We start from the raw sequence: 115,343 nt of genomic DNA, 5'->3' as shown, positions 1-115,343 counted from the left end.
TCTCTAACATAGAAAACATATAAGCGCCTGCCATGGAGAACAGTCCCCCGATGAGAACCATCAGCCATCTTCTCCGTTCCATCGCGTTCATCCTGGGGTCGCTGCGGTTCGCGAATTTGGCATACAAGAGACAGACTCCGATCAGCCCGGCTACGTACAGCAACGTTTCCTTGCCGTATTGGGACGTAAGGATATGAATTTGTTCCCATTTCGTTCCGAGGAGCCGCCCGCCCACAAGAAACGTCACGACCCAGAATAAAGCTCCGGAGTACGTGTAGATGGCGAACTTGCGATAAGGAACGTTCAGCGCTCCCGCCAAGTAACCCGTAAAATGCCTGACACCGGGAATGAAGAAGGAAAAGAATAGCAGCTTGCTGCCATATCGTTCGAAGGCATCCGTCGTTTTGGACAGCTTCTTGGCGTCAAGAAAAAACTTCGGGCCGAATTTGCTCAGGAAAGGGTAACCCAGTTTGCGGCCGATCCCATAAGTGACGGTCATGCCGATCGACGTGCCTCCCCAGCTTAAGAGAAGGGCGGGCAGCAAGTGAAGCTTTCCTTGGAAAGCCATGTATCCCGAGTACCCCATCACCAGCTCTCCGGGAAACGGCAATGCGATATACTCCAGCAGGAGACCGATGAACAGCGTCAGATACCCATACTGTTCCAACCACCACTCAATAATGTGCATGGACTTTTTCCTGTTCCAGGGGAATCGCCTTGGCAACGGGAACGTTCTCGAAGGAATCGGTCATCCCGCTAACAACGGAATCGTTTCTCTCATGCGGCAGCAAAAAGCGTTTCCTTAACGAATCCCGGGTATGGACGAGCATGATCGGCACCAATTTCTCTTTGCGTCTGTTGATCCGTCTAGATCCTTCCGGATGCATGACGGACAACAGCAACCGCAGGTAGGACGTCGACAAACGCTCGAAAATACCCGATTTCACCTTGTGTTGTTCAAAGCCGAGTCCGTGCGTGATCCCGCGGTGCAGCAGCGTAATGCCGACCAAAGCTTTGATCTGCGACATTTCCGGACACTCTTCCGTGGAGCGTGCGATTTGCTTCATCGAATCGGATGCCATGCGGGCTACCCGGAGAGCCGCGCGGTCCGATCCCCGAGTCTGGAGCAAGTCCAGCACTTTCCCGTTGTCCAAGTGCAGCTCGCCGATCCAATCGCCGTCCTGAACGCGCGTGCCGTCCTGACACAAGATGCTTTCTCCCCGATGTTTTCTTACCATGACCTTGCAGATTCCGAAATCCGATGCATATACGCTGCGTAGACGCGACAGCAGTCCGAAGCCCCTTTCCCACATCATCCAGAGGGGCCGTATGATCGATTGGCGTATGAAATCATTCACTGTACGTCATCTCCTCGTCTACCCTATCCACTTCCTTCATTCTAACCGATCGAACCCTACGGACGCCCCAACCCGGGGATGAGGACGTTCGATGGCCTTAGGTCGAGGTTATCCGGCAAGCAAGTCTATTAGTAGAAGCTTCTTTTTCTCGTGAACAACCAACCGCCCGCCAGGAAAGCGAGGATTAAGACCAGTTCCAGCCCGAATCCCTTCCACAGCGAATCGTTGAACAGCAGCGTCTGAAAGAAGTCCGCCACTTTCGGCTGGAGCGTGGGCACCGACGTGCCGATCGGGATGGCCGCGATCAAGACGACCCAGAGGATCCAGCCGGCCACGTGCCGCAATCCCGAGAACAACAGCGACAATAGGGACATCAGCAGCATGTAGGTTCCAAACTGATAGACGAGCACGCCCAGCACTCCGAATTGGTCCCAATGGAAAATCTCGATGATGTTGAACGTGCCCGTGTAATCCCGAATGATTCCGACTTCCAGCTTCCACCACAGCAGATTCGCTATCGCCGCTGCGGCTGCCCATATCGCGTAAATGGTCAGCAACCCGACATAATATTCTTTGCGCGTGGCCCCGACATTGAGGATTCGTTTGAAGAAACCGGCGGGAAGTACGCTTCCCACGAAGATGAGGCAAATGACCAGTTGATTCATGGGTGACACTTGGGTGCTATCTTCGCTGCCGACCGATAAGAATACGATAAAGTTCGCGATAAAGCCCGCCCCTACAACAGCCAGCACGCAGAGCAGATAGATCCGAAGCTGCAAGAACGATGCCTTCCAAATGGCCAACGATTTATTCAACGTGCCCGCTCCCCTCGATGAAATAAGCAAAAAATTTCTGCAAGGGCAGCCCATCGACCGAAATGCCCATTTTGCTTGCCTGCAGCCGCTCGTCTTCTCCGATCCTGTCGTATACGGCCGCCAAGCTGCCTTTCCCGTAAGACTCCTTGTAGATCACGCGTTTGCCTCTCGTGAATTGGTCGAGCGCTTCATTGCTGCCTGTCAGCATGAAAGACTGGGTCCGGATGTTGTCCACGTCATCGTGCAGGAGGATGTTGCCGGCTTCCAGAATATAGACGCGTTCGACCACTTTGGAGATCTCGTCGATCAGATGCGTGGACAGCAGGATCGTCCGCGGATTCAACGCGTAATCTTCCATCAGGACGCTATAGAATTTCTCCCGCATCAGCACGTCAAGTCCAAGTACCGGTTCATCATAGATCGTAAGCGGCGCTCGGCTCGCCAGTCCGACGATATTGCCGACGAGCGACTCCATCCCCCTGGAGAGCTGCCGCATTTTTTTGTTCGGGTTCAGCTTGAACGTACGGACCAGTTCATTCGCGAAATCCCAATCCCAGTTCGGATGGAACGCGGAAGCGATCTGCAAGATCTCGATCACCTTGGCTCCGCCGAAATGAAAGTTCTTTTCCCGGATGTAACACGTGTCTTTCGGCGTTTCCCCCGGGCCCAGCGGCGCTCCGCCGACTTTGATCGTCCCGGAGTCGGGGAAGATGCCGCCGGTCATCATGTTGAGCAGCGTCGTTTTGCCGGCTCCGTTGCGTCCGAGCAGTCCATACACCGTGTTCTCTTCCAATCTCAAGTCCAGTTGGCGCACCGCATCGGTTCTACCATAGCTCTTGTTCAGGTTCGTGCATTCCATCATGACGTTCATCGGCCAGTCAGCTCCCCTTCTTCTGTTTGATCATGTCGATCACGTCTTCGTACGTCATGTCGAGTTTCTCCGCTTCGTCCAGCAGCTTCGAGACCAATTCGTTGTAGAACCGGTCCCTTCGTTTACTCAAAATGATTTTCCGCGCATCGGCCGCCACGTACATGCCCAGCCCTCGCTTTTTATATAGAATCCCTTCGTTCACGAGCAATGCGATGCCCTTCACCACGGTCGCCGGATTGATCTGGAACGTACTCGCGAATTGCGCCATCGAGATGATCTGATCGTCTTCGCGGTAAGTACCGTTCAAGATGTCATCCTCGATCATGTGGGCGATTTGCTGGAAAATCGGCTGCCCATCGTCGAAGATTGCCACCTCTTCACCACCATGCCAGTATGTTAGTCTTGTAACATACTATAATGCCACTTCCAGCAAGTGTCAACACCAAAGAAGAAAAACCGTCAGGGATACGTTCGTTCCCTGACGGTCCTTTGTTGTATTCCTATCCATGTACACCCTTGCAGTATTCGGGATCCATCGCCCCTCGACCTCGTCAGCCAACATGGTTTCAGCCGCCTGCTCCGACGTCCAAACTGACTCAGAATAGACAAGTTGAATTTCTACATCTATACTTTACCCAGTAACGATCATTGAATTACATGAACCATTTCCTTTAACGAGTAGAAAGTTCCGTATTTTCATGATGGAAAGGCGTGTTCAACATGGATAAGAAAGTGTACAAAGGCGAAGAAATCGAAATCTATTTTGATTCGAAGAAATGCATTCATTCCGGCGTTTGTGTAAAAGGGATGCCCGAGGTATTTGATCTGAGCAAGCGGCCATGGGTTAATGCTACGGAATCACCTGCGGACAAGATCGCTGCCCATATCGACACTTGTCCAAGCGGAGCACTGACCTATAAGCTGACAAACAAGACTGATAAGGAGTGAAAGATATGGATAAGGTTCAACATCATGCGGATGGACATCAATTTTATATTCAAAAAGACGGGAAGCTGGTGGCCGAAATGACATATAGTACTACCAGTGAAACGCTCTATATTATCGACCACACCTATGTGGATGAACATTATCGCGGACAAGGATTGGCTGAGGAGTTAATGTCTGAAGTTGTTAATTATGCGCGGCAGAATAAGATCAGGTTAATCGGGCTTTGTCCTTTTGCTAAGAGACAATTGGAGACAAGACCGGAATACGCGGATGTGAAATATTAATCCATATATGCAGAAGAAAAAAGGGCGGGTTCAGTTGCTTTTGGACTTGCCTTCCCACATTAACTTCTCATTCGTTAATTCCGTTCCGTACGTTTTATATATTTCTTTTTTTCGAGCTTACCTTAGACATAAAAATTCCTTTATCGGCCGCATAAGTGACAAGCTGAGTACGATTCGTTAATTTCAACTTAAAAAAAATATCATTCAGTATAAGTCTAACATTATTTTCCGGTAATACCAACCGGTCGGCGATTTCTTCGATCTTGAATCCTCTGCACAGATTTCTTAATACTGCCGTTTCCATTGCGCTAAGAATGGGTTGTTCTCCATGCGGGATATTCTCAGTAACAAACTGCTTTAAAATTTGATATCCAAGCTCTCTCGGCAGAGTCGCATCCTCGATCAAGAGCGATCTCAGATACTCGTGAAAGGAAGCAGGGTGCACCGACTTGAGCAAGTAACCTTGCGCCCCGCTTTTCAGAGCTTCAAAAAAATGCTCAACGTCAGCATTTTCTGCTATCAATACGATTAACATTTGGGGATTCATCTTTTTCATTTCTTGAATGGTTTGTGTACCCTTCATATCGCGCAACTCTATCGCAACAAGCGCAAGCTCCGGCTTTAATGAAGCGGCGAGTGATATCGCATCCCTTCCGCAGCCAGTTTCCGCTACGACCTCGAATAGCGGGTCCATCTCCAGCAGGTATTTGATCCGCTCTCTATGCTCTTGCAATGATTCTGCAAGCAAAACTCTGTTTATTTGGCTCACCGCTCCACAGCTCCTTTATGGAACTTCAACCCTATGCCTGTTGCTATTATCGCGTTTTATGGGTCTAGTCGAATGGCCCGAAGTGGTTATTTTCCTCGAAGATTATGACCATTCCGTGTCAATGGGCTTCGCCGATTAATTGTAGCTCCATTTGTTTCATTTTATAAAAATAGCCGTTTTGCTCCATTAACTCTGAATACGATCCCGTTTCGATGACCCTTCCTTGCTCCATGACGACGATTTTGTCCATTCCTTCCAAACCGTTAAGCCGGTGGCAGATCAGTAGAAGCGTATCTTCGGATGCTTGTTCGTATAGGTGTGTCAAAACACGTTGCTCTGTCACATAGTCCAGCGAAGACGTCGGCTCATCCAGCAGCCATAGCTTCCCATTGCGAAGCATGGCCCGCGCCAGGGCCAAGCGTTGTTTTTCGCCATCCGATAAATTTTCTCCCTTTTCGTACACGGGGTCCGTTAATGAAGTGGTCGGCAATTGCACTTTAGCGAGGATATCCAACAGGTCGCCGTCCGAATGGTCCTCACCATCTATGAGCAAGTTATCCCGGATCGTTCCCCGAAAAAAATGGCTTTGCTGCAGCACGACATTAGCCGTTTTCCAAATGCTCGACTCCTCCAGCTCTTGTACCGATATGCCGCTCAGTCGCAAATCCCCGGCCGTCGGCGTACGCAGCTTGAGCAACAACTCCATCAGCGTAGACTTTCCTGAACCGCTAGGTCCGACAATGGCCGTTTTGGATCCTGGTGGAATTTGCAACGATAAGCTCTTCAACGCTGGCCTCCACTCCCCTTCATATTGAAAGGAAACGCCGGATAACTCAATAGAAACGGCATGGTCGGCATTCAACGTGCGACTTGGCTGCAACGGCTGCAGGGTGGGAGTTAATACTTCTTCCGTCAGCCGCTTGGCTGCATGTTCGCTATCTTGCTTGTATGCAGGCAACGTGGCCATAGCCGCTGCTTCTTCAAATACGGTTAGTGAGGCCATGACAAGCATAGCCAGATATACGCCGGCTAGCGTTCCGTCCGATATCAGATAAGCACCCAGCGCCAACACCCCCCAGGAAATCAGATACGTGACAAAGGCATGCATCGATTGTCCGCGTAGCAGATGTCCGGCCTCTCGCTGCTGCTCGACTGCCAATGCAGCGGAAGCTTGGCGAAGTTGCTGTTCCCGCTGCGCAAGCTGCCCATAAACTTTAAGATCCCGGAAACCATACAACACCTCTGTTACTTCCGTAGACAACAGCGCCCGCTGCTTGCGAACATGCCCATTGATTTTCCGATATCCTAGCAGTACGATTCCCGGCACGACCAATACGGTTCCCAGCATACCGAGTAGCATCAAGCAAGCCATCCAGAAAGAAAAGGAGGCGGTAGCCAGCATTGTCGTCAAGAACACCATGACTACAATGATCGGCGGATACGCGACGCGTAAAAAATAGTGCTGCAAACTCTCTACATCCCCAACGATTCGCGCAAGCAGATCCCCGCTTCGGTTCTTATTTAAAATGCCTGGCGTTAAAGGAATGAGCTTGGCAAAGAAGGATGATCGCAAACGGCTAAGCATAGAGAATGTCGCTCGGTGGGAATATATGCGCTCGCCATACCGACTCACCGCTCGAAGTAAACCAAGCAGCTTGACCAACGAAGTAAGTACGATCAGCGTATAAAGCGGAGGTTCAAACACCGTTTGCGAAATCAGATATCCGCTCGTGGAAAAGAGGACCACACCAGCGATGCCGGCGACAAATCCGCCTAAAATGGAAAGAATAATATCTTTGCGCTCCCGAATCATAGCTTGAGACAAAATAGCCAACTCGTTCATCCCGGCACCCCTTTGCGTTGGACATCGACCATCTCTGCATACGCAGGCAGGCGTTTCATAAGCTCGTCGTGGTGTCCCGAGCCCGCTAGGACGCCATGGTCCATAATCAAAATGTTGTCCGCATGTCGAATGGTATACAATCGGTGAGCCGCCGTAATCATCGTCGCCGATTTTGCCAAGGTTGCAATCGAACGTTGCAGGATGCCCTCGGTATGAAGATCGAGTCCGACGGTCGGCTCATCGAACAAAATAAGGGAGGGTCGCTTCAAAAAAGCCCGCGCTAAGGCAAGTCGTTGCTTTTCCCCACCGGAAAGTCCTCTGCCGCCTTCGCCGACGGGGGTATCAAATCCCTGCTCCAGTTGGGATACAACCTTCGAAAGACCCGCGTCCGCAGCCGCCACCTCAATTTCAGCCCTGGTGACCTTCCGCCCGGCACCGATCGCGATATTATCGGCGAAGGTACCTGCAAAAATGTAAGGATGCTGCGTAATGTAGCTAATATGTTCGAACCATGTCGTCTCATTCTGTGGAGTAAGCGGGTTTCCATTCACTAAAATGGTCCCCGATGCCGGTTTTAGCAATCCAGCAATCAGATGGAGCAAGGTTGTTTTGCCGGATCCGCTATGACCGACGAGGGCAATATGATCTCCTGGTCCAATTGTGATCGAACCTGTATTCAGCTCAAATGAGTCAGGTGCATACTGAAACCGGACATTGTCCAGTTCAATGGAGGGCGGCATTGGAAACCACTTCTTCGGGAATGTCGGGAGCGCTACCGGCTGATCTTTCGGATCGTTTCTATCGTTCGTGTCCGCGAGCATGGTTTCAACCTTGCGAATCGCCCCCATACTGGTTCGCCCATTATGAAAAGCTGTGCCCGAACTCTTTAGTAAGCTGTAAAACTCGGGCACGAGCAACAAAACAAAAAAGGCCGTGTGAAACGACATCGATTGGAAGACAAGCAGCTGAATGGCCAGCTCGAGAGCAACAATTCCGATGCTCAGCATCACAATCGATTCCAGCATGAGGGTATTCGTAAACGCAATCTTCAAAATATCCATTGTGGCATCACGGTATCTTAAGCTACTGCGTTCGATTTCTTGCTGCTGACGGCGGGCCCGTCCGAATATTTTTAACGTAACGAGCCCTTGAAGGGAATCTAGAAATGTACCGGCAAACTCGGCCAACTGCGCATACTTTTCTTCTGATTTATTTTTCGTTTTCAGCCCCACCAAAATCATAAAAATCGGGATAAACGGAGCCGTAACCAGCATGATGATCCCTGAATGGGCATGTTGGGTAAACGTAACGACTAGAATCAAAATGGGGATCATGACCGTTTCCACCATACGCGGCATGTATTGACTGAAATAGCTATCCGCCTCATCCACAGCATCCAGCGCCATACTGACCTTTCCCCCCGTTTGCCCTCGAAGAGAGGAAGGCATGGAAGCAAACGTAAAATTCTGAAGCACGGCTGCTCGCATATTTTTTTTGGCGGTTGCTGCCATTTGCAAACCAACCGTCCCGTTCCCATATGACAACAGTGTACGTATCGCCATCACGACCAGTAGGATGCCGAGCAGTAGGGCAACCGATGAAAAAGATGCTCTCTCCACAAAGATCCGCTGGACGGCTTCAGCCAGCAATGCAGCCTGACTTACAATGGCGGCGCCTAGTGCGAGCGAGATGAATGCCAGGTAAATGAGACGTTTGCGTTGGGCGGTCATCTGAATAGCGATCAAGCTTCGTTTCCCCCTCACCCAACTCAACTCCTTTATGGTAATGGCCTGCGAGTAATCGGCCTATTTTTTCCCTTTCACGTAATCCGCATCGAACAGGAACAGCTTGAAAACCAAAATAAGGGAAGGAATCAATAGACACATGCCCCCGATAAATACGACAACCAGCGCGAAGCCCATTGAGGATGAGGTGACGCTGTTCTGAATCGTAATGTAGGGATCCAGAATATAGGGATACTGCCCAATCCCGTAAGCGAAAAAGGCGCAGAAAAATTGCAGCATGATGCAAACAAATGCTAGCCCATAGCGACGGCCGCGGTATAACAGCCACATCGCAATCATGAAAAAGGCAACAGAAAGCGCAAGCAGCCACCATAAATCCATCATATTTTGATAATGCCGCTCATTGTGTTGCCCCAAATAGATAAAGGCCGTCAGGGCGATAATAATCGCCGGTGTGCTCCAGAACAGCGCATAGGTCCGCATAAGCTTTAGCGCAGCGTGATCCTCTGCCCGTGAAGCGTAAAAAGCCAGAAAACAGGCGCTAATAAACAAGACAGACACAATCGCCAATCCAACGATGCTCCATGACAATGGATTGGTAAATAAAGCCCAGTAATCCAGAGAAACCGTCTGATCCTGCTTCAAGATAAAGCCGCCTTCAGACAGGGCCAGCGTCACGGACAACGAAGCCGGGATCAGCAAACCCGATGCGCCGTACAAAAACAGATAGACGATATTATTTTTGGAACCATAGTTTTCAAATGCATAAAACGAACCGCGAATAGCAAGCAGCACGATTGCAACACTCCCCGGAACAATCAGTGCCGAGCCGTAGTAATAGGCTGTATCCGGAAAAAAACCGATCATGCCGATGTAGAAAAAGACGAAAAATACATTTGTGATCTCCCATACGGGTGACAAATAACGAGAAATCAGACGATTGATGAGGGGGTCCTGCTTGGTCAAGCGGGCATAAAAGGCAAAGAAACCGGCTCCAAAGTCAATGGAGGCTATAATAAGATACCCGTACAAAAACAGCCAAAGTACCGAAATCCCAATCAAATCGTAACTCATCGGGCATGCGCTCCCTTCCCTGTCCTCTTGTCGCCCGCATGCTGCGCCCACTTCTCCATCTCGGTTTCTGCCGGATTATTGTTGAATAAGCGCCGAAGTACAAGAACGCTAACCATGCCTAAAACGATGTAGAGAAGAAGGAAGAGGAAAAAAAGAATTCTCACGCTTGGCGATGACGTCGCCGCTTCTTCTACACGCATATATCCTCGTAAAATCCACGGTTGCCGCCCCAACTCGGCGTAAAACCAGCCCAGCTCGACTCCCAGGAATGCGAGCGGCGCGCCTAAAGCCATAATGCGGAGTAGCCATTTGTTGTGCTCATTGCGTTTTTTCCATAATGCAAATAGGAAATACAGAACGGATATGCCCAATAACGCAAACCCGATGCCAGCCATCAAGTCAAAAAAATAATGCACAAGGAGCGGAGGTTGTTCATCCGAAGGAAATTCGTTCAGACCTGTTACTTTCGCGTTAAAATTTCCAAAAGCCAGGAAGCTGAGAATCTTGGGCAGGTGAAGTGCGCCTATAATTTGATGCTCGGCATTAAGCCATCCTAAAAGAATCAAATCCACGCCGCTCTCGGTCTCAAAATGCCATTCCGCAGCAGCCAGCTTCTCCGGTTGATGCTCGGCCAAGAACTTGGCGGATACATCTCCTGCTACCGTGTTTAGCAGTCCGAACAACATGACAACGGCCATCATAAGCTTTAGCGCCTTTTTGTGGTATCCAGTGACCCCTTTTCTAAGCATCGTAAAGGCCGCAATGCCTGCTAGCAAAGCCGCTCCTGTTAAGTAGGCCGAGCTTAATACATGGAACACTTTGGAGAACGTCGCCGTATTCAGCATCGCTTGCACCGGGTTAACGGCTGTAAATTGTCCGCCTTGCATCGTAAATCCCCCGGGTTGATTCATAAAACCATTCACAGTCGTGATAAAAACAGCGGACATGCCTGCCCCTGCGACAATAGGGATCGTGAGCAGCCAATGAATGTAGGGGTTCTTGAACCGATCCCACGTATACAGATAAATGCCTAGAAAGATAGCTTCAAAAAAGAATGCAAACACCTCCATGAATAACGGAAGCGCAATAACGTTCCCCGCCAACTTCATAAAATTCGGCCACACCAATGCCAATTGCAGCGAGATCGCCGTGCCCGTTACGACACCGACCGCGACGGATATAACAAACCCCCTTGCCCACCTCTTAGCCATCAGTGTGTAGTGAGCATCTTGCTTGCGGATGCCGATGAACTCGGCAATCGCGATCATGAGAGGGATACCGACACCCATCGTCGCGAATATCGCATGGAACCCTAGTGTCATTCCTGTCACCAGCTTGCTCCATAGTACCGTATCCATTCCCATTCCTTACTGCCCCCCTTCCAAAGCGATTTGTAATTTGAGTTGATTATATCTCTGTCCTTCAGCAGTTCAATCGCGGTCACATCTTCTCCCTTAATCGTTCAACAATGGAACAATTCTTTTTGACAACTCGATGAAACATGCAAAAAAAGCTCGATCGGGCTATTGATCGAGCCTGCTTATCATGATAACTTTATCCGTTTCGATGTACCCCTTCGCGATTACGTTTGAATTTCAAGTTTTCAAAAATGAATAGACGCCGATCATTTAGACCGACGCCGATTGGTTCTTCATAAAGGACGGCAACCCACCTTTATTTCGACACGATAAAGTTAGGGAGATTTTTTTCAAGATACTTCATTCTTTCCGAATAATCTTGTTTTGCATGAGTTTCCGAAAGTATATTGTTCGATACTAACAAGTCATAAAATGATTTCAGCATCTGGGCTGATATAGCGGAAGTAATCATCATTCTTTGACCGTCGATCAGAACAGAAGATATTTTTTTAGGCTGTACAAGTTCAATCTGTACGCCGTTCCTGTCGATTATGAAATACATCTCCTTTACATTTTCAAACACTAAATGTTTTACTTCTGCCCCGTTTGCCAAGCGACTCTGAACTTCTTTCATTGAATAGCCCGGAATCGGATCATTTATCAGCAGCCATTTTGCAAATTCTTTTGCATCGATTTCATCTGTATCATATTTTTTCCAAACCGCGCCATTATCTTTGCTTATCTGTATTGTGTTATCCATCATGACACGAAGATATATTTCGTTGTCCATATAAACTGCACGATACTTTGAATCCATAAGGCTGTCTATCAACTTCGGTACATCATATTTCTTGTTGAATGTTAAATCGTGCGGCATTAAATCTGTAATGGTGGCACCTTGAGATAATGCGGGCACAATTTCGGTAGTGATGGCACCTTGAAATAATGCGGGCACTGCTTCGGATGAAGGTTCGGCTGTAGGATTGTCGACACCCGTAGAAGCTTCCGTTTTGTCCAATGCAGAAGTCGCAAAGATGATAACAACACTGGCTACAAGCCCAATAGCGAGCAACGTCGTGGCGATCGTGATTTTCTTGGTTTTCATGATCGATATAATCCTTTCTTCGGTCGCGTTTTTGGAAAAGCTGCTAATCATCGGCGACAAACCGCTTTTCTTCTCTTCCAAACGTACAAGTGCCCTAGCATAAGCAGGTTTCGTGTTTTCCCCAAATTTTCGTATGACTGTTTCATCACAGAATAGCTCGATATCGCGGTTGGCAAGGATATACATGACCCATACAAAAGGATTGAACCAATGGACGCATACGCTAGCGGCAAGAATCCATTTTTTGAGTGTATCGAATCGCTTGATGTGCGTAAATTCGTGGGTCAGGATAAGCGCAAGTTGTTTCTCCTCGTCATAGTCTAAATTTTTCGGCAAGAGTACAACAGGCCGAAAAATACCGTATGTAAGCGGAGTTGAAATATGATCTAGTTGCCTGATTTGAACATCTCGCCATAACAAATTGGAATGCTGCCATTTTCTTATAAAATCGTTTCTAATAGGCACAGCCATTTTGTAGATTTTGCGATACCTTACATGCGGAATGATAAAAAATAAAGCACACAACGTGGAACCAACTAACCACACCCATACAATAGGCGATATTTGTGAAGCCGTCTTCAATGGTACAATCGGCGCGGTCACATGCTCTGTAATTGGTGGCATGATTACCGTAGTTCCATTAATTGATGTTGAACTTTCTGGCGTGGGAATCAATTTTGGCGCTGTAAACATTCTGCTTAAATGTTCCGCTGCCGTAAAAATGCTAAATGGCGATTGAACTGAAACAGGTACAAGCAATTGAATTAATGCAACACCCCAAAGAAACATAAAGGTCATTTTGGGCAGCTTGTGAATAAGCAAAGAACGTAAGAAAATAACGGCAAGAATAAAGACGGAAGCCGAGATACTTATTTGAAGTAACGGCATTCCCTCACCTCATTCCATGCTGTCGATAAGACGTTTCAAGCGGCTAATTTCTTCTGTCGACAGTCGTTTCTGTCCCAACAGTGAAGCAATCAGTCTGTCGGGGGCGCCATCATACATTTTATTAATCAACTCTGTTGTTTCGTGTTCTTGCGCTTGCTCTCGTGTAACAAGCGCATGGCAAACGAAATTAGGTTCCCGTCGCTCGATCGCCCCTTTATCAAGGCATCTTTTGATAATGGTATAAGTTGTAGTCTTACTCCAACCTACTTTTTCTTTTGTAATTTCTGCAATTCTCTTTGCGGGGGTATCGCCTTCTTTCCACAAGATTTCCATAATATGAAGCTCGCTATCGAAAAGCTTCATAACCAAATGAACCACCTCGTTCATATTTATTCTACTGCTGTAGAATCACATATTAACATTCTACTGGAGTAGAATAATTTTGTCGATAGAGTCCTGTAATTTTCTTGCACCAATTTTCCCATCCTCCATGCAGCCCTTCTTGATTGCCTTTGAATAAAACGAAAAAGACGCCGATTATTCGACGTCATTCCATCGTTTCATATCGTCCAAAAATTTCTAACTATCTAATCCCTTGTGCTTTCGATTCTTCTTAGGTTCTCAGTATCCCGAGCTGGAGATGAACCGAAGAATCGAGAGTACTCTCGATTAAATTGTGAGGGACTTTGATAGCCAACATGATATGCGGCACTTGCTACTGGATAGCCCTCAAATGCAATGAGGTTTCTAGCCTCCAAAAGCCTTAATTGCTTTTGAAATTGAATCGGACTTAAACCCGTTGCCCTTTTAAACTGACGGTGAAAGGTATTTATAGCCATACCGGATTTTGTTGCCATCTCGCCAATGTCTATTGGCCTCATAAAATTATCGCGAAACCATTTTACAACCTCGGAAATTTTGGATAAATTACTTTCCCGCAGACCGAATTGCCTCAGATACCATCCTTGTGGTCCCATCAGAACGCGATATAGGATTTCGCGCTCATAAGCTGGTGCAAGAGCTGGAATATCTCTTGATGATTTCGATAATCGCAATAAGCGCAGCCATGCCTCCATAAATTCATTGTCCATTTCACAAGCTGCGAAATGCTCGGAAGCAGTCGGTAACAGATTTTCAGGAAGATCTCTTAATAAACTCTGAAGAACATTCTGATTCAACTTGAGACCAAGGGACATGTAAGGACGGCCATCACGGTCTGGATGTACACTCGCCGTTGCAGGAACATGCACCGGTAACACGTAATATGATGGCCCTTCCAGGTCAGTGCTACGCTCCCCGATTGAAAGAATCTTTGTTCCTTGAACCGTAAGACCAATCATCGGCTCGTAGAGCGCTGCGAGTTGATGAGTGGGGATGTCTCCCTTAATCATACTTAGCCCCGGTACTCCGGTTTCAATCTGTCTAGTACCTGCGCCTTTCATTAGATCAATAATTTCATCAAGGACGTTATTCATGCGCTTATTTTATCACGCGACTTCTTATCCCTCAACACAACTCTGAATTACTTCGGCATTTTTAGGCTCTTTATAATGATAAATATAAAGAATAATCCGGGTTGATCGAAAGTAACGTGGTGTTTTTAGGCAATCAAAAGGCATTTTTAGATCTATATTATTTCCACAGATGCGACTAAAATTGAAGCCAGATCGAACACAAAATAAGGAGGATCTTATGAAAATTGCGATCGTAACAGGTGGCAGTAATGGCATTGGAAAAGCGACGGCGCTTGAGCTTGGCAAGCGCGGAATTAGCGTCATTCTCACATACAATTCCTATAAGGACCGGGCAGAAGCCGTCGTTAAGGAAATTGAGAAGAATAAAGGCGTTCGGGCAATTGCACTGAAGCTGGATCTGACTCGAATATCAACATTCGAAGGTTTTGTTCTAGAAGTGAAAAAGAGCCTCCAAGACATTTGGAACAGAACGACTTTCGATTACTTAGTTAATAATGGCGGTGTCGGTGGGCCAATGATGTTCACTGAGATGAGCGAAGAATACTTCGACATGATTCTTAATACGAACTTCAAAGGACCGATTTTTTTAACACAACAACTTGTCGGATTCATGAAGGATGCTGGAGCTATTGTAAATACCACGAGCTCATCCAAAAACCAATCATTTCCAGGCTACTCCGTTTACGGCTCGTTAAAAGCAGCATTCTCAACTTGGACTCGCTACATCGCCAAAGAACTTGCACCTCGCCAAATTCGGGTCAACGCAGTTTCGCCCGGTCCTACGCACAGCAATTTTGGCGACGGAGTATTCGATAAACATCCCGAATTCATTAAGCCGCTGGCTGAGCAATCTGTATTTGGCAGAATCGGCCAACCCGAAGATATGGCGAAGGTCATTGTGAACTTATTGTCCGATGATTTCGGCTGGGTTACAGCCCAGGACATTGAAGTGTCTGGCGGACATTTGCTTTAAGAAAGAACATTTAATGTGCAGACTGCTGTTTAGCCCGGATAAAAAGGGGTGTCCCATCGTCATTATCATGACTTATGGGACACCCCTTCATTTTGCGAAAATGTGCTTTAAGCAACATATTATACTATAACTTTTGGAGTATCCCGTTAACTGGTTTGTGTCTTCATCATAATCTGGTTTGTCTCGAAACAAACAACTTTGTTTATGATGCCGAATCAACGTACTCTGAAAACACATCCACCCCTGGATTAAAAACTTCATACGGGGCTTGCGGTTCATTCGTCTTCCTAACTATATACAATTCGCTACTTTCCGAAATTATATCTGATTTATAAAAAAAGCGGAGGCTAAAGTATCCACATGCATGCAGTACCTTGTTTTGGCACAGGAATACTTTTGTCGAGAATAATGTTTCCGAACTCATCTTCAAACTCAGGATGAATAGCAAATATTCCCGTCTTTTGAATGTCGTCTCCGTCATATGAAAAATCACAACGCAGGCCCTGAAACGTGGGATTTTTTCTCCCGCCCTCTTCTTCGGAATACAACCTATACCTTACTCTGAAATCAGGAGGGGATTTTCGAACTTTCTCATATGGAACCTAGGCTTCCATAAACAATTAACCTCCTCCTGAAAATTTATCTTAACGCTAGTAAATCCCTGTCTGTTTGTGCAGTGGTTTGCGATCACACATTCGTCTGTGGAGTTCATCTAACTTTTAATGTCTTTCTGAAGTCATTATCATCTGTAATATATGCTAATGAATCGACGTTAACCATCTTCGCATTAGTGTGTAATTGATTCAGGGTTTCGACATCTTTACAGTAAATTGATGTATAGCTAGAATCAACAATCAGCAGTATTAGTTCGCAGTCACTATTTATAATCTTCGTATTTATCAATGTTCAGTATATTCGTTCCTGTTGGAAAAGCCTTTAGGTCAGCAAAAATTATATATTGAGGACTATGCAGACCCTATTATTAACGACCTTGATCTGGGCGATGTATGCGTTAAAAGCAAGCATTGTATCCATGGTATAGGTGCCAAAAAATGAATATGACGAATACGTTTCCATAAACGAAGAAACCGATGAAATCTTACAAAAGAAGCATCTACTCGAAAAATCACTTCAAGAAGTGATAACACTTTAGCCTTCAAAGAACTAAAAAAGGACCTTGAAAACTTCATTTCATTCAAGGAACTTACTCCAGAATTGCTTCATAAAGTTATAGACCGTATTGAAATAAAAGCAGATGGGAGTCCGAGAATCTTTTACAGATTTTCGAACCCCTCTGCTTATTCTTTACTTCTAACTATCAACGCACAGCACTCCACATGTATTGTCTGGGACATGGAGACATGCCTCACTCCTTGTCAGTGGGGCTACGCTTGACTTTATTTAAACTAATACCTAGAAAAGGTAAACAGTGTGTACTTTTCAACGAATTTATATTAAATCTCTCTCTTACTTCGTGATGCCTTAGAAATGGTATAATATAGATAATTAATTAAAATTACTCGTTCGATTCTGTTCATCTATATTTGAACTATCATCATATTGGCTTTTAAGGGAGCTGATTATATGAATATTGTCAGCCATGTAGCTGGGAACAATCAAATTTTGCAAGTCCAATCGACACCAGAAGATGAACTTATAGACGTTAGTCGTGTTGCCTCCTCTTGGCGTGGTGTTTTATCGCTTGTAGCACCAGACGAAGGAACTACTGGACTTCGTCCTGCACAACTTGGTGCTTTATGTTCAATAAAAGCACACTGGACTGTATCGAGTGAGCATGCTACTGTCGTTATGCCAACAGGCACAGGCAAAACAGAGACAATGATTGCAACTGTTGTATCGGAAATGATAGATCGAACTTTGATTGTTGTGCCAAGTAACTTATTAAGAAAGCAAACTGCTGAAAAATTTATGACTTTTGGAATATTACAAGATATTGGTGTCATTAATGACATTGCATTGAAGCCTGCCGTGACAACACTACTTAGAACTCCAAAAGAGCTTTCTGATCTTCAGACAATTCTTAATAAATCAAATGTTGTAGTAACAACAATGGCACTATTGCAAAGATTTCCTGATAATTATTTGGAGGCAATACGGAATACTTGCGATACACTAATCGTTGATGAGGCGCATCATATCGCAGCCAATACGTGGGCATCTGTAAAATACAAATTGAGAAAAGTAAAATGCTTGCAGTTCACAGCAACGCCTTTTAGAAATGATGGGAAGAAGGTTGATGGAAGAATAATTTACAATTTCCCACTATCCATGGCTCAAGAACAGGGGTATTTTCAAGAGATCAATTTTCTTCCCATCCTTGAATTTGACGAAGAAAAAGGAGACTTGGCTATTGCTACGGCTGCAGTAAACCAACTTGAAAAAGATCTAGAAGCTGGATATAATCACGTCATTCTTGTCCGTGCAAAAGACAAGCGTTCAGCAGATCGTTTATATAAAAAGATATATCACCCTTACTTTTCACAGTACAATCCAGTGTTAGTACATAGCGATATTCCACCAACTGATAGAGCAGTTTCAATGACCGCACTTAAAAATGGAGACGCAAGAGTTGTTGTTTGTGTCGATATGTTTGGAGAAGGCATTGACATACCTAGCCTCAAAATAGCTGCCGTACATGATAAGTACAAATCATTGCCTATAACGCTGCAATTTATCGGACGATTTGCAAGGTCCAAAAAAGGGCTTGGTACGGCAACAGTCATTACAAATATAGCGAATGATGAACTCAATGAATCACTCCGAGAACTGTACTCCCAGGATTCCGACTGGAATGTATTACTTCATGTTTTGGCTAATCGAGAAATTAACAAAGAATTATCCCTTCAAGAACTTGCAGAAGGATTTAATGTTTCTTCACTACATGGCATGACTATACAACAATTACGACCTAAGATTAGTATGATAGCATACAATAACAAAGAGAAAAGTTGGAATCCAGATGGAATTTATAATGTGTTTGACCCTGATAATTGCTTCTTCACAATAAATAATGAAACTGGAATTATAGTCATTGTTGAAAAACAGGATTCAAATATTGACTGGACCTCTTTCAAAGGAATTAGTGATACTAACTGGCATTTGCATTTAGTCTATTGGAATCCCAAAATAAATATGTTCTTTATAAACAGTACGAATAAGAGCATTTCAGATACCCTAGCAGATGTGCTATTTTCCCAACACGATAAAATTCGCGGAGAAACAGTGTTTCGGTGTTTGCATGGGATCAAGCGTTTAATGTTGGGTACTGTCGGACTTAAGTCAGCAATCGACGGTCCCATTCGATACCGAATGTTTGCAGGGATTGATATAGGCATTGGTATTACTGAATCACAAAAAGAAACCTCGTACAAATCCAATTTATTTGGAGCTGGATATAGTGGAAACGGCAAGATAAGTATTGGTTGTTCTTACAAAGGTCGTATCTGGTCTAAGTGGGTTGAGAGCATGGATTATTGGTTGAACTGGTGTAATGAGATAGCTGCTCGTCTACAAAATGAAAAAATCAACACCTCTAAGATATTTGAAGGCGCATTAGTACCTGAGATCATCAATGACCGTCCAACATCTGTTCCTTACGGAATAGAATGGCCTATTGACATGGATTTGATTAATGACAGCAGTTTTCTTATCAAGCATGGTCCAAACACTTATTCAATTTATGATTTGGAGATCAGACTTTCAGATCATAGTGAGACCGATCCGATCCGATTCACTATCGGAAACGATTATGTTTGCGAGGAATACGAGCTTCAAATATCGAACAGAGAATTTGAATTTAAAGCTATAAAACCAACAGGATTGATACTCAAAAGGAGTAAACGCGAATACCGGATGACAGAATTTTTCAATGAATTCCCACCTCGCATAAAGTTTGTTGATCAATCAATGTTAGAAGGAAATCTCATTGTAAGAATGACCTCGGCGCCACCAGTATTCAATAAAGAACGAATAATATCATGGGATTGGAGCAATGTAGATCTCCAGAAAGAATCTCAAGGTATACAACGTGATATACAGAGCATTCAATATCACACTATTCAGAAATTGGTCTCCTCCAATAAATATTGTGTGATATTTGATGATGACGGTGCAGGTGAAGTTGCAGATATTGTAAGTATTATCGATGAGGCTGGAAAAATAACCATTCAATTTTACCACTGTAAATATGCACATGGTGAAAATCCTGGAGCGCGAGTTGCAGATTTGTATGAAGTCTGTGGACAAGCTGAAAAATCTGTTAAATGGTGCCAAGAACCCGCCTCAATTATTGATCGCCTTATGAAACGCGAATCTTCTCGTGCACGATCAGGTGGAACTAGGTTTGAAATTGGTAATTTGCAAAAACTTCGAGAGATTAAAAATAAGATGCGTGTTTTCCCAGTAAAAGTTGAAATAAAAATTGTACAGCCAGGTATCAATTCACAAGGTATTACGGACGATATGCTTCGTATTTTAAGCGGAACCGCATCGTATTTAATGGATACCTACAGTATTGACCTCAAAGTCATTTGCAGCTGATTCAAATGAAGCGCCTCGCAGCAAGCTGCGGGGAATTAGACTAGAAGCGGTTAAAAATGATATCGGAATGTATGAATAACCGAATTCTTCATATTAATCTCTGCGAACTAATATAATGTCCCTACAATAATAAGCTTTAGAACAAAAATGGTAGTGCTGCAACTCGATTTAGAGTGCGGCGCTACCGTTCAAAAGTTAGTTAAAGTTTTAACTTGCCACCTTTAATTATTTTAAGTAACCGTTAAAAACATATTCAATGGAATTAGGTTTATATATCCCACAAAGCTCTTGCGTTTTTTCAAATTCGTATTTTTCAATATGATACCCGAACATTTCAATTCGGTCTTCCGAAATAGATATTACTGGTTTTTTTGTGCCAAGATATTCAAAGCACCTTTCAAAAAGCTCTGTACCTATTCCTTTATTTCTAAAATCTTCATGTACACGAAAAGTGCAAATTTTCTTTTCAAACTTTGTTTTTTTTAGAATAGCAATTCCACTAAGAATTGCTTGGGGATTTCCTTCAATCTCGGAAAGAACAGCTATAATTTCCCTTTCTCCATTCTTGTTTTCAACTTCAGGGATCACAACTTTGTAAAACCACTCTTCAAATTGCGGATAGCTTTCTGACAAGTCCTTCAAATAATTATACAATTTATCTTTAGACTTCTCGCCTATTTCACTAATAATATACTTCCTTAATTCGCTCGGCTCTATTTCAGATATCCTAAGAAAAACATTCTTAACAACGTCCCCTTCCACCGAAGAACATCTCCTTTTACTTATTAAAAAAGAAACTGAGACACCCAATTGCCAAGCACTCCACCTATTGCCCCAAGAATAACAATTCCTGTTATGTAACAAAAAACAACAAATATCGTACCTTTTTTATATTGAAATCGTGATAAATCCGAAAAATCTTCAACGTATTTTTTTGAAGTCTCGCCTGTTTGAGGATCATTGACTTCTTTAGCCTTACTTTTCATATGATACGCAATAATATTATAATCGACACCTTCTATATAATCTTTCCACAGGTCATTTTCCAACATTCTACTATTAATTTCTTTACCATACTGTATAATTACATCATTAGCATTTCTCAGTATAAGATAGTGTACTGCTAAAAAATTGAATCTATATCCTTTTTGAAACTGTTCCCTTAACTCTTCGCTACAACTGCGAATATCATTTAATCTAAAATCGATAATTTCAGTGTTTGTAAAATGGTCATTAAAAAAGCTGACTCCTTGAATTTCATCGTTAATTAACTCGATATCATTTCTGTTCACTTTTAAACGGAAGCGAAAATAATATCTAGTTATCACATCTAGTTTAATTCCTTTAATGTCTAATTCAATTATCGTACCTGGAGTAACTGATCTGCTCTTACATTTTCTAAGTATAAGTTGGTCTTCTTTATCTAGGGAATAAATGATAAAATCCGGCTTATTTTTCACACCGTTTACAATCAACCGTTTGGGTTGACCTTCAGTAGTAGTAAAATCTTCATTAAAAATTGCACTGACCAATTGATTGTTCGAGATTACACTCCCCAGATCAGAGATTTGAGTCATGTCCATCTTAAATGGTGCATACAGAAAGACTTTATCGATTTTCGAAACATCCTCAATCAAAAGACCAAAGTCAAAACAATAAGTCTTATTCTTTTTGTTCTGGTCCCATAAATTAATATGTACAGTTGCCTCTTTGTTTTTTTCAAGATTGGAATCTTGTAATGAATACCATAAAGCAAAACTTCTCAAATTTAACACCTCATTATCTCAAACATCGATGCTACATTTCATTAAGTATAAACAAGATGCTAAACACCTATATTATACATACTATACTCCTATTTATACAGTCTCAATTTACACGCCCTCTCACTCAAGTAAAATAATTCCAGTAAATGAGTGTACATGCTATAATAAAAATTTAGAGTTACATTGCGAGGTGAATTAAATGAAAAACCTCATCTTTATGGGAGGAATACATGGAGTAGGAAAAACAACTATTTGCACTGAACTCTCTCAAAGGTACTCGTTATCTTCTTTTTCAGCTAGTAAAATCATTTCTGACGTGAAGAAACAAAGCTTCACTTCAAACAAGCAGATCGCAGATATAGATGAGAATCAAAATTTTCTTATCCAAGGAACTGAACAATTAGAAGTAACTTCTAAAATTAATATTATTGATGGCCATTTTTGCTTAATTGATAAGAAAAAAAACATATCAAGAATACCTAAAGAGGTATTTATTGGGCTTAATCCAATTTTACTGATTGTTGTAGTAGACACTGTAAGTAAAATTATAGATAGACTTCAAATGAGGGATAAGCTCGACTATTCTCCATTATTTGTCGAATCTTTTCAAAATGAAGAAATTAAGCATGCAAAGTTGATAGCTGAAATACTAGACAAGCAGCTCTTTATTTTCGATTTTTCACCTGAATCAAAACTCAAATTACATGATATTATCACCGAACTGGGAGTGATATAATGAGAGTTTTATTAGATACAAACATAATTATACATAGGGAAACAAGTTCAATTGTAAAAAATGAAATTGGAATCTTATTTAGATGGCTCGACAAATTAAAATACACTAAGTGTGTGCACCCGATTACAGCTAGCGAGCTGCAAAAACATAAAGATAAAAATACAGTCAATTCTATGTTGATCAAACTTAATAGCTATCATCTTTTAAAAACTGAAGCACCTTGGAATACTCAACTACAGGAATTGTCACGAAAATACGATAAGAATACGAATGATATCAACGATTCAAAAATTTTAAACGAGTTAATTGCAGGAAGAGTTGATATTCTTATCACGGAAGACCGAAAAATGCATTTTAAAGCCGCAAGGCTTAAATTTGCTGATAAAGTGTTTACAATTGATTCCTTCTTAGAGAAGGTTACCAGCGAACATCCTGAGTTAATTCAGTACAAAATCCTCTCTGTCACAAAAGAGTACTTTGGCAATATTGATATTAACGATGATTTTTTTTATAGTTTAAAAGAAGATTACTCTGGGTTTGAAAATTGGTTTAATAAAAAATCTGATGAAACGGCCTATATATGTAAAATTGACGATAATATCTCCGCCTTCCTATATTTAAAAATTGAAGGAACCAATGAAAACTACAGTAATATTACTCCCCCGTTTGCCAAAAAACGCAGGCTAAAAATAGGCACATTTAAAGTCACTCTAAATGGTTACAAACTCGGAGAACGATTTATTAAAATTATTATAGATAATGCACTAAAAGCACGGGTAGACGAAATTTATGTTACTATTTTTGATAGAACAATTGATCAAATTAGGTTAATCAACCTTCTTTCCGACTATGGCTTTACCAAACATGGATTAAAAGATGGCAGTGAACTTGTATATACACGCGATTTTTTGCCAGCGTTTGATGATAGCAATCCAAAGTTTACTTTCCCATATGTCAGCTCGAATAAAGAAATATTTCTAGCACCTATTTATCAAGAATATCATACAAATCTCTTTCCAGACTCTATCTTACGAACTGAATCACCTAAGGATTATGTTGAAAATGAACCATTTAGAAACGCAATTAGCAAAGTATTTATCTCCCGTTCAATGGAAAGAAATTTATGTCCAGGGGATATAATTATCTTCTATAGGACAGGAGGTTACTACACAAGTGTTGTCACGACTCTTGGCATTGTTGAAAGTGTGATTACTAATATAGCTGACCCGGAGCAATTCATCTCTCTCTGTAAAAAAAGAAGTGTTTTTAACGATAAGGAACTGCTAGAATTTTGGCATTTCAAAAGGAGCAACCCTTTCATTGTAAATTTCTTATATTCTTATTCTTTTCCAAAACGGATCAATATGAAAAGATTAATTGAGTTAGGAGTAATCCAAAATGTTCATTCCGCCCCGAGAGGATTTATGAGAATAACATACCAGAATTTCAAGGACATCATTCGGGAGGCGCAGGTCGATGAACGTATTATTATCAATTAAGCCTGAGTTTATTGATTTAATTGTCTCGGGTGAAAAGCAATATGAATTTAGAAGAACTATATTTAAGCGGAAAGATGTCTCTACAATAATCGTCTATGCCACTACGCCAGTCAGTAGAGTTGTCGGAGAGTTTGAAGTAGACTACATTCTTTGTAAAGACGTTAACTCATTGTGGGAAGAAACTAAATCTTTTGCAGGAGTAGATGAGGATTTTTTTTTCAATTATTTCAACAACAAAGAAATGGGGTATGCTATTAAGATTAAAAACTATAACCAATATCCTGAGCATAAAAAGTTAATTGATATATATCAATCCCCCCCTCCTCAATCATTTGCATATATTACGGTGTAATAGGAAAAGACCAGACCATCTCCATTTTGCTTTGAAGGTGGTCTTTCTTGTCGGTATTCTGCTGATTTAAGTCAGAATACCGGATTAGGGTCTGTGTACATAACTAAATAAAGAAGGCACCTATTGAGGCACCCTCCTTCACACTCGTTTCTATTCCCCTTAATAAACTAAAAATCGCTTGTCATATCTACCCATTTCAAATCCAAAACAACCGAAACCTTAATTGTATCGCGCAACACCTTATTTTTATAGTCACCGTCATCCTGTACAAAGGAGAAATACTTAGCCGAATGCTGAAAACTATAGACATCTAGGTATCGACTCGACATAGCCCCACCACGCACTCCACATGTGTTGTGCTGGGAATAGGAACATGGATCACTCCCCTCATTTATTGAAGGCTTTTTTTGATTCTGAACCTTCGTCTGAGCTTGGACGCTGCTCTTAAAGCCTGTTTTGTATATAAACGTTAGTTTGTACGGATTAGTGCTGCCATCATCACATTTTTCTCCAACCAGGATTTTATCGACAACACTTTCAAGTACGCTTCGATCAAACGTAGGCAGAACCGTATTCGACCGAAGCACTTGGCGAAAATGGGTTATCCTTTTCTCAACATCGACTTCATCTTGTGCAGCTTCCTCTAATTTCGCTCTTTCGTCAAGCAGTTCGTTCAAGAGCGATTCAAGTTCTGCATACTTATGCTCATATGTTGGACGATCTATCTTGTCATCCAGATGCAAGTCGATCAAATTGCAACGCTTATTCTCAAGAGCCTGAATTTCGTTGATAATTTTAGTCAACTGTTTTTGGCTGTTCTGCTCGATCAGGACAGATTCCGCTCTTACTAAAAGCTCGTCCAACACATCTTTATGGTTGTCGCAAACTAAATTGTACGTCTCAACAAAAGCACCTTCAACAATCTTTTCTTCAATCCCCTTGCTATGAGGACAATATTTCTTTCCCTTCTTCGTGTTGGTTGAACATTGCCATATCGTCTTTTCATGCGTTGTCCCGCTATTCCAGCTCCGCCGGGAAAAATGACCGCCGCAGAAAGCACATTCCAGCATGCTGCTGAAAGCAAACTTTCTGCTGTATTTTTCCCGTTTTCCGCCTGCATCCAACTTGCTGCGAATTTCCCCACGGCGGTGAAGTATGTCCTGAGCCTTTTCAAAAACTTCCTCGGTGACAATCGGCACGTGATGATTTTTTATATAATACTGATCTTCTTCTCCACGGTTATCAAGTCTTCGTTTAGAGATAGGGTCGAGCGTAAAGGTCTTTCCTTGAAGAACGTCGCCCTTATACTTCTCATTCTTAATGATACCTAAAACGCTTGTATCACACCATTCGATATTTCCACGCTTTGTTTTGCGTTCCAGTTCAGTCAATTCTTTCGCAATCATATACGCGCCAATGCCCGAAATATAACGATCAAAAATGTAACGTACAATTTCAGCCTCATCTTCGTTAATCGTTATCCGCTTCGTAACAGGGTCGTAGTCATATCCAAGACAGCTTTGAAAGCCTACCAGTTCGCCGCGGCTCATCTTCATCTTTAGTCCTCTTTTGACGTTCGATGAGATATTCTCAACTTCTTGCTGCGCGACAGAACTCAAAATGGTGAGTAACAATTCACCGTCCATTGTAAGGGTATTGATATTTTCTTTTTCAAAAAATACGGCAACATTTTTTTCTTTAAGCATCCGAACATACCTTAACGTATCTACTGTATTTCTTGCGAATCTCGATATGGATTTGGTTATAACCATATCAATCTTTCCATTCAAACAATCGGAAATTAACCGTTGAAAGTCATCGCGCTTCTTTACCTGTGTTCCCGTAATGGCTTCATCCGCATAGATGTCAACCAATATCCAATCACTGCGTTGATTAATCATTTCCGTATAGTAGGAGACCTGTGATTTATAGCTGCTTAACTGCTCTTCGGTGTCTGTACTCACTCTGGCATACGGAGCAACACGAAGAATTTCCGATTTTCCTCCAGTGCGATCTGACAGTTTTCGATTTGCCTTAATGACTTCAACTGCAATAGACATGATGAGTTCCTCCTTTGATTCGCATTTATGACGCTTACAGCGTAATAAATTTTCGTTTGATTAACAAAGGTGCGAATCAAGAGGTAAGGTCAGATTGGATACCATAGTCTCTCATGGTTTTGTTTTTTAATACATGAAACTCATGCTCGTTTATCAGCGACAAAGCTAACAATTGTCTCAGCATCGCGATTTGCATGCTATATCGAATTACCTTATGCTGCATAAACTAACCTCCCATACGGTTCACCTACGTTTCAAGAAACAGCGAAAAGCAGAGATGTGCTACAGCATCATGCACATCTCTGCACTCCGCCTCTGTTTTGGTTTCTCGATTTAAATATCCAATCCGATGAACGGTGGTGTCGCCGCTCCCATAGGATTCTCACCTCTCCCAGGATCTCTGGAAGCCGCCCCCATTGCGATGAGCTGTGGCTGGACGGAAGTATCATTATCCCTCCGCATGTGTCATCGCCATAAATGGAACCACCATTTATAATTGCATGGCAAAATCGCTCGCTCTCCGCCATTCATCTTTCCAGTGTTTTCTGAAAAAAGAACAGGCGAAGTGGTCATGGCGCACCTGCAAATTGGCTAACCTTGTACAGGTATGCGGGGAAAGTACCGGATCAGATGCTATAAAATTTTCAAGGGGCACGGAGGGCAACGAAACTTTCCCTCTACTATTCATTTCATTTTTCATGTAAAATCGGACTCTCTGACAATAAATTATTTGTTGGAACAAGGCAGTAGGGTTTGAAGTCGAGGGGCATCGTCAGTTTTACGAAGGATGGCTGTTGCTTTCTGCATTAAGGGGGAGGGGGGCAATATCGATGGAAAATGGATGGATTACGACGAAAGGTAAATTGCATGAATGAAATAGTCGTGTTATGATTAGGATAGAAAAAGGAGCCGGACGGCCTTCCGACTCCCTGCACAACATTTTGGGTGGGAAACCTCCAAAGAAGTTAGAGAAAATAACCCGTTCCCTTGGCGCTAACCTGGGCGGGTTATTTTCGTTTTTTCAGATATGTGAGCAGGGCCAGCAAAAACATGCCTAGCATGATCACTTCTGTCAACGAAAATTGCATGAGCATCACCTCCACTCTGGAGGCGATACTTCCCCACCCAAGTCTGTTGTACTCGAATATTATACCAAAAGTTTGCGAGAGATTACTAGGATCGAGCCGATTTCTTAGCTTACGGTACTGTATCGATGCTGGAAATCGAAGCTTTCGCGCTAAAGGGAAGCAGGCGGAAAGCATGTCCCTTTAGGAGAACCAAAAGACCGCGAAAAGCCTTATAAAATCAAGGGTTATGGCATTATCCATCACCTTTACCTAGTGCCACAAAGCGTCTCGAAAACGTGGACAAATCCCGCATAAAGTCATAACTCCAACATGGGTACTATTCATTAACTTACCATTTTGCTCGTAGCCCCAAAATAAGATCGCCAGAAACCACCTTTTATTAAAAGAAAAGAATGATATCCCTGATTACCAATCAAGGACATCATTCTGATAATACCCGTCGAGCACTAAATTTTTGAAGTTGAGACAACCTGGCTTACTATTTCATCAAGTTCTTCAATTGAAATATAATATCCTTGTGCACGTTCAATCTCTGAGCTATTTTTATAAATTAAATCACCGTGTTTTTGCAAATGCTGTGCACCTGCTTCTTCAAGTATCATACGTGATGAATTCGCATCATTCACTCTCAGTGCAAGTCTTCCATTCAACTGCGACTTAATATTGGTAGGTACCAGATTGGCTGCTGGGCGTTGTGTACACAGTACTAAATGGATGCCTCTTTTTCTTCCAATTTGTGCGATACGCTTTACTGGTGTGAAGAAGGCCTCCTTATCCTTTTTCTTTTCAAGTTGGTCAGATAAGTCAGCGAATTCATCAATAACAACAACCATTGGAGCCAGCTTTTCCTCAAATTTCTGATTGTATTGAATAATATTTGCCACTCTGGCATCAGAAAGAATCTTTTCTCTTCTTTCAAACTCCGTATATACTACATTTTTAATTACCTCGGTTGCCTCTTGGGCATCTGAAATGATTTTTCCTCCCACAAGGTGCGGTATCCCCTCAAAATGAACAAAATCCTCTAAGCCTGAGGAGGAAAGCACCAATTGCAGTTCTTTCTCAGTCGGATGAGTTTTTATAAGCGATGCAAGCATCGTGAATAAAAACACTGTTTTGCCAGATCCCGTGCTTCCGCCAATTAGAATATGAGGCATTTCCCCCAAATCCTTTATAATATCTCTTCCATCAGGAGTTCTTCCAATTGGAAAATACAGTTTCTCAGGTGATGTTGTCACAGGAAGCTTTTTTACAACCTCTGAATAAAGTACTTGCTCTCTTTGAAGGCGCGGAATATCCAATATAATCTCATCAGAATTATGGATTACTTGAATTAAAATTCCTGTTCGTTTCATTTCACGCCCTATATCCTCTAAATGATTTTCAACTGCCTGCAGACTCTGCCCTCTGGAAAGCTTGAAGTAAAGTCTGATTATACTCGGACCCACTACTGCCTTACTTGGATCACACTCTTTTAAATTTATATGATAATCAGAGCATGATCTTGTGAAATCTCGAGCAAGCTGCTCGATCTCCTCCTTAGAGACCACATCTACAGAAGCGTTTAAGGCAATTACCTCTTTATTCGTAGTTGTTAGTTCATTATATTCCTTTGAAGCAGCCGCCTCATTTATTCCAACAACTTCATTTGGTGGCTGACTGTATTCAATTGAAGCTACTTCTGGAGACAGTTGGACAATTTCATTTTTCTCATCCTCTTCCAAGACATCGTTATCAATTTCGATCTCTGGTTCAGGAGTTTCCTCCGAGGTTTCGTCAAAATCAATTTCCTTTGCTGAGTTAGTGACCGAGGATGGACCACCGAAAATATCAGCTTGAATCTCCTTGGCAGTAAGTTCAACAAATTCAACTGGGCAATCATCAAACTCTGGGTGTAGGGCATGTACGGTTTTCCCACCATTTGATTCACTGAGTTTAATATGGAGAAGCATACCTGACACAAAAATGTTTATATTACCTGTTTTCCCCGTACTAAAGGCTTTTTTCAGTACCTGACTCCATTGCTTTTGCCATTTACTATCATGAACATGTCTAAAGCACTCAGAAACTACCTGGTACTTAAGAACCTCTCTCCGGGCAGCTACAAACATGTTAAGAGTTTCTGTTTCGACCAAATTAAAAATTTCTTTCAGCATTCCGACAACTGAAGCAATCTGGTCCGCTGCATGTCCTGTTATTAGCTTAGCACCTGTGTGTTCATCGACGGAAAGCCTCGCATCTGGTGAGTCATCCCTTGTTTTCACCTCGATAGGCTGAACATATAATGAATTAGTACTTTCATCATAGCGCAAGCCAATAAGATCGGCTCGTTCATTTCCAATACTGCTATCATTTAACCAAAGACGTGCATCTGGTGTATCCAATGAAGCCACCAACGAATTTGGATATTTTTTTGTATACCATGCGGCAGCAAAAACTGTACCTATAAGCCCTTTTTTCCTATTAATAATTGCTTGGGCGTCAGTTCCAGAGCGTGGGATGCTGATTAATCCCTCAGATGAAATATGACCAAACTGAGAAAGTATTTTGTTTAAAACCTCTTTATCTGGATAAAGATTATATTGTCGCAAAAGATTAAGGTACTGACCAATAATTCTGGAATCCTTGGCAGCCCAAATACTTACCATTCTTCTACCGTATTGCTTTTCTCCAATCGGAATTGTATTGCGCGGCAAGTAATTATTAGTAGTTCTGTCCGCAGCAATTAACCACTGTGTCTCCCCATTCTCAATAGTAGAAACGACACTGCTGATGTCCGCATCTGGATTATAGGTAGGCCTTGGATTTCTATTGGCTGTTACAATTTCGGCATGACGCATTACCTTATGATAGTCTCCGATCAAGCCCGAATCCATATCAGAGGAAGGGAAAATGTCTCCTCTATGGGTTATATCATCAAATTCATAATCATAGGTTACAACTAATGGATTAATATAAAGACTTTTTGTACTCGGGCCATATTCGATTGAATAGGCAGCTTGGTCGAAATAGAAGGCAAGATGCACCGGCTTTTTTTGAAGTTCCTGCTTCACATCACTTGACGAAGCTACATTTTTAATACTAATTGAAATTCTACCACTTTTAATCAAATTCCCAATTTCATAATCCTTGGATGAGTAGTCGAGCTTGGCAAGCTCACTATTACCATTTTGATTTCGTGTTAGATAAGCGAAATATACAATTCGCTCGCAGCCATTATTGTCAATAAACAATTTTAATGACTTTAAGATACTTGGCAAATCAGGAGCATCAACTGTACATATTCTAACTTCACTTTTTGTGTAAGGGGCAAAGGCAACCCAACGCGACAATATTTCTTCAACAGCTTGTGTGCCGTCATAACCTAGATAACGATTTGTTTTGTTTTCAAAGGTCGGAAGCATTTCAATGCTTCCAGAGCAAGGTAATTCGGTGCTAACAGAGTTTGTTATCATCTTATCTACTACCAAAAAATTCATTATCTGAGGCAATGACGAGAAAACCTCTGTTAAATTCTTAGCATCCTCCTCACTCATTTGCTCCCTGTTATTAGTTAGTTCCTTAAATACCTCATAATATCTCCACAAGTAGAGAGGATGCAGGGGCATGAGCATTCCCTTCCATTCTACCGGCGTTTTTATATACAGCACATCTAACAGCAAAAGGGCTCTAGCTACAAAGTTACTTCCCTTTTGACTAATTTCATGCATTGAAAGCTCATTATTACAATAGGCACGAAGTAAGCTGGCCCAGCCCTCTACATATTTTTTTAAGGCTTCTTGAAGAGCGAGGTCCACACCGAATGACAAAACCGGATAATACATAATTAAATCGATGTGATCAAGAAGAACCTTTCTTGATTCTATTATCGTATCAATAATTGGCATAAAGGGCTCTGCCGATTTCAGATTCTTCTCGGAGAACTGATCATCAAATCTAGACATAAAGGAGAAGAGCGAGGAATTATCAAAGCTGGTCCTCGTATCAATGCTATTTGGAACAAAGGGAATAAAGCTTTCAGCCTCTGAAGCCACGACATCTCGTAGAACAATTTCAGAGGTTTCAAGAATTCCTCCCCAATTAGCTTCATTGCAGGCCATTCCGACAAGCTTTCGCAATGCAGTGTTATGCGCCTCGAAAACAATTTTTCGATCCTCGAAAATCCCCCCTATACTAGTATACGAGCTTTTGCCCTCATCGGGATTTTCATCAAAATGCTTCTTGAGCTCGCCAAAAAGCTCCGTTAGATCCTCGAGCTCTTCTTCGGTGGGCGTTACAATTGTATTTGTAATTAAGCCTTCAAGTTCTTTGCCATTAATGATAGTAGAATTGCTTTCCTCCCTAGAAGAGTTATCTCCCGCAGAGTTATCCCTGATCTTGTTTTCTGATTTTGTTGCTGCAAAAAGCTTCTGTACAATTTCAAAGCTTAATTGGCTCAGGGTATCCTTACGGCCGTACTTATAAAAGTTCTGTAAATGCTTATAAGCTGTTTGGAGATTTTCCTTATCATCCTTGGTAGCCTTGACTAAGGAACGACTCAGTTTTTTACGCGACTCCTCACTCATTTGGCCAATCGCAACAATTAGTTCTCTGTTTCGCTGGAGACGATCTGCAGGCTTAATACTCGTACTTAAAATATCATAGTCACATAATAAACCTAATATCCACATATTCTTGGGAATGGCAGCATTTAAATCTGACTCAGCAGAAACAGCTTCAACAAAGTCATAAAGTGTTTCATAAGAGTAATAAGAGGAGGTATCAAGCAATGCCCTCCAAAAATTAATTGTCGGTGTATTAGTTTCCTGCCTCATACAACTCTCAAGCAGGTGCTTCGAAAGGTCTCGAGTTGAAACAATATCGAATTCTGCTAGGGAGTGCAGTTTATCACTGTCTGTCCTTACGAAGGTGATAATTGCCCCCGCCTTATCAGGTTCACTTCTCCACATAACAGCCTTTTCTATTTTTGTTGCCACAACTAGATCGTTGACTTCTATTTCTCTTATATTCTCATAGCCAACCGCCGATATGAATAACTTCTTATTAAGCGCCGCGGCAACAGCTACAGATATAGCGTTAGGGACAATATCGTTAATACCTTTTACTAATATACCAACCTTCGTCTCGGAGAGTCTATTTATTAGCAGTTCTATTAGTAGCTCCTGCTTAGTTTTCATCAGGCAGTCCCTCCCAGTCTAATCTGTAGTATCCCATCAGCCATTATTTCTGCAAAATTCATTGCTTCAAGGGTGTCTGCAAAACGATCAAAATTTTGATTCAAGGAGTCCGAATCCGCTTGTAAAATACTACCGGATTCATGCAGCTTTCTCATTTCAAAATCACTTCCTCCGATTAAAACGCCCATACGTTCCCACAGTCGCTCCCTCAACTCAGCACCAGAAAGTGTTTCAGAAGGAGCCACACAAGCTCTGATTACCATCTCAAGTACATCCTGAGAAAGAGCAAATCGTTTGTTAACATGAAAATTAGTCGGTGGATACAAAATTCCTGACAAAATACCTATTGCTCTAAGGTAATTTACCGGGTGAGAGGAGGCCTGCAGGGCTAGCATATCGTATATAGTAGTACCAAATATAAGTCTGGCTTCATCCTCGTCAACCAATGCAGCATCACTCTTTGCCAACTCCCAAATACGGGCTAACTCCTTTTCATCAGCCTTTGACTGTTTATTGGGCTCATACTCAGGAGTTTCTGAAGACAGCAGTTCCTCCTTGCTAAAAGACTTCAATTCCTGCGCATATCCCCAAGCATAGAATCTTGATATAGAACGATGAACCTGCGTATATGACATGACAGACGCACGAGCAATACTTGATTGACTGTCATCAGAAAAGTCCAATAGGAATGGTCGGATACTTTCCCCGCAATAAAATGCTTCGAGAAGCGATAAATAGCGAACGAGATTATATATACAGAAAAAATTAAAAAGCCTAAGCTGCGTGAGAGAATTAGAGTGTTGTTGAAAATGTGCTAGAAGGCAATCCCCCGACACCTTTAACTCCCTCAAATACTTTTTTAATGCATCGGACTGTCGAGCAAAGGCCTCGATATCTACATGTCTGCTCTCCGCATACAACCGATCTGGCTCATCAATTAATACCGGCGTAAAAAGAACTGTAATCGGATCATTGTTGTCCTCCAGCAGTTTAGAAATATATAAGGACAACTCGGGACAGTACTCTTTAATAAGTCCACCTATGAACTCCCCCGCATCTTCATACATTGCAAAGCGAGTAATAAAGTATCTTGAGCCAGCGCTATATGAAACCATGCTATCGTCGGTCCCTGAAAACACTCCATCATCAGCAGACAGTAACTTTTGAAGCATGTTTCTAAAGGAGGTTAATTCGTCAATCCGAATGTCCTGATCCTCAATAGCATCTAACTCCTTTAAAAAACTAATCACCTTCTCAGGAGTATTCGCCGCAGGCGTTTTTCCCTTAGCGTTTGCCACATAAGAGAGCTTTTTAATTCCGCTGGTATCTGCAGACTTCCCATATATAACACGGGTTGCTCCGCTAAAAATATGGACAGGCTTTATGCTAGACCCATTTGGTTTAAACCCAACAAATCTCTTGTCCACAGTATCTCTTAGCTTCTTTAGATAAAGCTTTTCCATTTATGACCGGCCCCCTATTAATGCTTGCCACCGCTCTGAATGGACAGATATTTTCTACTGTCCCTATCAATCGTAACGTTAATTTCTTTTTTCCCCTGAACATCAAGAAGGGTAACCGCAATCTCATCCTCTTCTTTAAGCCTATCGTTTGTTTGCAGTTGTTCTATAAAACGCCAAACCTTTTTTACATTGTCATTTTCCATAAATAGAACAGGCACTCCTCTCTCTGCTTCTAATAGCAAGCAGTATAAAGAGAAATCAATTTTTAAATATATCGATGGCGCATTGAGCTTTTCAAGTCTTAAATAGTTTTGTGTCATTTCTATTCCTTGGCTCATAAGAGAGTTGAGCCGCGGGCGTCCAATGCAGAACTGCGAGCCCGAAAGCTTCCCTAAGGAGACAAGAATACGACGAGATGAGTTATTAAAGCGATGACCCAACCAAATTTCCAATTCTGTTCCTGGTTTAGCGACTCCAAAAAAAGCATTTAATTTTCTTATCAGTTCTTTAATAGTCCTCTTATTATCCTGTGCTAAAAAAGCTTGGAATTTTGATACGTCGTCGTCGTTAATGCTTAATAGTGCCTCACCGTGTGTATTAAAAAAGTAGAACTGACGTTTTCGCAATTTGAATAATTCGACATTATTAACATCAATCGCTTCAGATGAGATTAATATCCCTTCTACCCAGGACTCTTTGTCTATACTATTTTGAAGCAGCTTTTCATCCCAAATAGGATGAGAGACTCGAGCAGGATCAAAGGACTGACGAACAGCATCAAACAGGGCTCCCTTACCGCTGTAGATCAGATTTACCAAATCAAATTCATTTTCGCCGAAGGTAGCATGCATTTTTTCACATGTCCGGTTGCCAAACAGAAGATATGAAATAAATCCAAACAGTTCTCTTAGCGTAGCGTGATGGCCTTGAAGTGCAACTCTAGTTAAAATTATTGAGAGTCTGTCCTGGAATAGTGTATTTTTTAAAAGCTCTGCATTTCTTAACACCTCGCAGGACGAGGCAAACTGGCAAATACCACAGGCTTCAAAGTTGCTTTTATTTGTCAAATTCTCAATGACTCGCTTAACAATACCTGGCGATAGAGCCTCACGTTTACTAAGATCAAATACAATGGACTCTTTAAATTCAAAGCTTTCATTATGAAAAACAGTAGAATTAATCATCTGCGCCTTTGCTTCGGCAATCGGCAAAAAATCTGCATATTCAAGAGAGAGAGAAAAAAGAACGGCTGCATTTATCGCAATAACGAAAGGAACACCTGCCTGCTTGGCTTCACTCCAATGCTCGAATATCTCTTCATTGGATAAGGTACTGGCATCAATTTCTATCCTTGGTGGCCTTGGAAGCTCAGACAGTTTTGGCAGTAGCATTCGAATAATATGAGTCTTCCCATCTCCTGGATTGCCAGTTAGTACTACATCCTTACCCGAAGAAACAGCATCTATTATTGCTGCGTCAAGTTCAGTAACGACATGCATTTGGGTAAGATACTGGTTATCTATATTATCTGCATATGCACTGCTGCCGCGGTAAAAGCCACTAATGAAATTGAAGACGGATCGATCATTTTCCGGGTAGTGCATGATCAAAGCCTCCTTTAGCCTTTCAAATTTCCAATCTGACTGCTTTTTTATATCGCTACTGACTAAGAAGGCAGTTTTATCAAAGGCTCTTATCCGATCAAATATGGGAGAAAACCTCAAACGACTTAAAACCCATCTCTGCTGCCAATAGTTAATGATTTTCTTTGTTCCCGACATGTAATCCTCAATGTCAAAGCCGTAATTTGGTTTTTCCTCCAAGCCAAGAAGATATTCCTTAGTATTTTTTGCTAGTGCCGCACCATAAACAATTCGTGACATAGCATGCTTCGATAGTTCCTTTGCTTCATCTTGATTAGTTTCAAGTAATTCACGTATCGACATGTTCATTAGGCGCATTTTGGGACTTGCACCTTCTCCAAAAACGTGATTGATACGGGTAAATCCAATATCACTTGTGGCCTCGGTTAAGCTCATAGTAGTAGCCTTGCTAATATGCATGGTTCCAAAGCCATAGGTCATACCTAACCTACGCCACTGGATGTCAAAATCCGTTTCTAAAATTTCCTTAGGGACCTTTAATCTATTATACTGACTAGACCCAACATAATAGAGAGATGTCGTACCAACATAGACTAATTCAGCAGATCGCCGGACATCTTCACCCTTTAGACGACTTGCGATCTCACTCCTTCGTAAATCATATCGTTTATAATAGTCATATATTACCTGAGGGGAAGTAGCCAAAAGGGCTACTAGCTTGCCTCCCAGAATTTCGTTGTACGGAGGGACTGCACCGCATATATTTAACTCCATCATACTTGAGCCTATATGCTTACCTTTTTGAGCAATTAATGCAGTTCGAATTGCTGAATAGCCAGTCTCACTTTCAGCAAAGGAAAGCCACATGCGCTCGAAATTCGAGCCAAGTACCAGATCGTTTAACTGCTTTTTTGATTGAAGCAGCCTAGATAATTGCTCAGCTCTTTTTCTAAGGTACAAAGCATTTTCAGTCTCTCGAGAAATACTACCTAATTCGCTTTTTTCTTCTAATTCATTTCGTTTCTCACTCTGGGATAGCTTCAGTAAATACTGACGCTCCTCCTCAGCTGCGGCTGCTTTAAATTGTAACGCTTTTACAGTTTCCTCAGAAGGATTTAATATTTCTGCTTCCGAGCACAGATCCTGATAATCGATTCCTTGAATCCCTTCTTCTAAAAAAGACAGCAGCCTTTCAAACTCTCTATAAACATCCTTTAATTCTTTAAAGCTCCTAAGCTTTTTGGTAAAGGATTTTGGTGTCCAGCCAATATCATCATCCCTGCAGGTTATTTGCATTGCACAGTTTTCGAGTGACGCTATCCCCATAACAGCATGCATAGGATGAGCCGCATCTCGTATTAGGTATTGCATTGTACGGCCAGGTGTAGTCTCGGCTGGAGTTGACCAGGTTAATCTAAAATATCTCCAAATGTCCGAAAGCTTTAATCCGGTAAAAGTATCTCTCTCATTTTCTTTTACGAGCTGTAAGTAAGGGCTAACGGCATCCTCAATGGGAATTTTCTGATTAAGTACATTCTGAAGCTTATCTGCTAAATAGCTTCCATCAGCTATTAAGCATGCAATATCCTTTTTACCTGACGCAGGTGCTTCCATTCGGGTAATGAAATCCGTATAAGAAAGAAGGCGCTCTAGACGACTCTCTTGCATCCAACTTCGAAGTAAGCTTTTTAATTCAGGAGTGGAGGCATCTTGGATTTCATTTTGATCTAAATTGGGAAGGCGCATCTCCAGGACGCCCTCTCTGAAGCAAGCCTTCCACGAGGCTCGAATCAAATCTCTAAATAGTAACCAGACAGCACGATACTTTTTTCTTTGGGCCATATTAACCAAGCAATCATTCTCAACCCAAGACACTTCGTCGTCTACAATTTGCTCAATATTTGCTATAGAGGTATTATCATTAATTACGGATACTGCATTATAAAATCTCATTCTGAACTGACCCTCGAGCTTAGGCCTGAAAGAAATTGTTCTATTTAACATTCAATAAGACCTCATTTCCAAAAATGCTATTCTCTAGATGACTGTCACGTTCTATAAAAAATCGAAGCTTCCGAGTTGCATTCAATCGATACGTTTCTACCCTCATGCCTAACGCAATACACTTCTTAAGTCTTGAATTAAAATCCGCGGCGGACTCATCCAGTATTAAATTATCTATACAAGATGAAAGCAATACCAAGCAATAGCGCACCTGGTACCCCTTTAGCAATGCTTCTTCAAGTGCTTTAAGCTGCCTGATTGAGCGTTCCCCGTTAACTGACGGAAACCTCACTACTGCTTTATCTGAAAGTATACTTTTAACCTCTACTATTGTAGGTGGGATCGACACCACCAAGTGATCTGATTTATAGCCCTCAAGTGTAAATTTTTCTTTTTGGATGGATATATTTGAAGAGTATTCTTTACGAATAACCTCTAGTAAAAGTGTGTTAGCTGCACTCAGATTAAGAACAACATAACCGTTCTCGTTCTTTACCGCATATAAGCTGTATTCTGTTCTTGTCCTAGACCCCTTGTTCTTTATTAATAAGACCTGCTTGCCAGTTAAATCAACAAAATTAGATAATCTTGCTGAGCTAGCAACATAACAAAGATGCTTTTCTTTTTTTATTTGGATTAGACATAAAAATCTATTCTTACATTCCTCAATAAAAATTCCCCTAACGAAATTGCTCATTAAAATCTCCTAATTTCATATGTATTAGTTATCGTCATCTGTAACTTCCATGATATCACCTATATCACAATTTAAGGCTCGACACACCTTAACAAGAACATCAGTTGTTACGTTCTCATTTCGACCGAGCTTTGCAAAGGTGCTTGCACTAATTCCCGACATTTCTCTCAAATGAGTTTTTTTTATGTCCTTGTCAATTAGCAGCTTCCAAAGCCTTTTATAGCTAACGCCCATTTATTTATCAGCTCCAGAATAAAAAATCTCACAGGAAAGCACTTCCCTTAAGTATAAGCTTAGATGCAGGTGTACACAATAAATAATTTCGAGATCTCAAACTTAAATATGAAATATCATAAGAATAGAGCCCCTCTACCTCTGTTTATTGAGCACAATCATAACAAGGTCATTCTGGTCGCAGATAAAGTGACAAATTAAAAAAAGTGCAAGAAAATTCATTGATCGAATCGTTACCAGCACGATTTAGAAAGCACTATTACTAATTACACCTTATAGGGGCATTTTAGAGAGGTAACGCTCGAAAGCCCTTCATGCACTGCAGACTTCCGAGCATTCCAAGAGTATATCTTTGGCCGTGATATTCGCTACAGTTGAACCGCAGGTCTTCCAAACAGCACTTGCTTATCCGAATCAAACAGATTGCGATACACCACCTGCCCCCGGCTTGAGGAAGCGTCTACCACTTTGCCATTCCCCGCATAAATTCCAACGTGAGTAATATCCATGAATCTACCGTTACGCTCGTAACTCCAAAACACAAGATCGCCAGGAACCAAATCCGCCGCGCTTACTGTCAGGCCATTTTCTACGCAAAATCTTGCTTGTTCCGCTGCAGTCCGCGGCAGGTTAATGCGTAGCTGTCGATAAACCCATTGAACGAGATAGCTACAATCTGTAAAGTCATCCTGTCCGGCCTTCGGTTGACTGTACGGATCGCCTAAACGAGTTAGCGCCAATTTGACGACTTCGCTGCCTATTTCTCCCTCGGGCAAATGCTGCCCAATATCCGCAAGCTGCCCCGGCGTCAAGCCAATATCCGTTTCTTTACCTAGCATCGCAAACATGAGTGGCCGAAACTCTCCAGACATCATTTCCTTCATGATGTCCATCTGTTCATTTGTAAAGTGATAAGATTCAGCCTGTTGCTCCGCAGTTTTGCTCGAAACGGTAATATGCAAAATGTGTTCATAGCTGGTAGTCGTCTCTTCGCTGGTAGTCCCATCTTCATGCTCTACCGTAACGCTTTCCGTATGTTCGATCTTTTCAATTCGGGATTCCAGTTGATTCATGTCCCAAAACACCGATCGGATGATGCCGATTCTTGTTGCATCAAGTGTTGCCACATCCATTCCGTTTTCTGAATCCATGACAGTCTTCACGGCAAAAATGGCTATAATATCCATCCAATTATCTATTCGCGTGTTGTCCGCGCTACCGGGGTAGTGAAACTCCATCTGGTCTACACGGCCAGAGGACTGCTGTATTTCTGCCAGTCGGTCGGCATACTCAATGTCCAGCTCTTGAACGATTCGGGAAAGCGGCTTTACATCGGCATCCGTGTTTTCACCGGAAACAAAGATGCTGAACGGAGAGGAAATGACAGCAGCTATAGCCATAACAATGCACAGCAATACAATAACGGTGCTACTAATCCCCAAAAGTGCGGCTACCCCTTTGACAAGCAAAGCGGCTGCTTTTACTACCATTTTAATGATCCGAAGATTTAATCGCGCTGCAGCTTGCGCCCTTTGAATGGAGGGGCGGGCAGTCATCGCCATCTGTGCAGTCCGCTGTGCTATCCTGGCGCTATTCAGTTTTCCTTCCGATTGATAATCAGAGGAGCTTTTAGCCTGTCCTAGCCGTTGTCCCGTTTTTATGAATGGCGATAATGTCCTAAATTTCCTTTCTTTACGTTTGATCGTATGGCTTGCTTGCTTGGATATAGCGAAGGGGATGCGGGATGACGGTTGCCTGAAATGCCGCTTTCTCAAGCTTTCGGATGTTAGTGCTTTTGGGCGATTCCCGCGTACATTTGCTGAATGAGCTGCCGCGGCGGCAAATACTCCTTTTTTCCCGGCCGGTTCTTGATCTTTACCTTCTCGATTTAGAATTCGGTTAGTGAAGCTATTTTTGCGAAGAGGATGCAAAAGCCGGGCATTGACCCGGCTCCGTATAAAGCGTTGTTTTTTTGATTGATGGTTAGCTGACAAGAGATATTTCCCATCTACCGGCTTTCGGAGATGCAACCTACGGGCAAGTCGCAATTGACGTGTACCCGAAGGCTTAGTAAATATAGCAGCGGGGTTCTGCATCGATACCGTATCCGCCTCTGACTTTGTCTGCCTTTTTTGAAGAAACCTTATCAATCTTTTGCTGGCAACCACGCTCGTTTCAATTTGAAAACGTACCGTTTTTTCTATGGCCGATGCAGAATGGTGCTGTGCATATTCATTTGGAGAATGTGAAGTCGTCTTGTCATTGTCTTTATGCTGTTTTGTGCGGGCGCTCGAATGTTTTACACGATCCATCAAGTTTGGCAGTCTGTCCAAACGTTTAATGTCTTTCACAACAGTCCTCGTTTTAATATCCTTCATCTATTCCACTCCCTTAGCTGGTTGCCATTCAGCGAACTTGTTCATTTAGCCGCTTGAAATTCTTCTCCTGGCTTCGGCAATAATCCGGATAACGAAGTTGAATCGCTTCAAAAAAATAGGGAGCGTAGCTGCAATCGAATAATTCGTGGGGAGAAGAGTAGCGTTCCCCACCTTTTTCCGTCCAGCCATTCCACAGATTAAAAGCAAGCCTGCACACGCGGATAGAACTACCGGTTTGCCACGAGGCTGCGAGACCTCCGGGCTTAATGCCCCCATTAGAAAAGTCAAACAAATCGCGGATATGACTCCGAGTATCGCGGGAAATACCTAATGTGTAGAAAAGTGCCCGATGATAGCCGTCGCTGCATTTCCTTTCATCCAGCATCTGATAGTAGAAGCTTTCGTGTTCTGCATCTCGAAATCGAATCGGATTCATTGTTACCTGCCCCTCTCATGGAAAATGAGCGGCTGGTTATAACCAGCCGCCGCCTACATAAAGCTCTTTACTTATCTGTTCATTTTGGCAAGCAAATCGGATCCTTTGACCTACCGCAATCACATTTTTTTGAGAAATTGCGCCATTTGTTTTAAGCCGCGTTCAATAGATTTTCGTACCGCACGTTCATCAACTTGTTCAGCTTGGGCAATCGCTACTTTGCTCATGCCTAAGAAGAAGTGAGCATAAATTCGTCTGAACGATTTTTCCGGCAATCGACACATAGCCGCATAAAGCTGCTCATTGGAAAGCTTACGCTCGTAATACTCCTCCGGGGAAATCGAAAGGAAAAGAACATCTTGTTCTATACCGTCGTTCCGATCAAGCGAGTAATAAGCGCGATGACGATAGGTGCGCAATTTGTATGCACTTTCGTTTAAGTCGAAACGGCGGATTTCTTGTGCCACTTCATCATCTAAGTCGATCCATACATCCGTTTTGATAAAGGGATACATGTCCCGCAAATTAATCCTCTTCATATTCGTCCCTCCATTTTGGTTTGTGAGCAAACCAAAATGGAGGGGGAGAGCGACAGCCAACGCTCCCTTTAAAACGATTGTTGATTTTGTTACATAAATAAAAAAGACCTTGCCGCTCAGCAATCCAATGCTGATTTGCAGCCAAGTCTGATAGTAATATCCATCGTTGAGGCGTTATGAGCCATACGAATAGTAAAACACATAAAAAGATCGTGGTTTGACATTGCATGCAACGTGGGGCACATAATATCAATTTCCCTCCTCACATGGCAACACCATTGCGAGAGGAATAGCCAGTCTGTTTTATGGATGGTGTTGTCCTACGTATTAGTTCAAACGCTCCTTTTTGGTGTCTCGTATCACATGCCTTCAGCACTCGTCACTGTAATAGCTACCTTCTTTTGGGTTTCAATCAGAAAATAAAAAAGAGCGCTTCGCTTCTTTTTGCTGATCACAGCAAAAAAATGAAGCGGCGCTCAATGGCTGGAATGCAAAGTAATGCACATAGAATGAATATAGACGTATCCAGTTCAGATGGCATTTTTACCTATTTCTAAAATAGCAGATTAATAGGAACCGCATCATCGCCCTCCTTTCATCGGTATGATTGTACGACTTAAGGCGGAAACATGACGAAACCATGGAACAAGTTATGCCCGTTTCGTCAATCCTTGCTTCACAAACATAAAGGACAGCCGATGATCTTGTAGGCTGCCCTTAAGCTTGCTATACTATCATCGTATCAGGAAAATCGTGCATATCGGGTGCACAATTCGTGCAAAGCAAGAGCAAATCTAGTGCAGCGTTCGGTGCATGTTCGGTGCAAGAAAGATTCACGGCATCTCATCTCTTGGTGAGGAGTTAATCGTACTCGGAGAGATTGAACTGACTGCTAAAAATGGGGGTAGACCCTAGAGCCTGTTTGAAAAGATGGGGGATTGAGGTGATATTCTTCAATTCACGAACCATAAAAATAGAAGATGCGTATATGCATCTTCTGAAGTAATGATATGATCAGTCTTCTCCAAAGGAATCCAGTTCCAACAGGACCGCCCGATCTTTGATTTTTCGATATACTTTATGCAGAATTCGCTTCCGATGATAAAAGAACGCGCGGCGGGAAAGTGAAATGCGATCCATAATGACCGAAAGCGCCAGTTTATCCAAATATCGTAGACGAACGAACAAAATTTCCTCTGTGGTGAGAGACGAGAAAGCGTAATCGATCAATCCGATTCTCGATAATAGCAACGGGATTTCATGTTCAGTGATCTCTATCCGATGAATGACCGTACGCAACAATGGTTCTTGTTTTCTTCCATTGCCATGATTCACCCACTCATGCAAAGCCCTCGTAAATCCCGGAATATGCTTAAGCTCTGCCTGCGCATATTCCAACCTTGCTTTCCAATCACTATAGGACATAAGCCATGCTTCCACTTTTTCATAGGGGATGGACTGTTGAGTAAGATTCATCAAACACCCTCCCCAATTCCAAGAAATACTACAACTCTCTTTCCGCAAAACTGCTGAATGAAGTGCAAATCAATCCATGCTAATAAACATAATTCACGCTCCGTTTCTAATTGATACATGACGATCATCCCTTCATTGTTATATTGGGGACAGCCGCATCATTACGTAAGTTAAAGGCACCATCCTCTTCATTTTACGAGAGCCTGTCCCATTTTGATTTTCTTCAGACTTCGATTCACGACAACAATCTCCAGCATTCATCTTTTTTCTCTCCACCTCCTTTGGTCCGGGATAATGTTCCTATTCTTCCTCATATTTCCCTTTCATTTTACCTATTATTAGTTCGAATGGGGAGGGTGATCTTTTTGTCACCCTCTGCCATGACATTTTTGTCAAAAATCCTCGAATTTCCTCAAAGCTTGTTTCAATTTCAGTCCCATTATCACGTAGCATAGTGCTGATCATACAGACCTCTTCGTTTCGCCTTCTCAGCAGCTTCTCGAATGGATCGGGTGTCGAATTTACGAGTGATATGACGAACGTGCGATTTCAGGGTGTTCGAAGTAATGCCAAGTAATTCTCTGATAATTGTCTGTCGATAGCCCAAGCCTATGAGTTGTAAGATTTCTTTTTCCGTAGGTGTGAGCATGCATTGCAATTCTTTTCGCTTTATTAACCCAATTTCATTGCGGATTATCGCCGCGACATCCGCATGGAGAGAGGACTGGCGGCGGTATGCTTCCCTGATTGCAACCGGTATGTCCAAATAATTGGTCTTTGTAATATAATTGACGGCTCCAGCTACAACTGCATCCACCATGACTTCCGGATCATGTATCGAAGAAAGGACAATAATCGGTAACGCTTTATTTCTGAGAATCTCCGCTAAGACATCCAACCCGTCCCGTTTGGGTGAATTCAAAATCATATCCAAAATCATTACGTCAACGTCTAATTGTACGCTCGCTTGGATCGCTTCTTCTTTTGTCGAAACGATGTTAGACAAATCAATATCCGACTCGGATTTAATCAACATAGCGAGTCGCTGTTGCCAAACTAGGTCTCCATCCGCCAGTAATACTTTGATACTCCCGTTCTTCTTACGGATCAGATCTTTTATCTCTAAAGAAAAGCTTGTTTGTTTGTTCATAACCGATCACCTCTTTTTATTTTCAAATGACAAAAAGACACGCCCCCTCACTGGCGTGCCTGCTTGTCATCTTGGTGTGGTTTGAGAGGGTAACCCGGCGATCATTGCACTAGTGCAGAAGACCCGTGGCTTTGCGTCCCTGTCTTTCGATCAGGTTTGCCTTTTTTCCTAGTCTATTCGACATATTTGTATTGATTTATTTTACCATATTTCAATAGATGCCAAAAGTTTGCTTGGTGTCACACCTTAGTCACGTATGTTCGAACATAACACAACCCTCTTCTTCTTTGGGGGTCTCGCCAACATTTTAACGAAAATATACGCTAAGCAAAGGCAAAGGCGCTGCCAACTTACCGGCAGCGCCTTATATGCCGAACATGTTCAACTCAACTCGAGCTGCAACAGTTCGGCCCTTCATGGCTCAAGGCTTGATAGCACTTATCGCGGCGACACCAGACACCAGGTATTGTTCGACATTTGCGCCGGGAATCTAATTCTTGATGAATGTCCGGGATTCGTCTTTAGGTTCGATCTCAATTTGGGTAAAACCGCTTTGCGCAAGCATGGCCTCCAGTTCGCCGATGGAGGAAACTCCTGAAATACACCCTGGATAGATACGGTCGATATCGCGGGTGGTGTCAGCAACGCTTGTACTACTCCATTATACATAGGGACACTAGTTTGAGTCGTCTTTCCAGATAAAGGGTTAACGCTACGGCGTTGGCTCTTTTCAGTTTAAAGATCAAGCTGACCTGATTGCAACTTCTTAATCTCGTGAATACTTACCATGATTGTGGAAATGAATGTATATATTAAGTTCATGGACTCTTCCCGCTTTGGATAACAAGCTGAAGAAGAAGGAACCATTTGTTGTTGAGGGGAGTTCGCTATGGTTAATAAAACAGGTTCCGCTATTGGCATTATCCCATCATTTTCAATCATCGCCCTAGCGGTAGGGTTAATGAACCATGTCATGGTCATTCCCTCCCTGCTGCAAGAGGCGAAAAGAGACGCGTGGTTAAGTATTTTGGCTGTGATTTTGCCATATATAATTTGGACCCTGCTTCTTTACTACATCATGAAAAAAACAAAACAGCAACCGATAGCGGCTTGGTTGCGCGAAAATTACGGAACGGCGATAAGCGTCTCGTTTCGGGCTTTTTTCATTGCTTACCTATTTTTGCTCATGGTTTTGACGGTGAAAGAAACAACCGTTTGGACGCATGCTTCCTACTTGCCAAAAACGCCACAACTTGTTTTATCCGCTTCGTTGGTTCTTTTATGTTGTGTTGCCGCTCAATCCGGAATTCGATCGATCGCGATTACGTCGGGCATTTTGCTGCCATTCGTGGTGGTATTTGGGGACTTTGTCATGAGCGCCAATCTTCCCAAGAAAAATTACTCCTTATTGACACCCGTCATGGAACATGGAGTGGAGCCCGTCCTCAAAGGATGTATGTATGTAGGAGGCGGACTTGTAGAATTAATTATAATTCTGCTATTTCAACATCGAATGAAATCGAACATTCGTCCATGGTCGTTATGTTTATTGGCCATCTTCTTGGTTATATTGGTATTTGGACCCGTTACGGGTGCAATCGCCGAATTCGGGCCTTTTGAAGCAGCCAAACTGCGATACCCGGCTTATGAAGAATGGCGTCTCGTACAGGTTGGAAAATATATTCGTCATGTCGATTTCTTATCTATTTATCAGTGGCTATCAGGAGCCTTTGTCCGAATTTCCATCGCGCTCCTTTTACTTATTGATTTATTGCCAGCAAGTCAGAATAAGAACATGAGGCTTATTTGGCTAACGATACTCGGTATCGTCATGGTCTTCCTTGTTGAACTGCCCATTAGCGACATGCAGTATGCCAGTTTCTTGAAACATGTCTATTTACCTTTGTCATTAGGATTGGTTGTAGGCGTATCGCTTTTGTTGTTTATAGCTGTACTCGTGAAAAATAAAACAGGGGTGAGTCGACAATGATATTTCGCCGGTTTTGGAAATCGCTAGTGAATAATGGAACAAAGAATACGCCCTCTTTAGAACGATCTGTCGCCATGCCCCAAAAGAACGAATGGTCACCAGAGGGGTTTCGCTCATTATTTCGTCATTGCGCGGATGTGAAGATGGATAAGTATGACTTCGGCGATGCTGAAGCTTTGCAAACGGTACACCTTATTTATTGCGAAGGTTTGGCGGATATGCAGCAAATTAACGAATATGTGCTTCCGAGATTGGAAATTATGCTGCATCATTCGAAACCGGGCATGGAGTTCGATAAAAGGCTGGAATTAACCCCAACTGATCAGACTGGGGATATGATAACACGCGTATTTTCAGGTCAACTCCTAATTTATTTTTCAAAGTTGAATGCTGTCTATGCATTGGATATTGCTTCTCCCCCACATCGAAGCCCTTCGGAATCAAACACAGAAATATCCATAAAAGGGCCGAAAGACGGCTTCGTGGAAGAAGTAACAACCAACGTGGCCTTGATACGAAAACGCCTTCGCACCAATTCTCTTTGCTATGAACAATTTACAGTTGGAAAAAGGAGCAATAGCAAAGTCGCTTTGCTCTACATCGAAGATATTATTCAGCCTGACATTGTTAAGGAGGCGAAAAACCGGTTACAGCATATTGACATAGACGCCTTATTGGGAAGCAGCCAATTGGAAAAAACCATTTCCGATAATTCGGTTAGCTTATTTCCTTTGCTGGATTATTCCGGTCGCCCCGATTATGTGGCAGACTGTCTCATACACGGACGATTCGCCATTATTGTCGATGGGGCCCCTCATGCCGTTATTGGACCAGCCAATTTAACACTGTTATTAAAGTCACCTGAAGACGCCTATTTCCCGTTTTATTATGCTTCTTTGGGATTGTTTTTGCGTCTAACGGGTCTTGTAGTGTCATTGCTTCTGCCGGGTTTTTGGATTGCACTTTCATCTTATAATATAGAACAAATACCGTATCCGCTTGTAGCAACGATCGCGCTGTCAAGAATAGGGCTACCTATGAATGGGGCCATAGAGGCTTTTTTAATGATCTGGATGTTAGAGCTCTTCCGAGAAGCCGGAGAGAGACTGCCGAAAGCGGTTGGCCAAACGGTAGCCGTTGTTGGAGGAATTGTGGTTGGGGATGCAGCGATTCGTGCCGGTCTTGCCTCAACGACTTTACTTGTCGTAGCGGCCATAACCGTAGTTTCAAGTTTTACATTGGTCAATCAATCGCTTGTGGGTTCGGTTAGCATCATCCGATTTTTTGTATTGATTTGTTCGTCGGTGCTGGGCATGTACGGATTTATTTTGTCTACGATTGCGGTTGTTTTGTATCTTTCGCGGTTGGAGTCCTTTGGCGTACCCTACCTTGCTCCCTTATCTCCCCTAACCTGGAGGGACTTTATTGCGGCGGTTATCCGAAAACCATGGAACAAAATAAATCGCCGACCTGAAATATTACATACGAAAGATTCCACAAGGAAAGGTGATTCCTAATGGCGAAATGGAAGAAGCTCACTTCCCTTTTTTTGATATTCCCACTTCTACTAACTGGCTGTTGGGATATGAAGGATATTCAAGACATCAATTATTTAACGAGTATCGGGATCGATTATGCCAACGATCAATACACCGTTTATGGGCAACTGCTTGACTTCTCGAGCGTTGCCAAAATGGAATCCGGGAAGCCACTCCAGCCAATTCCCGTGTGGGTCGGCCAAGGCAAGGGGGAAACGACAATTAGTGCCGTTAATGATTTGTACCGCACATCGCAGATGCGCATATTTTTCGGTCAAATAATCGCCGTTGTTGTAAGTGAAAACGCATTGAGAAAGGGATTAAAGGAGATCGATGAACTGAGGCACCGCTATTATGAAGTGCGCTACACGCCATGGTTTTTTGGCACTACAGAGCCTCTAGACCAAGTTTTTGCGGTTACTCCTTTTTTTAATCTATCACCGCTTATATCATTGCTTCATCAACCGCAGGAGAGTTACAAACAAGAATCGGTCATTTCCCCATTAACCTCTAGGGAGTTCGTGTCCGATATGTACGAACCTGGAAAGGCGACCCTTTTGCCTTCTTTAGCAATTTCCGATCGGGATTGGAAAAAAGATAGAAGTCGGCATTCGATGCTTGAAATGGATGGCGTTTTCATTTTCCAGGACGGAAAATATCAAGGACGGCTGGGCATTGAAAGTATTCCTGGACTTCGCTGGGTGGAGCCTAAAACCCAACGCAGCCCTTTAATTATTCGAAGTAGTGGAAAGCCTCAGGTTGCATTGTCGCTCGAAAACCCAAAGATCAAAATTATCCCGCAAGCCAAGGGAAATGGCGTTACGTATACCGTCGATGTAAAACTTTCGGGAGTTGTTAACGAGATCATCCAACCGATGTCCGAACAACTTATGGAAGAAAAAGCGGCAGAACAAGTCAGAAATGAAATCCAAAAAACCTTTGAGAATGGGCTTGAAATCCATTCCGATCTTTTACAACTGGAACATGCGTTGTACCGACAGCAAAATAAAGATTGGAAAAAGATCTATTCCGAAGGTGGTTTCAACTTAACAACGGAATCCCTGCAAGAAATTAAAGTTTCGGTTAAATTGAATAATGCAGGGAAACTAAAAGTACCCTGAATGGCAATACGGATCAATACCGAAGGCAACCTGGCATTAAGGAACTGTCCTTCATTTCAGGTTTAAATGTTTGGCCAATTGGAAAAAATGGGACCAGACCTAACTAAATAAAAAGAAACCTTAACGGATAAAAGGAGTCAATGCAAAATGAGTTGGAGTCAAAAATGGTTATGTTTGTTGATTCAAATTTGTATCGCTTTAAACTGGATTATTGCGATATTCTTCGCGTTCTGTTTTGCTATAACCGGAAGAATGTATATGTCAAGCTTTCCGGTTTCCTATGTCTTTGTTATATTTACCTGTGTGATTGATGCAACCGTAATTTTACCTTATTTTCTCGAGTCCATTAAAAATGCGGGATTTAACAAGTAGGCGAATGAAGGCGGCTGTTGGGATACTGTTGAACCTTGACTTTGTAAACGCGATTGAAGCTCATTGACACCTTTCGGTCCTTCACAAAGTAACTCTAAAATCTGCAATCGCAGCGGATGAGCCATGATCTTAAATACATTTACTCTGTATTGCTGAAGTGTAAGTTGTATAGCCATTCACCTCATTTCGTCTTTAGGGCGTTTTTGAGTGAGAATAGGCTATGTCCTTGCTGGATCTGGCTTTAAGCCGGTGATCACTTCTTTTTGAGTCTCCTTGTTTGATAACGTCGCACATTCCCGGAAAGCGAAATGTTTACAACCTAGACATTTATTCAAATCCAGTTGCAATAGCGCGAAGTTAAGTGCTTCACCGGTATGTCCAAAAAAATGTTCAGCCCCAATCATCGTATACAACCCTGTTCTCTTCAATACATCCAAAGGCTGAGCTTGAATTCCGGATACAAGGACAATCCCGCCTAATTTCTCGAAATGTTTCACCAAACTGGACAGATAAGATTCACCCGTCGTATCCATAAAAGGTACTTTGCCCATGCGCAGCAGTAACACTTTCGGCCTTAGATGAATCGTATCCATAATGGACTTTTCAAACATGTTCGCGGCGCCGAAAAAGAGAGGGCCTTCGATGGTATAGATCCCGATTTGTGGACAATCGTGGCCTACGGTTACCATATGAGCTTTTACTTTTTCATGTTTAACTGTTGGGTCAGGCAAGACCTTGGAAACCAGTAACCCGTCACTCATACGTTTCACAAACAGCAGAACAGCCAAAATTAATCCGACTTCAACGGCAGTCGTTAAATTCGTAAAGACCGTTAACAAAAAGGTAAGAAGGAGGACAACGGAATCGTTCGTTTTGGTTTTCAAGACGTGAGCGAATTCTTTTCGTTCGCTCATGTTCCAGGCAACCAGCATCAGAATCGGTGCCATACTAGCAAGTGGGATCTCCGATGCATAAGGCGCAAACAAAATGAGCACCATCAATACAACAATGCCATGTATAATACCCGACAGAGGTGAAACCGCGCCGTTTTTGATATTGGTTGCTGTTCGTGCAATGGCTCCTGTCGCTGGTATGCCTCCAAAAAGAGGGGTTACCATATTGGCGACGCCTTGCCCTATCAGTTCCCGATTGCTGTTGTGACGACTTCCGGTCATGCCGTCGGCAACAACCGCTGATAATAATGATTCGATGCCGCCCAACATGGCAATAATAAAGGCGGGGCGAATCAAGTTTTCAATGCGATCCCAAGTTAGATCAGGAAAACGAAAATGGGGAAGGGTGCTTGGAATAGCCCCAAATGACGATCCAATCGTTGCTACTTCCCCTTTAAAGAATACGGTCGCCACTACAGTGGATACGACAAGTCCCACCAAGGAACCAGGGACTTTCGGTAGAAACTTCGGTGTTAGGAGGATGACAGCCAAGCAAACCACCGCTGTGATAACACTGTAGAGGTTCGTAGTTGTGAGGTGCATCACAATTTCCTTCATATTAGGCAGAAAATTCTCATGTTTCTCGATACCGCTCAAACCTAAAAAGTTGGCAATCTGTCCGCTGAAGATTATGACGGCAATTCCAGCGGTAAATCCGATGGTTACAGGGCGAGGAATAAACTTTATCAACGCACCGAGTTTAAATAGCCCCATAAGAACAAGAATAATTCCCGCCAAAAATCCAGCAAGCAATAAATTTTCGTATCCGTATTCCATTATAATCGCGAAAAGGATCGGAATAAATGCACCGGTTGGGCCGCCAATTTGAAATTTAGAACCCCCGAACAAGGAAATACAGATACCGGCAACGATGGTGGTATAAATGCCATATTCCGGTTTTACACCAGAAGCAATAGTAAACGCCATCCCCAATGGAATGGCGATAATGCCAACTATAAGGCCTGAAATAAGATCCTTGCGGAATGCGGCCGCATGGTATCCTTCAAATCTTCCCGTCAATTTCATCTGAACTACCTTCTCTTCTTCATATATTTGATTATTTGAATATATGTGAAATGTTACTCCTGTCATCGAATAATGTCAATCGTAATAATCTCGTGTCACTCCCCATGTTTCCTACTGCAAAACAAAAAAAACAAGGTGATCCTTGATGTTGCTCATGGATACCCTTGTTTTTCAGTTTAAGATTCATTTCGAATGACCTCAAGTAATGAAATAGCATCAACGAGATGATTATCGAAGATCTGCTTTGTGACTGCGAGCAGATCTTTAATCAACGGGTCACGTAACGAATAAATGACAGAAGTACCATCTTTTAAGCCCGTCACCACATTTTTATTTCGCAATACTGCCAACTGCTGAGAAACGGCTGAACCCTCTGAGCCTAAAATACTCTGTATCTCATTTACGTTTTTATCTCCCTCACTCAGAACCTCCAGGATTCGAATCCGCATGGGATGCGCCAGCGCCTTAAAAAAATCGGCTTTAAACTGTTGGATATTTTGATTCACGGCTAACGCCTCCTTAAATCGTTATACTTTTGAATATATGAATATCATAACACAACTTCACCCAAAAGCATTCTGGAAAGAATGGATTGTGATTTGGTTGCAACTCCTGTATAGCCCCACATATTCAAATATCTGATTATTTGATTTTTCAAAAAGAACATAAGGAGTGGGTGCGAATGCCGGGCTATACGAGTAAGGACTCATCACATCAAGATTCGTCATCCTCTCGCGAATCGACTGCACCTTTCATGCAGGTAAGCAGGCAAGCAGTTATAACAATGGGGGTTCATGCGTTACATGAGATCGGGTCCAATTCCATTTGTAACGTTTGTATCCCAATGGAGGTTCCTGTTGTCAAGGGTGTCGACATCTTGTCAAAGGTATCGGATGCCAGATTTGTGATTCGAGTTGCAGGAAATATCGTGAATGATGATGTCATAGAAAGTGTCCAATATGCAGTGGATCATTTAACGTTCCACTGGTGTTAGTTTTAGGGCATGAGAACTGTGGCGCGGTTATTGAAGCATTAAATAGAAGGAAACATCCAGCTTATTTACAATCTATTGTCAATAAGATTGAACCAGCGGCTGAAACGGCGATATCCGCTGGATTAGCCGAAGAAGACATGATTGATCGGGCTGTCTCTGAAAATGTCAAATTGGTCGAGGAAGAATTACATGAACATTCAGCACTAAACGAGAAGTTAGCGAATGGCGATTTGAAAATAATCGGAGGTGAGTATCACCTGGCCTCAGGAAAAGTGACCTGGCTTAAATAGGGGTTGCTGAATGGTTCTTCAGGAAATTCCCGGCGATGCGACGGCGAGACAGCAACGTGAAAATAAGGCAAAAAAGAACACGGAGCCTGAGCTCTAGGTTCATCACCAGCAGTTGCAGGATAATCACCGATACGCTTGTCTAGACAAGGCGTGCATGAATACAGCCAAGCCCATATTTGCGCTTGCCTTCTCCAAACTTACCTTCAATCGCGTTTCGTTTGCCGGTGTCCTGCTTGAGGATGCTTTTCCTCGCTTGTCGACCCGTTCTTGGGCTTGCTTCCCAATGCCGGGCCGCTTAGCCGAATGCCCTTCCTTGCGGAATTGACAGTTCTCGCGCGTGCGGTAGAGTAGATTTGATCCGCTTGAAAAACAGCCGGGTAGCAGCCCATGCGCTCACGGTAATTCCCCAGTACGTCAATCAGCGTCGTGCTCTCGTTGAAGTTGTCCCATGTTTTGTTACATTCTCAACTGAAAAAGTATGAAGCCATTTCGTAAAACTGATTCCCTTTAATTACATTTACTTTGTGGATTGTTGTGTCAGCTTCGCTGGTATTCCGCCATATAAGCCACCGAGGAACGGGCGACAGCTAGAACCGCTCATTGATTTTCTCGTATTCCTTCGCTCGCCGGTAAAACGTAGGCTTTTTCATACCGATCTGACGCATAGCCTCCGTCGCGGTAATCTGGCCAGCTCTCCATTCCCGATACGTTTCCACAAATTTACCGTCGATCTCCTGCTTAGGCCGACCAAATATAACGCCGTCCGCCGGGCAAACTCGATCCCTTCTTGTCACTCTGCTTATCGACAAAAGTAAAACTGTCCTCAATGCCAAGCTCTCGGAACTTTACGAGCTGTCGTTCCGGACTTTGGCCTTTAGCCGATACTCGGCCGAATACTCGGCAGAACATTGTAAGTTTCCTAACAGCCAAGATTTACTGATGAAGAGTCCATGAGAGATGTATATTAGTGCTTAAGCGGCTGATCCTGTTTGCGACCAGCCGCCTACAGTTGTTTATCCATTACTCTCCGGGCTTCGTTGTCATTAGGCCATACAGTTTCGTGTGCCGCGGGAACTTGTCGGTAAACGGTACGAGGGAACTGCCGACCTTCATCAGACCATTCCCGGCGTCAACATTCGTAATATAGGATAGTTGCAGGTCCGAAATGTTGAGCAACTCGGCAAGCTCCATCCGGTCGGTGCTGGCCTGATTCAGCATGACGATGAATTCGCTGTTTGCAAGCATGGTGCGGGCTGTATGACTTTGTAGCAGATCGTCCACATTTTGCGTAATACCTGTGCAAAAAGCGCCATACTTTCGGACACGCTTCCAGAGTGTGAAAAGAAAGTTAGCGCTGTATTCGTGCTGGAACAAAAGGTAGATTTCATCAATAAAGATAAACGTATTCTTGCCTCTGGCGCGATTTTGCGTAATCCGATTCAAGATATTGTCGAGTACAACCAGCATGCCAATGGGAAGAAGCTGCTTGCCCAAGTCGAGAATATCGTAGCAAATCAGCCGATTGTGGACGTTGACGTTGGTCGATTGGGCGAACGTATTCAGACTGCCGGAAGTAAATAATTCAATGGCCAGCGCGATATCCTGCGCCTCCGTTTCTGCTTGCTTGAGCAGCTCTGCGCGAAAATCCTGCAATGTCGGCGGCTGTCCCTTATAGTTGCTCCGCAAATACTTGCGGTACACAGCGGCGGTACAGCGATCGATGAGCGACTTCTCCTTGGCCCCAAGCTGATGTCCTCCGATCAACTGCTCGCACAGCGATAGGACGAATTCCGATTTAAGAATGATCGGGTTGGCTCCGTCGCCATAATCCCGGTTCATATCCATCGCATTGATATGGTTCGACGAAGTAGCAGAGATGTGGATCGTCTCGCCACCCAGCGTATTTACCAGAGCGGAATACTCCCGCTCCGGGTCAATCAGGATAATGTCGTCATCGCTCGCCAATATCTGGTTGACGATTTCCCGTTTCGCAGCGAAGCTTTTACCGGAACCGGATACGCCAAGGATAAAACTGTTTCCATTCAGCAGTTGCTTTCGATTGGCGACGATCATATTTTTGCTGATGACGTTTTGCCCGTAATAAATGCCATCTGGATGCATGATCTCCTGCGCTCGAAAGGGGATAAAGACAGCCGTACTTTCAGTCGTTAACGTCCGCAAAGCATGAACCTTTCGCAGCCCATAAGGCAGCACTGTATTCAAACCATCCATTTGCTGGTAGATGAGCGTGGAAAACTGGCACAAATGCTTGCGGGCCGTAGTGAGCAATGTCTCCGTATCGCTATCGAGTTGTTCTTTGCTGTCCGCGACATGCACCATCGTAAGTAGTCCAAACATCATCCGCTGGTCGCGTGTGGTCAGGTCGCTAAGAAATTCCTTGCTCTCCTTGCGCTGCTGCTCCATGTCGTAAGGGATGACGGCAGAAAAGTTGTTGTTGCGATTTTGCCGTCGCTGCCAATTCGTAATGTTCGTTTCCACGCCGAGCAGTCGATTCTCCACTTCACGGACAGCTTCATCGGTCGGAATCGGGATCACATCGAGCGACAGCAGCAAGTTGCGGTTCAAGTCGCACAGCTCGGCTACCATGCTGTCCTTGATGTAGCTGGCGTAATCGCGCAGAAAGATGACCCGACCGTAGTATTCGCCCATCCGAAAATGATCTTTGGCAAACTCGAAGGTGTCCGGGCAAATGTAATCCTTGAAATCGTGTCCCTTCCGCATCATCTCCTGCATGTCGAAGCGAAAATCGGCTTCCTCGCCAATCCGGAAAAAGTCATGCAGAATACGCAAGCGGTCAGTCGCATCAAGCTCGGTACATTTCGAGCCAAGACGAGAGAAATGCGCCGTCAACTCCGTGCCGACCCGTGCGAAGTAATGGCGAGCTTCATCCACGTTCTTTTTAACCACAGAGATGGTGATGTATTTCTCTTGAATCGTCCCATTTGTGTTGCCATCTGTCGCTTTACCAAGCAACATGTCGTTGTACTCCTGCCGATACACATCCAGCCCGTCGTGCTGGAGCGGAATAAGAATGGAACGTTCAACATCTGCCTGATTCAGCCGCCGATTGTGAATCGTAATCTTCGTCGTCGCGCCGCTGTCAAACGAATTAAGCAATTCGGAGTAGGAAAGGAACATCGTCTCCTTGTCCTCTCTCGATGCGACAGCGTAATTTATGTCCGCGAAACGGAACGACTTCGAGAACTTGTTGCCGACAGCAAAAATCCCGTCCGGCCAGATGGCGCGGATCGGGATCGCTTGTTGTACGCTTTTGGGAATGACAGACCGCTCCTTGTCTTGCTTCATGGTGCGCCTGAGCGTCTTAATCATCTCGCTTCATCCTTTCTTGCTCACGCTTGTGCAGGCTTTCTTTCAGCGCTTCGTAGTATATGTTGGTCGAGCGGAAGACAAGCCGTCTTGGCATCAGAAACTCCGACTTCACATACGCCCACAATAGTTGCTCCGCCGTCATACCGTGATAGCGGATAAACCCGAGCGCAGCGCAGGGAGCTGACCCTAATATGCACATCCAACTGAGCGTTTCCAGTCCGAAATGACTGCGCAGCCCGAAATACAGTCCAATCGCCGCAGCGACCGCCAGAATAGAAAAAAAGAACTGCCGCAAGGACAGTCCGAAGAACAAGCTTTCCGTATAATCCCGGATTTCCCGGTTGATTTTTACTTCCACTTTTTATCCCTCCCGGATGAGCAGTCTACGCCTCAGGCTCGTTGCGTTCAGGTTTGAACAGTGTGTCGTCATCAAATGGCACAGGATTGCTCAATAGTTCCACAGCAAGCTGAAAGCCATCCTTCATCCCTTGCAAATATAACCACTCATTCATAATCGCTTGCTTAAAATGATGTCTGTCCTCCCAAGCTTCAAATTCAGGCATACGACCAATATCCATACCAACAAACAAGATTTGAAAAGCCTTCTTTTCTTCAGCACGAACACGCTTGAGAGCAGGATGATGCTCGAATCGTGCAGAAACGTAGTCCAATCGACCTTGAATAGCTGTTCGAAACCACGGTGGAATTTCCATTGCCTGCTTCCCCCCACAACTCTTTTACCTTACCTGCTGCTTCTGCTTGGCTTTCATGTGATGATAGCAGGCTACTAGCTGATCGACCTTCTGACTTTGCTCTTGAAATGCTTGATGGCCGGATAAAGAAATGGATTGCTTTATTAACTGTTCACCAAGCGTATTCAGCTTTCGCCGCTCCTCTTCCAGCTCTCTTAACAATTCGTTCATTTATCCATCCTCCCGTTTTTATTGTGAGAGCCGACATTTTTGAATGAAACACGGTGTATGTTAGAAGACTACTTCGATGGTAAGTTTTAATCTCATTTATGTCAATTGTGTACTCCTACATAATGGGAGTTATAAACTCAACCCCTGTAAAGAGGTGACGCTTGATGATTGGTTACGATAAAAAGAAGGTGGGGCAACGCATTCGGAAGCAACGAGAGGCTTTGGAAATTTCTCGTGAACAACTAGCTGAACGAGTTGGACGGGTTCCAAGATTTTGCGCCGATATTGAACGAGGTAAAGCCGGGATGTCCATTGAAACGATGTTCAGTATTTGCAATTTGCTCAAGCTTTCTCCTAATGAATTGCTCCTTGGTCAAGAGGAGAGCGCCACACATTACGATGAAACGGCATTGATTATGGCTGCGCTCAATCAATGCACAGAGAAGCAGCGCAAGGATGCTCTGGCGCTATTGAAGCTATTTTTGACCGCAATCCGATAACTCCCATCATTCACAAGGTGATTACAGTCCCATCATTTCGCGCACGATACGATCTGCCATCTTCACCGTACCGACAAGAACGAGCATGTTGAAAATGAGTTCCCCGATATACGTCCACACCATCGTAACCGCGCCCGCACTAGAATCGACGGCTGGAGGAGCGGTAGCAAAGGCGGAATAAATGATACACGCCAGTACAATAATCGCGCCTTCCAGACACGCTGCCGCGTATCCTTTCAGGAACGACTTGCCGATATTTTGGCTTGGCTCCCCCGCAAATGCGGACAGTGGAACGGGGGCTATTGCCGTATACAAATAGATACGGAAAAAGCGCCCGTACACCGAAAGGATCATCACAAAGGATAGCACCGTAATGAACAAACTGCCGAGAATGGTGACGATCCACAGCGGAATGCTTTGCCAGAAGCCAACGTCTTCAATCGCTTGCGCTACCGTATCCGGCAAGGCCATAGCCTCTGTCGTTCCAAACCCGGAGCGTCCCATCATCGTTGAGATGATCCCCTGTACAATCGTAAAGAGAGCCATCATCAACTCCAGACCATAGGTTACGATCGCCTTGGCGAGCACAAAACGGATAAACAGCTTGACGGCCATCTCCGGCCTTTTCACTTCCGCAAAACTGCCGGTCGACTTCACCACGCCAATCACAAAAAACAAGACCAGAAGCGCCAGTCCCGTCGCCTGCAACGCACCGTGAATATCTGTGATGACACGCCAAACGCCCCCACCCTTAAAATCCGCTGGCGATTGCGTAACGAGGCTCCAGATTTCATTCATCTTATCGTTCCAGGTATCCAAGGCATTTTCGAGGTTGTCGATCACCCAACTGTTTTTTGACACATGCTCACCCCTTCCGTAAACGGGGAACAGACGAAACGTCCGCCCCCCTTCATGCAAAGCTTCAGGCTCATCCGGCAATCAGGGTAAGAATTTCCTTCGTAAACGTAATAATGACCCCTCCGGCGAGCGTCAGAAACCCGTTTGCGCGCTGAGAAGGGTCATGGGATTTTAGCGACAATCCAATTTGAACAATGCCGAAACCGAGAATAATCATGCCAATCGCACGGATTAAACCGAAGATAAAAGTAGACAGGTTGTTGACTGTCGTCATCGGATCGCCCTCTGCATAAGCAGTGGAGACGAATACAGTTCCCGTTAAGATCAGCACGATGTACAGGGCCAGCAGCCGTTTCGTTTTCATTTTCAAGTTCATCATTCCCTTCGTAAAAATAACGACTCTACTTCTTCTTCCGAAAGAAGTTCATAATCCCCGTCTGCATGAAGGAACACGGATTGCCAGTCCAAAGCGTGTTCCGTGCCGCCATGCTGATAGGGAAGACCGTTACCATCCGTCGTGAGCGAGACATGAGGATGCCTGAGCAAATCATATTTGTCGTCCTGGACTGGATGTTCGCCACGGATAAAGAGCAGGCAAAAGCGGTTATCCAGCAACCTCACCTCGTCTGGTGTGAGCAATTCGCGGCCTGATTGCTGGTAGTTGATCGAGTAGCTGCCGTTTCTCCCCTTGCTCTGGCCGTAGGTATTGGTATCAATCGTTTCCTTGCCAAGCAGCTCCGAGACGTATTTGTGGGTAGACTGTTCGTTGCCGCCCAAGTACAAAAATTCGTCGCAGTTGCCCACAATCGATTCCCACGCATCCTTGTACAGCGCCTTGAGTTGCGCTAAATTTTGCAAAATGATAGAAACTGAAATTTCCCGGCTGCGCATCGTGGAGAGCAGCTTGTCAAATTCGTCGGGAAGCGCTACATTGGCGAACTCGTCCATGACAAAGTGAACATGAACCGGCAGGCGTCCGCCATGCCGATAGTCCGCCTCGTACATCAAGCATTGAAAAAGCTGCGTGTAGAGCATGCCGACAATGAAGTTGAAGCTGCTGTCGTTATCGGGAATGACGGCAAACATCGCCGTCTTCTTCTCCCCCATAACGGGCAATTCCATTTCGTCGACCATGCTCATCCCCGCAATCGTATGCAAATTGAACTTCTCCAATCGAACGCCGAGGCCAATTAAAATGGACTTGGCCGTCTTGCCCGCCGCCAGCTTGAAAATGTTATACTGCTTGACGGCAAGGTGTTCCGGATCGCGCATGGCCAGCCGCTCGAATAGTTCATCGAGCGGGCTTTGGTACGTTTCGTCCTCCTCCCGCACCTCCGCAGCCGCGATCATTTCCATGACCATTGGGAAGTTTTGCTCCTCGGGCGGTGCTTCATATAGGAGGTATAGCACGAGCGCTTCCAGCAAGGCGGTCTCGGATCGCTCCCAAAAGGGATCGTTGGTATTGCTGCCCTTCGGTGTCGTATTGCGGATCAGATTGGTGACCAGCTTGAGAACATCCTTGTCGTCTTGCAAATAGGCGAATGGATTGTAGCCATGCGAACGGTGTGGATTGATGAGATCCAGCACCTTGATGTCATAGCCTTCGGACTTGAGTAGATGCCCGGTATCGCGCAAAATTTCGCCCTTGGGATCGAGCACGACAAAGGACGTATGCGCCTGCATAACGTTCGGCTTGGCGTAAAACCGCGTTTTGCCGGACCCGGAACCGCCGACGACAAGAACATTCAGGTTCCGGCGATGCTTGCGGCCATCCAAGCCGATGCGTACCTGCTGCGTCAGAATCTTGTTTTGTTCTGGTTGCTTGTCGCGATACTTGGCATTTATCCGTCCGGCCTTGCCCCATCGTGCGCTGCCATGCTCTTCGCGCCGCCGATAGTTGCGCGGGGACGCCAAGTAGATGCCGACCGAAATCCCATAAATCAACGTGAACAGCAACAAGCTTCGCGGCGTATCCTCGACCCATTGAATCTGGAAGGGATTGTTAATCGCCTCGCTGAGATACAACAGAAGTGCCGGTAATCCCTTTGACAAAGCGGGGGCGGCAAGCAGCGCCGCCCACACGACCGGAATAAAAAAAACCGCAAAGAGTAAAAGATTACTCCTTGCGGTTTCAGCGCGCCGCATGATGACTCCGGCGCTTTATTTTTTGATAGGGAGCGTCAATCGCTTTGAGCAGTAAATCGTCAACAGGATCGGTCGGCCGCTGCTGGCCGATCAAGTCGTTGCGGAGCGCATTCAAGGCGTTGATGACAATGCCATGCTCGTAATGATCCATTCTCAGGATGCGTTCTTCCTCTTTCATCGCCACTCCTCCCAACAGAAAAATGAAAAGCATGCCACGACTAGCGGGTGGAATCGCTGCGATTCGGTTGCTGCTGTCGCTGCTGGGCCAGCATACGGTGCATACGGCGGGAAATGTCGTGTGCCGCATCCTTCATCACCGTCAGCTCGGCGCGAATATGCTGCGGCTCCAACTCCTTGAGCCGTTCGTGAACCCGGCCGAAGCGGAAAGAAGCCGTCTCGACGCCGAACTTTTTGCAAAGCATATACGCGGCGCAATAAGCTTGGAAATTGTAATGGGAGCGGCTGTAGTCGTTATGGCCGCAATCAATCTCCGCATGCGCCAACTCCTGTGCGAGCGCCCGAAAAATGTCACTGGCCCCAAGCCCGCGACGTATCACGATGTTTCGCGTATCCGGCTGATAGAGCGCATGAACCTCCGCAGGCAAGGCATCTCCAATCGTAATCGCAACAGGTGAGCGGTCCATCAATGCCTTGATGCGCGTGCGGTCATCCGGGTAGATCGGTGATTCCTTTTTCGGTGCGGTTGTTTGCGCAACATCGAACATCTTCTTGGGGTTGTAGCTGATTGCGGTACTCCCATCTTCTCGCTTGTATTCCTCGCCTGGCTCCAAGATGTAAAATCCGGATTCCTTGCGCCGGATATAGACGCCTTGTTCTTTCCAGCTATCAAAATCAGCAATGCGAGTGGCATCCGGGCGCTGCGCGAAAATAAGCAGCGCATTCGCGACGCTGTAGAGATCAAAACGGCTTTGTACGTCCAGATAATGCTGAAATTGTTCGCCGTTTTGCGCAATGGCGGCTGTGGCAGTATCAATCGTCTCATACGTCCACTGCCGCAGTTCTTGCTTTTTTTGCGCCCACGCTTCTTTGTCGAACGGCTGCTCACGCTGACCGGAGGCCGTCGTGACTTGGGGCTGGAATAACTCGTCCAGTTCGCTCATTTCGATTTCCCTCGCTTTTGACTCCCGGCCATCGGAACGGATGCTTTACTGCCGGATGCCGAGTTCCCGCGATCTCTGCGCTTAGGCAACGACGGTTCCTGCACCTGCTGCCGCCGTCTGCTCTCTGCCGCCCGGTTTTCCTCCCGAATTTCACGCAGCAATTGGCGGACGGACACTTTTTCCTTCGGCTTTTCAGGGTCAATCGTAACCCTTTCGTATGCCGCGCTGCGCTCGGAGGTAGGCGCGGACGGAGAGGATGGTTCCGTTGTCCTCTCCTCCTGTGTCGGCGGGAGGGGAAGCGGACGCTCCGGTTCCGTTCGCTCGACCTCCCACGCCTCGGCCGCCGGTTGATCGGTTCCCTGCTGCTCGTTTACCGGCTGCACCTCTGCCGCCGGCTCGGGCTTTCCCAACAAATCGTCCAAAAAATCTTCGCTCACTACCGCTCCCTCATTTGAAGCTGGCGACTCGTTGGCTCCTTCTTCGGGTGTCCCGGCATGTTGCTCCGGTGGTTGCGCCGCCCCTTCACGCTCGACCGACTGCTTCTCGCTGCGGGATTTCACAATCTCCTGCTTGATGCTGGCCGTATCTACGGTCGCCAGCTTGAAGCGTTCAACTATTCGGTTGATCTTGGACGCATCCTCGGCCCGTACCATGACGTCGCAAAGCCCGTCCACATTTTTCTTGTCACGCAGCGCGCAATAGAGGACACCATACCGCTTCGCTTCTTTGCAAAACGTCGGCAAGTCTTCATTTCGTACTGCAAATACCTTCAGTTCCTTACCGCTGCGCAGCAAGCTTTCCAAACGAATGCGGCCTCTTGTTCGTTTTTGCCCTTGCAGGGCGGCGAACAAATAAACGGCCAGATGCTTCGCGCCTTCGCCGGAAATTTTCGCCATGACTTCAATGCCACGAAGACTCATGCTGACGACCTGATCGGCCGCCTCCGTTCCGCTGCTCATGGACATTGGCCTCCCTTCGTGTCGATTGGTCTTCCTCGTTACGTTGCAGCTTGTTTGCCAGTTCGTCGGATCGGGCAAGAACGCCCGTACAAAGCCTCACCTCCTTTCGGAGCTTCGCAAGCTGACGGGAAAGTTCGGCAATTTGCGATTTATACGACTCGATTTGCTCGGGAAGCTGACAGCGGCGAAGCCGGTTGTACAGCATTTTGCGGGAGCCGTATCCTTGTCGCAATTCCGTTTGCAGCCCGTCAAGATAACCCGTCAATTGATCCGTATTGGAAATTCGATGACGGCATAACAGCTTGGTTTGCTCCGTGATGGCCGTCAGATATCGTAAGTCTTCGCGCAATAAAAAAGACGTCCGTTTGAGGGACGCGCGGGAATGAGGCAGAATCCCCATCTTGAATAAGTAACGCAGATACAAGGCTTGCAGGCCGCTAAATCTACGTCCGATGTGCAGGGTACTGCGAATGATGACGGCTCGCCTACGCCGCGGCAACGGCAACGGTGGCTGACGCTGCGGCAACTGGTTTTGCAGAATGCGCTCTTTTATTGCATGCTCCGTGTAATCGTCGCCAAGACTGCGCATTCGAACAAACCGTTCTTTGCCAGGCGGGCGTACCGCCAGATGCTTGACGTTCGACTTCATTTCATAACCCTGCTTTTGAAGGATCGCGAAGAATTGCGTCATCGTCATGGCAGCGGCGATAGCGGCGTCGATGTCCTCGCGAATCAAGCCGCGCCAAGTCGGCTTGCTTTCCTGTTCCGCTCGCCACTCGCCGTAATGCTTGGCCCTACCCGGTTCCGGCTGCTCAATGACCGATAAGGCATGATCCCGGCAAAGTCGGTCGGAGGTTTGCCGCATCAGCGCGTAAGAGGCTTTGTTATCGTAGTAGCGTTTACCATCCAGAAACGACACCGAGTTTAAGACGAAGTGATTGTGCAGATGCTCCTTGTCCAAATGGGTTGATACCACGACTTCAAAGCGTTCCCCCCATAATTCCTTCGCCAGTTTGACGCCAATGGCATGTGCCATTTCCGGCGTCGTTTCGCCCGGTGCAAACGCCTGATACCCATGAAAAGCCACAATGCCATCGGTCTTTTGAAATTGTCGTTTGGTTCGCTGCATTTGCTCGTAAGCGGTAAGCGGATCGCAGTTGATTCCGCTCACGTAAAGCTGTTTTTCCGTTTTGGCATCCGCGCTGGTATAAGCGAGCACTTGCTGTAAATCATCATGCGTTACACGCGCTTGATCGGTCTTATCGGGATTGGTGGCGTAATCCAGCACACGCTTGAGGCGGTCGGTAACGTCCCATATTGCGGTTGTCGCCATGTGCGCTGTCCCCTTTACGGTGGATGTACGTCAGGATTTCCTTGTAGCTGGGTTCTCGGTTCCGGTGCGGTCACGGCTTGTTGAATCTGCTGGACGGCGCGGCGCAAGTGGTCTGCTTCCTGCTGAAAAGCCGCTCGATCCAGATGACCTGTCGCATGGGCCTTCGCTGCGAGTTGGTTAAGGTTATTGCCGATGGCGTGAAGCTCGCGCATCATCGCGAAATAGTCTTGTGGCGGCATCGCCTTCGGAACATAGCCATTAATCAGAGATCGAATATAACCCTCCTGTGAAAGTCCCGATTTTTTCGCACTCGACTGAAGTCTTGCGTTTTCATCATTGTTCACCCATACCTGAATGCGAATCGCTCGTCTTCTCATATGTTCACTTCCTTCTTCAAAGGAAATAGCCCGAATGAAACGCTAAATGGTTTCTGGCGTTTCTGAAAATACCGATCCTTGTTGAAACCTATATTCTTGATAAAACAGTGTGCTGTTGAGATAGGGGTATTAGGGGCTTGCCCCTAACAAGCGAATTTGGGAGACCAAATTCAGTGCTTGCTACAACGTGAGACATAGTCTCACGTTGTCAAAGGAACACCAACCGAAAAAAATGGGAAGGGCTTGGCTACGACACAGGACACCCGTATCGCAAACGTCAAATAGCTTGATCCGTTCACAACGCAGCAACATTTTCTTTGCTTTAGGAAAATAAAACCTTTATGATGACATAAGGGAGCGTGATTCTATGAGTATGGCCGTCAAGGTGAAAATGCTGCTCGCGGCAAGGGGAATGACCGTTGCCGATTTAGCTGATCGAATAGATCCGAAAACAACCAGGCAAAATGTGAACACCAAGCTGAAGCGCGATAATCTCTCGGAACACGACTTGCATCAGGTCGCGAAAGCCTGCAACGCGACATTCGAAGGGATGTTCACGCTCAATGATACTGGCAAGCAAATATAAGAAACGCACCCTCGCCGAGCGGTGCGTTTTTGTATCCGTTTGGGTGAAGTTCTTCTGATATTCCCCACAAGTTATTTCGAAAGCGTGCCTTCTAATTCCAAATAGTTTGTTTAAAAGACCCTTTATTTAAGGCCCCAATTCCTCGCAGCATGCTGTGTTTGTGTTGAGTAACACTCAATTTGCCCCCTCCCCCCGCGGCTTGCCTTAATCATTGTTGAGACATTGTGTATAGAGTAAGGCCCCATTTTCCTGCGAAAATCAGGTCGTGGTTTGTTCGAGGATCCCCGTGATTATAAACAACTAAAGTACCGGAATTATCGCCATCTTTCTTAAATTTTCCTCCTTCACAAGATACATAACCAAGTTTCATTACTGGCTCTGCGGATGTATTTTTTTCTTTCAAGCCATATTTTTTCCCTGCCCATTCTATCGTCTGAGGTGGTATTTCGCATGAAGGCGATTTTGCAACGATTGACCCCATCTCATTTTGTTGTCCCTCGTCAGTCTGGTTATCATTGGTCTGACGCTCATTACCATGAGTTGAGCATCCAGCGATTACTAGTGCAGCAGCTAAAGCCGTAATTTTGATTTTCATGGGTATAGCCATTCCTTTCGCTTTGCTCAATGCACAAAACGAGATGAAATCCGTCCGTATTGAGCAATTTGTGTATTCTTAGCCAACAAGGACTTCCTTGCACTAAAATCACATGGAGTTGATTAGGCCACCTATTTTCGAGGTAACCGTATGGTTCGCCCCATACAGATAGCCATATTTGCATAAGGAATACGGCAAACCTCATTTCGTATAGTACCCCAGCAATCATCTCAATTGTGTTACGTTTTGCGTTAATTTAAACATAAAGCTCCAATGATTGGTTAGAATCATCGGAGCTTTATTGAGTTCGAGTTATTTTTTATCATCGAAAGAATTCGTTGTTAGATCAAAAACATATTGTTTGCCATCACTTGCTGATACAGAAATAAATCTTTTGTCATTTACTGAAATCATTGTAAGAATACCATGTTTCTCTGGGGAATGGAAAACTTGATATTTACGTTGACCATTTACAGTTGTTGTTATAGTAATAACACCGTCTTGTAGATCGTCTACAAAATCGCCTTTTTTATTATCATAATTTCTAAAGTTACCAGATGCAACCTGTACTTCCGTACCTTCATTTACTGGTGAGGTATATGCGTAGACGGTCGTAATTCGAATACTTTTATCAACATCGGAAACCTGAGAAACCTCGGTAATTGGAATTTCTTTATCCGGTAATGGATCTGGGCGATATACCGGCCTTGCTGCAGCTGGATCACCTTTTGGAGCCTTAGGTGCATTTGCAGCTTTTGCTTCCCATTCTTGAATAAATTGTTCCATTTTATCTGGTTTGTTACCTGCAAAAGATTTCACTGATAAAGGGATGACAATCGCTGCCGCTATCGTAATACCTACACCAATTTTTATCATTTGACTTTTCATTTTACCTGTCCTCCTCTTACATCCATCTTATGTCTGATGAATAAACTGGTGTAGTTGCTGTTTGCGTATCGGCATTTAAGGCATTATATAAATACCACCAACTTTTTAATGGAGTAGCATTAGTACCGGTACATCCCCCTACCTGACTACAAGCTGTATATTGAGATAACGCACCGGTAAATGACATGCTTGACGATCCTGAAATTACGGCCTGTTTAGAAATATTATACCATTGTTTTCCGTTTGTATCCGTTACTGTCCCATTCGATAACGTGGATTCCGTTGTGCTATAAATTTCTGGGAACGCTAATGCCTTTGCATTTCCCCAAGAAACATAGTACATATCACTCACGGTCCATCCATTATCACAACTTGCTGTACCAGAAGATGGACAACCATCTGCAGCACCGAAATTCACGAAATTATTGGACAATGCAGCGGAAAAGCCATCTACCCAAGTTCTTGTTAGAGTTTTATCACCATAAAAATTAGGTTCGATATCTATCGCACCTTGAACAGATGTTTGACTCGACCAGCCATTGGAACTTAATTCCGACGCAATTTGAGTGACCATCGCGTTCCAAGCAGAGCCATGATTTTTAACAACCGTACTACCTTGGGTAAAAATGTTATTTGAAGTTGCTTTAGAGTTACTAGTTCCTACCCCAATAATGATTTTGGCTGCAGTGTTTGAACCTGTACAGATATAATATCCTTTTGCAAATTGGTCGACAGCATCTGCAATTTGACGAGTTGTATAAAAACTCGAACCAAAAATTGATGCTCCATAATTTGTGCCATTATACTGTGGGGCACCATAAGCGATGATGACATATTTATATCCCGAAAACCCGGAATTCTTGTCATCAGTACCTAGACTACATCCTGCATTATATGAAGTTGTAGTATTAGCAGAACCGTAAAAACTTGGACTTGTCGGTGGCATTGTAGGACTAGCAAAAGCATTATTGTAAGGAATAAGGAAACTGAATACGAAAAAAAGTAATGCCAATAACCCCGGACTTTTCCATTTTTTGATTGAGCGACGCTTCACTTTACTTCCTCCTCCTTCATGTAACTTTAATAAATTAAATCGTGACAGTTCATAAACACTATGACTACCAACCTAATATGTCAAACCTCCTTTTCGAATGAGCTACTCTGACATCGCTAAGTACAAAGCATCATAATTTTGTAAAATGGGCTCTGAGTTGCTTACTTTGCCTAGCAAAGTAAGGAGTGCACCGAGTCGTTTTCCAGATAGGATCCTCCAAAGCTCACCTAGAAAACTGCTCTGTATATATAGACACATTTTGTGGGGGAATAGTTGCGGAAAAAATGGAAAATTCCCAAAATCTTGGCTACCCAGCCTTAAGGCGAGTTAGTGGCCCGAGAGGGGCTATATGAGTGTGCTCGGAAGGTGCGTCCACCAGCTGTTGACGATGGTGTACACGCCAGAAACGCATCACACCCTCATTTCGGTCTCTACGAGACACTTATCCTTCCTTCATTACCGCTTTCGACTATCTGAGCGGTTCTGTAGTTACCTAAGAGACCAGGAACGTGTTCCCACATTTTCATTGTCCGCAAAGCACGTCCGACATCCCTTGGACGCCACGGACAATCGAGATCATGCAGCGCAATTAGCTTCGTTTGCACGTTCGTACCCGTCCCCATCTTGAACGTCGATCCGAGCAGTACCCGAACTTGACCGCTGCGTACTTTCGCAAACAACTCCTTTTTCTTAACCTCTGTATTGGCGTCGTGAATATAGGCGATCTCCTCGGTCGGCACGCCTCTATCCATCAGCTTGCGCCGCAGCTCGTCGTAGACGTTGAAGGAACCATCCTGCTTGGGGATGGATAGATCGCAGAACACCAGTTGCGCTAGCCGCTCTTCCCTGCTGTCCGACCAATACCGGTAGACATTGTCCGCGCAGGCGCTGACTTTGCTGCCTTCGTCGTCAGGGAGCATCGGATTGGCTAGCCGCTGATCAAGCGCCAGCTTGCGTCCGTCATTAGTGATCGTCAGCATATTGTCCTCGTGCGGCTCCACTTGCTTCGCTCGTACCTGTTCGGCGCGGCGGGCGAGATCCGCAACCATGTCGCGTTGAAAGTCGCTTGGCGGCACGGCAACATTGTGGAAGTGAGCTTTCGGCACGGGAAGCTGGAGCATGTCCGCCGTCTGGATGTCGGCCACTTCTTTGAACACATTCATCAATTCCGGCAAATTATAAAAACGGGCAAACCGGGTTTTCGCCCGATAGCCCGTTCCCTCCGGTGCAGTTTGTCAAGGAGGTTATAACTAAAATGAAACGGGCACCGGTCGCCCAATGCCCCATATAGGGGCAGTACCAGCGAAGCTGACACCACCCGCAAAGTAAATCACAACCAAATATCAAGGTGAAAGTTTATACCTGCCAGGGTACACGATTTGTACGTTAACGTTGATCGTTCGTAAGGAATCTTTGTTTAGTACAGTCCCAGATGCAATCCGTTTCCACGCATACGGATTCCTGCGAAAAAGAGATTCCCCTAGATTATAAATATCTATTCTCTTTTCAAACGCGGTTTGAAAGGTCTGCCTAATTTGATGCTCAATTTCTTTTTGAGCCAGTTGCGTGAGTTCTTGCTCCGTAACGTCTGCATGTAGCTCATTTACTCCGGCCTTCACCTTAACGGAAATATCGAAATATGCTTTGTCATATTTAACCCTTGGTTTGACGTCATATTCGGGTTTTTCTGCGACGAGAACTGCAACAAGCTTGTTATCGGAAAACAAGTCAACGGGCAGTCGGATTGTGTGTTTATTCAGCCATGGCAATCCTTTTATTTCTTCGAGGCTCATGCGTGCGTAATATTTGTCCTTATCGTATATTTGTATGCCTGAATATCTAAGCAGCTCATGCGGTTTTTGATTTTCCTTCCATTGATCCTTTCGAACAGATAATTCTGGTATGTAGCTTGTCTTCGCCTTTTCGTTTGAATCCATTACAAATTTTTGCAGGCGGATCGGAGCGAGGATCGAACGCTGCCGATAATTCTGTTCGGGGTTATGTAGAATCGATGCTTTTGGCGATAATCTGAAAAATGGAGTCGCAATTAAGACCTCGTCAAGGGGATCGCGCGTACTGAACACCCAAGCTAAGTACCTTATCTCACGATATCGGTCGATCAGTTCCAACACTTCACCGACTTTTCGTTCCTTCAATAACCTTTCGCTAAACAAGATTGCAGAGATTTGTCCCCAGTTTAACCTTTGTTGCGAAGTGCTGTATAAATCATTCGCTGCTTCTGTAAATGAGATACCTTTTCCTCTACCGATCCAGACCGGAGGTTGTTCCGCTTTCTGTTGTCCTTCCAGTTTTGCCACTGTCGAGAAATCGAGCAACTGCGCATAAATGATGTATTGACCATCCGCATAGTCAATTCCAACAGCAGTTACATAATTCATGTTTTGCACTTCGTATCTGCTCCAACATCCGGTGAGAAAGAAGGGAAGCAGAAGAACTGCGGTAAATTTGTATGCGTTCATTTCTGCTTATCCCCTTGGCTTGTAGAATCTTGAGTATTTAGCATGTCTGGCCGAGTTTTCCGCCATCTCCATGGTAATCGGAACAAGGCATTGGCGAAGTCTTCATATAGAGGCGAAACCGGAGCCAGGTAAGGCAAACCGCATGAACGCAAAGAGGCTAAATGAGTTGTCACGATAAACAAAGCAAGTAAAAAACCATAGATCCCCAAGATGGCAGACAAAGCGAACATGAAGAAGCGCAAAATGCTCATTGTCCCAGTCAGTGACTGGTTGGATAAAGTCGAACCGAACACTTGCGTAATTGCACCTATGACAACAATGCTAGGGGATAAAAATCCTGCGCGTATGGCCGCATCCCCTAAGATGAGCCCTCCCACTACCGTAACTGTAGATCCTACCGCTGAAGGCAACCGAATACCGGCTTCCCGCAATATTTCCAAAAAGATGAGCACGAGAAACATTTCCCCTGCCACGCCAAGAGGAATACCTAGCCGGTTGACGCCAAGTGTTGCAAGAAGGTAATAGGGTAGTTGATCTTGATGATACGCAAGAATTGCGACCCAAAAACCGGGTAGCATAAGTGATACGGATAATCCAAGCAAACGAAGCGATTGTCCAAACGTAGCAGACAAAGCAGTAAAGTGGATGTCTTCTGGCGTTTTCAGGAGCAGGAACAAATTGGCCGGAGCGATCAATGCAGCCGGTGTACCATCCACAATCAGCGCTACACGTCCATTCATCATGCAGTTAACGGTAAAGTCTGGTCTTCCCGTATAGCCCATCAAAGGAAACAAAGCTTTGGCCGGTTCCATTAACTCTTCCAGTTGAGTGGCGCTGAATGCTCCGTCAATTTGAAGGCGATCCAATTTAGTCTTGATATCTTGGACGATTTTCGGATCAACAATGTCTTGCATATAGAGAATTGCAATGGTTGTTTTTGTCCGGACACCTACTGTTTTCGTTTCGTATACCATGCTTGTTGACTTGATTCGTTTCCGAATTAACGCAACATTGACACCGAGTTCCTCAACAAAACCGTCTTTCGGCCCGCGAATAGAGACTTCGATATTGGATTCTTCGGGCTGGCGTGCCGGTTTTTTCGATATGTCGAGGGAGAACAAAGAAGTTAGTGTCGGAATAAACAAAAGCAGTTTTCCCTCAAAAATGTCCGTTTCGGATTTCTGCCCCCACTCCTCGAAGGAAATGCTCTCAAGCTGTAATTGACACGACTCAAGAACTTCCTTGTTCTTTTGAAAACCGTGATTTTCGTAAAACCGAGTCAAGTGAGGAAGCACCACATCCTGAATGAGTTGTTGGTTGTCACATAACCCATCGCAATACAGTAAAACGATCCTTGATTGATCGTCGCCAGTTTTTAATTTGTAAACATGATGCTTTATATCACGACACATCTGGAAACGTTGAAGAAGTGTTTGTTCATTAAGCGGTTGTGTATCAGGCGCCCCTTGTTGTGTCGACGATTTTATGTCCTTTGCCCATTTATTTTTGAAAACCTTTATCATCTTCAATTGCTCCTTTTACTCCGTGTTGAGATTAAAATTCGCACGAAATATACGAACATGACCCCAATGGTAAAGACACAAAACGAAGGAAAGTAATATCGGCTGAGCAGGTCTTGAAAAAGCATATCGCTGATTGGCAACAATGTAGCAACCAGCATGAATAAAGCGCCCAGAAACATAGGCAACCACTTATACTTTTGCAATTTCCACAATTCGCTTAAGAGTAACAGGGAAAGGGAAACTCGAATGTACATACCGGATAACCACTGGTAAATCGAGAAAAAATCAACATGCTCCACATACTCGCCCAGTCGAACCATTCTCCATTGTTCGAAAGCGGGGTATCGTTGGTGTGCCGCTTCATCAGGGCCGTACATGGTAATCGAGCCCATCAAAGGGCCGATCGTTAGCCCGGATAATATGATGCAAATAAGCATTAAACTTTTGAAACCTGGTTTTTTCGTTAACTTGTGCTGAAACAAAATCAGCAACGACAACTCCAACAATCCCCCAGCTACGTAGGGAATGCCTTTCCAAAGCGGAGATATCCCATTTTCGAGTAGAGGAAAAAGCATGGTGTAGTCTTTAAACTGAAAGTTTGCAGACATGACAAGGTCACCCAGAATAACAACAAAAGGCAACAATATCCCGCTTAAAATTGCAATGGTGCGAAGCCCTTGAAATGCCGCGAAGAAGCATCCGAAAAGCGTTGTTCCTGCGAGAACAAGCATTGGAGATTGAGGCATATAAGTTGCAATTGTCCATGTTATAGTGTCCTTAAAGGAAATGAGTCCCATAAGCCATACAAGTACACTGTATAGGACAATCAAGGTTGCCGAGAGAACCATTCCGAATTGTTGCTTTAACCAATCCCTAACATGCATTCCGTTCATGTTTTTTAGGATATAGCTCAGAATGCCAATCCAAATTGGCGAAGCGATTAAAACAAGAAGTACTACAAGCCAGGCATCTCGCCCTGATGCACCGAGCAGTAACGGTATGATGATGACGTGGTTCAGCAAACCGACAGAAAGTATTATGATCATGTATGACTGTAAAACTGAAATTTTCGGCATCAACTCACCTTACCCTGTGAAATACTAAATGGAAGCAGTACCATTACATTCCCCATCTTCTTCATCTTCATCCCAAATTACTCATTTCAGAAATTCCTTTCGATAAAGATCCAGCTTTGATTCGGGAATTAGAACTTCGCAGCATTTATTCCCATATTGTCTCATTAAGTATGCTTTGGTATACCGATTTTGACCATTTTAGGTAACTTTTCTCGGAGGGGATCATTTGAAGCGAAATTGGGAGCTTAGATTTACGGAAAAAAATTCAAGACTGTTGCGTATGTCAAGGCCGGATTTAAATTGACCCACTAACGCCAACTTAAAAATGACCCACTCGCTGACCGTCTGCGCTTGGGGGAAGTGGCAGCTTCCCTCTCATCCGGTAGCTGTTGCTCCCATTTAATTACATCTACTTTGCGGATGGTGTCAGCTTCGCTGGTACTACTACTCCAAATACCAGCCGGGAAAAAGTCAGCGGCTGTTCTCGCGGCCCCGTTCCCTCCTTTTCTTCCATTCCTCCAGCAGCTTCAATATGGTCTGTTCCATCTGCTGGGCCGTATAGCCCTTCGGAAAATAGTCCTTGATGCTTTCCTTTTGCAGCTTGATTTGTTCCCGTTGACTCGGTTTTTCCTCGATCATGATTTTGAAAATCGCGTCCATGTCGAGCAGGCCGTTGGCCCTCAGTTTTTTCATGCGCTGGGCTTGGGAAAGGGAAGGGGTGCGTTCCTCGCTACCCATCGTTTCCAGCAAGGCTTCCTGTTCTTTTTCGGACAGATAGGACAGCTCCACGGCAGGACTGAACGCCACCTTGCCGCTGTCCACCATTTCCAGAAGCGGCGGAATCAATTCAGTCAGCCGGATATAGCGCTGCACCTGCGTCGCGCTCGTTCCTACATCAACGGCAACGCGCTCCCGCGACTTCTGTCCGAGTTGGTCAGGAGTTCCGCTATCGGCCAAATCGTTGCGCTGCCCTTGCCGTTTGATGGCATCTAGCTTCATCTTGTAGGCCCATGCTTTTTCGGACGGCAACACATGCTCGCGGTGCAGATTGCTGTCCACCAGGGCGATAATCGCGGCGTTTCGGTCCATTTCACGAATGAAGGCGGGGACCGCAGCGATTCCCGCTTTTTCACAAGCCGCCTTTCGTCGGTGTCCGGATATGATTTCATAACCTCCTCCATCCCGCGGTCGCACGACAAGCGGCGAGATCACGCCATGCTTCCGAATGCTTTCCGCGATGGCCTGCAACTCGTCGATATCCGCAACATGATAGGGGTTGTCGGTCCTGATCGTTACATCCGGTTGGATGTAACGATCGCGTCGCCCTGAAGGCACCTGCCGTGAAAAAGGGGAGGGGTATCGAAACGACAAAAAGACGCTGATCGCTCAGCGTCTTCGTGCGAAACATAATGGTATTTGGCTTCCATCAACGTTCCTTGCCTATTACCCGGCGTACACGATCCATCACCGTTTGATGACCTAAACGTGTCGGATCGTTTCGCGCTTCTTCCTCTGCCTCCAAAAGTGCTTTCTCAATTTCCTCGGCCTGCTCATTTTTTCCCTGTTCGCTCATGCCTTACCTCCTCGGAATTAGAATTTTGAAGCCACCTCTATTTTCGCCCGACACTGCTCTGATTACCATTGTACCGAGCGGTGCTATCGAGTTGGCTCCTCGCGCTGTTTACGATAAATCATCAGGTCGTCGTTAACGTCTTTCCTGTTTGGCGGTTCATCGGAAATCTCGTAGGTTTGGCTGAGTAATTGCTGAATCATTGCTGCCGCAGAACGGCCCGGTTCGTCGTTGTCCAAGTGAAGCACCATGTGCTCCACTTCAGGATAGCTTTGCAAATAGTTGGTAAGTGCAGCCGGGGCAATGCCCTCATCCTTGTTTTCTTTTGGGCTGTATATGCCGGCCAACGACAGTTGATGCGATTGTCGCCAGACTTTCCCGGAGATTTCCGAAAGGGTACAGTACGATAACAGGTCAATCGCGCTTTCAAACAAGTGCAACTCTGTGCCGTTATCATCGGCCGGTATAGCGAACGAATACCGTTTATCGCTGCCTGGCGCTTCGCCCATATATCGGGTTTTGGTTGTCCCGCGAATCGCCGCATAGCGCGGAGTGCCTTGCAAATCAAACCCAACAAAAATCGCGTTGTGGTACATTCGGCTTTCGTACAGTCGTCCCGTTTTGAGACAAAAATCAATTACGTCGCGGGAAATGCCGCGTTTGGAGAGATAAGCGATGACGCGATTCGAATTCTCATACGGTTCGGGAAGCTCCAGTCGCGCATTTGAACCATCCTGCTGGATGGCAGGAGTAGCTGGATCCATGTGAACGGGTGGATTACCGTCAATTTGCAGCACCGCATCGGGAAACGACATGCCTCTTACTTTAATGAGGTAGTCCAGCGCAGAACGACCGCCGATCCCACTAGACCACCAGAACCATTTACCGTTGGAGATTTTAAGGCTGTCGTGGGAGCGGGTCGAATAGGCGTTGCGCGAGCATCGCACCAGTTCGTATGGCTCGAAACATTGCAAATAGGTGAGCAGGTCCAATTGCTTTGCACGTTCGATTTGTTCCTTGCTTACATAGCTCATTGCCGTAGTTCCTCTCGAAAAAAGTAAATTAGCCACAACGGGCTTTAAAAATCGTGTCTCTTAATTGTAAGGCTGATTTTCTTTCATCCTGCTTCATTTGTTCATCGTGCCTTACCCTTCTTTTTGGGATACAGATAAGCTCTTCTTTCCCTCAACTCTGTAGCGCCTTTCTTTTTCATGAATGCGTCTAACTCGCTTTCATAGACTTGACTGGTCACCCCGTTCGAATCACGGATGTAATAATACGTGTCTCCAAATCCGTTCTTCCCTTTGGATATCAATTCCAATTCCGGCACGGTTTCTCCCTCCTCGGTCGGATCGGTTCCGTAACAAATAGGCGGTAGAATCGGGCAAAAGCATCCGCCGCCGCTTGGGATGGTATACAACATGTGCGTTCCTCCAGAAATGCGAAAAGGACCCCAAAAGCCGGAGTCCATTTCGTCATGTGATTTATACCTTTCCATTGCTGTTATCGCTCTCGATCCGCAACCCGCCGTTCGGGTGCTTCCGGTTCCTCATCCGACACGCTGTCCACGGCTTCGTTTTCCCGTTTGTCCATGTTCAGCAGCACATTTAACTCCGCGAGCCGCGCGGACTTCGTTTGCAGTTCCTGTTCTTGCTTGAATGGTGCCTCGATCTGTTCCTTCGCCGTTACCATCTGTTGCTTGAGTGTTGCGAGCTGGTCACGGCAATAGGCGAGCTTATTCGGCAAATCCGACAATGTATTGATTATTCGCGTGATATTGCCGCCTGCATCCGGTCCTAACGTAATCGTATGGCCCAATGCGCCGCGCAGCGTCACCTTGTATTCCTTTGCAAAGCTATCAAACGATAGCCATAAGGAAAAGCCCATGTAACTGCCTGCTTCCTGCGGATCGGGAGAGGTCATGCCTTTGCAGGCTTCCAGCAGGGCAACGCCCGCAGTAGCACGTTCCGAGTACGTGTAATCTTTGATGGTCATACCGGGAAAACGGGAATCGTCGCTGCTATCCTTTTCCGACGCTTGGGCGCGCATGAACAAGGCCACGTCCTGCTCATACCCGACAATGCGTTCCTCCGTAGACTTGATTTGCTGCGGCAGCATTTTGAGCAGCCGATCCTCCAGCGCGTAACGTTGGCTTAAATGGTTGGCTTTGAGCAGCTTGAGCTTGGATACCTGGATGTCCAAGTCCATTTTCTCTTTGATGTACGGATTGCCGGTCGCTAGCGCCTTCACCTCGGCATAGGAAAGAGCCGTTTCGTCAATATCTTCGGCTGACCGAACCGGCGATTTGCTGGTCATGATTTGCGAAATAAAGCGCTGTTTGTTCTCCAGCGTTTGATAAAGGTAAGCGTCGAACGTGTTCTCGGTCACATAGCGAAAAATATGCACCTCGCTGTTCTGGTTCCCCTGCCGGATAATGCGCCCGCTGCGCTGCTCCAAATCGCGCGGACGCCAAGGGCAATCAAGGTCGTGAAGGGCAATCAGCTTCGTTTGCACGTTCGTACCCGCCCCCATCTTGAATGTCGATCCGAGCAGGACCCGAACCTGCCCACTGCGTACTTTGGCGAATAGTTCTTTCTTCTTAACTTCCGTATTAGCGTCATGAATATAGGCAATTTCTTCAGGCGGTATGCCCTTATCCATCAGTTTACGCCGCAGCTCGTCGTACACGCTGAAAGTGCCATCCTGTTTCGGAATAGATAGATCGCAGAACACCAGTTGCGTGAGCCGCTCTTTCAGACTGTCCGTCCAATGCTGGTAGACGTTGTCCGCGCAAGCGCTGACCTTGCTTCCTTCGTCGTCGGGGAGCATCGGATTGGCCAGCCGCTGATCGAGCGCCAATTTGCGTCCGTCATTGGTGATCGTCAACATATTGTCCTCGTGCGGCTCCACTTGCTTCGCTCGCACCCGTTCGGCGCGGCGGGCGAGATCGGTGACCATGTCGCGTTGGAACTCGCTTGGCGGCACAGCGACGTTGTGGAAGTGGGCGATTGGAACCGGAAGCTGGAGCATATCCGCCGTCTGAATGTCCGCTACTTCCTTAAAGACGTTCATCAGCTCCGGCAAATTATAAAAACGGGCAAACCGCGTTTTCGCGCGATAGCCCGTTCCTTCCGGTGCCAATTCGATGGCGGTAACTGTTTCGCCAAATGTCGACGCCCACGAATCAAAGTGCTGCAAGCCTTGCCCGCGGAGCCGCTCGTATTGCAAGTAGCGCTGCATCGTGTACATCTCCGTGATGGAGTTGGAGATCGGCGTACCCGTGGCAAAAATAATGCCCCGTCCCTCGGTTAATTCATCCAAATAGCGGCACTTGGCAAACATGTCCGATGACTTTTGCGCTTCGGTTTGCGACAGCCCGGCGACGTTGCGCATTTTCGTATAAAGAAACAGATTTTTATACGAGTCTGCTTCGTCGACGAACAATCGATCGATGCCGAGTTCCTCAAAGGTGACCACATCATCCTTACGGCTCGCGTCGCTCAGCTTCTCCAGCTTGACCTGCAGCGTCTTCTTTGTCCGCTCAAGCTGCTTGATGGCGTACCGCTCGCCCTTGGCTTCCTTTAGCTCGCGGATGCCGCTTGTGATCTCGGATATTTGCTCGTAAAGCTGCTGCCGCTGGCGCTCCGCCGAGATCGGAATTTTTTCAAACTGCGAGTGGCCGATGATGATCGCGTCGTAATCGCCGGTGGCAATCCGTGCGCAGAATGTCTTCCGGTTCTTCGTTTCAAAATCCTTCTTGGTGGCAACCAGCACGTTCGCGGACGGATAAAGCATCAAAAATTCCGCAGCCCATTGCTCGGTCAGATGATTAGGAACAACCAGCATGCTTTTGTTGCACAGACCCAAATGCTTGCTTTCCATCGCCGCGGCTGTCATTGCAAAGGTTTTGCCCGCGCCGACGCAATGGGCGAACAGGGAATTTCCGCCGTAGAGCGTTCGGGCAACCGCATTGACCTGATGCTGCCGCAACCGGATTTCCGGGTTCATCCCGGTGAAGCGGATATGACTCCCATCATACTCGCGCGGACGGATGGAATTGAACCGATCATTGTACAGTCGCGTGAGCCGCTCCCGGCGCTGCGGATCGTGCCATATCCAGTCTCGAAACGCTTCCTTCATGGCTTCCTGCTTTTGCTGTGCGATAGCCGTTTCCTGCTTGTTCAGCACCCGCTTTTCCACACCGTTTTCAACGGCCGTATCGAATATCCGAACATCCCGCAAATTCAGCGTATCTTCGAGAATTTTGTACGCATTGATGCGATTCGTACCGTAGGTGACATTTGACTTAATATTGTTACTTCGATCATCGCTTTTGCCTTTGACGTTCCAGGCTGCTGTGTAGCCTGAATACATCACGTTGATGGAGGTTTGGTACATATACGGCGTATCCACCAGTTCGAAAATGAATGCCCGAATGACTTCCGGCGGCAGCCAGGTTGCGCCCAGTCGTACATCAATCTCGGAAGCGTCCAAGTCCTTCGGCTGCACGGCTTCCAGCGCTCTAACATTTTCGGCGTACCGCTCGGCGTCATAGGCCGCAAACTGTTTGGCAGCGCGCAGATTTTCACGCACATTGCCCGATAGATACGCATCCGCTGTTTCGTATATCGGTTGTCCTTCTTCGTCCATATTTTCAGGATTCGGGAAGATCACGCCGCGAAGCTCCTGCACAAGCCGTTCCTGCGCGAGTCCGGTCAACTCTGCCATATACGGCAGATCGACGCGAGCTTTCGTACCGATGGAAACCGCCAGCGCCTCCGAAGCCGTGTCCACCTGTTTTATATTGGCGCGTTGCCGAATGGTACGCTTCGTGAACATATCCGCCTTGCGCAGCAACCGTCCTTCCTCATCGATGACTTCCAACGAACAGAGAAGGAAGTACGAGCTGTCATCCGAAAAGGCAAGGCTATTGGCGCGACTGTTAATCAGGCCGTACTGCGCTGTGAACCGTTCATATTGCGTATCCAGCTTGCGCTGCTTCTCCCCTATCGCTTCGTCGCTGTAATCCTCGGTTTGGTATTCGATCAGTTCGCGAACCGTGTCCCGAAGCTGAATCATGCCCTTGATACGACCCGCCGCAGTTGCTGATGTTTCAACCGACCGCATCCGGCTGTTTTCCCGAAAATAGATGCGACCATCCACCAGCGCAAAGCTAAAATTACGAACGGACGGGTCGGCAGGCAATGAGACCTCCTCCTCCTCCAGCTGTTCCTCCCGTTCCAAGTCGATCCACTCGGCATGGATGTTGGATAGTGCTTCACGAAGCATCTCACTCAGATTCGTATCCTGAAAGGGCCGGCAGGTCGTTTCCTGTTGATTGCCGTACATCCGATCATCAAAGGCCATCGTGCCAAGCACCATATCGGGGCGGGCTGCAAAGTAGCTGTTCACCGGCACATCCCCTGCCGTAACGCCGAGCGAAAGCCATTCCTCCGTTTGCTCGCTGACGGCCACCATACGGTCCCGTTTTTGCAAAAACAAAATGTCGGCGGTCACCTCGGTTCCGGCATTCGCCAGGAACGCATTGTTAGGCAGACGCACCGCGCCAAGCAGCGCGGCCCGTTCCGCGATGTATTTTCGGACGGTTGGGTTTTGTTTGTCCATCGTCCCTTTCGACGTAATGAAGGCGACAATTCCGCCCGGACGAACCTTATCCAGCGTCTTCGCAAAAAAGTAATCATGAATCAAAAACTTGTGCTTATCGTATTTTTTGTCGGCCACGCCGTAGCTGCCGAACGGGACGTTGCCAATCGCGAGGTCAAAAAAACTTTCCGGCAAGCTGGTCCGCTCGTAGCCGCTGACAGCAATCGATACTTGCGGGTAAAGCTGCCGCGCGATGCGCCCGGTGATGCTGTCCAGCTCCACGCCAAACAGCCGAGCGTCCTGAAAGGACTCCGGCAATAGACCGAAAAAATTGCCGATGCCGCAAGACGGCTCCAAAATATTACCGCTACGAAAGCCCATCCTCTCCAGGCATTCGTACATCGCCTTAATGACGGTTGGAGAGGTGTAATGAGCGTTCAGCGTAGAAGCGCGAGCGGACGCATATTCCTCCGAGTCCAGCAAATCTCGCAGCTCCGCATATTCGGTTTCCCATTGCGAATTCCCATCATCAAATGCTTGCGGAATCCCGCCCCAGCCCACATAACGGGCAAGCACGGCCTGCTCGTCCGCATCTGCCTGACGGTTATCCTTCTCCAGTTGCCCGAGCAGCCGAATCGCTTCCACATTCCATTTGTACTTGGTTTTCGCGCCGCCATGTCCCAATTCGTTATCCATGATCCGGTAGTTGCTAACCGGAGTCGATTCATGCCGAAGCTCGGGGGCAGCGGAAGGAGGAGAGGGAGTCAATCCCTCACCTTCATCATGTGCCGCTTGCTCCGGTTCGTCCACCAGTTCCGTATCCCATTCCGTGTGTTCCGAATCCGATTCCTGCTGGCCGGAAATCAGATGATCGTTCAGCGGATTCTCGCGCAGCATGCGCTCGAAATCCCGGCGATTCATTTCCTGCATGAATAACGGAAATTGAACGTCCTGCAGTACAACCTTTCGCGGCCCCATCTGCGCAATTTCGTATTCATCCGCACTGATAAAAACTTTGCTGCCCTCGGTATACGCATAGTACGCCCGAGCCCGGTTGGGTATTTGCTGCGACTCATCCGGCTGCACTTCCGATAGCGGCAGATTGTGTTCCGTCTTTTCCGCCGCGCGCTGCCTGCGCTTCTCCTCCTGCTGCTCGGCATAGGCAGGCATTCGTTCTTCTTCCTGGCGGTTTAGATAGCGGCCCGCTGCCAGCAGCTCGCCGATTCGCTTTTGCACCTTGATCCACGGCAACACAACCCGAACATCTGGGTTCATAATGGAACCGCGTGTCAGCGTAATTCCCTTACTATCGTGATTTTCATGAATATCGGTGCCGATCAGCGCAGGGAGGCGCCCGCCAGTGCCATATTCCCGTTTCAGAAAATCAGCGTTCTCCTGCGCCGATAACGACTGTTGGAAAAATAGCGCGATGCGAAGCTTTCCGCTCTCAAAACCACTTCCACCTTGTAGAACAGCGTCGATGGCCGCTTGAGGAAGTGAAAAAGCGGAGGCTTTTTCGTCCTCCGCTTGCTTCATCCATAATGTCTGCTGCTGAATAGAAGGCACAGACGTACGAGCAGGATCAAACTCGTTAAGGATCATCATGCTGGCGAAATGCCCGGCAATCACCGACCAATCGTAAAAGCTCTGCGCCGTCCGCTGCTCCGCCGATCCCGTCCAAAGATGCAGTACGTTGCGGTACGGCTCAAAACCGGCCTTTATGTCATCATCTAGCGTTAACTCCGTAATTCCCGGAGGGAACAGACTGCGTATATACAGCGTCCGTTCCCGATCTTCCTTATTCACATCAAAAAAGGCTTCGATAGCCGCCTTGCTCTCGGAAAGCGGCGCGGCGCGAAGCATATCGTTGATGATCGCTTTGTCATGAAAAAACGGAAGACTTCTGTCTTCCGTCGATCGGTCGTACCATTTTAGTGATAGATCAGTTCCGTGAGAATCAGTTCCTCGGCCTGTAGTTTCAGGCTGTTCATGTGACTCGTCCAGCCCATCGGGTCGGTCGCCTTGTCCGGGGCCGGGTGCTGCCGGATCAGTTCCTGCATCGTCAGGTCGATCTGCTCCCGCGCTGTCCGGTCGATGTCCGCCAGATGCCGGGTCAGTTGCTCCGACAGCATCAGGTGGGCGTAGGCTCCCCTCCGTTCCTCCTTGAGAAACGTCTTGCGCAACATCCCATATTTCCCGATGCTCATCGGTTCGGTCAACGTCAGGTCGGGCAGCAGGTAATCCCCGTTCGGCGTGTAGGTCAGTTCCATGCTCAATCATCCTTTCGCGTAATTTAGCTTCATTTTGCGGCAAGGATTCTGGCCTTGCAACGGTACGACTCGCCTGTCGCTCTTTTTTTCGCTGCTCATCGCGGCGCATCGCCCGAACGGTGGATTCAATCTCGCGCAGCATCGTTTCCGCTACGTCGCTGATCGCCGCGCCCAAATGAGACAGCGCAGGGAGTGAATTGAAATAACCGACGCCGGACAGATCGTCAACGCTGATGTAATGAGAGGGTTCCAGACCGCAGCGTGTCAGCGCCATAAAGGTGACCGCGTGTTGAGCGGCTTCCCTGAACAACAGTTCCACATGCGGCTCATCCAGTTCTTCCAGCAGGCTGTTGTCGCGTTCGGCCAGCAGCATCCGCACGTAATCGACGCTATGATCCTCCACCGCGTTTCGGGCAGCGGACAACAGCGTGTCAACCAACTCCATACCAGGCCCTCGTTCACTGCCAAACGCATTTTCCAGCGTTTCGATGACGGCCTCCGTATCTGGCTCCTCCATACGCCACAGGGAGATCGGTTGTCGGCTTCGGCTCTGCGTGTCCGACACATCGAAGACATGACGCAGCCCCAAATGACTGCCCCGATCCTCGATCAACGCGATGCCTTTTGCGCCGCGCTTTACCCAACGGTTCAACCGCTTGTTCCAGATTTCAATTGAAGCACAGGCCGTAGCATCGGGACGCTGCGCGTAGATCAAAAGTTGATCCTGAAACGGATACTTGTAGTTCCAGGCTGCCGTCCGCAGAAAATCGGCCCAGCGCTCGGGGTGATCCGAAACCGCATGGGCCGTACTGGCGGCAAGCTCGGCGATTCGCTGTAGCTTGGCTGTCAAAGGGCGCACCTCCTCATGCGAAGGTAATTTGGTTCGTCAGACGGATGCCTTCCTCGGAATATCGGGTCGTGAGCCGGATAAGTCCGTTTTGCTGAAGCCGATGCAGGTTGCGACGGACAGCAGAAGTGGAAAGACCCACCTCTGCCGCAAGCCGTCTGGATGAAAGCAATACCGTGCCGTTTCGTCCGCCTGCACGATCCAGCAAATAACTGTACAGCAGCTTCGCCGCAGGCGGAACCGATACGCCGGCCAGCAGCCGGTAACGGGCGAGATCGTTCATAGATTTGCGTCCTCCTATCGTTCCAGTTCAGACTTCTGCTTTAGTGGTGCCAATGAAGGGGAATGGAGGGGCGACGACAATTCATTCATTCGCTCCGGCCGGGCGAAGCAATATAAATAGAAGTTATAGTCGTCGGCACGCGGAAAGCATCGCAGATAGTAACGATGCTTTGCCGTCTGTAAACAAAAGCCATAGACATCGCTGTGCCGTGCGTTTGGTAGACGGGCCTCTGGATGTTTTATACAAAAATCGTGCATGCCACTGCGGTTTTGAAGCAGCCCCTGTTCCGTCAACGCTTGAATGACCGCTCCAAGCTCCTCCCGAAAATCAGGAGTTTTCAACGAAGAGATATGCTCGAACCAAGTCGCCCAGAATGCCTCCCCATCTTTGCCGAAATCACCGCGCACATGCCCAATACAACCGCGTTCTGTATCCTTCTCAATGGAGGCGGAATAAAAATAAGCCTCATCCTCAGATGTGGCAATCTTCAGCTTCTCAATCATGTTCTTTTCCTCCCAAACGGTATGCTGTTTTTAATGGGTGCCGCCCGTACCAAAATCGTCGTAGCTAGACAAGTCGGCGTGATAAAACACAACGTCCCCGTCTAGCAAAGAGAACATCCCCCCGTAAGGATCGACAAAACTGCGCTGAAAACCTTCCATCTGCCACTGGTTGTCCAGCGGCGCATTTTTATACTGCAAATGCGGGTGAGCAATGTCCTTATTGCGAATGGTTTCGATGTTAAAATTGACTACAATATAGCCGTCACGCAGGAAGATCGGCGCATTGTCGTCCAGCCGGTGGGTACGTCCGTACTCGGCCAGATTGAAGCCTACTGGCACTGCATAGGGAGCAGCCGGAAGGCTATACTCACCAAACCAGCGCTGCACCGAGGCATTGGCCCGCGCAGTATCAATGCCAGACGGCACCTGCATGCTGCCGATAAACGTCCGAAGCTGCGAAGGAAGCAGCATGCCGTCGTAGCCACCGACGTAAATCCGCTTTTGCGCCGCTTCCTTCAAAACCTGCTGTACATACGACGTCTGAGTGCCAGAGGAACCATTCAGCTTCCACAGTGAACTGGCTGTGTTGGTTAGCTCCTGCTGCGACACATTGCGCAGGCGGGTGTCGAGCGTCACCAACCGCCGCTCGGTATCTTCTGTGGAGCCGATCCGAATAAACCGCTTGTTTCCCGAATGATAGTACAAGTCCACCTGTTGCCGGTTTTTGCCCTGCTTGTCAACGAAGTAAAAAGTCGGCGTAATCTTCACGCCATCGCCCGCGCTGAACATGTTGCCGAGCGTTTTGACCTCAAATTTGAAGTGATAGCCTGTTTTTACGACAACATTTTTCTTTCCGCTCTCCGGGTGACTGCCGGGCCGAATCGGCAGCACGTAAGGGGCCGTATTGCCGCGCGCCGCGCCGTCGATCCCTTTTGTGCCAACCCAATAGCTATTTCCGGTCGGCGTCGCACTGCCTGCCGCCGTTCTGAACACCTTTTCCCACTGGTAGTCGGAAATATCGGTAATTCGGAAGTCGAACAGACGGCCAATAACCTCAACCGCCACAACTTGCGTCACCACATGATTAGTTAAGTCCAAATTGGCATTACTTTGTGATGTGAATGAAACCGGACTGTTTTCGGCAAACGTGCGGAACAGTACATCATAATTTCCCTCATCTACCCAAACGGGCATGTAAAAAGTGGTTGTAAGCTGGCCGACAGGAATCGAAGTCCAGGTGTCCTTCGGAATCAACGTTCCGTGGTCAGCCTTGTATACATCGAATGGGAACCTTACCTGCTTGTCTCGCACATATTTGGCATAGTCTCGATTGCCGTAGCCGGTAATGTCCCGGTGCGGCCCGCTGGTAGGAATCGTCACGGTAAAGGGGCGATCCAGAATAAGCGCCGAACGATCGGCTGTCGGCACCGTTTTCTGATTATGCGCCTGATCGTCGGCTACAGACGCCAGATTGACGACGGGGGTATGCACCGTCACCGGATTGATACCGCTGATCGGGAAGCTTTGGTTCGACCCGCCTCCGATGCCCTTGACCAGCGTATAATAAATCGTCCCCGTGCTTGGCTGGCTCCCCTTGTTCGTTTTAGTCGCATCGATGACAAATCCCGAACCATATAAAACATCCTGACCGATCATGGGAGATGCAGGAATCGCCCCCGGAGCAGGAGCCGTTTCCTCCACCGTCCGATTGTCCATGATCGTTTGTCCATTAAAGACGACCGTGTCATTCTTGACCTTGATTTTCCCGACCGCATTTTCAGCCTCTGACTTCCAGTTCTCGCTTGGAAGCGAAGGTCTACTGGAGCCGCCGTAAACCGCTTGACCGGAAAGCACAACGTTGCGATACACCGGGTCCGTAATATGGGACGAGACCGCTGCATCATGGGTAGCGGAAACAGACGGTGCGGAATACCCGTTTGCTTGCAGCATCACCGAACCGGAGGGCAGGGCATAGTTAGCGACTGTCGCCTTCTGTAAGCCGTACACTTCCAAACGGTCTGCCAGCCAATAGCTGTACTTTCGTTCCACACTGTAGCTTTGGGTGACCGTTTGCGTGTCGGATCGGGATACCGGAACCGTGGTCGAATGACCTTCGCTATCCGGCGGGCCGGGAACATATTCTGTCCAGCTCAGCGTATAGGTGCGGCTGACTGTAATCGGATACGATTTCGAGCCTTTCACTTCTGTGAACGTGTTGCGATACAAATACACTTTGGCGCTCGCGTTAACATAAAGGCTTTCTGAGGTCGGTATTCCCTTCAAAACGTCAAAGCGTTCTGCGCCACGAGAATCCGCCTTTATGATCGCCGATGCCGTGGCATCCATCGCCTCGACTTGCTGGCTCGTGCCAGGTAACGAGGTATCGCCGCCGTCATTGTCGCCTTTGCGTACGGTGTGATCCGAGGTGGAATCTCCGCTGTTACCATTAGCATCTTTTACGACGACCGTGATTTTGACGGTAATACTGGAGCCGGATGTGAATGGAATTTTGATCGGCAGCGATTTACTTGCCGTCAGCCCGCTGAGTGAGCCAGACTTATCGCTAGGCGTAACGAATGTTGCGTTCTCTATTTTTGTGATCTCATACGTTTTGAGCGGCACGGGTGACTTCGCTTCAAATACAAAATTTCCATCCACAGAGGTGACGGAAGCATCGACGTGATCTGGCGCCTCAATACGAGAGGTCACGGTAATCGGGGAAGGAATTTTATAGATGCCGACGAAGTTGGAGCCGCCAGAGCCAACCAAGATGGAGCGTTCGAGCAGCTTCGCGTCGCCTTTTTCTTGTATGAATAGCTTCTCATCCAGCTTCTTGTTGTTTGTGATATAAGTTCGAACAATTTCATATGTCTGGCCGCCAGATGTGAGCTGCGGATCAAACGTATAGTTCACTTCCTCTCCAGTCTCGTAGACGCCTTTGTCGACTTCCTTGAGTTTCGTACCATCTTCCTTTTGATAGATCGCCTTTACCGGGTTATTTTCAGCGTATTCGGCAATCACTTCCGTTCCGCCAAGCGCAACCGTGAAGCTTCGCGTTCGCACCTTCGGATTCGTATCCGGATTTTCCTGCAACCAGCTTTTCTGCGTTAGGTCCTTCTTCGGCGATAGGTAGGAGCGGACAATACTGTACGTTTTCCCGTTATCCTCAATCGTCGCAGGAAACTCGTGGTTGATCGTCTCGCCGACTTTGTAGTCGCCCTTATGGAACGTGACCTCAGACTGCTTGAGGATCGTTCCTCCCACGGTTTTCGCAACGACATCGACAGGAAAATTCGCGCTGCGATAGGGGACGTGAATCCCAAAGTAATCATCGAGATCATCCGGGTGCGCCCAAGGTTCAGCGTTCTTGATTCCTTCTAACGTGTAAAATGGGCCTTTGCGCACGTTTCCATTGCCATCGACGGATACCATAATTGCGTACAAGTACAGGTCGTCGTTGTCCTTGATGTCTCCCATGCCTGCTTGCCACATGCCGTCCGTTACTAAATCTTCACTGACTTCGTAGTAGGTCGTGACCGGCTCTCCGGGAATTGGGGGGTTCGGATTTTGCGCGACTTGACGCACCTGTTGATTGACAAATGATGCGTGACTGCCGTTACGCGGATCACTGCACTGTTTAGATGATGTATTCGTGCAGAGTTGGTCACGACGCACCGTCCAACCTACCGTTCTGTAGCGGATGGACGAGGTTGCTGCTGTGCTGGTGATTTCAAATTTGATCTTACCCTCATCTACCCGGACAGCCGGTGTCGCGGCATTCGTAAGAAACGGAAAGCACGACAATAAAAAAGAGCATGCCAGCAGCATGCTCAACGTGATTCGTATGAATTTAGGTTTGCGCATCTAGTTCGAGTCCGCCTTTCTAATGATATGATTGCGGAACAAGCTTGCATTCGGATCGACCTTCAACGTACTTCCCCAATCGCCGCCTACATTAGTGGATAGAGAAATATCGGCGTAGCCTTCGTACCAAACACCTTTCTCAAACGTTTGTTTTTTCGGGAACCACTCATCGTAAAGCAAGTCATTGCTTGCCTTGTACGAGACGAATTTAATCCTGAACTTGGATCGCACAAAGTTGTTGCCAAACCCATCTTTATAAATCATGGATGGCTCGGGATCAAGATAGCCTTCCATCTGGATTTGGTTCTCTTTGACCCATTCTGCGTAGCGGCGAATATGCTTCAGTTCGGCATCAGAGTTTTGCATTTTGGTAGCAAAAACCGCCTGCGCCCACGCGTCATCAATCGTGTTGTAATTTACATTCAGCCAAAGCGCACCGAATGCTTTCAGTCTTCCCATCCAAATATCCACGTTCTTCTTGTTGAATTCCGGCTTCGTCGAATAGAGGACGGATGAAACTTTGCTGTCTGTTGGATGCGAAAATGGATAGCCCATCTCGTACATTTCGTTCGGAACGTCCGCAAGAATGTATGGATAATCGCTCGCATTCTTCGGTAAGTCGGTCGTGCGTATCAAGCGCCCCCATTGGTCGGTCTGCGCCGTGCTATCTTCGCTGGTCTTGATAAACACGGTGTCTGTCGGATTGTCCCAATCCACCTTCGCACCCAATACCTCGCTGACGAAACGGAGCGGCACAAACGTTCGACCGCCGCTCAGGATGGCTTTCGTATCCAAAGTGACCGCTTTGCCATCTACCTGCACAACATTTTGGTCAATCGTCAGAACGATAGATTGATCGTCACTCGTAATCGGAACCGTTTGTGTTTTCGATTCCCAGCCGACTTTCGCTCCGAGCGATTCGGCGACAAAGCGTACCGGGACGAGTGTTCGCCCGTTCTCATCAATAAACGCCTGCGCGTCTGGAAACCAGATTTTTTGGCCGTCCATGACGACGCTGACAAAGGTTGGCGGTTTACTGGCTGCGCTTGCCGTCAAACTGAATATACTTCCGAAAAGTGTCACAATGAGGAGGGATACTAACCTTCTTTTCAAATGCCTCACTCCCTAAAGAAAATGTGCGAAACTGGAAAAACTTTCTGTTGCCTACATCATAGTGCCGATTCTGTTGCCTGTCCACTGTCCGGTAGCCTCTCCTCAGCAGGAACCAGGAGCCGCTCGTTATTCCGTGCGTGAAGCCCTTCTTCTTATAACAACAACGACGATGACAAGAATCAGCAGCAAGCTCCCGTAGACGCAGGATGGGCGCAGTCCAAATGAACCTTCATGAAGCGGAGAACCGTCCCCAGTAGCCTGAATCACGGTTCCTGATGGCATAGTCCGACCGTCCGTTACTTCAAAAGGGAATTCCTTCTGTTCTGTACGGTTACCCAGCGTAGTCTTCACTTCCACCATGTAAGAACCGGGAGAAAGCGGCCTGTTTAGCTCCGCCATGTACTGTGCGACCGTGCCTGCATAAATGGAATCAACCGTTGATTTCCTTTCAAACAAAAGCTCGCTGACATCGTCCTGCTGTTTGAGCTGCACCTCGATCTCCGGTTCGGACAAGCTTTCGCCTTCATTGACCAGCAAAATCGTCAGGCTCGCTTTTCCGTTCTCCAGCGTGTATACGGCTGCGTGCGGGACAGCCTCAGGAGGCTTCGCTTCGTCCAACTTGTAGTTGAGGACGACCTGCAGCCCGATTTTACGTGCCGCCGATTCCCTCATACTTTGATCGTAGACGCCGATGACGGACACGTGCTGGCCCGGCTCCACACTATCAGGTATCTGCATTTCCATTGTAAAGCTTTGCGTCTCGCCAGCCTTGAGGGTTATACTGCGATCCGGCGCCCTGTACCATGCAGCCGAACCGGTATCGGGATCGCTCGGTAAAGTAAAATCCTTACCGCCGCCCAATGCGGGCATGGCATCGGCCGCATAGAGCAGCGCTGTTATTTCCTCATCTGTGGGATTCGTGACGTGAACCGTGTACTCGCGCTTATCGCCGGGTACTATATCCTCGACATAAGCGCCCAACTCCGGATTGATCCGGTCGGAATCCCCGCTGATGACCAGTTGCTGCCCATCCATAGGGTTTGTAAATCCGGCGGCTATACAAAAAACGATTGCCGCCAGCAACAGTCGAATCCACATGATTGATGAACTCCTTTACTTCTATTCCGCTTGCCATCGCTCACATGAGCGAATAGGCTACGTTCCTGCTAGAAGGCCGAACCGAGGCAAGGCAGGGGCATATATCCCTTGCGCGCGGCTGCTTGCCCGCTGGCAAACGTTTCTTCGGCCGGATAGGTGTAACCGCAGGAACTGCGGTAGTACACCTTCATACTGCCTTTCCTGGCCCCGATGATCGTTGGACGTTTCACGATGCGGCTCCCGCCAAGCGCATAGCTGTTGTACACCTTTGCTCCCATCGGGATACCTTGTACAAAAGCCAAAACGCCCACATCATCCACCGTATTGTGCCAGTCCTCATCAGAGATCAGAGGCAGGGTGAACGTGTAGGACAGGCCATTTCGAGAGACCGTTTCGTTATATCGATTGATCCGGTAGGCCAACTCGTCCTGGATCGCCCGGACAATCGTGCTTCGTCGTACCTGCTCGAAGAGCGCAGCATCCTGCAAAAGCGGAATCGTCGCTTGCTGCCGAATGTCCTGACGCAAGCCCTCATGCCAGCTTCGGCTGACCGCATCGTAAGCGAGTACCTGCTGGTCGAGCGTAAAGGAAAGGCTGTTACCCGCCAAATCGGAATACGCATAAGGCTTCTTCGTTCCCCAAGCCGGTTTCATGACGGTTTTTCCGTCAGTCCCCGTCCATTCTTGCTCGGAATAGACGTAAAAGCCGTCGTACCCGATGATCACGATAGCCGGAATGTAGCGATGCAGGACACCTTGCGACACCGGATCATCCCCAGCGCCGAAGCCTGCGTCCAGCGTCCGGTAGAACGCCGCTAGTGCTTCTTCCTTGTTCAGCGCGACATGTTTGGCCGAGGCATATTGCGCTTCCTGCTGCTGGCTTGCGTTAACGACAAGCAACCTCGCGGCGTCGTCCACCGCGGCATCCAGCGCAGCGTCGTATCTCATCTCTGTCAGCACCGTCCGTCGCAGGGTATCTGTCTCATTCCGGTTGACTATCGCGAGGGGGAGAAACAACAGCGCACCGACGATTGCCCATTCAATCCATTTCATTGCGCACCACCCCGCCATACGGAATCACGATTTTTTCATTTGGGCTGATGGTATTATTCAGAAAATCGAAGAGCAGCGTGCCTGCCGTTCGGTTCGTATTGAGCACAATCACCGAGAAGCTGTCACCCGCGCGCATCCGATAACGACGGCTTGGGTCATCCTTTGCTTCCCGATTGTTGGGAAACAGCACCGGTAGGATCTGCTCATTGAAAAACGCATCGTACTGTACCTCGTAGTTGCCCTTAAAGGTTTCGGGCCGTGTCGGATCGTCGTAAACCGGTACATACTTCTTGCTGTCATGCTCCATCTGAACGTCAAAGCTATTGCCGGTCGCCGCAAGCGCGGTCATGAATTCGTTATACATCGTTGGCGTGATGCCGCCTTTGTCCCGAACCGCATCAACAAAGGCTGTCGTCGCGCGCAAGGCAACCAGTTCCGAAATATCGTCCTGCTGGTCAAAGGCGGCAGAGAGCGGGTAGAGGTAGAGCAGCAGAATAGCGATCAATACGGCGAAAATTTTGATCAAACTGTTCATGGCAGGCTCCTTAGTGTCAGGCGCTGCAAGTGACCGGAAGCGTCCCGCTCATAGGCGGGCTGATATCGCCCCTTCAGACGTATGCCTGCGGACGAAAGCTTCTCCCGTTCCAGCGGCGGCGCGAATCGAATGCCGTCTACCACCATTTCCGCATCTCCTTCATCTAGGCGAGCGATAGCTTGCAGCACTTCCGCACCTGATACCGAACCGTCGCCCGAGAGCGGTACAGCGATTTGCTGCAAGTTGCGATCCTGCGATTGGCCGGTTACATAGGCGAGCGAATTGAGTGAGGCACCGGTCTGAAACAAAATCAGACCGCTTCCTGCGGCCATGAGGAAAACGAGCAATGCTGCGCTCATCTCCAGCATCGTTCTAGGCGCATAGTTCATGCGTTACACCTCCTTCATGACGAAAGCGTCCAACCTGGGCCGGACGCTTTCGTAACTTCATCCGACCTTATTGCTGCCGGAAGATGATGCCGCGAATGACATTGCTGCTGTCCAGCACCAGCGTGCTGCGGAACTTGCCGCTTGGATTAACGTAGTTGATGTCCGCTTCGTCTACGGTCTGGCTAATCTGGCCGGGTGCGGCTCCGACGATTGCGCCGTAGGTGACGCTATCTAGAGGCACACCGGTATTGACAACCTTGCCGTACCACTGACCGGTCGGGTTTTTGCCGGTAACGATCTGGATGCCAAATTGGTCCTGATCGCGGAACTTGCGAAGCGCGTTGACAACCTGACTGCCTGAAAGCGTCGTATTGTCATACACCGTAAACGCCGTTTGTGAAAGCTCCGTCTGGATATTGCTGAAATTGCTTTGAGCCGCCTTGGTCGAATCCTGGGCGGAAATAAACAGCACGACAGCCAGTGTAATGAGTGCGATGGCAAGGAAAATTCCTGCTGCCATGACAAGTGCCTTCTGCGCATTGGACATGTACAATTCTCTCCTTTGATTGGGGGGATAAAAAAAACGCCTTCCCGCTGATGAAGGAAAGCGTCTATATGGGTTACTGGATGCGTTGAAGCTGATCGTAGTACACGGTCATCTGATGTAGGCTGACGACGACAAGCGGAATGACCAAATACCCGAATATCAACGTCATCAAGGGGGCAAACCCGATCCAGCGTCCCCAGCCTGCCTTTTGTTCAATTAACTGTTCATACTCCTGCTTGCGCTGCTCCCGCGCAAACGTCTGCTCTGCTTCGAGATCGTCGAATGCCTGCCGGATCGTCAAATGCTGCGAAGCCATTTCCAGCTTTTCCACGATCCGAACAAAAGGTAGAAACGGTGCATCTTCTTTGAGCTGCGCAAGCGCCTGCTCCTCACCCTGTTCAAAGTGAAGAAGGCAGGCTTGCAGTGGCTCCTTGAAGACCTGCGCGAACTGCTCCATCCATAACAGAAGCTGTTCAACCGACATCCGATCCATCCCGGCGAGCATGGCAATCACGGCCTGCAACTGATCCACCTCGTGTTTCATCTCCATCTGCCGCATACGCCGCTGGAACAGCCGAATACCAACTGGCAGCGTGTACCCGCCCCATCCTGCGGCGAAAGCCAAAAACGCTTCCCACCACGCCAGAAAAGGCTTATTCAGCTTCTCCAGCTTGCCCAGGATGCGCCGCGCCGCCTCTCGAAGCTGATCCTCCTTGACCTGTGCAGCCGGGTCCTTGCGCAGCAGGCTGATGACGCTATTTTCGCTTCGCGGCCTCACCTCCTTTAATTGATCGAGCATCCTGCGATCCAGCGCGGCGGCTTCCCGTGCCTTCGTTTCCTCCTCCGGGGACAACTGCTCGAAAAGTGTTCCCGGCTTCACAGGTGAATACAGCACCTGATGCCGCTCCGCTGCATGCAAGGACACGAATAAGCCCAGCACCGCCAAAAAGGCTGCGAACCCGGCCACGATCCGCTGCACGTAAAACCATTCGAGACGTAAGGGAGAGGCTGTATCCTTGAGCAGCCGGGTTATCCGTTCCGCTTCTCGCGAGCCGGGAACCGGCCCCAGCCGGTGGGCCAGCCAGCGCATCCACGGCCAGCCATAAACCCGTTGCTCCCATCTTTTTCGGCTGGTGGGCCTTGCTGTCGCATCCAGCTCCGACAGGTTGCGCAGCAGCACGTAGCATAGCCACACGACGACAAGCAGACAGAGTTTGGCGGCCCAACCGAAAGCGCTGGCGTAGAACGTGTCCATTGCCGGAAAAAAGTGGCTAGCCCAGGCTTCAATCGGACGGGTAAATAGCAGCGGCAGCAGCGCGATAACGGTCAGCCCCTGTAATAAGAAGCTGAGACGCTCGCGACGCAGCAATTCCAGATTCAGCTCGATGGACAGCTTTTCCAGTCCCTTGAGGTAGACCGAACCGCTTTCCGTTTGCTGATCGCCATGCTCCTTGATGAGATATGACAATCCCGCAAGGCCCTGCAAATAACGATTCGGGGCATGCTCCACATATTGCGCCAGTTTAACTTCGGCGTCGCTGTCCGTCAGCATGTCGTACAGCTCTTGCCCGTGCAGCGCCATTTCATACGGCGCGCTGTCCGCCGATTCATAGACGGCTTCATCTACCATCCCGTGACGATGGTAATGATGTCTCACATCCCCAAGAAACAGACGAAGTTGTCGCAGCAGCCGCATTTCGAGCCGATAAACACCCATATCCGAGAGGATGCCGTGGCCGACCCAAAGACCAATGCCGAGCATCGCCAGCGTGTAAGGGTCGCGCACCGCCAAAACAAGCGGAATCGCGGCCAAAAACAGGACAAGCCACATCAAGAGCGCCGATTTTATCACCTCCAGCCGCAGCTTCCATTCGTCCCCGAGCCGCAGGATGACCAGCCGCCTGCGAAGATGCTGCAAGTACACACGGAAAACAGGCATCTGCTCGCAAACGCTGTATAACTGCTGCATGAAGCTGTAAACCGCTTGCTTGTGAGGTGCTTGCCCCGGCTTGCGCAGCGCTTCATAGCGCCGGACTGCCGCCACCTCCGAATCACGGCGGGACAGCCACAAGAAGGCCGCGACAGCGGCAAGAAAGAGCACGGTTGCGATCCCAAGCAGGGGAGAGAGCCAGTCTCGAATCATGTCTCATCCCCCCAATGGGACGCCAGAAACGCATCAAATACGGCCTGATCGGGTCCGCTCAAGTATTCCGCAATCTCGCAGCGACTTTGCTCGGACAGCGGATGAACGGCAACGTAACGGCCGTCGCGGTATTCCACGAGATTTCGGGCCGTGTACAGCGGGCGATCCGTCGAGCGGCGGAAGTATTCGAGCGCCGTTTCCATAAAGGCGGCCATTCGTTCGTCCTTTGTCATTTTCCCGCGAAAGGAATCCGGATAAGCGGCTTCCTGCGGTGCCGGGACGCATTCCGTAATGCGCTCGATATAGCGCCGTCCGTCCAGATCGCGACGAAGATGAATATCGAAGTTGACGACGCTGACGACCTGCTGCTCCGCCACACGCTCATTCGTAAACACCTTTGTTTTCAATAAGGAATTGCGCAGAGACAACACAAGATCGCGAAAGGTTTTGGCGTGATGCGTGAACAAGGTGAACAGGGAAGCGACCTGTGCCATCTGCACCATCCAAGCGGCAACCGGATCGGTCGCCACCTCGCCCAAAATATTGACGGAGCCGTCCGTCTTCTTCTGGATATCCAGCCCCTGCTGACCGGAGATCGTCTCGGTTTCGCGCAGGCTGACGATGTTGCGTTCCGGATAAATTTTGCGCAATTGAAGCTCAAAGCTCATTTCCTGTACCCGGATGGGCAGCACTTCTGGAATATGGCGCACCATCGCCATAAGCAGCGTCGTTTTGCCGCTGCCCTGCGCGCCGGTAATGGCCGTGATGCGCGCTCCCGACACCAAATAACGAATGAGGCCAATCGGCAATTCCGCTCCGTCGTCCTGAATCAACTGCTCCAGCGTCGCGCTTTGCACATCGAATTTGCGCACAAAAAAAGCCCACGATTCAGAAAATCGGGGGCGCAGCACGACGACGCGAGAGCCATCTGCCATTTCATTGACCTTAAATCCGTTCGCCTCGGACAACTGGCCGGGAAAATTGTGCTTGTAGATGATCTGGCAAACCCGCCGCAGTTCCTGCTCGGAGCCAAAGGACAAGAAACTCAGATGAATGGACTTGCCCTTGTAAAACAGCCATACGCTGTCGTGTGATCGGGGCAGTGACTGAAGCTGTGCGTCCTCCTCCAGCGACCATTCGCCCTCCCACATGAGCGGCGGCAGACCGGATACGCCCCCGGATACGCCGTCCACACGCATGTCGCGCAGCTCGTCCACGACGCTGAATCCTTTGTAATGCTGATATATCCGCTGGACGACAATCTGGAGCTTATCGTCCGTCGTCAAACGCGGCGCTTCCCGAGCGAAGATGCTTCGAATATCCTCCGCCGTAATCCGGTATGTTTCAAGCTGGCCTTCCTCGTTTCGTCTTTGCCGATCCCATTCATAGGTTTGAACGAGCCGGTCGAGCGCATGAAGCCCGGCTTCCTTTTTATATGTGTAAAGCAGAATATCAAACTGGTCTTGCGGGGAGAGGGACTCCGGCTGATGAAAAGGCAGCAGGAGGTTCAAATGCGCATCGTCCAACTCATAGCGCTGCGCGAGCAAGTCGGCAATGATCTCCTTGACGTATTCCTTGTCCCGCAGATCACCGGAGGTGCAGCCCCGCAGCGCCTTTTTCAGCTCCGCCCGTTTGCTTTTTCGGCGGCGGTATTCTTCCTCCGACAAACCGAAGTCGGCCAGGTTGCTGCTGGTTAACTTGTGTAGCGTTGCTTTTACGAAAGTGGTCATCGCTTCCAGCGTATATACCGATGTGTCGTCCGTCCGTTCCGGCAATCGTCGGCTCAGGCGCAAATAAAGGAAGAAGATTGAAAGCAACAAGAGCGCGATCAGGATGAAGGCATTGAGCATAGCCGTCATGGCGTGTCACCCTCCTTCCCTCCGAAAAGGTGCTGCCTTGCGCCTGCGCTTTCGATCACAGCCTGCGCCAATCGTCGCACCTGCTGCATGAACAGGTGGTTCTCATGACCGCTTGCTATCTTTCTGTTGCGAAACCAGAAAGGATTCGCTTCGCCATGCTGTGCCGCATCCATCCAGCCTGTATTATGTGCAACAGGGTACACGGTCGGTCCTATACGGAATTGACGCATGAGATTTTTAGAAGTGAGCGTCGAATAAGGGTCGTACTGTCCGAACACGAGCAGCGTTCTTCGGCCTTGCAGCATCGCTGCTTCTGCCGATTGAAAAAATCGCTCTAGAAGGAGACGGTTTTGCGGCAAGCAGACGACCCATACGTCGGCCTGCTGCCGCAGCATTTCGTCCCAAGCCGACCCGCTGCCACTCCCCCCATCCAACAGCACTACATCGTAAGCGCGGCGGGCAACCGCAAGCAGCGGTGTGAGCCATTCCTTTGCCGTTTCGATAAAAATATCCTCTTGCTTGATGGAGCCGGGCAAAATATCCAGGCGATCCCGCAGTAACGGATGGGCATAGTCACGCAGCATGGCAGGCTCTAGCTTGCGGTTTTTCAGCAGACGCAAGAGCGCATCAATTCCCGTGTCCGGGGTATGCATGTCCTCTCTTCCGTCAGGTCGATAATAGGCTCGTTCGACAGCGGCGTAGCTGCTTAGCAAATGCCCAAGCAACAGCAATCGCGCCGAATATTCCAAACCCATGCACGTCGCCGCGGCGAGCAGATTAGTCGTTGTCCCGGCCTGACCTGATACAGGACTCCAAAATACAACGGTAGCTCCCATAAACGTTCTCCTTTCTACCACACCCGCACCCGTTTACGGGCGATTGCCCAGGCTCGTCGCGCTGTCTTGCGGTTGCAATCGCCAAGCTGCTCCAGCATCGTCAGCAGCATCTCGCGAAACGCCCCGGTCAGCCCGCGAAGGTCGATGCGGCCGTGGTGTTGATTGTTCAAATCGACGGCTGCATCGCGTTCGTCCAAAGGGAAGCGAAACACCGTATCCTCCAACTGGATATGCCGCAACCGCTTTTCGGCTCGCCACGCTGCCAACTTTCCCGGTATGTCAGGGGAGAGCAACTCGAAAAACGAGATAGGCTCTTCCGTGTTCTGTAAGCCGAGACGAAGCATCAGCTCCTCGTTTTTCTCCAGCGATAACCGCCTTCCATCCCAGCACCACACCCGCTTATCAAACTGGGACAGGTTGTGGTGGAAAACAAATTCCGTATGGTCAGTGTCCACCAGCATGATGTCGTATGCCGGTGTCGTCCCTGCCTGTGCTAAGCTTCGTTCAAGCTGTTCGGGAGTGAGATAGCCGTAGGCCACATCCATACCTTCATAATCCTGAACGGCGCTATTGGCATAGGCGTGCGGCAGATAACCCCGAATCGACTGCGTGACGGTGGAATCCACCAACAGCACTTTATTCCCCAATGCCACAAGCAAGCGGCCAAGCACCAACAAAGCATGCGTCTTGTCCGCTACGCCGATAAAAACAATTTTTTTCATATCCGCACTCCTCATTGATTGAAGATGTTTTCCCACTTATCTTCGCTTGCCGGAGGCGCCTCGGTTGCAGGAGGCATACCCGATGGCAGCGACGGCGAAACGGCAGGAGGGGGCGTCTGTTGATTTTTCGGAGATTTCGTAGCTGCTGCACCAGCAGCATCACTCACGCTAGGCTGTGGACCATTCGTCGAAACTGCTGATTCTCCAGACTGCGGTGTGCCTACTGGCTGTGTTTCGCTCATGGCATTGCCCTGCCGCGTCGTCATCCGTTCGTTTTGTAACTGCTGCTGCACGGTTACACTACCGCTGGTGACGCGAAGTTTGTCCGAGTCGCTGACCGCCTTCAAATTGCCATCCAGCGTTTGACGCAACGCGCGGGCAAGTTCGATTTTTGCGGTTTCGAGCAGATTGGGATCGACCGCCATCAGGTTCAATACCTTCTGATTGGCCGGATAGTTGACCACAGCCGCTTCCTGTAAGCCCGGCTCGATGTACGGGAGGGCATACAGCCTTGCTCCCTGCAAGTACGCATCAATAATTGCGCTGGACGTTTGGAGGATGTCCATCTCATTCAGTTCCAGCCACACAACCGTACCGGACAGCTCCTGTACCTTCTTTTTAGATAAAAGAACAAAGTCCTCGCCGGTTGGAAAGCCGATGCGAACGTCAATATATTGGTTAGGCTTGAGATTAGAGGGAAGCTGAATGACCTGAAACTCCTGTATGCGCAAATCCTTCGGAATGGGCTGTCCTTCGTACAATAAAGAGGAAAGTAGCGGCATTCCTGATGCAAGCTCGATCTTGGCGTTTTTGCCGATGATGCTTTCCCGGTCGGTGATTACGCCCGGCGGAACCAAACTGACGGGCATCGGAACAGCCTTGAGGTCATCCGCTTTGAGCGAGACGCCTGCCGGTATCGTTTTTGCAGTCGTCCAGACATTTCGGCTGTTTTGCTGCTCCTCCTTTTTCAATTGCTGAATCTGCCGCTCATACTCCTCTTTCATCTGTTGCTGCTTTTGCTGCTGGTCGGTGTGCTGGATCAGCATATACAAGGCCGCTGCTACCAGAAGCGCCACGCTGATCGAAATGGCTCCCATGATGAGCGTGTTGCGGTGTCGATACGTCCATGGCATCGTTCACGATCTCCTTTCATTTATATAGAAGATACCTTGCGCTTCTCTTAGCGCGCTTCGCCTCGCGGACGCGGCTTTGATGGGGCTTGCTCCGCTTGTCGTTGTGCCAGCTTCTCGGCCGCCCATGTGGGCGTATGCTCCGGCTTCAGGAACCCCATCAGGTCTTCCCGGTTATAGCGGTATTCATCGCCGGAATAGAGGGTTTCCGCATAGACCGCCCGCCCACGTGAGTTCCCCGAAGCCCCGAAACCTCCCGTTACCCAAATCAACTGATGGTCTGCCGTGCGAAATTCCGGCCGCAACCAATCCAAACGGGTCACAACAATTCTGCCGCCGAGATCATCGTCACTTTTGATGGGCAGGCATTGGTCGGGTTGAATGGGAGGCATCGGCTCCGTGATCGTAGTGCGCTCGGTCTGGAGTTTCTCGATTTCCCATTGCAAGAGCTTGGTAAATTCCTGCATTGCGACCAGGTAATCCGCATATCTTTCTGCACCGTAATACTGATCGATACCAAACAAATTATTCTGCGAGCAATAGCAAACCAAATAGGGCTTTTCGGTATTCGTGATGTCGATGCCTAAAACAACCTCCACCCTGCCAATGGGTAGCGCTTGATAGACTTCGTAGTCACCGGCCATTCGTTTCTCTTGTTCCATCGTCAGCCCTCCCGGTTCTTTTTGCGGTCACGTTTCTTGTGCCAGCCTTCGGCTTCCTGAGCCTGCTTACGCAGTTGTGCTTCTTCCTCCTCAGATGGCCTACTACGCGCAAAACCCGGCTTTTCTTTCATCAGACGTTCATACTGACGCCGTTTTCCTTTCGTAAAGTCCATTGATGATCTCCTCCCCGAAAATGGGCATAAAAAAAGCTCTCCGTCAGGGGAGAGGGTGCATGAACAAGGCGGCAACGGGGGAATTACCGTTCGTGCTCCCTCTGCCGCCTTTTGTACCAGCTTTCCAGCAGTTGCACGATCAGGTCTTCCTTTTGTTTTTCCGAGAAGTCTCGTGGGAAAAAGCGGTCGATTCGTTCTCGCTGAATACTCATTTTTTCTTTCTGATTCGGCTTTTCCTCCGTTAGTATGGTGTAAATGACATCTGTATTCAGCCTGCCTTCTTGACTCATCTTTTTCATACGCTGAGCCTGTGCAAGTGAAGGCGTGCAGTCCTCTGCCTGCATGGTATCGAATAGGGCTTGCTGTTCTTTCTCGGCCAAGTAAGATAACTCAACGGCAGGATTAAAGGCAATCCGTTTGTCGTCTACCATTTCGAGAATGTGAGGAGTGAGTTCGGTTAGGCGAACGTATCTAAATATTTGGTTTTTGCTTTCGCCCATCTGTTCTGCTAATATCTCGCTTGATTTCTTTGCAGCAGACTTGTTCCCAACTTGGGAACGAGTTAAATCTGTTCGTTGTCCTTGTCTGTTCATTGCTTCCAATTTCATTTTGTAGGCAAAAGCTTTTTCACTCGGAGAAATATACTCCCGTTGCAGGTTGCTATCCACCATGATGATAGTCGCCTGATCGTCATCCAACTCGCGAACGAGACATGGAATTGTCTCCATACCAGCCAATTCACTTGCCTTCTTTCGACGATGGCCGGATACCATCTCGTATCCACCGCCTACCTTTGGCCGAACTAAGCCGGGAACAAGGACACCATACTGCTTGACACTATCCGCCATTTCTAACATCGCTTCATCCGCCCTAACCTTAAAGGGATGACCGGGAAATTCACTAATTTCAGCCAATGGAATATCCATCACCTTTTCCCGTTGCGAATCGTTGCGGCTTTCCTCTGTCGAGAATAAATCATCGACTTTGGTCAGCTTTATGCTGGCGAGCCGATCTTCTTTCGCTGCCAATATCCTGCACCTCCTTCGTAAGTGCAGCGTAGGCTTTAGCAACCTGTCCGTTCGGATCGTGGGCGTAAATGCTTTTACCCTTGGCGCTTGTTTCCGCCGCGCGGATGGACAGGGGGATTTCTGTATTGAATACACGCAGCTTATCCCCATAATCCCGACGCAAAACTAAAGAAATGTCTTTGGCGAAATTGGTTCGGCTGTCTACCATCGTGAGCAGCACACCGTCCACAGCCAGCTTCGGATTAATTTGACGCCGAACGCGGGCAACCGTCTGCAAAAGCTGTGTCATGCCTTTGGCGGGCAGGTAGTGCGCCTGTACCGGGATAATAACGCTATCCGCTGCTGCCAATGCGTTGATCGTCATCATGCCCAAGCTCGGCATACAGTCGATCAGGATATAATCGTAATCTGCTTTTACGGAATCGATGTACGAACGCATAATCGTTTCCCTACTCATCGTATTGACGAGTGCCACTTCGACTGCCGATAATTCGATGTTTCCCGGCATCAGGTTGATACCTTCGTGATGGTGCAAAATACCTTCCCTCGGTTCATACGGCTCCTCCGTCATACCCTTCACCAGCATCGTAGCCAGTGAAACGGATAGACTGTCCGGTTCATGGAAGCCCAGTGAATCCGTTAGGTTCCCTTGCGCATCTGCGTCCAACAGCAGAACCTTCTTGCCTTCCGCCGCCAAGCCAATGCCGAGGTTGACCGCTGTTGTCGTTTTGCCGACGCCGCCTTTCTGATTGGCAAGAGCGATTACTTTAGACATACTTTTATCTCCTTTCATGCAAAAAAGCCGATTACTCTGAAGTTCAGGGCAATCGGCTTTTCAAAAGGGTATCTATATAAAAAGAGAACGCCCCCGAAGTTGAAGGGACGCTCTCTTGGATATTCAATATTTTATAGATGGTCTTATTGTCCCACATTCTAAATAGACATATCTCGGTAATTCGACTTTCCTATTAAATTACGTAGTGTCCATAATAAACATCTGCAATGTTTAGTAAAAACCATTCCTCACTTTGACCAACTGAACTAACTCTAGAAAGGAGTGTCGCCAATATTACATTCCCCACCTCTAACTGCATTTCCTCAATCATTTTTACTTGAGGTAATGTCAAGTCAACGACAACTATTCCGCCTGTTTCTATATCAAAAAGGGTCATCTCTTTGAAGAGATCAGTGGTAATGTCTATTTCTGCAATATAATAGTTTGATGTGAAGCTCAAATTTTTGATGCCGGGAGCAATTTTTAAGTCAATTCCATTTTTAATTTTATAAATATTTCGCTGCCTTAACTTGAAGTCTTCAAACGACAATCTCGTATTACTAATTAGTTTCTCCAGAACTTCGTCAACGGGCAATTCTTCTGGACTAATTGTTTCCTTCAATCCAGCCTTATAGCAATTTATTGCCTTTATTGCACGTTCTTTTAGTTCATCTTGGCTCAGTCTCTTAAAATTTACATTGAAATGAACACAATCATTTCTTATAGCCCTAATGGTGTTGAAGTGCCGGAAAGTTGCCCGAGATATAACATTTCTTGACTTTAGAAGTTTTAATCTATCTATTTGCTTAAGATCCGTATCTTGAATATTGTTATTTGAAGCCATGTACTTGCAAAATTCTTCGCTGGTAATACCAATGACTGAAATCGTGCCAATGTAGTATCCAAATGAATAGAGATTTTCTGCTTCCTTTAATAAGTCAAAGAATCGCTCGTTAATTTTGTAGTATCCAATATCATCTAACTCATACCAACGCTCTGCTATCTCGCTTATTTCATTTCGTATACGTTCCTGAATAATTTTCCCCAGATGGATTTTATCTTGCTCTATATGCTGAGCAGCTTCAGATTCGCTCTTATCGGAATAATCGTTTTTAACAAAGTCAATATACACGGGATTTCCTCCTGCAATATTTTTATTGGTGCAGCTTTACTTCATTATCTGTAATTTCAAAAGCAAATAAAAGGGTAAAAGTATTACGATAGTGAGAATTCATCTTTCTGCGTTAAGAGGAGTGTCTATCCCCAGATTGATTAGATTCTTAGCTCAAACTAATAAAGCCAATGCCGGAATAAAAAATGCACTAAGCAGCAAAGGCAACACCGGCTTTTTTGAAAAATAGTTATATAAAAAGAAAACACCCTGAAAGGTGTTCTCTGAACTTTCTATGCTTCAACTAAAATTCACTTGAAGTAGCCACCCATTTCAAATCCAAAACAATAGAAACCTCAATTTTATCGTTCAGTACCTTATTCCTAAAGTCGCTTCCGGCAATCGTAAACGACGCATACTGCGCAGAATACTGATAATTAAGGACTTCTAGGTATCGACCCGACATATTCCTACCACGCACTCCACATGCACCGTATGCGGAAACATATCCACCGGCTGCACTTCGACCGTCCGATAACCGCCATCCTCGAGAACGCGAAGATCACGCGCGAGCGTAGACGGGTTGCAGGAGACGTAGACAATGCGTTGCGGCTTGAGCTGGAGCATCGTCTCCAGCAGCGCCGGGTCGCAGCCTTTACGTGGTGGGTCGACGACGATGACGTCGGGCGTTACGCCTTCGGCTTGCCAGCGAGGGAGAATGACCTCGGCCGGACCGACGGCGAATTCGGCGTTGCGGATGTCGTTCAGCTGCGCGTTGCGGCGGGCATCGTCGATGGCTTCGGGGACGATCTCGACGCCGTAGACGCGGCGGACGTGGCGGGCGAGGAAGAGCGTGATCGTCCCGATGCCGCAGTAGGCGTCGACGACGGTCTCTTCGCCGGTGAGCCCGGCATATTGAACAGCCGAATTGTACAATCGCTCGGTCTGCATTGGATTCACCTGGAAAAAGGAGCGCGCGGAGATCGCGAAGCGGATGTCGCCAATTTCGTCGTAGATGACGTCGCTGCCCCACAGGGCGATGGTTTCCTCGCCGAAGACGAGTGACGATGCGGCTGTGTTGACGTTCTGGCAGATGCTCGTAACGCCGGGCACCTGCTCGCGGATCAGGCCGACGAGCTCGTCGCGATGCGGGAGGTCGCGGCCGTTGGTGACGAAGACGACCATTCGCTCGCCGGTCGCCTGGGCGTGGCGGACAATGACGTGGCGAAGCAGGCCACGGCCCGTCGTACGGTCGTAGGCGGAGAAACCGAGCGAGCGGGCGATCGTCTTGACAACGCGGACGGTGTCTTCGTTCTCCTGCTGCTGAATGAGGCAGGCCTCCATGTCGACGATGTCGTGGCTGCCCTGCTCGTAGAAGCCGCCGACCAGTCCGCCCTCGCCCGTGCCGATCGGCACCTGGGCTTTGTTGCGGTAGCGCCACGGCTCGTCCATCCCGATGATCGGATGGACGACGACGGGCGGCCGCCCGTCCGACGCCTGCGCCCCGTCGCCCGCTGCGGCGCCGCCGTCCAGCGGCGCGATCGGCAGCTTGCCGATGCGCGCCAAATTGTCGGCGACGTGCTGCCGCTTCCACCGCAGCTGCGCCGCATAGTCCCAGTGCTGCAGCTGGCAGCCGCCGCACGCGTCGAAGATCGGGCACGGCGCCCCGCGCCGGTCCGGGCTCGGCTCGAGCAGCGCCGTCATCCGCGCGCGGCCGAACGACTTGCCGACGCTGACCACGTTGGCGCGCACCTTGTCGCCGGGCAGCGCCTGCGAGACAAAAAGGGTATACCCGTCCACCCGGCCTACCCCTTCGCCTTCATGCGTCAACCCAACGATGTCGGTGACGATCGATTGTCCCACGTCCACCGGCAGCCCGGTTGGACGGGTAGGCACCCTGCGGGCGCCTCCGTGCTTGTTGTGGCGCATCGCCTAACCACTCCGTTCCATCTATCGATGCACGCTGGATGCCTACGTTACGTGCTTTCTTCCTCTCGCACTTTCTATCCCGCGTGCCTCTTCCACTCGCACTTTCTATCCCGGTTGCCTCTTCCTCTCGCACGTTCTTCCCCGCGCGCCTCTTCCACTCGCACTTTCTTCCTCGCGCGCCTCTTCCACTCGCGGGCCTTCCCCGTCCCGCAATTAAATGCAATTCTACAACTAAATTCCTTCTCTTATCCTTAGAATGCCGAATTAGCTGCATTCGTACATCTAATTTCGCGTGTAACCGTTCCAAACGCGGAAATCCGCCAAATTAAATGTACAATTACAACTAATCATCGAATCCAGATGATTTCGTCCCAAATTAGATGTACTTTTACATCTATTCGCGTTCTGCCACAAGGCGACCACCCTACCGATGATAGCTGGACTCCCCGAGCTCGTCTACGATGATATGGATATGCGAAGGCAGGATGGTGAAGGACGCCGCCATGTCGCCGCCGTACTCGCCGTCGAGGTTGAGCTGGACGCCGTCGTCGGTGAACACTTCCAGCTTGCTCGTCTGGAACAGCGTGATGTGCGAGTCGTTCACGTGTTCGCCGCGCATCGCAAGCGTCGCGATCCGGATGAACTCGGCCAGGTTGCACTTGCGCATGAGCAGCACGTCGAATAGGCCGTCGCCCGTCGAAGCGTTCGGCGCGAGCTTCTCGAAGCCGGCGACCGAGTTGCTGTTGGCCACGAGGAACAGCATGTACTCGTCGTTGAATTCGCCGATGCCTTCGGCCACGATCTTCATCTGGAACGAACGCAGGCTGACGATTTTCTCGAATCCGCGTATATAGTAGGCGAGATGCCCGATCATTGTCTTGAGCTTGCTCGGCACCTCGTACGAGAGCTGGGTGAGCGAGCCGCCGCCGGCGATGTTGATGAAGTATTTGCCGTCCGCCTGGCCGATGTCGATCGGGCGCGTGTAGCGCTTGACGATCAGGTCGCACGCCTGGTCCCAACGCTTCGGGATGCCGTGCGCGCGGGCAAAGTCGTTGGTCGTCCCGAGCGGCAGGATGCCGAGCGCGGGCCTGCGCTCGTGCCGGGCGAGACCGTTGACCACCTCGTTCAGCGTTCCGTCCCCGCCGGCGGAGATGACGAGATCGAAGCCCCGCTCCACCGCGTCGGATGCGGCCTGTACCGCGTCTCCCTCTCGCTCCGTCGCGTGGCAGGACGTCTCGATGCCGCCCCGCTCCAGCTTCTGCAGGATGGCCGGCAGCCGCCGGCGCACTTCTTCCCGGCCGGATGTCGGATTATATATCAATCTCGCTCTGATCCGATTGTCCAACATGATCCCCTCTTATCTACGATCTCCTGCCGTCCTCTTGGATGTCGGTCAATCCCGCGATGGCACGGCGCACAAGCCAGTCGCCGACCCGCGGATGCGGGAGCAGCGCGCCCTCCGCATAGACGCAGTCGAGCCCGGCCAACCGCCGCGGAATGGCCTCCGACGTGAAGTAGCCCTCGCTCAGAAAAACCGGCAGCGCGATCACCCGCGCCCCCGGCCGACGCGCCCGCAGCAGCGCAACGCGCGAGGCGACCTCGTCCGGCCGCAGCATCGCCGTCTCCGCGTCCGCGTATCCGCACCGCGCCGCCAATTCCGCGGCGAGGCTGCCAAGCTCAGTCCGCCACGCCTCGTGAAACCACGGCTCGTCGCTGCCGTGCCCGATGAGCAGCAGCACGTCCATCTCTTTATCGTCAGACGTCCCTTCGCCCAGTTCCCCCGGAACATCCAATCCCTTTAGCCCCGCGAGCTTATCCGCCAGCACGTCCGCGATCTCCGGATCGCCGCCGATCGGCTGGCCGTAGCGCAGCTGCGCGCGCACCGCGACCGGCGCCAGATCCGTCTCCCGCCGCGGCGTCTCGTACGCACCGAGCGCCCAGCCGATCTCGTCGACGTGCGTGCTCCCGCTCGAGACGAACAGCGGCACCGCCGCGATGTCCGTCACGCCGAGCGCCTCCAGCGCATGCACGCCGTCCTGGATGAGCCGGCCCTCGACAAGCTCGAGATAACACGCCACGACCGGTATCGGCTCGGCCAGTCCGAGGCTCGCGAGTTGCACCGGATCGTTCAGCCGCGCCCGCGCGGCATCCACGATGCCGTCGACCCGTGACACCCACGCCGGCTCCCGCGAACCGTGGCTGATGACCAATACGCCGGGCTTCATGATGGAGGCGCCTCCTTGCCTGTCTAACTCATACACAGCTCATTTTAAATAGGTAACCGAGCGCATAAATGCTTCATCATCCATGCTAGCGAATCGTCATCGCAATGTCAACGCGACCGCCCGCCGTCCCGACCCGCGCGCCGCCTTTGTTCATCGCTTCGTCACCGCTTCGCTCGAACCGCCCCCGCCTAAGCAAAGAACCGCCGGGCGCGCGGCGCCCGACGGTTCTTTGCTGCTCTCTATCTTCAACATTTCTACTTATTAATAAGAGCCGGGCCTTACTTGCCCAAGAAGGCGTTCAGCTGCTTTTGCTTCTCGGCGATAATGTCGTCGAGACCGTTGGCCTTCAGCTTCTTGTAGTACTCTTCCGCCTTGGCCGGATCGATGGAGCCCGTGTCGAGGCCCGGATCGTACTGCTTGCGGATGTTGCTCTCGACGGACACTTGCGACTTGACCGGCTCCGCGTTAAACGTGAAGCCCAGCCCCGGGGAGTTGTGCGCGTCGGTGTTGAACGCCTTGAACTGCTCCCATTTGTCCGGCGCTTCCGTGTTCCAGACGTAGTTCAGGAACTGGCTGCCGAGCATCCAGGCGGCGCCGATGCTGTAGTTGCCAGTGTTCGCCGTCGGCGAGATGATCTCGCCTTCGCGGGAATAGTGGTCGCCTTCAATCCCGAAGTTGATCAGGTTGTTCAGCTGCTTGTCGGAGTGCAGCAGGTTGATGAACATCATCGCGCGCTCCGGATCGCCGGAAGTGGAGGAGATGCCCAGCATCGAGCCGGCCGTGTCGCTCGTGGCGACCGTGCGGGCGGTCATGGCCACTTGGCCCAGCTTGCCGGCGAGGCCGGTCGCGTTGGCGAGCTCGGCGTCTTTGCCCGGCTTCAGCGGGGACGGCACCATGAAGACGTTGCCCTTCTTCAGCGCGTCGTTCACGCCGAGCTGCGTCGTCGCGGCGTCTTTGTTGATATAGCCTTTCTTGAAAAAGTCGCGTGTAATGTTCAGCGTTTCCTTGTAGCGCGGCTGGTCGAAACGGGCTTTGACCGTCGTGTCTTCGCCGTCCTTCATGATGACGCCGTCGATCGTGCTGTCGCCCAGGTAGTCGTACTTGGCGAAGTAGTGGGCGTTGAAGTTTTCGCCGTCGCGCATGAAGATCGGGATCATATCCGGCTTTTTGGCTTTGACCTGGGCCAGGATCGGCTCGAGATCGGCGATCGACTTGACCGCTTTGATCTGATCCGTCAGGCCGAGCTCGTCGGCGATGTCGGTGCGGTACACGATGCCGCCTTGTTCGGCGAGCTCCTTGTTCGTCGGCACGCCGTAGTTGAAGCCGTCGATCTTGGCGCCCATGAGGAACGCCTCGGGCAGCGTAGACAGAATGTCCTGGCCGTATTTCTCCAGCAGGTTGCCGTACTTGCCGCTCGGGTCGTTCAGCTTCAGGAACGCACCCTTGGCGACGTTCGCCGAGTGGCCGTTCCATGACGCGGTGAAGATGATGTCCATCGGGTCGCGGGAAGCGATCGCGAGGTTCATCTTGTTGTCCCATTGGCCCCAATCGATGAAGTTGATGTCGAGCGTGGCGTTGATCTTTTCCTTCAAAATCTTGTTGATCTCCGTCTCGACCTTCGCTTCGTCCTTCGGCGGCGTGCCGGGGAGGAAAAGCGTCAGTTTGTAATCCTTCAGGTCGGACGCGGGCGAAGCCGACTCCGACTCGCTCGGGGACGGCTCGGCGGATGCCGACGGCGACGCGTTGCCGCCGCTGTTGTTGTTGCCGCCGCAGCCGGCGAGAACGGTCGCCAGCGCCGCGAGCGCTAGTGCGGACTTGCCGAATTTGCTCTTGCTGAGCATGGGTGTTGCCTCCCTTTTCTGAGGTAAAAATCGAATATGCTCGAACCGGCCGGTAACCGGTAGAAGCCATGCGTATAGGCAAGCCGCGGACGGCCGGAGCGCGAGCCCGGGGCGTGCCGGCCCCGTCAGCCCTTGACGGCGCCGACGGTGAGACCCTGGATGAAGTACCGCTGGAAGAACGGGTAGATGAAAATGATCGGCCCGATCCCGACGACGGCCATCGCCATCCGCGCGGTCTCGCTCGGCATCTGGAAGTTCGGATTCGCCTGCATGATCGCCGAGTACGCCTGCGAGTTGGAGCTGAGGTACGCGATGTCGAGCAGCGTCTTGTACATCCGGAACTGGATGCTCATCAGATTGTCCTGCGAGATGAACAGCAGGCTAAGGAACCAGTCGTTCCAGTAGTTCAGCGTCGAGAGCAGCCCGACCGAAGCGAGCACCGGCAGCGAAAGCGGAATGACGATCTGGAAGAACGTCCTCAGCTCGCCCGCGCCGTCGATCTTGGCCGACTCCATCAGCGCCGGCGGGATCGAATTCGAGAAGAACGTGCGGATCAGGATGACGAAGAAGCCTTGAACGAACAGCGGCAGCATCAGGACGAGCAGCGTGTTTTGCAGATGAAGCCCTTGCTTGTAGACCAGATAGAACGGAACGAGCCCGCTGTTGAACAGGATCGTGAAGAAGATGATGAACGAAAAGACGTGGCGGTGCTTGAAGTCCCGGCGCGAGATCGGATACGCGTACATCGTCATGATCGTCAGCGAGACGATCGTGCCGACGACGGTGATGAAGATCGAGACGCCGTACGATTGCACGATCGGCTTCCAGTCGGCGAGCAGGAAGTCGTAGGCGCCCAGGCTGAACTTTTCGGGCCACAGCTTGTAGCCGTTCAGGGCCACCGATTTCTCGTCCGAGAACGACACCGCGACGACGAGGAGCAGCGGCAGGACGCACAGCAGGCTGTAGATCCAGAAAAACGTATTGATCGCCGTATTGGCGCCGTTCGAAATTTCGTTGGCGGAAAATCGCTTCTTTTTAACCGCGGTTGCGTGGGCGGTAGCCATGGGGAATCCTCCTTCGGAATGGGTCGGTCAGAACAGGGCGTCGTCTTTGCTGATGCGGCGGACGATGAGGTTCGCGGTGAGCACCAGGATGAATCCGATGACGGCTTGGTACAGCCCTGCTGCCGAGGACATTCCGATATCGCCCGTGACCAGGAAGCCTTGGTACACGTAGGTGTCGATGACCAGCGTCGTGTCGTACAGCGCGCCCGCGTTGCGGGTGACTTGGAAGAACAGGCCGAAGTCCGCGTAGAAAATCCGGCCGATCTGCAGCAGCGTCATGATGATGATGACGGGGCGGATGAGCGGGATCGTGATGCTCCAGACCTGCCGCCACTTGGTGGCGCCGTCCATGTGGGCGGCTTCGTAATATTCGTTGTCGATGCCGACGATCGCGGCGAGATAGATGACCGCGTAGTATCCGATGCCCTTCCACGTGTTCACGATCGGCAGGATGACCGGCCACCACTTCGGATCCGAGAACCAGTCGATCGGCTGCGCCCCGAACCAGGGCAGGATGAAGCGGTTCATGATGCCGATGTCCGGGTTCAGGAACGCGTAGACGAGGTAGGAGAGAATGATCATCGACAGGAAATACGGCAGAAACATAATCGTCTGGTGCAGCTTGGCTTGCCGCCGGTTGCGCATCGCGTTGAACATGAGCGCGAAGCTGACGCCGACGATCAGGTTCATGACGATGAAGACGGCGTTGTACAGAATGGTGTTGCGCGTAATCCTCCAGGCGTCGCTGCTGGTGAACATGTAGTGAAAGTTGTCCCAGCCGACCCACGGACTGTCCATGAAATTCTGAAAGAAGCTCGGCGACGCGTACGTCATGTTCTTGAAGGCGATCAGGCCGCCGATCATCGGGATGTAGTTGTTGATGATCAACACGACGAGCGCCGGCGCCATCATGAGGTAAAAGATGCCGTACTTTTGCCAGTACCCCTGATTCAGCGTCTTCGTCTTCGCGTTGGCCTTGGCCGGCGCGGGCTGCGCCGCCGCCTGCGTAGCTTGGTCCATCTCCATCACAATCCTTTGTCTTGTCTTTATCTCTGTTCCGGTTGTGATGTCATTGTACAGGGAGCGTCCGCCGCCCATCTATCTACTGGGGTGACTCACATAGCACAATTGTGACATGGACCTCGTACGCGTCCCGCAGCCTTCATGGCTTCTTCAGACCGCTTGGTGCTTTTTGCGGTATTCTTGCGGGGTGAGGCCGGTAATCTTTTTGAACAGCTTGGCGAAATACGAGAAATGGACGTAGCCGAGCCCTTCGGCGATGTTGCTGACCTTGTCGTTCGTGTCCGTGAGCAGCCGTTTGGCCCGTTCGATCTTCGTCTGCGCGATATAGTCGGTGAGCGACAGTCCCGTTTCCTTGCGGAACAGGCGCGACAGATAGGCCGGATTCCGGTAAACGGACTGGGCGATGTCGTCTCGGCTCAGATCCTGGTGCAGATGGTCCTGGATAAACGACTGGATCTTCGCGACGACGGCGGACGCGTCCCGCTGCCGGTCCTGCAGCGCGAGCGCGGCCTTCCGCACCAGCTTCGTCGCCCAGGCCTGCATCTGCTGCGGCGTGCGGCAGCCCTGCCCTTCGCCGAGCTCCGGGGACGCGACGAGCTCGCCCGGCGGGATGCCTTGGCGAAAGGCCGTTTGGTACAGCATGTGCGCGAATCCGTAGTAGAACAGCTCCAGCTGCTCCCGGCTCGCGCCGTCGCTCTGGAACCGCTGCAGCGCGTTTTCGATCGCGGCGATCAGCTCGTCGGTATTGGCGTTGTCCAGCAGGATGCCCCACTCGACGAACGGCGGCAGCGCAAGTCCGCCCGTCCCCGTCCCGCTTCCGGCTTGCGCGTCGTCCCGCTCCGCCAGCGCGTCGATGACGGTCTGCGTCCGCGAAACGTTGGCCCGCTCCTGCCGGGCGAGGCTCTCCAGCCCGTCGGCCAATCCGGCGATCGTCGTCAGCCCGCCCACGTAGCACGATACCCTGCAGTGGAAATAGTCCTGGCACGCTTGCACGTACGCGCGGCATCGCGCGAGCAGGGCGGATCGGCCGGCGTCTCCGGCGTTCCATTCGCCCGCTCCCGTCTCTTCTCCCGGTCCGGCTTCACGCGCGTACAGCAGCACGACGCTCCGCTCGCTGCGGTCCTGCAGCGCCGCGCCGGCACCGGCTTCGCCGACGATAATCTCCTCGGCCGCCTTGCGCAGCGCGTACTCCATGATGCTCTCGTCCCGCGCGTCCAGCTCCATTTCCCATTGCTCCACGCTGAGCAGCACCGGCAGGACGCGGCCGTGCGCCGTTAGCGGAATGCCGTACAGCGCGAACTCGCGGCCGAGCCGCTCCGCGGACAGCGGCAGGCGCCCCGCCAGCGCTTCCTGCCAGAACTTCTCGACCAGCACCGGCAGCTGGTTCGTCCACTGTCGCCGGTATTTGTCCAGCGTCTCCTCGAACGCCAGCTGCTCCCGGCGCCGCTCGATCTCCCGCACCGCCCGGCGAACGATTTCCTTGAGCACGTCGTGGTCTACGGGCTTCAGCACGTAGTCGAAGCAGCCGTAGTGCAGCGCCTCCTGCGCATATTCGAACCGAGCATGGCCGGTCAGGAAGATCGTAAGCGTTGCCGGCGAGCGCTCCCGGATATGCCGCAGCAGCTCGATCCCGTTGGCGCCCGGCATCTCGATGTCCGAGATAACCAGGTCGACCTGCTCCCCTTCCAGCAGCTTTTGCGCCTCGGGCACGTCCTCCGCCTCCAGGATCGTCCCGATCGGCAGGTCGCTCCAATCGATCCCTTGGGTGATCCCCTTGAGCGCATAGATTTCGTCGTCTACAACCAGCATCGTCAACATGACGCTTCTCCCCCTTTTGTCCCTCTGCCGGATGATTTTCTTTTTGCGATAACGTTTTCTAAAGCCTGCATGGAACTTCCGGCCGCGCTCACGCGGACCGGTCCCCGCTCTCGTCCGGCCGCGCGAGCTCCTCCGACTCGATGGCGCGCAGCCGTTCGTACGGGAGACGGATCGTCACCACAGCTCCGCCCCCCCCGGCGTTGCCGAACGAAATGCCGCCGTTGTCGCCGTACAGCATCTTGAACCGCCGCAGCACGTTCCAGATGCCGAGATGCTGCTCGCCCGTTCCCTCCGCGTGCGTGCCGCTCTGCAGATTCGCCAGCAGCGCCGGCTCGAAGCCGGGCCCGCTGTCCGACACGGTCAGGAGCAGGTAGCGGCCGGGCGCCTCGGGATCGTCCTCCGTCGCGATGGCGATGCGGAACACCGAGCCGTTCGGCAGCCGTTTGTTAAAGCCGTGGATGACCGCGTTCTCCACGAACGGCTGCACCATGAGCGGCGACAGCCCCCATCCCGCGTGCTGCGGCAGGACGCGAATCTCGTATTCGAGCTTCGTGACGTAGCGCACCTTTTGGATTTCCAGGTAATGCTCGATATGCTTGATCTCGTCCTCCAGCCGCACCGTCGCCCGGTGGCTCTGCATGAGGAACCGGAAGTAGTCGGCCAGATGCAGCGACAGCTTTTGCACGGACTTGAAGTCCTTCAGCGCCGCGAGGTTGTAGATGATGTTCAGGCTGTTCATGTAAAAATGCGGGTTGATCTGCACCTGGAGATGCTTGTACTCCGCCCGCTGCACGCGCAGCTGTTCCTCGTAGACGTCGATCTTGAGCCTCTCGATCTGCTCGGCCATTTGGTTAAACGTCCCCGACATGAACGCGAACTCGCTGCTCTGGTCCGTCGGCAGCCGGATGTCGAAGCGCCCCTGTCCCAGCTTGCGCATGCCGCGGATGAGATCGACGAGCGGCTTGAACATGATGCGCTGCAAAAACACCAGGTAGAGCGACAGCATAATCGCGACCAGAAGCGGAATCCAGTAATAGAGCACCTTTTGGAAAAAGGGCAGGTTCTGCAGAATGTCGTCCTCCCGCATGACGATCGCGTAGACGACGTCCGCCTTCTCCGCCTCGCGGGCGAGCACGAGATAGGAGCGGCCGTCCTGCTTCACGATGCCGTACGACCCGGATTGCTTCATGATCGCCTGGCGGAACGCCTCGTCCTGCATGAGCGGGGAGCTCGTGTCGTTCAGCACCTGGCCGGTAGGATCCAGCACAAAGGCGCCGCCCTCTCCGCCGACGTCGAAGCCCTCCAATCCCCGCAGCAGCGACGACGACCGGACGATGACGCCGGCAAAGGCGCTCAGGCCCAGATCGTGCGTCCGCATCAAATAATGGATGTCGGTGCCGCCGCTTTTGACGGTCAGCGAAATCCAGCGGGCGCCGTCTTCGTCGAGCTTGCCGTTCGACTGCAGGTGCTCCCGCGACCATTGCAGCAGGAAGTCCCGCTTGTCCGAGTAGGTCGAGTTGTCCTGGGTGACGAAGTACAGGTCGTCTTCCTTGCGGTCGAAAATATACAGCGTGTCCTTGCGGTTGTAGATGCCGCTCGAGTCCAGCATGAACTGGTTCATGAGCCGGATTTTCGCCAGGGTGTAATCGCTGTCATTGCTGCGCAGCGCTTGGATGATCGGAACGTCGGGATTGTGGTCCAACCGGATGAGGTAGGAGGTGTACTCATCGAGGACTTTGTCGTTCTCGATGACGTTGAGGGTGAGGAGCTTGTTGTAGTGCGATGAGATTTGCTGCCGCACGACGTTCATGGCATACAGGTTGTTGTAAATCAGGAACAAGACCATAGGCGCGATGATCAGCATAAAGCCGAAGACGACCTTAAAGCGCACGGACTGCCATACACGCATGCTAGTCTCCCCTTGCACTCTCGCATGGATATCGTTTTCTTCACTTAGCATACTTGTCGCCGGCGTCGCAGGCAATCCATTTTTGCGAGGGGCATTAGTGTATGCGGCGTGGCTCGCGGCGCAGCGATTTCGGCGAATGGAGGTCGCGCGGGCGGGGATTTCGGTGAATGTAGGTAGTTAGGATACGCACATTGGCGCGCGGGCGGCGCTCTCGGCGCATGTAGGTGGTTTGCATACGCACATTGGCGCTCGGGCGACAGTTTCGATGAATGTAGGTAGTTTGCATACGCACTTTGGCGCCTGGGAGGGACTTTCGGCGAAAGTAGGTAGTTTACATACGCACATTGGCGCGCGGGCTGGGATTTCGTTGAATGTAGGTAGTTTGCATACGCACATTGGCGCCGGGGCGACAGTTTCGATGAATGTAGGTAGTTTACATACGCACTTTGGCGCCTGGGAGGGACTTTCGGCGAAAGTAGGTAGTTTATATACGCACATTCGTGCTTGGGCAGCACTTTCGCCGAATGTAGGTAGTTTGCATACGCACATTGGCGCCGGGGCGGCACTTTCGCCGAATGTAGGTAGTTTGCATACGCACATTGGCGCCGGGGCGGCACTTTCGGCGAATGTAGGTAGTTTACA

Annotated in this window: 95 protein-coding genes, 1 pseudogene and 1 riboswitch (1 of these 97 running past the window's edge); of the genes and pseudogenes, 14 read left to right on the top strand and 82 right to left on the bottom strand. The window is 48.2% G+C overall.

Translation table 11 applies throughout. The features are described from left to right. From LKX83_RS04130 to LKX83_RS04110, 5 genes are all read right to left on the bottom strand, one after another. Window positions 1-688: the 5' portion of a DedA family protein gene (locus LKX83_RS04130; protein WP_227880895.1), read on the bottom strand. 5 nt of this gene lie to the left of the window's left edge; 688 of the gene's 693 nt are visible here — the first part of the coding sequence; it begins with the start codon at window positions 686-688; the stop codon falls past the left edge of the window. After that, on the bottom strand, window positions 675-1,358 hold the full coding sequence (locus LKX83_RS04125) for a YkoP family protein (RefSeq protein ID WP_373238407.1): 684 nt from the start codon (window positions 1,356-1,358) through the stop codon (window positions 675-677). The genes LKX83_RS04130 and LKX83_RS04125 overlap by 14 nt, the downstream gene beginning before the upstream one ends. Before the next feature lie 128 nt (window positions 1,359-1,486). Next, entirely contained in the window at window positions 1,487-2,173 is a 687-nt protein-coding gene (locus LKX83_RS04120; RefSeq protein WP_227880894.1) for a hypothetical protein, read from the bottom strand. Continuing rightward, window positions 2,166-3,044, bottom strand: coding sequence for an ATP-binding cassette domain-containing protein (locus tag LKX83_RS04115; RefSeq protein ID WP_227880893.1), 879 nt, complete (start codon window positions 3,042-3,044; stop codon window positions 2,166-2,168). The genes LKX83_RS04120 and LKX83_RS04115 overlap by 8 nt, the downstream gene beginning before the upstream one ends. A gap of 7 nt (window positions 3,045-3,051) precedes the next feature. Beyond that, window positions 3,052-3,417, bottom strand: coding sequence for a GntR family transcriptional regulator (locus LKX83_RS04110; RefSeq protein ID WP_370639019.1), 366 nt, complete (start codon window positions 3,415-3,417; stop codon window positions 3,052-3,054). 347 nt (window positions 3,418-3,764) lie between these two features. Here LKX83_RS04110 and LKX83_RS04105 point away from each other — a divergent pair, with 347 nt between their 5' ends. Further along, the gene (locus LKX83_RS04105) at window positions 3,765-3,992 is read left to right on the top strand and encodes a (4Fe-4S)-binding protein (protein WP_227880892.1); all 228 of its coding nucleotides are present in this window, start codon (window positions 3,765-3,767) and stop codon (window positions 3,990-3,992) included. Window positions 3,993-3,997: 5 nt separating this feature from the next. Beyond that, window positions 3,998-4,276, top strand: a complete 279-nt coding sequence (locus LKX83_RS04100) for a GNAT family N-acetyltransferase (RefSeq protein WP_227880891.1) — start codon at window positions 3,998-4,000, stop codon at window positions 4,274-4,276. A gap of 94 nt (window positions 4,277-4,370) precedes the next feature. Here LKX83_RS04100 and LKX83_RS04095 read toward each other — a convergent pair whose 3' ends face one another. From LKX83_RS04095 to LKX83_RS04060, 8 genes are all read right to left on the bottom strand, one after another. Beyond that, the gene (locus tag LKX83_RS04095; RefSeq protein ID WP_227880890.1) at window positions 4,371-5,045 is read right to left on the bottom strand and encodes a response regulator transcription factor; all 675 of its coding nucleotides are present in this window, start codon (window positions 5,043-5,045) and stop codon (window positions 4,371-4,373) included. A gap of 118 nt (window positions 5,046-5,163) precedes the next feature. After that, on the bottom strand, window positions 5,164-6,888 hold the full coding sequence (gene cydC, locus LKX83_RS04090) for a thiol reductant ABC exporter subunit CydC (RefSeq protein ID WP_227880889.1): 1,725 nt from the start codon (window positions 6,886-6,888) through the stop codon (window positions 5,164-5,166). Further along, window positions 6,885-8,618 carry a thiol reductant ABC exporter subunit CydD gene (gene cydD, locus LKX83_RS04085; RefSeq protein ID WP_227881117.1) on the bottom strand — a complete coding sequence of 578 codons (1,734 nt, stop codon included), beginning with the start codon at window positions 8,616-8,618 and terminating at the stop codon, window positions 6,885-6,887. Before cydD ends, cydC begins: the two co-directional genes overlap by 4 nt. A 75-nt stretch (window positions 8,619-8,693) precedes the next feature. Continuing rightward, on the bottom strand, window positions 8,694-9,707 hold the full coding sequence (locus tag LKX83_RS04080) for a cytochrome d ubiquinol oxidase subunit II (RefSeq protein WP_227880888.1): 1,014 nt from the start codon (window positions 9,705-9,707) through the stop codon (window positions 8,694-8,696). After that, window positions 9,704-11,071 (bottom strand): cytochrome ubiquinol oxidase subunit I, encoded by a 1,368-nt coding sequence (locus LKX83_RS04075; protein ID WP_227880887.1) that lies wholly within the window; start codon window positions 11,069-11,071, stop codon window positions 9,704-9,706. Before LKX83_RS04075 ends, LKX83_RS04080 begins: the two co-directional genes overlap by 4 nt. A 310-nt stretch (window positions 11,072-11,381) precedes the next feature. Further along, the gene (locus LKX83_RS04070; protein ID WP_227880886.1) at window positions 11,382-13,058 is read right to left on the bottom strand and encodes a M56 family metallopeptidase; all 1,677 of its coding nucleotides are present in this window, start codon (window positions 13,056-13,058) and stop codon (window positions 11,382-11,384) included. 9 nt (window positions 13,059-13,067) lie between these two features. Beyond that, the gene (locus LKX83_RS04065; RefSeq protein WP_227880885.1) at window positions 13,068-13,421 is read right to left on the bottom strand and encodes a BlaI/MecI/CopY family transcriptional regulator; all 354 of its coding nucleotides are present in this window, start codon (window positions 13,419-13,421) and stop codon (window positions 13,068-13,070) included. A 224-nt stretch (window positions 13,422-13,645) separates the two neighbouring features. Further along, entirely contained in the window at window positions 13,646-14,533 is an 888-nt protein-coding gene (locus LKX83_RS04060) for an AraC family transcriptional regulator (protein ID WP_227880884.1), read from the bottom strand. A gap of 217 nt (window positions 14,534-14,750) precedes the next feature. Between LKX83_RS04060 and LKX83_RS04055 the strand changes: the two genes are divergently transcribed. Next, the gene (locus LKX83_RS04055; protein ID WP_227880883.1) at window positions 14,751-15,506 is read left to right on the top strand and encodes an SDR family NAD(P)-dependent oxidoreductase; all 756 of its coding nucleotides are present in this window, start codon (window positions 14,751-14,753) and stop codon (window positions 15,504-15,506) included. 708 nt (window positions 15,507-16,214) lie between these two features. On the opposite strand, the gene LKX83_RS34225 is transcribed toward LKX83_RS04055, so the two are convergent. Beyond that, window positions 16,215-16,409, bottom strand: coding sequence for a DUF2691 family protein (locus LKX83_RS34225; RefSeq protein WP_227880882.1), 195 nt, complete (start codon window positions 16,407-16,409; stop codon window positions 16,215-16,217). A gap of 681 nt (window positions 16,410-17,090) precedes the next feature. Between LKX83_RS34225 and LKX83_RS04045 the strand changes: the two genes are divergently transcribed. Next, entirely contained in the window at window positions 17,091-20,066 is a 2,976-nt protein-coding gene (locus tag LKX83_RS04045) for a DEAD/DEAH box helicase (RefSeq protein ID WP_227880881.1), read from the top strand. A gap of 225 nt (window positions 20,067-20,291) precedes the next feature. On the opposite strand, the gene LKX83_RS04040 is transcribed toward LKX83_RS04045, so the two are convergent. Both LKX83_RS04040 and LKX83_RS04035 read right to left on the bottom strand, forming a co-directional pair. Continuing rightward, window positions 20,292-20,828 carry a GNAT family N-acetyltransferase gene (locus tag LKX83_RS04040; protein ID WP_227880880.1) on the bottom strand — a complete coding sequence of 179 codons (537 nt, stop codon included), beginning with the start codon at window positions 20,826-20,828 and terminating at the stop codon, window positions 20,292-20,294. A gap of 23 nt (window positions 20,829-20,851) precedes the next feature. Continuing rightward, window positions 20,852-21,832, bottom strand: coding sequence for a hypothetical protein (locus LKX83_RS04035; protein ID WP_227880879.1), 981 nt, complete (start codon window positions 21,830-21,832; stop codon window positions 20,852-20,854). Window positions 21,833-22,031: 199 nt separating this feature from the next. Here LKX83_RS04035 and LKX83_RS04030 point away from each other — a divergent pair, with 199 nt between their 5' ends. The 3 genes from LKX83_RS04030 to LKX83_RS04020 are packed head-to-tail and all read left to right on the top strand — an operon-like array spanning window position 22,032 to window position 24,419. Beyond that, window positions 22,032-22,568, top strand: a complete 537-nt coding sequence (locus LKX83_RS04030; protein WP_227880878.1) for an ATP-binding protein — start codon at window positions 22,032-22,034, stop codon at window positions 22,566-22,568. After that, window positions 22,568-24,067, top strand: coding sequence for a PIN domain-containing protein (locus LKX83_RS04025; RefSeq protein ID WP_227880877.1), 1,500 nt, complete (start codon window positions 22,568-22,570; stop codon window positions 24,065-24,067). Before LKX83_RS04030 ends, LKX83_RS04025 begins: the two co-directional genes overlap by 1 nt. Then, window positions 24,045-24,419, top strand: coding sequence for an ASCH domain-containing protein (locus LKX83_RS04020; protein WP_227880876.1), 375 nt, complete (start codon window positions 24,045-24,047; stop codon window positions 24,417-24,419). Before LKX83_RS04025 ends, LKX83_RS04020 begins: the two co-directional genes overlap by 23 nt. Before the next feature lie 167 nt (window positions 24,420-24,586). Here LKX83_RS04020 and LKX83_RS04015 read toward each other — a convergent pair whose 3' ends face one another. The 11 genes from LKX83_RS04015 to LKX83_RS03965 form a co-directional block, all read right to left on the bottom strand. Next, complete coding sequence (locus LKX83_RS04015) at window positions 24,587-26,479, bottom strand: recombinase family protein (RefSeq protein ID WP_227880875.1); 1,893 nt, start codon at window positions 26,477-26,479, stop codon at window positions 24,587-24,589. A 1,534-nt stretch (window positions 26,480-28,013) separates the two neighbouring features. Beyond that, the gene (locus LKX83_RS04010) at window positions 28,014-32,744 is read right to left on the bottom strand and encodes an FtsK/SpoIIIE domain-containing protein (RefSeq protein ID WP_227880874.1); all 4,731 of its coding nucleotides are present in this window, start codon (window positions 32,742-32,744) and stop codon (window positions 28,014-28,016) included. Then, window positions 32,744-34,207, bottom strand: coding sequence for a hypothetical protein (locus tag LKX83_RS04005; protein WP_227880873.1), 1,464 nt, complete (start codon window positions 34,205-34,207; stop codon window positions 32,744-32,746). The genes LKX83_RS04010 and LKX83_RS04005 overlap by 1 nt, the downstream gene beginning before the upstream one ends. A 17-nt stretch (window positions 34,208-34,224) precedes the next feature. Next, window positions 34,225-37,764: a Druantia anti-phage system protein DruA gene (locus LKX83_RS04000; RefSeq protein ID WP_227880872.1), complete on the bottom strand. Its 3,540-nt coding sequence runs from the start codon at window positions 37,762-37,764 to the stop codon at window positions 34,225-34,227. A 40-nt stretch (window positions 37,765-37,804) separates the two neighbouring features. Beyond that, window positions 37,805-38,512 (bottom strand): DNA/RNA nuclease SfsA, encoded by a 708-nt coding sequence (locus tag LKX83_RS03995; RefSeq protein ID WP_227880871.1) that lies wholly within the window; start codon window positions 38,510-38,512, stop codon window positions 37,805-37,807. 24 nt (window positions 38,513-38,536) lie between these two features. After that, on the bottom strand, window positions 38,537-38,746 hold the full coding sequence (locus LKX83_RS03990; RefSeq protein WP_227880870.1) for a helix-turn-helix domain-containing protein: 210 nt from the start codon (window positions 38,744-38,746) through the stop codon (window positions 38,537-38,539). A gap of 368 nt (window positions 38,747-39,114) precedes the next feature. Next, window positions 39,115-41,124 carry a C40 family peptidase gene (locus LKX83_RS03985; RefSeq protein ID WP_227880869.1) on the bottom strand — a complete coding sequence of 670 codons (2,010 nt, stop codon included), beginning with the start codon at window positions 41,122-41,124 and terminating at the stop codon, window positions 39,115-39,117. A gap of 28 nt (window positions 41,125-41,152) precedes the next feature. Continuing rightward, window positions 41,153-41,560, bottom strand: a complete 408-nt coding sequence (locus LKX83_RS03980; protein WP_227880868.1) for a DUF6075 family protein — start codon at window positions 41,558-41,560, stop codon at window positions 41,153-41,155. 119 nt (window positions 41,561-41,679) lie between these two features. Then, complete coding sequence (locus LKX83_RS03975) at window positions 41,680-42,099, bottom strand: RNA polymerase sigma factor (RefSeq protein ID WP_076119645.1); 420 nt, start codon at window positions 42,097-42,099, stop codon at window positions 41,680-41,682. Window positions 42,100-43,113: 1,014 nt separating this feature from the next. Continuing rightward, window positions 43,114-43,575 carry a hypothetical protein gene (locus tag LKX83_RS03970; protein WP_227880867.1) on the bottom strand — a complete coding sequence of 154 codons (462 nt, stop codon included), beginning with the start codon at window positions 43,573-43,575 and terminating at the stop codon, window positions 43,114-43,116. 442 nt (window positions 43,576-44,017) lie between these two features. Beyond that, on the bottom strand, window positions 44,018-44,725 hold the full coding sequence (locus tag LKX83_RS03965) for a response regulator (protein ID WP_185139900.1): 708 nt from the start codon (window positions 44,723-44,725) through the stop codon (window positions 44,018-44,020). A gap of 85 nt (window positions 44,726-44,810) precedes the next feature. Continuing rightward, window positions 44,811-44,896: riboswitch (cyclic di-GMP riboswitch) on the bottom strand. 718 nt (window positions 44,897-45,614) lie between these two features. Between LKX83_RS03965 and LKX83_RS03955 the strand changes: the two genes are divergently transcribed. From LKX83_RS03955 to LKX83_RS03945, 3 genes are read left to right on the top strand one after another with little or no spacing between them, the layout of a single operon-like run. Further along, window positions 45,615-46,715 (top strand): GerAB/ArcD/ProY family transporter, encoded by a 1,101-nt coding sequence (locus LKX83_RS03955; RefSeq protein ID WP_227880866.1) that lies wholly within the window; start codon window positions 45,615-45,617, stop codon window positions 46,713-46,715. Then, window positions 46,712-48,232: a spore germination protein gene (locus LKX83_RS03950; RefSeq protein ID WP_227880865.1), complete on the top strand. Its 1,521-nt coding sequence runs from the start codon at window positions 46,712-46,714 to the stop codon at window positions 48,230-48,232. Before LKX83_RS03955 ends, LKX83_RS03950 begins: the two co-directional genes overlap by 4 nt. Beyond that, a complete protein-coding gene (locus LKX83_RS03945) occupies window positions 48,232-49,374 on the top strand; it encodes a Ger(x)C family spore germination protein (protein WP_227880864.1) in 1,143 nt (380 codons plus the stop codon). Before LKX83_RS03950 ends, LKX83_RS03945 begins: the two co-directional genes overlap by 1 nt. 329 nt (window positions 49,375-49,703) lie before the next feature. Here the strand turns inward: LKX83_RS03945 and LKX83_RS03940 are convergent, their stop codons facing one another. The 3 genes from LKX83_RS03940 to LKX83_RS03930 form a co-directional block, all read right to left on the bottom strand. Further along, window positions 49,704-49,871, bottom strand: a complete 168-nt coding sequence (locus LKX83_RS03940) for an ArsR family transcriptional regulator (protein WP_227881116.1) — start codon at window positions 49,869-49,871, stop codon at window positions 49,704-49,706. Window positions 49,872-49,964: 93 nt separating this feature from the next. Further along, window positions 49,965-51,725, bottom strand: a complete 1,761-nt coding sequence (locus LKX83_RS03935) for a SulP family inorganic anion transporter (RefSeq protein WP_227880863.1) — start codon at window positions 51,723-51,725, stop codon at window positions 49,965-49,967. 176 nt (window positions 51,726-51,901) lie between these two features. Next, window positions 51,902-52,231, bottom strand: a complete 330-nt coding sequence (locus LKX83_RS03930) for an ArsR/SmtB family transcription factor (protein ID WP_036684721.1) — start codon at window positions 52,229-52,231, stop codon at window positions 51,902-51,904. Window positions 52,232-52,682: 451 nt separating this feature from the next. Here LKX83_RS03930 and LKX83_RS03925 point away from each other — a divergent pair, with 451 nt between their 5' ends. Further along, a complete protein-coding gene (locus tag LKX83_RS03925; RefSeq protein ID WP_370639025.1) occupies window positions 52,683-53,009 on the top strand; it encodes a carbonic anhydrase in 327 nt (108 codons plus the stop codon). On the opposite strand, the pseudogene LKX83_RS03920 reads toward LKX83_RS03925, so the two are convergent. From LKX83_RS03920 to LKX83_RS03895, 5 genes and pseudogenes are all read right to left on the bottom strand, one after another. Further along, window positions 53,002-53,461 (bottom strand): annotated as a pseudogene (locus LKX83_RS03920) (transposase); the annotation flags it as partial. The gene LKX83_RS03925 and the pseudogene LKX83_RS03920 overlap by 8 nt on opposite strands. 568 nt (window positions 53,462-54,029) lie before the next feature. Then, window positions 54,030-56,360 (bottom strand): VirB4-like conjugal transfer ATPase, CD1110 family, encoded by a 2,331-nt coding sequence (locus LKX83_RS03910; protein ID WP_227880861.1) that lies wholly within the window; start codon window positions 56,358-56,360, stop codon window positions 54,030-54,032. Beyond that, window positions 56,353-56,718, bottom strand: coding sequence for a PrgI family protein (locus LKX83_RS03905; protein ID WP_227880860.1), 366 nt, complete (start codon window positions 56,716-56,718; stop codon window positions 56,353-56,355). The genes LKX83_RS03910 and LKX83_RS03905 overlap by 8 nt, the downstream gene beginning before the upstream one ends. A gap of 25 nt (window positions 56,719-56,743) precedes the next feature. Then, window positions 56,744-57,073, bottom strand: coding sequence for a hypothetical protein (locus tag LKX83_RS03900; RefSeq protein ID WP_227880859.1), 330 nt, complete (start codon window positions 57,071-57,073; stop codon window positions 56,744-56,746). A gap of 24 nt (window positions 57,074-57,097) precedes the next feature. Continuing rightward, window positions 57,098-57,283 carry a hypothetical protein gene (locus tag LKX83_RS03895; RefSeq protein WP_076119668.1) on the bottom strand — a complete coding sequence of 62 codons (186 nt, stop codon included), beginning with the start codon at window positions 57,281-57,283 and terminating at the stop codon, window positions 57,098-57,100. Between the two features lie 164 nt (window positions 57,284-57,447). On the opposite strand from LKX83_RS03895, the gene LKX83_RS03890 reads away from it, so the two are divergent. Beyond that, a complete protein-coding gene (locus LKX83_RS03890; protein WP_227880858.1) occupies window positions 57,448-57,783 on the top strand; it encodes a helix-turn-helix domain-containing protein in 336 nt (111 codons plus the stop codon). A 21-nt stretch (window positions 57,784-57,804) separates the two neighbouring features. Here LKX83_RS03890 and LKX83_RS03885 read toward each other — a convergent pair whose 3' ends face one another. The 8 genes from LKX83_RS03885 to LKX83_RS03850 form a co-directional block, all read right to left on the bottom strand. Next, on the bottom strand, window positions 57,805-58,644 hold the full coding sequence (locus LKX83_RS03885; RefSeq protein ID WP_227880857.1) for a VirB6/TrbL-like conjugal transfer protein, CD1112 family: 840 nt from the start codon (window positions 58,642-58,644) through the stop codon (window positions 57,805-57,807). Between the two features lie 67 nt (window positions 58,645-58,711). Then, window positions 58,712-59,005: a glutamyl-tRNA amidotransferase gene (locus LKX83_RS03880; RefSeq protein WP_256715116.1), complete on the bottom strand. Its 294-nt coding sequence runs from the start codon at window positions 59,003-59,005 to the stop codon at window positions 58,712-58,714. A gap of 11 nt (window positions 59,006-59,016) precedes the next feature. Next, on the bottom strand, window positions 59,017-60,786 hold the full coding sequence (locus tag LKX83_RS03875; protein WP_028598724.1) for a VirD4-like conjugal transfer protein, CD1115 family: 1,770 nt from the start codon (window positions 60,784-60,786) through the stop codon (window positions 59,017-59,019). After that, window positions 60,773-60,964: a hypothetical protein gene (locus LKX83_RS03870; protein WP_021877380.1), complete on the bottom strand. Its 192-nt coding sequence runs from the start codon at window positions 60,962-60,964 to the stop codon at window positions 60,773-60,775. The genes LKX83_RS03875 and LKX83_RS03870 overlap by 14 nt, the downstream gene beginning before the upstream one ends. A 40-nt stretch (window positions 60,965-61,004) precedes the next feature. Further along, entirely contained in the window at window positions 61,005-61,907 is a 903-nt protein-coding gene (locus LKX83_RS03865) for a hypothetical protein (protein ID WP_227880856.1), read from the bottom strand. After that, a complete protein-coding gene (locus LKX83_RS03860) occupies window positions 61,904-62,866 on the bottom strand; it encodes a PcfB family protein (protein ID WP_153783392.1) in 963 nt (320 codons plus the stop codon). The genes LKX83_RS03865 and LKX83_RS03860 overlap by 4 nt, the downstream gene beginning before the upstream one ends. Continuing rightward, entirely contained in the window at window positions 62,808-64,199 is a 1,392-nt protein-coding gene (locus LKX83_RS03855) for a relaxase/mobilization nuclease domain-containing protein (protein ID WP_227880855.1), read from the bottom strand. The genes LKX83_RS03860 and LKX83_RS03855 overlap by 59 nt, the downstream gene beginning before the upstream one ends. Before the next feature lie 14 nt (window positions 64,200-64,213). Continuing rightward, window positions 64,214-64,576, bottom strand: a complete 363-nt coding sequence (locus tag LKX83_RS03850; RefSeq protein ID WP_227880854.1) for a plasmid mobilization protein — start codon at window positions 64,574-64,576, stop codon at window positions 64,214-64,216. A 367-nt stretch (window positions 64,577-64,943) separates the two neighbouring features. Here LKX83_RS03850 and LKX83_RS03845 point away from each other — a divergent pair, with 367 nt between their 5' ends. Then, on the top strand, window positions 64,944-65,162 hold the full coding sequence (locus LKX83_RS03845; RefSeq protein WP_153783367.1) for a transcriptional regulator: 219 nt from the start codon (window positions 64,944-64,946) through the stop codon (window positions 65,160-65,162). 208 nt (window positions 65,163-65,370) lie between these two features. Here the strand turns inward: LKX83_RS03845 and LKX83_RS03840 are convergent, their stop codons facing one another. From LKX83_RS03840 to LKX83_RS03640, 39 genes are all read right to left on the bottom strand, one after another. Beyond that, window positions 65,371-65,757 (bottom strand): hypothetical protein, encoded by a 387-nt coding sequence (locus tag LKX83_RS03840; RefSeq protein WP_153783366.1) that lies wholly within the window; start codon window positions 65,755-65,757, stop codon window positions 65,371-65,373. 312 nt (window positions 65,758-66,069) lie between these two features. Then, window positions 66,070-66,645, bottom strand: coding sequence for a hypothetical protein (locus LKX83_RS03835; protein ID WP_153783365.1), 576 nt, complete (start codon window positions 66,643-66,645; stop codon window positions 66,070-66,072). 16 nt (window positions 66,646-66,661) lie between these two features. After that, entirely contained in the window at window positions 66,662-67,699 is a 1,038-nt protein-coding gene (locus LKX83_RS03830; RefSeq protein WP_153783364.1) for a hypothetical protein, read from the bottom strand. A 431-nt stretch (window positions 67,700-68,130) separates the two neighbouring features. After that, window positions 68,131-68,856 carry a hypothetical protein gene (locus LKX83_RS03825; protein ID WP_465249327.1) on the bottom strand — a complete coding sequence of 242 codons (726 nt, stop codon included), beginning with the start codon at window positions 68,854-68,856 and terminating at the stop codon, window positions 68,131-68,133. Window positions 68,857-69,042: 186 nt separating this feature from the next. Beyond that, window positions 69,043-70,179 carry a Ger(x)C family spore germination protein gene (locus LKX83_RS03820; RefSeq protein ID WP_227880853.1) on the bottom strand — a complete coding sequence of 379 codons (1,137 nt, stop codon included), beginning with the start codon at window positions 70,177-70,179 and terminating at the stop codon, window positions 69,043-69,045. Next, the gene (locus LKX83_RS03815) at window positions 70,176-71,702 is read right to left on the bottom strand and encodes a spore germination protein (protein ID WP_227880852.1); all 1,527 of its coding nucleotides are present in this window, start codon (window positions 71,700-71,702) and stop codon (window positions 70,176-70,178) included. Before LKX83_RS03815 ends, LKX83_RS03820 begins: the two co-directional genes overlap by 4 nt. A gap of 2 nt (window positions 71,703-71,704) precedes the next feature. Further along, the gene (locus LKX83_RS03810) at window positions 71,705-72,778 is read right to left on the bottom strand and encodes an endospore germination permease (protein ID WP_227881115.1); all 1,074 of its coding nucleotides are present in this window, start codon (window positions 72,776-72,778) and stop codon (window positions 71,705-71,707) included. A 471-nt stretch (window positions 72,779-73,249) separates the two neighbouring features. Then, window positions 73,250-74,113, bottom strand: coding sequence for a ParB/RepB/Spo0J family partition protein (locus LKX83_RS03805; RefSeq protein WP_227881114.1), 864 nt, complete (start codon window positions 74,111-74,113; stop codon window positions 73,250-73,252). 91 nt (window positions 74,114-74,204) lie between these two features. After that, window positions 74,205-74,351, bottom strand: a complete 147-nt coding sequence (locus LKX83_RS03800; RefSeq protein ID WP_153783375.1) for a hypothetical protein — start codon at window positions 74,349-74,351, stop codon at window positions 74,205-74,207. Window positions 74,352-74,434: 83 nt separating this feature from the next. Next, the gene (locus LKX83_RS03795) at window positions 74,435-75,382 is read right to left on the bottom strand and encodes a DUF3991 and TOPRIM domain-containing protein (RefSeq protein WP_227880851.1); all 948 of its coding nucleotides are present in this window, start codon (window positions 75,380-75,382) and stop codon (window positions 74,435-74,437) included. A gap of 101 nt (window positions 75,383-75,483) precedes the next feature. Further along, the gene (locus tag LKX83_RS03790) at window positions 75,484-75,771 is read right to left on the bottom strand and encodes a hypothetical protein (protein WP_153783373.1); all 288 of its coding nucleotides are present in this window, start codon (window positions 75,769-75,771) and stop codon (window positions 75,484-75,486) included. Window positions 75,772-75,851: 80 nt separating this feature from the next. Further along, window positions 75,852-83,072, bottom strand: coding sequence for a helicase-related protein (locus LKX83_RS34690; protein ID WP_465249326.1), 7,221 nt, complete (start codon window positions 83,070-83,072; stop codon window positions 75,852-75,854). A 13-nt stretch (window positions 83,073-83,085) separates the two neighbouring features. Beyond that, window positions 83,086-83,352: a helix-turn-helix domain-containing protein gene (locus LKX83_RS03770; protein WP_227880848.1), complete on the bottom strand. Its 267-nt coding sequence runs from the start codon at window positions 83,350-83,352 to the stop codon at window positions 83,086-83,088. A 14-nt stretch (window positions 83,353-83,366) separates the two neighbouring features. Further along, the gene (locus LKX83_RS03765) at window positions 83,367-83,855 is read right to left on the bottom strand and encodes a hypothetical protein (RefSeq protein ID WP_227880847.1); all 489 of its coding nucleotides are present in this window, start codon (window positions 83,853-83,855) and stop codon (window positions 83,367-83,369) included. A 30-nt stretch (window positions 83,856-83,885) separates the two neighbouring features. Then, window positions 83,886-87,719, bottom strand: a complete 3,834-nt coding sequence (locus tag LKX83_RS03760) for a DUF5704 domain-containing protein (protein WP_227880846.1) — start codon at window positions 87,717-87,719, stop codon at window positions 83,886-83,888. Further along, window positions 87,720-88,832: a copper amine oxidase N-terminal domain-containing protein gene (locus LKX83_RS03755; protein ID WP_227880845.1), complete on the bottom strand. Its 1,113-nt coding sequence runs from the start codon at window positions 88,830-88,832 to the stop codon at window positions 87,720-87,722. It abuts the gene before it with no gap. Window positions 88,833-88,958: 126 nt separating this feature from the next. Further along, window positions 88,959-89,930 (bottom strand): DUF916 domain-containing protein, encoded by a 972-nt coding sequence (locus LKX83_RS03750; RefSeq protein ID WP_227880844.1) that lies wholly within the window; start codon window positions 89,928-89,930, stop codon window positions 88,959-88,961. Between the two features lie 68 nt (window positions 89,931-89,998). Then, window positions 89,999-90,982, bottom strand: a complete 984-nt coding sequence (locus LKX83_RS03745) for a hypothetical protein (protein ID WP_227880843.1) — start codon at window positions 90,980-90,982, stop codon at window positions 89,999-90,001. Continuing rightward, window positions 90,969-91,517 (bottom strand): hypothetical protein, encoded by a 549-nt coding sequence (locus LKX83_RS03740; protein WP_227880842.1) that lies wholly within the window; start codon window positions 91,515-91,517, stop codon window positions 90,969-90,971. Before LKX83_RS03740 ends, LKX83_RS03745 begins: the two co-directional genes overlap by 14 nt. Beyond that, complete coding sequence (locus LKX83_RS03735; RefSeq protein ID WP_227880841.1) at window positions 91,514-91,906, bottom strand: hypothetical protein; 393 nt, start codon at window positions 91,904-91,906, stop codon at window positions 91,514-91,516. Before LKX83_RS03735 ends, LKX83_RS03740 begins: the two co-directional genes overlap by 4 nt. Before the next feature lie 67 nt (window positions 91,907-91,973). Further along, window positions 91,974-92,453 (bottom strand): hypothetical protein, encoded by a 480-nt coding sequence (locus LKX83_RS03730; protein WP_028598712.1) that lies wholly within the window; start codon window positions 92,451-92,453, stop codon window positions 91,974-91,976. A gap of 73 nt (window positions 92,454-92,526) precedes the next feature. Then, window positions 92,527-94,596 carry a hypothetical protein gene (locus LKX83_RS03725; protein ID WP_227880840.1) on the bottom strand — a complete coding sequence of 690 codons (2,070 nt, stop codon included), beginning with the start codon at window positions 94,594-94,596 and terminating at the stop codon, window positions 92,527-92,529. After that, window positions 94,593-96,455: a pilus assembly protein CpaF gene (locus tag LKX83_RS03720; protein ID WP_227880839.1), complete on the bottom strand. Its 1,863-nt coding sequence runs from the start codon at window positions 96,453-96,455 to the stop codon at window positions 94,593-94,595. The genes LKX83_RS03725 and LKX83_RS03720 overlap by 4 nt, the downstream gene beginning before the upstream one ends. Then, window positions 96,452-97,291 (bottom strand): hypothetical protein, encoded by an 840-nt coding sequence (locus LKX83_RS03715; protein WP_227880838.1) that lies wholly within the window; start codon window positions 97,289-97,291, stop codon window positions 96,452-96,454. The genes LKX83_RS03720 and LKX83_RS03715 overlap by 4 nt, the downstream gene beginning before the upstream one ends. 14 nt (window positions 97,292-97,305) lie before the next feature. Continuing rightward, window positions 97,306-98,013, bottom strand: a complete 708-nt coding sequence (locus LKX83_RS03710; protein WP_227880837.1) for a hypothetical protein — start codon at window positions 98,011-98,013, stop codon at window positions 97,306-97,308. 11 nt (window positions 98,014-98,024) lie between these two features. Next, window positions 98,025-99,146: an SAF domain-containing protein gene (locus tag LKX83_RS03705; protein ID WP_227880836.1), complete on the bottom strand. Its 1,122-nt coding sequence runs from the start codon at window positions 99,144-99,146 to the stop codon at window positions 98,025-98,027. Between the two features lie 47 nt (window positions 99,147-99,193). Then, window positions 99,194-99,805: a hypothetical protein gene (locus tag LKX83_RS03700; RefSeq protein WP_227880835.1), complete on the bottom strand. Its 612-nt coding sequence runs from the start codon at window positions 99,803-99,805 to the stop codon at window positions 99,194-99,196. Between the two features lie 2 nt (window positions 99,806-99,807). Continuing rightward, window positions 99,808-99,978: a hypothetical protein gene (locus tag LKX83_RS03695; protein WP_021877785.1), complete on the bottom strand. Its 171-nt coding sequence runs from the start codon at window positions 99,976-99,978 to the stop codon at window positions 99,808-99,810. 83 nt (window positions 99,979-100,061) lie between these two features. Then, window positions 100,062-101,006, bottom strand: a complete 945-nt coding sequence (locus LKX83_RS03690; RefSeq protein WP_227880834.1) for a ParB/RepB/Spo0J family partition protein — start codon at window positions 101,004-101,006, stop codon at window positions 100,062-100,064. After that, window positions 100,954-101,781: a ParA family protein gene (locus tag LKX83_RS03685; RefSeq protein WP_227880833.1), complete on the bottom strand. Its 828-nt coding sequence runs from the start codon at window positions 101,779-101,781 to the stop codon at window positions 100,954-100,956. The genes LKX83_RS03690 and LKX83_RS03685 overlap by 53 nt, the downstream gene beginning before the upstream one ends. Before the next feature lie 193 nt (window positions 101,782-101,974). Continuing rightward, window positions 101,975-102,913 carry a hypothetical protein gene (locus tag LKX83_RS03680; protein WP_227880832.1) on the bottom strand — a complete coding sequence of 313 codons (939 nt, stop codon included), beginning with the start codon at window positions 102,911-102,913 and terminating at the stop codon, window positions 101,975-101,977. A 426-nt stretch (window positions 102,914-103,339) separates the two neighbouring features. Further along, window positions 103,340-104,821: a 23S rRNA (uracil(1939)-C(5))-methyltransferase RlmD gene (gene rlmD, locus LKX83_RS03675; protein WP_227880831.1), complete on the bottom strand. Its 1,482-nt coding sequence runs from the start codon at window positions 104,819-104,821 to the stop codon at window positions 103,340-103,342. A gap of 424 nt (window positions 104,822-105,245) precedes the next feature. Beyond that, window positions 105,246-106,169: a diacylglycerol kinase gene (locus tag LKX83_RS03670; protein ID WP_227880830.1), complete on the bottom strand. Its 924-nt coding sequence runs from the start codon at window positions 106,167-106,169 to the stop codon at window positions 105,246-105,248. A 13-nt stretch (window positions 106,170-106,182) separates the two neighbouring features. Further along, on the bottom strand, window positions 106,183-107,046 hold the full coding sequence (locus tag LKX83_RS03665) for a sirohydrochlorin chelatase (protein WP_227880829.1): 864 nt from the start codon (window positions 107,044-107,046) through the stop codon (window positions 106,183-106,185). Window positions 107,047-107,324: 278 nt separating this feature from the next. After that, a complete protein-coding gene (locus LKX83_RS03660; RefSeq protein WP_227880828.1) occupies window positions 107,325-108,887 on the bottom strand; it encodes an ABC transporter substrate-binding protein in 1,563 nt (520 codons plus the stop codon). A gap of 125 nt (window positions 108,888-109,012) precedes the next feature. Beyond that, window positions 109,013-109,951: a carbohydrate ABC transporter permease gene (locus LKX83_RS03655; protein ID WP_227880827.1), complete on the bottom strand. Its 939-nt coding sequence runs from the start codon at window positions 109,949-109,951 to the stop codon at window positions 109,013-109,015. A 27-nt stretch (window positions 109,952-109,978) separates the two neighbouring features. Then, window positions 109,979-110,971 (bottom strand): ABC transporter permease, encoded by a 993-nt coding sequence (locus tag LKX83_RS03650; RefSeq protein WP_227880826.1) that lies wholly within the window; start codon window positions 110,969-110,971, stop codon window positions 109,979-109,981. A 153-nt stretch (window positions 110,972-111,124) separates the two neighbouring features. After that, window positions 111,125-112,792, bottom strand: coding sequence for a response regulator transcription factor (locus LKX83_RS03645; RefSeq protein WP_227880825.1), 1,668 nt, complete (start codon window positions 112,790-112,792; stop codon window positions 111,125-111,127). Between the two features lie 88 nt (window positions 112,793-112,880). Beyond that, window positions 112,881-114,701, bottom strand: coding sequence for a sensor histidine kinase (locus LKX83_RS03640; RefSeq protein WP_227880824.1), 1,821 nt, complete (start codon window positions 114,699-114,701; stop codon window positions 112,881-112,883). 265 nt (window positions 114,702-114,966) lie between these two features. Between LKX83_RS03640 and LKX83_RS03635 the strand changes: the two genes are divergently transcribed. After that, window positions 114,967-115,343, top strand: a 377-nt coding sequence (locus LKX83_RS03635; RefSeq protein WP_227880823.1) for a hypothetical protein, incomplete at its 3' end; no start/stop codon positions are given.

It is taken from the genome of Cohnella baijiui, from assembly GCF_020731285.1.
Lineage (GTDB): Bacteria > Bacillota > Bacilli > Paenibacillales > Paenibacillaceae > Cohnella.
Note: the sequence above shows the minus strand (reverse complement) of the source record. Positions and strands in the feature narration are given on the sequence as shown.

Excerpts from the sequence above, each read along its gene's own strand:
- LKX83_RS04115 (WP_227880893.1), bottom strand. The coding sequence starts at position 3,044 with ATGAACGTCATGATGGAATGCACGAACCTGAACAAGAGCTATGGTAGA.
- LKX83_RS04105 (WP_227880892.1), top strand. The coding sequence starts at position 3,765 with ATGGATAAGAAAGTGTACAAAGGCGAAGAAATCGAAATCTATTTTGAT.
- LKX83_RS04100 (WP_227880891.1), top strand. The coding sequence starts at position 3,998 with ATGGATAAGGTTCAACATCATGCGGATGGACATCAATTTTATATTCAA.
- cydC (WP_227880889.1), bottom strand. The coding sequence starts at position 6,888 with ATGAACGAGTTGGCTATTTTGTCTCAAGCTATGATTCGGGAGCGCAAA.
- cydD (WP_227881117.1), bottom strand. The coding sequence starts at position 8,618 with ATGACCGCCCAACGCAAACGTCTCATTTACCTGGCATTCATCTCGCTC.
- LKX83_RS04080 (WP_227880888.1), bottom strand. The coding sequence starts at position 9,707 with ATGAGTTACGATTTGATTGGGATTTCGGTACTTTGGCTGTTTTTGTAC.
- LKX83_RS04075 (WP_227880887.1), bottom strand. The coding sequence starts at position 11,071 with ATGGGAATGGATACGGTACTATGGAGCAAGCTGGTGACAGGAATGACA.
- LKX83_RS04070 (WP_227880886.1), bottom strand. The coding sequence starts at position 13,058 with ATGCCGTTACTTCAAATAAGTATCTCGGCTTCCGTCTTTATTCTTGCC.
- LKX83_RS04065 (WP_227880885.1), bottom strand. The coding sequence starts at position 13,421 with ATGAAGCTTTTCGATAGCGAGCTTCATATTATGGAAATCTTGTGGAAA.
- LKX83_RS04060 (WP_227880884.1), bottom strand. The coding sequence starts at position 14,533 with ATGAATAACGTCCTTGATGAAATTATTGATCTAATGAAAGGCGCAGGT.
- LKX83_RS04055 (WP_227880883.1), top strand. The coding sequence starts at position 14,751 with ATGAAAATTGCGATCGTAACAGGTGGCAGTAATGGCATTGGAAAAGCG.
- LKX83_RS04045 (WP_227880881.1), top strand. The coding sequence starts at position 17,091 with ATGAATATTGTCAGCCATGTAGCTGGGAACAATCAAATTTTGCAAGTC.
- LKX83_RS04030 (WP_227880878.1), top strand. The coding sequence starts at position 22,032 with ATGAAAAACCTCATCTTTATGGGAGGAATACATGGAGTAGGAAAAACA.
- LKX83_RS04025 (WP_227880877.1), top strand. The coding sequence starts at position 22,568 with ATGAGAGTTTTATTAGATACAAACATAATTATACATAGGGAAACAAGT.
- LKX83_RS04020 (WP_227880876.1), top strand. The coding sequence starts at position 24,045 with ATGAACGTATTATTATCAATTAAGCCTGAGTTTATTGATTTAATTGTC.
- LKX83_RS04015 (WP_227880875.1), bottom strand. The coding sequence starts at position 26,479 with ATGTCTATTGCAGTTGAAGTCATTAAGGCAAATCGAAAACTGTCAGAT.
- LKX83_RS04010 (WP_227880874.1), bottom strand. The coding sequence starts at position 32,744 with ATGAAAACTAAGCAGGAGCTACTAATAGAACTGCTAATAAATAGACTC.
- LKX83_RS04005 (WP_227880873.1), bottom strand. The coding sequence starts at position 34,207 with ATGGAAAAGCTTTATCTAAAGAAGCTAAGAGATACTGTGGACAAGAGA.
- LKX83_RS04000 (WP_227880872.1), bottom strand. The coding sequence starts at position 37,764 with ATGAGATTTTATAATGCAGTATCCGTAATTAATGATAATACCTCTATA.
- LKX83_RS03995 (WP_227880871.1), bottom strand. The coding sequence starts at position 38,512 with ATGAGCAATTTCGTTAGGGGAATTTTTATTGAGGAATGTAAGAATAGA.
- LKX83_RS03990 (WP_227880870.1), bottom strand. The coding sequence starts at position 38,746 with ATGGGCGTTAGCTATAAAAGGCTTTGGAAGCTGCTAATTGACAAGGAC.
- LKX83_RS03985 (WP_227880869.1), bottom strand. The coding sequence starts at position 41,124 with ATGAAGGATATTAAAACGAGGACTGTTGTGAAAGACATTAAACGTTTG.
- LKX83_RS03980 (WP_227880868.1), bottom strand. The coding sequence starts at position 41,560 with ATGAATCCGATTCGATTTCGAGATGCAGAACACGAAAGCTTCTACTAT.
- LKX83_RS03975 (WP_076119645.1), bottom strand. The coding sequence starts at position 42,099 with ATGAAGAGGATTAATTTGCGGGACATGTATCCCTTTATCAAAACGGAT.
- LKX83_RS03970 (WP_227880867.1), bottom strand. The coding sequence starts at position 43,575 with ATGAATCTTACTCAACAGTCCATCCCCTATGAAAAAGTGGAAGCATGG.
- LKX83_RS03965 (WP_185139900.1), bottom strand. The coding sequence starts at position 44,725 with ATGAACAAACAAACAAGCTTTTCTTTAGAGATAAAAGATCTGATCCGT.
- LKX83_RS03955 (WP_227880866.1), top strand. The coding sequence starts at position 45,615 with ATGGTTAATAAAACAGGTTCCGCTATTGGCATTATCCCATCATTTTCA.
- LKX83_RS03950 (WP_227880865.1), top strand. The coding sequence starts at position 46,712 with ATGATATTTCGCCGGTTTTGGAAATCGCTAGTGAATAATGGAACAAAG.
- LKX83_RS03945 (WP_227880864.1), top strand. The coding sequence starts at position 48,232 with ATGGCGAAATGGAAGAAGCTCACTTCCCTTTTTTTGATATTCCCACTT.
- LKX83_RS03940 (WP_227881116.1), bottom strand. The coding sequence starts at position 49,871 with ATGGCTCATCCGCTGCGATTGCAGATTTTAGAGTTACTTTGTGAAGGA.
- LKX83_RS03935 (WP_227880863.1), bottom strand. The coding sequence starts at position 51,725 with ATGAAATTGACGGGAAGATTTGAAGGATACCATGCGGCCGCATTCCGC.
- LKX83_RS03910 (WP_227880861.1), bottom strand. The coding sequence starts at position 56,360 with ATGATTAAGACGCTCAGGCGCACCATGAAGCAAGACAAGGAGCGGTCT.
- LKX83_RS03900 (WP_227880859.1), bottom strand. The coding sequence starts at position 57,073 with ATGGAAATTCCACCGTGGTTTCGAACAGCTATTCAAGGTCGATTGGAC.
- LKX83_RS03895 (WP_076119668.1), bottom strand. The coding sequence starts at position 57,283 with ATGAACGAATTGTTAAGAGAGCTGGAAGAGGAGCGGCGAAAGCTGAAT.
- LKX83_RS03890 (WP_227880858.1), top strand. The coding sequence starts at position 57,448 with ATGATTGGTTACGATAAAAAGAAGGTGGGGCAACGCATTCGGAAGCAA.
- LKX83_RS03880 (WP_256715116.1), bottom strand. The coding sequence starts at position 59,005 with ATGAAAACGAAACGGCTGCTGGCCCTGTACATCGTGCTGATCTTAACG.
- LKX83_RS03875 (WP_028598724.1), bottom strand. The coding sequence starts at position 60,786 with ATGCGGCGCGCTGAAACCGCAAGGAGTAATCTTTTACTCTTTGCGGTT.
- LKX83_RS03870 (WP_021877380.1), bottom strand. The coding sequence starts at position 60,964 with ATGAAAGAGGAAGAACGCATCCTGAGAATGGATCATTACGAGCATGGC.
- LKX83_RS03865 (WP_227880856.1), bottom strand. The coding sequence starts at position 61,907 with ATGAGCGAACTGGACGAGTTATTCCAGCCCCAAGTCACGACGGCCTCC.
- LKX83_RS03860 (WP_153783392.1), bottom strand. The coding sequence starts at position 62,866 with ATGAGCAGCGGAACGGAGGCGGCCGATCAGGTCGTCAGCATGAGTCTT.
- LKX83_RS03855 (WP_227880855.1), bottom strand. The coding sequence starts at position 64,199 with ATGGCGACAACCGCAATATGGGACGTTACCGACCGCCTCAAGCGTGTG.
- LKX83_RS03850 (WP_227880854.1), bottom strand. The coding sequence starts at position 64,576 with ATGAGAAGACGAGCGATTCGCATTCAGGTATGGGTGAACAATGATGAA.
- LKX83_RS03845 (WP_153783367.1), top strand. The coding sequence starts at position 64,944 with ATGAGTATGGCCGTCAAGGTGAAAATGCTGCTCGCGGCAAGGGGAATG.
- LKX83_RS03840 (WP_153783366.1), bottom strand. The coding sequence starts at position 65,757 with ATGAAAATCAAAATTACGGCTTTAGCTGCTGCACTAGTAATCGCTGGA.
- LKX83_RS03835 (WP_153783365.1), bottom strand. The coding sequence starts at position 66,645 with ATGAAAAGTCAAATGATAAAAATTGGTGTAGGTATTACGATAGCGGCA.
- LKX83_RS03820 (WP_227880853.1), bottom strand. The coding sequence starts at position 70,179 with ATGAACGCATACAAATTTACCGCAGTTCTTCTGCTTCCCTTCTTTCTC.
- LKX83_RS03815 (WP_227880852.1), bottom strand. The coding sequence starts at position 71,702 with ATGATAAAGGTTTTCAAAAATAAATGGGCAAAGGACATAAAATCGTCG.
- LKX83_RS03810 (WP_227881115.1), bottom strand. The coding sequence starts at position 72,778 with ATGCCGAAAATTTCAGTTTTACAGTCATACATGATCATAATACTTTCT.
- LKX83_RS03800 (WP_153783375.1), bottom strand. The coding sequence starts at position 74,351 with ATGAGCGAACAGGGAAAAAATGAGCAGGCCGAGGAAATTGAGAAAGCA.
- LKX83_RS03795 (WP_227880851.1), bottom strand. The coding sequence starts at position 75,382 with ATGAGCTATGTAAGCAAGGAACAAATCGAACGTGCAAAGCAATTGGAC.
- LKX83_RS03790 (WP_153783373.1), bottom strand. The coding sequence starts at position 75,771 with ATGTTGTATACCATCCCAAGCGGCGGCGGATGCTTTTGCCCGATTCTA.
- LKX83_RS03770 (WP_227880848.1), bottom strand. The coding sequence starts at position 83,352 with ATGAACGATCTCGCCCGTTACCGGCTGCTGGCCGGCGTATCGGTTCCG.
- LKX83_RS03765 (WP_227880847.1), bottom strand. The coding sequence starts at position 83,855 with ATGATTGAGAAGCTGAAGATTGCCACATCTGAGGATGAGGCTTATTTT.
- LKX83_RS03760 (WP_227880846.1), bottom strand. The coding sequence starts at position 87,719 with ATGCGCAAACCTAAATTCATACGAATCACGTTGAGCATGCTGCTGGCA.
- LKX83_RS03750 (WP_227880844.1), bottom strand. The coding sequence starts at position 89,930 with ATGTGGATTCGACTGTTGCTGGCGGCAATCGTTTTTTGTATAGCCGCC.
- LKX83_RS03745 (WP_227880843.1), bottom strand. The coding sequence starts at position 90,982 with ATGAAATGGATTGAATGGGCAATCGTCGGTGCGCTGTTGTTTCTCCCC.
- LKX83_RS03740 (WP_227880842.1), bottom strand. The coding sequence starts at position 91,517 with ATGAACAGTTTGATCAAAATTTTCGCCGTATTGATCGCTATTCTGCTG.
- LKX83_RS03735 (WP_227880841.1), bottom strand. The coding sequence starts at position 91,906 with ATGAACTATGCGCCTAGAACGATGCTGGAGATGAGCGCAGCATTGCTC.
- LKX83_RS03730 (WP_028598712.1), bottom strand. The coding sequence starts at position 92,453 with ATGTCCAATGCGCAGAAGGCACTTGTCATGGCAGCAGGAATTTTCCTT.
- LKX83_RS03725 (WP_227880840.1), bottom strand. The coding sequence starts at position 94,596 with ATGATTCGAGACTGGCTCTCTCCCCTGCTTGGGATCGCAACCGTGCTC.
- LKX83_RS03720 (WP_227880839.1), bottom strand. The coding sequence starts at position 96,455 with ATGACGGCTATGCTCAATGCCTTCATCCTGATCGCGCTCTTGTTGCTT.
- LKX83_RS03715 (WP_227880838.1), bottom strand. The coding sequence starts at position 97,291 with ATGGGAGCTACCGTTGTATTTTGGAGTCCTGTATCAGGTCAGGCCGGG.
- LKX83_RS03710 (WP_227880837.1), bottom strand. The coding sequence starts at position 98,013 with ATGAAAAAAATTGTTTTTATCGGCGTAGCGGACAAGACGCATGCTTTG.
- LKX83_RS03705 (WP_227880836.1), bottom strand. The coding sequence starts at position 99,146 with ATGCCATGGACGTATCGACACCGCAACACGCTCATCATGGGAGCCATT.
- LKX83_RS03700 (WP_227880835.1), bottom strand. The coding sequence starts at position 99,805 with ATGGAACAAGAGAAACGAATGGCCGGTGACTACGAAGTCTATCAAGCG.
- LKX83_RS03695 (WP_021877785.1), bottom strand. The coding sequence starts at position 99,978 with ATGGACTTTACGAAAGGAAAACGGCGTCAGTATGAACGTCTGATGAAA.
- LKX83_RS03685 (WP_227880833.1), bottom strand. The coding sequence starts at position 101,781 with ATGTCTAAAGTAATCGCTCTTGCCAATCAGAAAGGCGGCGTCGGCAAA.
- rlmD (WP_227880831.1), bottom strand. The coding sequence starts at position 104,821 with ATGCGCCACAACAAGCACGGAGGCGCCCGCAGGGTGCCTACCCGTCCA.
- LKX83_RS03670 (WP_227880830.1), bottom strand. The coding sequence starts at position 106,169 with ATGTTGGACAATCGGATCAGAGCGAGATTGATATATAATCCGACATCC.
- LKX83_RS03665 (WP_227880829.1), bottom strand. The coding sequence starts at position 107,046 with ATGAAGCCCGGCGTATTGGTCATCAGCCACGGTTCGCGGGAGCCGGCG.
- LKX83_RS03660 (WP_227880828.1), bottom strand. The coding sequence starts at position 108,887 with ATGCTCAGCAAGAGCAAATTCGGCAAGTCCGCACTAGCGCTCGCGGCG.
- LKX83_RS03655 (WP_227880827.1), bottom strand. The coding sequence starts at position 109,951 with ATGGCTACCGCCCACGCAACCGCGGTTAAAAAGAAGCGATTTTCCGCC.
- LKX83_RS03650 (WP_227880826.1), bottom strand. The coding sequence starts at position 110,971 with ATGGACCAAGCTACGCAGGCGGCGGCGCAGCCCGCGCCGGCCAAGGCC.
- LKX83_RS03645 (WP_227880825.1), bottom strand. The coding sequence starts at position 112,792 with ATGTTGACGATGCTGGTTGTAGACGACGAAATCTATGCGCTCAAGGGG.
- LKX83_RS03640 (WP_227880824.1), bottom strand. The coding sequence starts at position 114,701 with ATGCGTGTATGGCAGTCCGTGCGCTTTAAGGTCGTCTTCGGCTTTATG.